Source organism: Amycolatopsis pigmentata (assembly GCF_042684065.1).
Taxonomy (GTDB): Bacteria; Actinomycetota; Actinomycetes; order Mycobacteriales; family Pseudonocardiaceae; genus Amycolatopsis_E; species Amycolatopsis_E pigmentata.
On the sequence record NZ_JBHUKR010000029.1, the window covers coordinates 113,078 to 228,420 of the forward strand.

The window sequence follows — 115,343 nt, forward strand, 5'->3', positions numbered from 1 at the left end:
GCGGTCGAGCACGGCATTCCCGCTGTGGCCGAGCACGCGGAGCACGGCGCCACCGAACAGCTGCGGGTGGATCACGGACGGAGCCCAGCGCACCACCCATTTCCCCTGGGCCTGCACGAGCGAGAGGCTGTTGTCGTAGGTCCATACCGTGCCGGGAGCGAACGTCCACGAGACCCGGAAGTTCGCGGTCTTCCCCGCCGTCTTCACGACGGTGGCGGCCGGATCGACCCCCAGTTCCGTGCGCGCCTTCAACAGGCCCTCAGCCGCGTTCGGAGGGTCGTCGGTGAGGGCGGAAGCCGTCTTCACGTCGGCGTGTGACCAAGCGCTGAGGTAACGAGCGACGACGTCGGCCTGTTCCCGGGAAGCGGCCGTGTCCGCGGTGCCATCCGGCGAACCGGATTTCAACACGACCACGGCCACCACCAGGATGCCCACGACCACGAGTGCGCCTCCGACGAGTACCCATCTTCGCCACGTCACGGAAGCGCTCCCATGCTCAACTCGCCTTCGTCACCCCCACAGTGACCTTGACACCGTCGCCGACGGTACCGCCGAACCCGTCCGGGATGTCCCGGTATTGCAGGGAAACGGCAAGAGTTTCCCGGCAGATGAACTCTTCGTGCGGCCGAACGGCGGTTACCACGTCCTCCGGAAGGTCCACCACGAGTTCGATACGGTCCGCGACATCCAGCTTCGCGTCCCGCCGCGCCTGCTGGATGACCCGGACGAGATCACGCGCCAGGCCTTCACCGGCCAGCTCCGCGGTCACCTCGGTGTCCAGCAGCACCAGGCCCGAACTGTCCGGCAGTTCGGCGGCCGCACCCGAATCCTTGGCCACCAGCCGCCGCTCGTACTCGCCGTCGACGAGTTCGATCCCGGCGGCCACGACCGCTCCCTCCGGCGAGGTCGACCACTCCCCCGCCTTCACCGCCTTGATCACCTTCTGCACATCGCGCCCGAGCCTCGGCCCCGCGGCACGCGCGTTCACCACGACCTCGAACCCGCCGTGCGCGGCGACATCGGTGGTCAGCTCCACGGCTTTGACGTTGACCTCGTCCGCGATGATGTCCGTGAAGGGTTCCAGCGACTCCGCGTCGGCGGCCGCGACCACCAGCCGGGCCAGCGGCAGCCGCACCCGCAGTTTGTTCGCCTTGCGCAGGAACAGCGCCGACGAGCACGCCTGCCGGACCCGGTCCATGGTCCGGACCAGTGAAACGTCCGCGGGCAACTCGTCCACCAGTGGCCAGTCGGTCAGGTGCACCGAACGCCCGCCGGTGAGCCCGCGCCACACCGACTCCGTGGTCAGCGGCAACAGCGGCGCGGTGGTCCGGCAGACCACCTCCAGCACGGTGTGCAGGGTGTCGATCGCGTCCTGCTCCCCGGCCCAGAACCGGTCCCGCGAACGGCGCACGTACCAGTTGGTGAGCACTTCGAGGAAATCGCGCACGGTCAGGCACGCGCCCGCGACATCACAAGTGTCCAAAGAGGACTGGACGTCGGTGACCAGTTCGTTGGTCTTGGCCAGGATGTAGCGGTCGAGCACGTGGCGCGAGTCGGTACGCCAGTGGCCCTCGACGCCTTCGGCGTTGGCGTAGAGCGCGAGGAAGTAGTACGAGTTCCACAGCGGCAGCACGGCCTGGCGCACCGCGTCGCGGATGCCCTTGTCCGTCACGATCAGGTTGCCACCGCGCAGGATCGGGCTCGCCATCAGATACCAGCGCATCGCGTCGGACCCGTCGCGGTCGAAGACCTCGTTGACGTCCGGGTAGTTGCGCAGCGACTTCGACATCTTCTGCCCGTCCGAGCCCAGCACGATGCCGTGCGAGACGCAGGTGCGGAACGCGGGCCGGTCGAAGAGCGCGGTGGCCAGCACGTGCAACGTGTAGAACCAGCCGCGCGTCTGGCCGATGTACTCGACGATGAAGTCGCCCGGGTAGTGGTGCTCGAACCATTCGGCGTTCTCGAACGGGTAGTGCACCTGGGCGTAGGGCATCGACCCGGAGTCGAACCACACGTCCAGGACCTCGGGAACCCGGCGCATGGTGGACTTCCCGGTCGGGTCGTCCGGGTTGGGCCGGGTGAGCTGGTCGATGTGAGGCCGGTGCAGATCGCTCGGCCGCACCCCGAAATCGCGTTCCAGCTCGTCGAGCGAACCGTAGACGTCGATGCGCGGGTACTGCGGGTCGTCGGACATCCACACCGGGATCGGCGTGCCCCAGTACCGGTTACGCGAGATAGACCAGTCGATCGCGTTGGACAGCCACTTGCCGAACTGCCCGTCCTTGACGTGCTCCGGGTACCAGGTGATCCGCTGGTTGAGGTCGACCATCCGGTCCCGGAACTGGCTCACCTTCACGAACCACGACGACACCGCGCGGTAGATGAGCGGGTTCCGGCAGCGCCAGCAGTGCGGATACGAGTGCTCGTAGGTTTCGTGGCGCAGCAACAGCGCGCCCTGTTCGCCCGCCGAACCGGTGCCGCTCTTGAGGTCCCGGATGATGTCCGGGTTCGCCTCGAAGACCTGCTGCCCCTGGTAGTCGGGCACGGTGGCGTCGAAGCGGCCCTTCGAGTCGACCGGAGTGACCGGGGTGATCCCGGCCGCGTCACCCGCGGCCTTGTCGTCCTCGCCGTAGGCGGGAGCCATATGCACGACGCCGGTGCCGTCGTCGGTCGTGACGAAGTCGGCGAGCAGCACCTGGTGCGAGTTCTCGTTGCCCACGAAGTACGGGAACGGCGGGTCGTAACGCAGGCCCTCCAGCGCGACGCCCTGGTAGCGCGCGACGACCGCCGGCTCGTCACCCAGTTCCCTGGCGTACGCGCCCAACCGCGCCTCGGCGAGCAGGAATCGCTTGCCGGGCATGGTTTCCGGCTCCACGAGCACGTAGTCGACGTCCGGATGCACCGCGGTCGCCTGGTTCGACGGCAAAGTCCACGGCGTCGTGGTCCAGATCAGCAGGTAGGCGCCGTCGAGACCGGGGTGCTTTTCGGTGCCGTGCAGGCGGAAGCCGACCGTGACGGCGGGGTCCTGACGGCTGGCGTAGACGTCGTCGTCCATCCGCAGTTCGTGGTTCGACAACGGGGTCTCGTCACGCCAGCAGTAGGGCAGCACCCGGTAGCCCTCATAGACCAGGCCCTTGTCCCACAACTGCTTGAACGCCCAGATCACCGACTCCATGTAGGAGAGGTCGAGCGTCTTGTAGTCGTGGTCGAAGTCCACCCAGCGGGCCTGCCGGGTGACGTAGTCCTGCCACTCGCCGGTGTAGCGCAGCACGGACTCGCGGCACGCCTCGTTGAACTCGGCGATGCCCATTTCGTCGATCTGGGACTTGTCGGTGATCCCCAGCTGCCGCTCGGCCTCGAGCTCCGCGGGCAGGCCGTGGGTGTCCCAGCCGAACCGCCGTTCGACGCGGCGGCCGCGCATGGTCTGGTACCGGGGCACGATGTCCTTGACGTACCCGGTGAGCAGGTGCCCGTAGTGCGGGAGCCCGTTCGCGAACGGCGGACCGTCGTAGAAGACGTACTCGTTCGCGCCGTTGACGCCGGGATCACGGGCGTCGATGCTGGCCTGGAAGGTGCGGTCGGTCTCCCAGTAGGCCAGCACGTTCCGTTCCAGCTCGGGAAAGGAAGGCTGCGACTCGACCTTCGGGTACATCTCCTGCGCTCCTCGTTCCTCGTACGGATCATGGGATCCACACGGGGACGAGACACGCCCGTGGAGAGCGCGTTCCGCGGTACCACCCCGCTTGCCCGCCGACGGCGGGCCACTCGTTCGGCGGCTGTCACGGGCCGCACCCGTCCGGTTCTACTGGGGACTCGCATCCTGTTCTTCCGGAGGCTCCCCGGTGATGGCCGGATCGACGCCTTTACCGCTCAAGGTTAGCGCACCGCGCAACGCCGTTGTCCCGATGGCTGTCCTTCTCACTCGAAGCGTCGTCGCGGCGGTTACCGCGCACGGAGACGACCACCACCCCGATCGAAACCACCCAGAGTGCCGCGCCGAGCAAGCCGAGCGTGTGCAGGCCCGTCACGAACGCGCCGTGGTTCGACGGGGTGCCCGCGACGGCGCCGAACACCGCGACCCCGATCGCGCCGAAGGTCTGGCGGGCGGTGTTGTTGACCCCGCTCGCGACCCCCGCCCGCTCGGCGGGCACGCCGCTGACGGCCGCGGCCACCACCGCGGCGGTCAGCAGGCCCATCCCGACGCCAAGGCCGAGCCAGCCCGGCACGAAAACCGCGTACCCGGTCCCCGGTCCGATGCGGAGCAGGTTCAGCATCGCCAGCGCGCCGGTCGCCAGCCCGGCGATCATCAGCGGACGCGGCCCGAACCGCCCGGTGAGCCGTCCGGTCACCGGTGCCAGCAGGGCGAGCGGCAGGAAGCCCGGCACCATCTCCAGCGCCGCCGTGGAGGGCGCGGCGCCCAGGACGTCCTGCAGGTACAGGGTGTTCACCAGGATCGTGCCCAGGCCGACGAAGTTCATCGCTCCCGCGACCAGGTTCGCGCCCACGAACTGCCGTGACCGCAGCAGCGACGGCGGCAGCATCGGGTCGGCGGCACGCCGTTCGGCGACCACGAAAACGCCCACGGCCGCCACGGCCACCACGAAGGCCCACGCTCGCCCTTCGATCACCCCGTACACCACGGCGCCCAGCGCGACCGCCGCGGAAACGGCACCGCCGGTGTCGACCCGGCGCCCGGCGACACGCTCGGACCCCCGGATCAGCCGGAGAGAAGCCACGACCGCCACCGCGACCAGCGGAACGTTGATCGCGAACAGCAGGCGCCAGCCGCTCACCGCCAGCAGAAAGCCGCCGAGAAGCGGGCCCGCGGACAGCGCCAGCGCCGACACACCGGCCCACACCCCGAGCGCCCTGGCCTGCTCTCGCCGCCCGGGAAAGGCGGCGGTGATCACCGCGAGAGTGCCGGGCAGCAGCAGCGCGGCACCGAGCCCCTGCACCACGCGGAAACCGATCAGCACCGTGCCGTCCGGAGCCAAGGCGCACCCGGCCGAAGCGAGCCCGAACACGGTGAAGCCGGAGACCACGACGCGGCGATGGCCCCACACATCACCGGTCGCACCGCCCGCGAGCAGCAAGGCCGCCAGCACGACCGCGTACCCGTCGACGACCCACTGAAGGGTGGGGAGATCGGCGTGAAGCCGCGAGCCGATCGTAGGCAGGGCGACGTTCACCACGGTGACATCGAGCTGTACCAGGAACATCCCCGCACACATGGTCAATAGCAACGCGCCCCTCGAGTTCTTCATGGCCTCAGGTCAGCACGGAAAAAGTTCCATGTGACTGGAAGTGTCGAACGGGCACCCTGGAGAGATGAGTGGAGGAGACGTCGATATCGCGCGCACCGCGGCGCTGTTCGCCGACCCGGCCCGGATCAGGGTCCTCGCCGCCCTCGCCGACGGGCGCGCCCTGGCCGCGTCGGTGCTCGCGGCCGAGGCGGGCCTGTCACCGCAGGGAACGAGCGCTCATCTGGCGAAACTCCGGGAAGCGGGTCTGGTCGCCGTGGAAACCTCGGGCAGGCACAGGTTCTACCGGCTCGCCGGTGAAAACGTCGGTGAACTGCTGGAGACACTGGCGCGGTTCTCACCCCAGCAGCCGGTCACGTCGCTGAAGTCGGGCACCCGTGCGGAGGCCCTGCGATTCGCCCGGTTGTGCTACGACCACCTCGCCGGACGGGTCGGCGCGGCGGTCACCGCGGCGCTGCTGGAACGCGGCGCGCTCGCCGCGACGGACGGGATCGCGACCACCGAGCGCAGAGCGCGGGATCGGCTGTCCGCGCCGGTCACGGAGCATCCCTATGCCCTGGGGCCGAACGCGTCCGAAGTGTTCGGTGAGCTGGGAGTCGATCTGGACCAGGTGAGCAGGCGCAAACGGCCGCTGCTGAAGTTCTGCATGGACTGGTCCGAGCAACGCCACCACCTCGGCGGAGCGCTGGGCGCCGAACTCGCCCTTTCCCTCCAGCGTCGCGGCTGGTGGGAACGCCGCAGGCAGGGCCATCGCGCGCTGCGCCTCACCGACAAGGGCGCTGAAGCCCTGCGCACCTACCTGGACGTCGACCTCGTTGCTTAGCGCGCGTTCAAAAGCCCGTGGTCCAGCATGAGGCGAGTAGGCGCGCGCGCTCGCCGAAGGCTTCGGATTTTCGGAGGCGGGCCGCCTGCCTGCGGAACGGCAGGCTCTTCAAGAGCCGCGGCCCGTCTACTTAAATCCGATCGCGCGCCTTTGAAACACAGCTTAAGAACTCGCGGTCCGGGCGAGGCTGGCGTCGGGCGCGCACAGGGCGCACGGCGTGAAGCCGAGCTTCCTGGCCTCCCGCACCGGGAGCCGGATGGTGTCCCGTTCGCCGAGCCATGAGCAGTCGTCCAGGTGGTAACGCGGAAACTCGTCGACCACCACCACCCCGGCGTCGAGACCCGAGACGATCTCGACGTCGGCGGGCGCGCTCTCCTCCTCGTCCGGCGGCGACTCGACCTCGCCGGAACGCGGGCCCCCCGGCGCCGTGCCCCGCCGGGCCCGCCGGCGGAGGACGTCCACCACCAAGAGCACGCCGGCCAGTGCCGAAAGGCCGATGGAGACCCAGGCCCAGAACGACGCGGCGGTGACCAGCGCCGTGATCAACAGGCCCAGCGCACCGAGGACCAGGATCAGGACGATGTAGAGCACGCTGAATTACAACACGACGAAGCGGTTCGACCTACACCGCCTCGGGAGAGAACTTCCCCACAGGCGGCCACAAACCACTACTCGCCGGCGTCGCCGCCGCGGGCACCAGACCCGCGGCGGACCTACGACTCAGCCTGCCTCGGCCCGCGGACCGAAGGAGTAGCCCTGACCGCCACCGGACGAACTCGACGAGCTGGAGGAGGCCGACGCGGGCGCGGCGGAACCACGGTCGTCGAGCTCGCGCAGCTGGGACTCCAGGAAGCCACGCAGGCGGGTGCGGTACTCGCGCTCGATCGTGCGCAGTTCCTCGATCTTCTTGCCCAGCGAGGTCTTCTCGGTGTTCATGCTGTTCATGGTCTCGGTGTACTTGCGCTGCGCCTCGCGTTCCATCGTGGTCGCCTTGTCGCGCGCCTGCCGCTCCAGGGTCTCCGCCCTGGTCCTGGCGTCGTTGAGCATGCTCTCGGCGCGGGTGCGCGCCTCGTTCACCATCGAGTCCGACTTCGAGCGGGCGTCGGAGAGCAACTGCTCCGACTTGGCGCGCGCCTCGGCGAGCATCCCGTCCGACTCGGTCTTGGCCTCGGCGGTGAGCCGGTCGGCCATCTCCTGGGCGAGCCCCAGCACCTTCGCGGCCTGCACGTTGGGCTCACCGCTGTCGGCCATCGGGTGCACCTGGGTCTGCTCCACCGGCGACGGCGTCGGCACCGGGGCCAGCCTGCGCGACGGCTCTTCGCGGATCGGCCCGCCGGCCCGGGCGGCATCCAGGTCGCCCCGCGCCGATTCGAGTTCCGCGTCGAGCTGCTCCACCTGCTGGCGCAGCTCGTTGTTGTCCTCGATCAGCCGGGCCAGCTCGGTCTCCACCAGGTCGAGGAATGCATCCACCTCGTCCTCGTTGTAGCCCCGCTTGCCGATGGGTGGCTTGCTGAACGCGACGTTATGCACGTCAGCGGGGGTCAACGACATCAGATCACCTCACGCACTCCATGGCCTGCTGTTGTAACCCGGGGGTCCCCGATCACCCGGGATACGCCAGTTGCATCAGGATGAACACAACCAACAGCAGCACCATAATGGATAAGTCCAGTCCGACGCCGCCAATGCGCACCATCGGAATGATCCTCCGGACCAGGCGGACTGGGGGATCGGTCACTGTGTAGATGGTCTCGAGCGTCACCGCAACTCCACCGGCCGGGCGCCACTCGCGCGCGAAAGCGCGGACGAGTTCGACCACGACACGTGCTGTGAGCAGCAGCCAAAAGAAGAACAGCACGTAGTAGGCGACCAGCAAGAGCACATCCACGTCACCACTCTGCCATATCGGCCCGCCCTCGGGCGCAGTCAGGACCGCCTCGCCAGCCGCTCGTGTGACCGGACTGTGATTTATCCAACGATGTCACCCGGATGGAGTAATATTTTACTCTATGTAGTCAGGCACTTACCGCAGTTTCACCGTCGCGGCGCTAGCGGTGGGCGCGGTCAGGGACGGCGGAAGAGGCCGCCTTCGGCGATCCGGCGGCGATCCTCGGCGGTCACCTCGACGTCGGGCGGTGAGAGAAGGAACACCTTCGTCGTGACCTTGTCCATCGAACCGCGCAGGGCGAAGGCGAGCCCGGCCGCGAAGTCCACCAGCCGCTTGGCGTCGGCGTTCTCCATCTCGGTCAGGTTGATGATCACCGGGATGCCGTCACGATAGGCCTCCCCGATCGCACGCGCTTCGACGTAGCTCGTAGGGTGCAACGTGGTGATGCGGGCCAGCGGGTCCCGGTGCGGGACTCTGGCCTCTTCGGGGACCGGCCGCAGCCGGGCGACGGGCTCGGGCTGCCGGTCCACGGCGAGTGACCCGTGCACGGCGGGCTCACGGCCACGGGTGCGGGGCGAGGGCTCGGGGTCGTAGTCGTGCCGGTAACGGCGATGCGAGCGCGGCTCTTCGTCGTAGGTGTCGTAACCTTCGTCGGCGAAGCCATCGTCGCCGTCGTACCGGTCGTAGTCGTCGTCGGCCGGGATCATGCCGAAGTAAGCCTTCAGCTTCTGCAGCGCGCTCATGCCTCTCCCCTGCCGCCCCTTCTGCCTACCCGGCCATCATGGAGGGGACCGGGCGATCTCGCTAGGGCGAGGCTAAACCGCGCCCCCCGAGCAACGCGGTTCCGACACGCACACAGGTGGAACCGTGGTGGATCGCCGATTCCAGATCGGCGCTCATACCTGCGGAAACCTCGGTCGCCTCCGGGTGGTTCCGCCGCAGCTCTTCCCCCGAGCGGGCGAGGCGTTCGAACGCGGCGCCGGGGTCGGCCCCCAGCGGCGCGACCGCCATCAAGCCACGCAGCCGCAACCCCTCGGCACTCGCGACATGGTCCGCCAGCGCGGGCAATTCGGCGAGCGGACAGCCGCCGCGGGACGGGTCGTCGTCGAGGCTCGCTTGCACGAGCACGTCCACCGGCTCGCCGTCTCGCGCCCGCGCGGCCCGGTCCAGCGCGTCGGCCAGGCGGAGCGAATCGACCGACTGGACCTCGTCCGCCCAGCGCACCACCGAGCGGGCCTTGTTGCGCTGGAGCCTGCCGACCATGTGCCAGCGGACCTTCGCTCCCGGCCTCAGCCGGGCGAGCTCGTCAGCCTTGGGCCCAGCCTCCTGATCACGGTTCTCGGCCAGATCGAGCACCCCGAGATCGGTCAGCAGGGCCGCGTCGGTGGCCGGGAAGGTCTTCGTGACCGCGAGCAACCGCACTTCGCTCCGGGACCGCCCGGCCGCGGCGCAAGCGCGATCGACGCGTTCCTCCACCGCCGCCAGCGCCTTGGCCAGCTCGTCCCTGCGCTCCTCCGGATCGCTGGTCACTCTGGCTCCGGTGCCTTGCGGGACACCCGCACCCGGTCGGCCCACGCGAACGGGGCTCCGCCGTTGTCGTTCACTCGGCCTCCGTCCACGTCAGCGCGGCGATCCGGCCGCAGGTGCCCTCCCGCCGGTAGCTGAACAGGCTCGGCTCTTCGGCCGTACAGCGCGGATCCACGCCGATCTTGCCCACTCCCGCGTCGGCGAGCTGCCGCCACAGGCCCGCGCGCAGGTCGAGCCCGGGCGTCCCGGATCGCGTGCGGGCAAGGCTGCCCGGCAGGTGGGCTTCGACATCCCGGGCCATGTCCGCGGGCACCTCATAGCACTCACCACAGATCGACGGCCCCAGCAGTGCCTCGATCCGGCCCGGCTCGGCGCCGGCGGCGGTCATCGCCCGCAGCGTCACGGGCAGTACGCCCACCCGCGCGCCGACCCGTCCGGCGTGCACGGCGGCCACCACTCCGGCGCCGGCATCGGCGAGCAGGATCGGCACGCAGTCGGCGACGAGCACGGCCACCGCGACTCCTGGAGTAGCGGTGACCAGGGCGTCGGTCGCCTCCGCGGGCGCGGTCTCCGACCCGTCGACGACGGTGACCGTCCGCCCGTGCACCTGCTCCATCCAGCACACCGCCGACAGCCCCAGTTCGTCGGTCAGCCGCTTACGGTTGGCCGCCACGGCCGCCGGGTCGTCCGCGACGTGGTCCGCGAGGTTGAACGAGTCGTAGGGCGGTGCCGAGGCCCCGCCTTCCCTGGTCGTGACCACACGCCGAATCCGCACCCGTCGAGCCTATCCGCAGGCGAAGGAACCCGTCAGCGGCGCATGAACGGCGGAACGTCGACCTCGTCGTCGGACGGGTCGTCGGTGACCGGAACGGCACGGCTGGGCAGGCCACCCTGGCTCGGACGCGACGGCGGGTTCGGCGGGTAGTTGCGGTTCCCGCTCGGCTGCGGCAGCGGCGGGTGCGCCGTCGCCGACGGAGGCGGCGGGTAGGACGGCGACGGGGTGCGCGGAGCGGCGACCGGCGGGAACCCGCTGCCCGCCGGGGGCGGCGGAGTCCGCACCTGCCCGGCCTCCGCGGAGACCGTGCCGGCCGGCCGCGAACCCAGGGCGGGCGTCTCCAGCTTCTTGTGCGTGGGGGTGCCGGAGTCGAACCCGGCCGCGATCACGGTGACCCGGACCTCGTCGCCGAGGGAGTCGTCGATGATCGTGCCGAAGATGATGTTCGCCTCGGGGTGTGCGGACTCCTGCACCAGCGACGCGGCCTCGTTGATTTCGAACAACCCGAGGTCCGATCCGCCCGCGATGGAGAGCAGGGCGCCGTGCGCGCCGTCCATCGACGCCTCCAGCAAGGGCGAGTTGATCGCCTTTTCGGCGGCCTGCACCGCCCGGCCCTCGCCCCGCGCCGAGCCGATGCCCATCAGCGCGCTCCCCGCGCCGGACATCACGCTCTTGACGTCGGCGAAGTCGAGGTTGATCAGACCGGGGGTGGTGATCAGGTCGGTGATGCCCTGGACACCGGAGAGCAGCACCTCGTCGGCCGACCGGAAGGCGTCCATCAGGCTCACCCCGATGTCGCCGAGCTGGAGCAGGCGGTCGTTCGGGATGACGATCAGCGTGTCGCACTCCTGGCGCAACGCCTGGATGCCGTCCTCGGCCTGCTTGCTGCGGCGCTTGCCCTCGAAGGTGAACGGCCGGGTGACCACGCCGATGGTCAGCGCGCCGAGCTTCCGGGCGATCGAGGCCACCACGGGCGCGCCGCCGGTGCCGGTGCCACCGCCCTCGCCGGCGGTCACGAACACCATGTCGGCGCCCTTGATCACCTCTTCGATCTCTTCACGGTGGTCCTCGGCCGCCTTGTGCCCCACTTCGGGGTTGGCGCCGGCACCGAGACCGCGGGTCAGTTCCCGGCCGATGTCGAGCTTGACGTCGGCGTCGGACATCAGCAATGCCTGGGCGTCGGTGTTCACCGCGATGAACTCGACGCCCTTGAGGCCGACCTCGATCATGCGGTTGACGGCGTTCACGCCGCCTCCGCCGATGCCGACGACCTTGATCACCGCGAGGTAGTTGTGCGGGGGCGTCATCGGGTCCGCCTTCCTGATCGTGCCTTCACATACCGCCCGGCAGCCGGAAAACCCTCAACCTGTACTCAAGGCTTAGAGTTATGTCAACTGCCTCTGTTTGCTGCAGGACGGTAGGGATCCGCCACGCCGGAATCCAGCAGCCACGCCGCACGGCCGCTCAAGTGTTTCACCACAACACCTTCGGGATATCCGGCCGGACACCACAGCGCGGGCAGACTACCAACGATCCGCCGCCTTGTCTGTCCACTGAGGACGGCGTGTCCGATCCGGGAGCCATCCGGAGCGGATCGGGACCGGGGACAAAAAGATTGTGCACGAGGTAATCGTGCGCTATGTTCACGCTCGCCGCGGATGACCGCGGCGCCGGTGAGAAAACACGGAGGACACTCATGCCGAGCCGCGACGCCACCACCCACTGGACCGGCGACCTGCAGAGCGGGAAGGGAAACGTCACGCTGGACTCGTCGAACGCGGGTCAGTTCGACGTCTCGTTCCCCACCAGGGCGGGCAATCCCGACGGTCAGACCAGTCCCGAAGAGCTCATCGCGGCGGCGCACTCGTCCTGCCTGGCGATGAACCTGTCGGGCGTGCTCGCCGCGCAGAACCTCGTGGCGGAGTCGATCGACGTGACCGCCGACGTCACCCTCGGCGAGGACCCGGACGGCGGCTTCGCCATCACCGGGATCGAACTCACCCTGCGCGCCTCGGTGCCCGGTATCGACGCGGAGAAGTTCGCCCAGCTCGCCGGAACCGCGGCGCTCACCTGCCCGGTGAGCAAGGCCCTGACCGGCACCAAGATCACCCTCGACGCCGCGCTCGCCTGAGGCGTCAGCCGTCAGGAGACGGTCGGGAGCTCGGGGCTGGCGACGTCGTAGACATGGCCCGGGCGGGTGAGCAGGACGGCGAGCACCTTCGCCTTGCGGTCGGGACCACCGGCATCGCCCCACCGCACCACTTTCCCGTTCCTCAGCGTGAATTCCACGCCGCCCGGCGTCCGCGCGCGCACGAGCGTGATCTCGGCGCGCAGCTCCGGCGGCAACGACGTCAGCACCGCCAGGACCGACCGTGTCACGGGGTCGTCGGCCGCGGTGCGCGCGAGCGTGAGTTCGGGCAGCCCGGCCGGCTTGGCGGAAAGCGTCTTGTAGTCGAACCCGGCGGCGTCCACGAGGTGGAAGCCGCCGGGACCGCCGAAGAAGGCGACCGGGGTGCGTTCGGTCACGGTGATCTCGATCGTGGACGGCCATGAGCGGGAAACGTCGACCGAGGCCACCCCGGGCAGCTTGTTCACCCTGTCGGCGATCTCGTCGGTGTCGACCAGCAGCATCGGACGCTGGTCGGGCACCGCCGCGGCCGCGCGGATCTCGGCGGCCGGCACCGTCGAAGCGCCGGTGACCTCGACCGAGCCGACGCCGAGGAACGAAGTGAAGTACAACAGGTAGACCAGCGCGGCGACGGTGAGCACGGTCAGCACCGCGATCCAGCGCCGCCGCACTCCCCGGCTCCGGGCGACGGCCACCGATTCACGCCGCGGGTCCGGACGCCTGCCCCGCACCGGGCGCGTCGTCTCGCGCCTTGCCGGTGGCCGGGCGCTCCGCGTGCTTTCCTGCCGTACCACGGCTAAACCCCCGGTACCGTCACGCCGCCGCGCGCGGCGCGGCGGTGCGGGCGGACGACGGAGGAAAGCCTCGGCATGGCTGCGGCGTCACTCCTCGCCGGTACGGCGGTCGAGTTCGGCGAGGATCGCCGGGCCGAGCTGGGTCACGTCCCCGGCGCCCATCGTGATCAGCAGATCCCCCGGCTTCAGCAGATCGGCCGCGAGCGTGGTCGCGCTGTCGAAGGCGGGTTCGTAGTGCACACCCGCGCCCTGGATCCGCTCCGCGATGAGCGCGCCCGTCACGCCGGGCTCGGGCTCCTCCCGTGCCCCGTACACGTCGAGCACCACGACCTCGTCGGCCTGCCCGAGCGCTTCGGCGAACTCACCGGCGAAGATCTTGGTGCGGGAGTACATGTGCGGCTGGAAGACCACCACGACGCGGCCGCGCCCGGCCGTGTGACGGGCCGCTTTCAGTTGCGCGGCGACCTCCGTCGGATGGTGGGCGTAGTCGTCGTAGACCCGGACGTCTCCCGAACGGCCCTTGAACTCGAACCGCCGCCGCACCCCGGTGAACGCGGCGAGCCCTTCCACGAGCCCGTCCAACGGCGCGCCGAGTTCGAGACCGGCCAGCAACGCGGCGACCGCGTTGAACGCCATGTGCTCGCCGGGCACCGCGACCCATACGTCGGTTTCCTTGCCCGCCAACGAGATCCGCACCATACCGCCGTTTTCCGACGGCTCGTAGCCGAGCACGCGCGCGTCACCGGAACCGGTCGCCGACCGTCCATACCGGACAACACGGACACCGCTCGCCGTCGCGCGATCGCCCAGTGCCGCGGCCCGTTCGTCGTCGGCACAGACGACCAGCAACCCGCCCGGCACCAACCGCTCCAGGAAAGCGTCGAACACCGCGACATAGGCCTCGACCGTGCCGTGATGGTCCAGATGGTCGGGCTCCACATTGGTCACCACCGCCACCGACGGCGAGTAGTTCAAAAAGGACCCGTCACTCTCGTCGGCTTCGGCGACGAAGATCCCGCCCTCACCGTGATGGGCGTTGGCGCCCGACTCGTTGAGGTCACCGCCGATCGCGAACGACGGGTCGAGCCGGCAGTGCTGCAGGGCGACCGTCAGCATCGACGTGGTCGAGGTCTTGCCGTGGGTACCGGCGACACAGGCCACGCGGTGCCCCTCCATCAGCGCGGCCAGTGCCTGCGCGCGATGCAGCACCGGAATCCCGCGCTCCCGCGCCGCGGCGAATTCGGGATTGGTCTCCTTGATCGCGGTCGAGACCACGACGGCCGTCGGGTCGCCGAGGTTCTCCGCGCGCTGGCCGATCATGATCTCCGCGCCCTGGGCACGCAGGCTCAGGAACGCGGGCGAATCCTTCGCGTCGGAACCCCGGACCTGGGCACCCCGCGCCAGCAGGATGCGGGCGATGCCGCTCATCCCGGCTCCGCCGATCCCGATCAGGTGGGGCCGCAGCAGCCGCTCAGGCACGGTAAGGGTCATGTGTTCGCAGCCTCCAGCACGATCCGGGCGAGGGTCTCGTCCGCTTCGCGGTGACCGAGTCCGGACCCCGCCGCACTCATCTTGGCCACCCGGTCCGGATCGGTCACCAGGGGGATGACCAGGTCGGCGACCTTGGCCGGGGTCAGGTCCGCGTCGGCCACCAGCAGCGCGGCGCCGGCGTCGACGGCGGGGCGGGCGTTGCTCGCCTGCTCGCCGTTCCCGATCGGCAGCGGGACGAACACGGCGGGCAGGCCCACGGCGGACACCTCCGCCACGGTCATCGCACCGGAGCGGCAGAGGACGACGTCGGCGGCGGCGTAGGCCAGATCCATCCGTTCCAGGTAGGGCACCGGAACGTAGGCCGGCCGTCCCGGGAACTCCTGGACGATGAGGGTGTTCTTGGGGCCGTGAGCGTGCAGCACGCCCACACCGGCGTCGGCCAGGTCCTTCGCCGCGCCGGAGACCGCCGTGTTGATCGTCCGGGCGCCCTGCGAACCACCGAAGACCAGCAGGGTCGGCGCCTCGGGGTCGAGGCCGAAGTGCTTGCGCGCCTCCTCCCGCAGCGCGGGACGGTCGAGCGTGGTGATCGACCGCCGCAGCGGGATCCCGACCAGCTGGGCGCCGGGCAGCGAAGCGCCCGGGACACCGACGGCGACCCGCGTGGCGAACCGGGCGCCGATCCGGTTCGCCAGCCCGGGGGACTCGTTGGCCTCGTGCACCACGATCGGAACCCGGCCCCGCGCGGCGAGATAGACCGGAAGCGACACATAGCCGCCGAAACCGACCACCACGTCGGCGCCCACCCGGTCGAGCACCTCGCGCGCACGGCGGACCGAGTCGCGCACTCTCAGCGGCAACCGCAACAGGTCGGTGGTGGGCTTGCGCGGCAACGGCACCGGCGGAATCAGCTCCAGCGGGTAGCCGCGCGGCGGGATCAGGTCGTTCTCCAGCCCCTTCGGGGTACCCATGGCGATGATCTTCGCGTCCGGTCGCAGCCGTCTGACCGCGTCGGCGAGGGCCATCGCGGGCTCGATGTGTCCGGCGGTGCCGCCCCCCGCCACCACGACTGTCGGGGCACGCCCGGTAAGGGCCTGGCTCACGTCTTCTCTCTCCGTACTTTCCGGTGTGTCAGTGCCTGTTTCGAAACCCGCTCACTCGATTTCGTGGCCAGGGCTCGCCTGAGGTGTTTACGGCTCGTTTCGCTGATAGGAGCCCTGCCCCCGAAATCGGGTACCTTCGGGGGGCGGGTTCGACCACTCACCTGGACCACACATGTCCCGGTTTGAAGATGGTCTCTCATGCACCGGAACCTCTCCGTGTTCTGCGTCCGTGGTCACGTCCCGAGCGCCTGCGCTCCGCCGTGGCCGTGGCACGGGTTCCGCGCGCCGACGGCCGGGCCCGTTTGGGAGCCGCCGCGACCGGCCGTACCCGCCGCCTGGTGGGCGGCCGGTACACCTCGGGCGCGGGCAGCCTCAGGAGTCGACCGAATTTACCCGGTCCCTGCGAGCGCAGTGCCGCGACCGACTCCGGTTCGTGCCGGGCGGCGTTGGCCAGCAGGCCCATCAGGAACATGGTGACCCACAGCGAAGTGCCGCCCGCCGAGATCAACGGAAGGGTGACCCCGGTGACCGGCAACAGGCCGACCACGTACCCGATGTTGATGCCCGCCTGCGAGACGGTGAACACGGTCAGCGTGCCGGCCACGATGCGGATCCAGGGGTCCAGGTTACGGGTGGCGATGCGCAGGCCCACGATCGCCAGCCCGACGAACAGCCCGATCACCACCACACACCCGATGAAGCCGAGTTCCTCGCCGATCACGGCGAAGATGAAGTCGTTCTGCACGTTGGGCAGGTACGACCATTTCGACGGCCCCTGCCCGAGGCCCTTGCCGAACAGCCCGCCGTCCGCGAGCGCGTATTTGGCCTGAGTGGCCTGGTACGCGGCGTCACTGGTGTCGGCGTTCGGGGACAGGAAGGACAGCACGCGGGAGAGCCGGTAGGAAGCGGTCAGCGCGAGCACCGTGGCCCCGGCCACGCCACCGGCCATCAGCACCGCGAACAGGCGCTTCGGCGCTCCCGCGAACCACAACAGCGACAGCAGCACCACGCCGAGCGTGATCGTCCCGGACAGGTTCGGCTGTGCCATCACCAGCGCGAACACCAGGAACGCCACCGGCACCACCGGAACCAGCAGGTGCCGCCACTGGTGCAGCACGGAATGCTTGCTGACCAGCACGTGCGCGCCCCACAGGGCGAGCGCGACCTTGGTGAACTCGACCGGCTGCACCGAGAACGGCCCGAGCACGAACCAGCGCTGAGCCCCACCGCCCGCCGAACCGAGCGGCGTGAGCACCAGCAGGAGCATGACCAGGCAGAAGAGCATGGCGAACGGGGACAGCAACCGCGTGTGACGCAACCGCATCCGCAGGCCGATCCAGAACACCACCGCGCCCGAGAAGACGAACACCAGGTGCTTCTTGAAGATCGAGTACACGCCCAGGCCGGTGGCCGGGTCGATCGAGGCCACCGAAGAAGCCGACAGCACCATCACGATGCCGATCGAGGTGAGCAGGCCCGTCAGCGCCAGCACCAGGTGAAAGTCCGCGAGCGGCCGGGACAGCCACGCGGTCAGCGCGGAATAGACCGCGGCCGCCCGGCTTTCCCTGCCACGGCGCTGCTTCCGCTCCGTCTCCCGAGACCCCTCAAGCACGGTCATGGGCACGCCCTCGTGAGTTCCCGTACCCGTCGCGGTCTCATGGGGTGCCTGGGGGGAGGGACCTCACCGCGTCGGCGAACGCATCTCCTCGGTGGGCGTGGTTCCGGAACATGTCCATCGAGGCCGCGGCGGGCGCCAGCAGCACGACATCTCCGGGGTGAGCCAGTGCCCGGGCAAAGTCGACGACGGTACGCATGGGTTCATGGTCGCCCGAGGGCACGTGCCGGACGGGGACATCCGGCGCGTGTCGCGCGAGTGCCGCCGCGATCACCCCCGCGTCGGTGCCCAGCAGGACCACCCCGCGCAGACGACCGGCGACCGTGCGCACGAGGTCGTCCACGGAGGCACCCTTGAGCAGTCCCCCGGCGATCCACACCACGTTCGGGTGCGCGAGCAGCGAGCCCGCGGCCGCGTGCGGGTTGGTGGCCTTCGAGTCGTCGATGTAGCGGACGCCGTCGAGTTCGCCCACGTCGACAGCCCGGTGCGGGGCCGGCCGGAACGAACGCAGGCCCTTCGCCACCGCCTCGGCAGGCACACCGTAGGACCGTGCCAGCGCGGCGGCGGCCAGCGCGTTCGCCACGTTGTGCGGACCGGCCGGACGCACGTCCGCCACCGTGCACAACTCCTCGGCCTCGTTCGCCGGGTCGGCGACGAAGGCCCGGTCCACCAGCAGCGCAGGGTCCTCCCCCGAGCCTGGTTCCACGAGCCCCAGTTCACCGGGACGAGGGACGCCGAGCCCGAATCCCACCCGCCGCGCGGACGCGGTCGCGTGCGTGGCCGCCAGCCGGGCGGACCAGCTGTCGTCGGCGTTGTGCACCACGGTGGCCGAGCGCTGGTAGATCTTGCCCTTGTCCGCCGCGTACGCCTCCATCGAACCGTGCCAGTCCAGGTGGTCCTCGGCGAGGTTGAGCACCACCGAAGCCCGGGGCGCGAGCGAGACCGACCAGTGCAACTGGAAGCTGGACAACTCGACCGCGAGCACCTCGTAGCCCGCGACGACCGCCTCCAGCACCGCGAACCCGACGTTGCCGCAGGCCACCGCGTTCGCCCCGGCCTCGCGCAGGATCGACTCCAGCATCCCGACCGTGGTCGTCTTGCCGTTGGTGCCGGTCACCGCGAGCCAGACCGGGGGACGACTCCTGGCCTGGCCGAGCCGCCAGGCCAGCTCCACGTCGCCGATCACTTCGACGCCGGCCGCGGCCGAGGCGACGAGCAGCGGTGCGTCCGGCCGCCAGCCCGGGCTCGTGACCACCAGGTCCGTGCCCGGGGGCGGCTCCGTCAGGCCGGGCACCAGTTCGGCGCCGGAGCCCTCCAGCTCGGCGAGCCGCCCGGCGTTGCCGTCGGTCACCGTGACCAAGGCGCCCATCCCGGTCAGCACCGGGACCACGGAGAGGCCGGTCACGCCCGCTCCCGCCACCAGAACCCGACGTCCCGCGAACACCGTCTAGACTCCCGCGCCCAGTTGCTCGCTGTAGAACAGGCCGAGCCCGAACATGCAGCAGATGGCGGCGAGCAGCCAGAAGCGGATGATCACCGTCGTCTCCGCCCAGCCCGCCAGCTCGAAGTGATGGTGGAAGGGCGCCATCCGGAACAGTCGCCTGCGGGTGGTCCTGAACACCGCGATCTGCAGCACCACCGAGATCATCTCGACCATGAACAGGCCGCCGATGACGATCGCGAGCAGTTCGGTCCGGGTGGTGATGGACAGGCCGGCGACCATCCCGCCCAGGGCGAGGGAGCCGGTGTCGCCCATGAAGATCTTCGCGGGCGCCGCGTTCCACCACAGGAACCCGATGCACGCGCTGGCCGCCGCCGCGGCGAGCACCGCGAGGTCGAGGGGGTCGCGCACGTCGTAGCAGGCGGCCTGCGGAGTGACCGTGCAGGACAGCCGCTCCTGCCAGAACGCGATCACGACGTAGGTGGCCAGCACCATCGCCGACACGCCACCGGCGAGCCCGTCGAGACCGTCGGTGAAGTTGACCGCGTTCGACCAGCCGGAGATCACGATGTAGCAGAACACCACGAACAGCACGGCGGGAAAGGTGATCAGCGTCAGGTCGCGGACGTAGGAAAGGTTCTGCGAGGCCGGGGTCAGGTGCTGCGGGTTGGGGAAGTTCATCACCAGGATGCCGAAGGCCACCGCCACCACGAGCTGTCCGACGAGCTTCGCGGTCTTGTTCAGCCCCAGGTTGCGCTGCTTGCGGATCTTGATGAAGTCGTCCAGGAACCCGACGATGCCCAGGCCCACGGCGAGGAACAGGACCAGCAGCCCGGAGGCCGACGGCCGCTGCCAGGTCACCAGGTGCGCGCCGAGGTAGCCGATGACCAGCGCGACGATGATGGCCACCCCGCCCATCGTCGGGGTACCGCGCTTGGACTTGTGGCCCTGCGGGCCCTCCTCCCGGATCTCCTGCCCGAAACCCTGGCGGGAGAACACCCGGATCAGGTAGGGCGTCAGCAGGATCGAGATGCCCAACCCGAACGAAGCGGCGATCAGGATACTGATCACGAGACACCGCCTTCTGTTTCCGTTCCGGCGTCCTGCCCGGCCAGCAGGGCGTCGGCCACCCGCCACAACCCGAGGGCGTTCGACGCCTTCACCAGCACCACGTCACCGGGCCGGACCTCCGCCCGGAGCAGGTCGATGGCGGCGCCGGTGTCGGGCACCAGCACCGATTCCTCACCCCACGAGCCTTCCTGGGTGGCACCATGATGCATCGGCGCCGCCGCCGATCCGGCACCGCCGACCACCACGAGCCGGTCGATGTCCAGACGGACCGCGAGGCGGCCGATCTCGTCGTGGGCGGACACGCTGTCTTCACCGAGTTCGGCCATCACGCCGAGGACCGCCCAGGACCTCGTCCCCTCACGCCCCTTGCTCATCGACGCCAGCGTCTTCAGCGCGGCGCGCACGGATTCGGGGTTGGCGTTGTAGGCGTCGTTGAGCACGGTCAGTCCGTCGGCCCGGGTGGTGACCTCCATCCGACGGAGCGACCTGCGCTCCAGCGCGGACAGCCGCTCCGCCACCTCGGCGACGGTCGAGCCCAGTTCGAGCGCGACGGCGGCCGCGGAGAGCGCGTTGCCCACCTGGTGCTCGCCGTACAGCGGGAGGGTCACCGGGGCCCGGCCGTCCGGGGTGACCAGGGTGAACGAGGCCCTGGCCTGGTCGTCCAGCGTGACGTCCTCGGCCCGGACCTGCGCGTCGGGGCTCTCCCCCACCCCGACCACCCGCGCCTTGGTGCGGCTCGCCATCGCGGCCACCAGCGGGTCGTCGAGGTTCAGCACGGCCACGCCGTCCTCCGGAAGGGCCTCCACCAGCTCGCCCTTGGCTTTCGCGATCGCTTCGCGGGAACCGAACTCGCCGACGTGCGCGGTGCCCACGTTGAGCACCACCCCGATCTTGGGCGGCGCGACCTCCGCCAGTTCGGCGATGTGACCGGGCCCGCGAGCGGACATTTCCAGCACGAGGTGCCGGGTTCCGGTGCCGGCACGCAACGCCGTCCACGGATGACCGAGCTCGTTGTTGAACGAGCCGGGCGGCGCGACGGTGGGACCGAGTGGCTCCAGGAGCTGGGCGATGACGTCCTTGGTCGTGGTCTTGCCGGAGGAACCGGTGATCCCGACGACGGTCAGCTCGCCGCGGCTCAGTTCGGTCACCACGTGCCGGGCGAGCTTGGCCAGCGCGACCAGCACCGCGGCGCCCGAGCCGTCGCTGTCGGCGGTGAGGGCGAACGCTCCTTCGTGCGCGTGCCCTGGCGCCAACGGCGGCACCACGACGGCAGGCACGCCGACCGGGCGCGCGGCCAGCACGCCTGCCGCGCCGTCCTGGACGGCCTTGGCGGCGAAGGTATGCCCGTCCACCTTCGCGCCGGGCAGCGCCACGAACAGACCACCCGCGCCGACGCGCCGGGAATCGAACTCGACGGTGCCGGTGATCACCGGTGTGCCGTCCGTGTCATGGAGTCGCCCGCCGACAACGGCGGCGACCTCCGCCAGGGTTAGCGAGATCAAGCGTTCACTCCTGTGCCTGAGGGTTCGTCGAGCCGTTCCCGGATCGCCGCTTCCAGCTCGTCGCGGTCGGAGAAGGGATGGACCACTCCGGCCGCTTCCTGTCCGGTTTCGTGCCCCTTGCCGGCGATGAGCACCACGTCGCCGGGACCCGCCAGCTCCACCGCTTTCATGATCGCGGCGCGGCGGTCGGCGATCTCGATCACCTTGCCACCCGTGGGCCCTACCGAACGCGCCCCGGTCAGCATCGCCGCCCGGATCTGGTCCGGGTCCTCCGACCGGGGGTTGTCGTCGGTCACGATGAGCACTTCGCTGCGCCGTGCAGCGGCCTCGCCCATCAGGGGCCGTTTGCCGGTGTCACGATCGCCGCCGCAGCCGAGGACCGTGATCACCCGGCCGTCGGTGCGCGCACGCAACGCGTCCAGCGCCTGGGTGACGGCCGCGGGCTTGTGCGCGTAGTCGACCACCGCGGCGAAGTCCTGGCCGAGATAGACGCGCTCCATCCGGCCCGGCACCTCGACCAGGGCCAGCCCGGCCACGATGTCGTCCAGGCCCACTCCGACGCTGTCCAGGATCGCCGCCGCGAGCAGCGCGTTCGCCACGTTGAACTCGCCGGGCATCGGCAACTTCGCCCGCGCGCTCCGTCCGCCGGGACCGTGCAGCGTGAACGACTGCTCACCGGTGGGGCTCGCGACCAGGTCGTTCGCCGTCCAGAGGGCGCTGGTGCCGGGCTCGGTCGACACCGTGATGGTGTGCGGGGTGACCAGTGCCTGTCCCCACGCGCTGTCGACCACCACGATCTCGGTGGTCGAGCGGCCGTCGAACAGCAGCGACTTCGCTTCGAAGTACTCCTGCATGTCGCGATGGAAGTCGAGGTGGTCCTGGGAGAGGTTGGTGAACGCGCCGACGGCGAAGCGCGTCCCGTTCACCCGTCCGAGGGCGAGCGCGTGACTGGAGACCTCCATCGGGACGTGCGTGACGCCCGACTCGACCATCACCGCGAGCAGCGCCTGCAGATCGGGCGCCTCGGGTGTGGTGAACGCGCTGCTCAGCCGCTCGCCCGCGATCCGGGTCTCGATCGTGCCGATCAGGCCGGTGGTGTAGCCGGCGGCGCGCAGGCCGGACTCCACGAGATAGGAAGTGGTCGTCTTGCCCGAGGTGCCGGTCACGCCGAGGACGGCCAGTTCCAGCGAAGGCTCGCCGTAAATCCAGGCGGCGACCGAACCCAGCACGCCACGGGGGTCGGGGTGCACCAGCACCGGTACACCGGCGTCGCGCAAGGCGGGCCGCTGGGCGCCCTCTTCGTCGGTCAGCACGGCCACGGCGCCCGCGGAGATCGCGTCGCCGGCGAAATCGGCGCCGTGCGCGCGGGCCCCCGGCAGCGCGGCGAACAGGTCACCGGGCAGCACATGCTGGGCACGCAGCGTCGCACCGGCCACCGCCCGGTCCGGGTCGTGCACGTCGGCGATCAACCGCGCGTCCGCGCGGGCGATCAGCGTGGTCAGCGGGACCGGCCGGGTACGCCGCGGTCGCGGCGGGGCGCCCGCCGGCTTCACCGGGTTGTCCGGGACCTGCCTCCCGGAGGTGGCGGGCCCGTCTTTGTTGACAGACACGGGCCGAAGGTTACCCACGCGCCGATGCACCGCCACCACGCGGTACGGCGTGTCGGCGGGGGGTGCGCACGCATGATAAAGAAGCGATTGGTGCCACACCCGCGAACGTCACACCGTCGCTTGTGGAAAGCCTTGTGGAACAAGGGTTTCCACGCTCAGGGGAGGACCAGTGGGACAAAGGGCGCCGGGCCGTCGGAAAGCGGAATCTGGTAGCGCTGTGCCAAATAGGACGCGATATCGTGAAACAGTGGACCTGCCGAAACTCCGGCGGGCAGCGTGGTGTCCGGCGCGTCCAGCCGGATGCCCACGACGAACCGCGGATTGTCGGCGGGCAGGATGCCGGCGAAGGTGATATTGGCCAGGGTGGCGCTGTAGGCGCCCGTCGCCGGGTCGACCTGCTGACCGGTGCCGGTCTTGCCCGAGATCTGATAGCCCTCCAGCGCGGCCGACGGCGCGGTGCCGCTGTTGCCGGATTTCCCCTTCTGGGTGACAGCGCGCAGCATGTTCCGCACCGTCTCGGCCGTGGCCGGGCTGACCACCTGAACGGTTTTCGGTTTCGGTCGCGGAAGCACCGTCCCGTCCGGCTTGACCTCTTCCTTGATGATGCTCGGCTGCACCCGCAGGCCGTTGTTGGCGATCGCCTGGTACATCCCCGCCATCTGCACCACGGTCATGGACAGGCCCTGGCCGATCGGGAGGTTCCCGAAGGTGCTGGCGCTCCAGCGGTCACGGGCGGGCACGTAACCCCGGCTCTCCCCGGGCAGGCCGAGTCCGCTGCTCTGGCCGATCCCGAACTTCTCGAGCATCGACATCCAGCGGTCGGCCCCCACCCGTTGCGCCAGCAACAGGGTGCCCACGTTCGACGACTTGGCGAAGACCCCGGTGACCGAATAGTTCTGCACATCGTGTTCCCAGGCGTCGTGCACGACCCGGTCGGCCACCGGGATGGAGTCGGGAACCTTCAGCACCGAATCCGGCGTCACCAGACCCGCGTCGAGCACCGCGGTGGCGGTGACCACCTTGCTCACCGACCCCGGCTCGAAGGGGATGCTCACCGCCTTGTCGTTCATCAGATCGTCGGTGTAGGTGTGGCTGTCGTTCGGATCGAAGGTCCGGTCGTCGGCCAGCGCGTAGATCTCCCCCGTCTTGGCGTCCATGACCACCGCCTGGCCGCCCTTGGCGTGCGATTTCGCCACGTAGGCCGCCAGCTGGCTCTGCAGGACGTACTGCACGTCGGAGTCGAGCGTCAGCACCAGGTCGTCACCGGCGGTGGCCGGCCGGACGTCGCGTTCGGTCCCGGGGATGACCACGCTGTCGTTGCCCTGCGCGGTGTCCGCGATCTTCTGTCCCGGCGTGCCGGCGAGATCGTCGTCGAAGGTGAGTTCGAGACCGTCGATGCCGTGCAGGCTGTGCTTGGACACATCCGGGTCGTCGGTGCGCCAGTTCGCCAGGCCGACCACATTGGAGGCCAGGGAACCGCCCGGATATTCGCGGTCGGCGCGCACCTCCATGCCGATTTCCGGATACTCGGCGGTGATCTGGTCGGCCACCGAAGGCTCCACGCCCGTTGCCAGGTAGGTGAAATCCTGGTTCTTGTGGAAGTCGGCGAGCAACTGCCGCTCGGTGAGCTTGCCGGGCAGACGGGCCGCGATGAACTTCGCCGCCGAGGCGGCGCGGGTTTCGAAGTTCTGTCCCTTCGACGGGTTCTGTTGCGCGTAGTCGGTCCAGCTCTTGCGCATCGCCCGCAGGTTGACCGACAACGCCCTGGTTTCCACGCTGAACGCCAGTTTCGCGCGATTACGGTCCACAATGGACCCGCGCTGCGCGGGCACCGTGATCGTCGTGGTGCGCTGGTTCTCCGCCTTCGCCGACAGCGCCGCCGCCTGGAAACCCTGTACTTCCACCAGTTTCAGCGCGGCCACCACCAGCACGCCGACCAGGACCATCCGCACCGCGACATAGCGGCCCTTCCCGGTCGCCACGCTGGGCCTGCCGGCGACACGGCGGGCTTGCGCGGCATAACTCCGGCGCCGCTGCGCCGACGGCCTTCCGCCCGCCATCAACGGCCCGCCGGCTGGGCGGACGATGCCTGGTCTCCTTGCGGCACGTCGCCCTCGACCAGGGCTCCGGGCGCTGGCGGCGGGGAGGAGGGCGGCGGCGCGGCCGTCTCGGGCGCGGTGACCTTTTCGGGCTCGCCGACGACCGTGATCGAACCGTCCGGGTTCCGCACCAGGTGGGCGGGGTCACCGGCGGGGACCATGCCCAGCGCCTTGGCCCGCTCCGCCAGCGAGGACGCCGAGCCCGCGGAGTTGACATCCTGCTGGAGCCGCTCGGATCGTTCGGCGAGATTCGCGTTCTCCTGGCGGATCTGCTCCAGGCGGTAGGAATCGGCGATCGCCTGGGTGGACAGCAGCAGCGTGACCACCACGCCCGCCGCGAGCAGCACCATCACGATCAACACGAAGGAGGCGCGCGACCGGGGCCAGCGCAGCCGGAAACCGCCGGTGCGCTCCGGCTCCCGCGCCGCGCGCCGGATTCCTTCGACGCGCTGCGCCCGCCGCGCGTAGGCGCGTTCGGCGGCCAAGGTGCGGCGCGTCCCGCTCCGCCGCTCGGTGACCGGCGCCGCCGCGGCCCCGTCCGGCTGTGGCTTCCTCCGCGTCCGTGCGGGCGCCGTCATAGCTCACCACCCTGTGTTTTGCGGGACACCCGCACCCGGGCCGGACGCATCGACGCCCCTCGGGGCAACCCGCGGCCGCCGGGGTGACCACCGAGCGCGCCGTCTTTGCCCGGTGCTTCGCGGGGGCACGGCCCCCACACCCCCACTGGGGGCAAGCCCCCAGACCCCCTCATCGGGGCGGCAGGGCGCCCGTCCACCCGACCCGCCGCGTACCGGGAATGAGCGCCCTGTCGACACGATCGCGGGGGCGCGCAAAGCCGCGGAGGTAACAGTATGACCGGGGCTTCGCAATTGTCGATCATGCGTCCGCCTCCTTGATCTTTTCCGCTGCACGGAGCCGCACCGAAGCGGCTCGTGGGTTGATGTCGATCTCCGCCTGGCCCGCCTTTTCGGCGCCGCGCGTGAGGAGCTTCAGCCGGGGCCCGTGCCCCGGCAGCTCGACCGGAAGTCCCGGCGGTGTCCGGGAAGCGGCCCATTCCGCGAACACCTGCTTGACGATCCGGTCCTCGAGGGACTGATACGACTCCACGACGATGCGCCCGCCGGGCGACAACGCCTGCAGTGCCGCCGGGATCGCCCTGCGCAGGACGTCGAGTTCGCCGTTCACTTCGATCCGCAGCGCCTGGAACGTGCGCTTCGCCGGATGCCCCCCGGTACGCCGGGTGGCCGCGGGAACCGCCTCGTAGAGCAGTTTCACCAGCCGTTCGCTGCGGTCGAAGGGCTGTCGCGCCCGCTCCGCCACGATCGCCTTCGCGATCTTCGCCGCGAACCGTTCTTCGCCGTAGTCACGCAGGATCCGGGTCAGTTCGGCGGCGGGATAGGTGTTGAGGACCTCGGCGGCGGTGAGCCCGCGGGTGGGGTCCATCCGCATGTCCAGCGGCGCGTCCCTGGCGTAGGAGAATCCCCGCTCGGCGAGATCCAGCTGCATCGACGAGACGCCGAGGTCGAACAGCACACCGTCCACTGAGGACAGTCCACATTCGGTCAGCGCGTCCGGCAGCCGGTCGTACACGGCGTGCACGAACCGTACGCGGTCCCCGTGCCGCGCAAGCCTTTCCGCGGATCGCTCCAGTGCCTCGGGATCACGATCGAGCGCGATCAGCTCCAGCCGTGGGTGGGCCGAGAGGAGTGCGTCCGCATGGCCGCCGAGGCCGACCGTCGCGTCCACGAGCACCGCGGGCCGGTCGGCGAGTACGGGGGCGAACAGCTCGAGGATCCGCTCGAGGAGCACCGGGACGTGCTTGGTCGCCGCCATCGATCCCACCCCCTTCCGGCCTTACCGGCGACTGTGCACCGGGCCGTCATCGCGTCCTCCACGCGAGAGTGCCGGGTGCCGGTGTGATCCGGCCATGAGCGCACCACCGCGGCGATCCGCCCGCCGGACCGAGCCGCGGTCAGCAGACCACCCGTCGTGCCGTCATCGTGTCCTGTAGTCCCAATCCCCTGGGGTGCCGGATGCCGTCAGGTCCCCGCCCGCCCGCTGCGAACCTGGTGCCGGGGAAGGTGCACCAGGGCCGCTGAGCGGACAGAGGCCTCACGACATCCGGTTCGGTCCCCGCCCGATGCCGGTACCCGCGTCCCCCGACGACGTGGGTCCCGCAGACCGGTCGTCTAGAAGACGCCCGGCAATACCTCCTCCTGAGCCTGCGCGTAGCTGTCTTCGTGTTCCTCCAAATAGGACTGCCAAGCCTGGGAATCCCAGATTTCGAGCCTGGTGATCGCCCCGATCACCACGCACTCCTTGTTGAGCCCCGCGTAGCGCCGGAGTTCCGGCGCGATCGAGATCCGCCCCTGGCCGTCGGGCCGTTGCTCGTCGGTCCCCGCGAACAGGTAGCGCTGGTAGGCGCGAACCGCCTCGTTGGTGAACGGAGCCTCGGCGACCTTGCGCGCCAGCTGTTCGAACTCGGCCCGTGGGAACACGTAGAGGCAGTGATCTTGCCCCTTGGTGACCATCAGCCCACCTGCCAGCGCGTCGCGAAACTTCGCGGGCAGCGTGAGCCGCCCCTTGTCGTCCAGTTTCGGGGTATGGGTGCCGAGGAACACGGCCCCACCTCCCACGGGGCTCCCTGCCGCCCCACTGCGCACCACCGTACCCCACTTTTCACCACAGTCAACGCCAATCGCGCCCACTTCCGGGCGAACATCACAGCGTTTCCGCAGGTGGAAGCCGGTGGGTACGGGTGGGGGACGGGAGGGGAGCGTCGCCCACGCAGGGGAGACGGAACGGTCGCATGATCGCTCCACACGCCCGGCTTCCGGCAGGAAGCGCGTCCGTGCCCGTGATCGTGGGGGAAGGTGGGGCTTGCCGGGGGCGCGAGGAGAACCGGTCTACTCCAGGAACCCCGCCAGGCGTTTCACGAGCCGCTGGGGGTCGGCCGGGGACACGCTCACCCAGTCCTCCCGGCCCCGGCCCGCGCCGACCGAGCCGAGATAGGAGCCGGCATCGGTGACGAACCAGCTGACGCCACCGGTGCGGCGCAGCCGTCCGTTTTCGCGCACCCGCACCGAGAACTGGCCGGCGCCCAGGACGGGCCGTGCCTGGATCGCCATTACCTCACGGATCTGCCCACCATAGGCCGACGTGCCGTTGCCCAGGCCGTACGCCGGGGCCTCAGCCAGTGCGCGCAAGGCGGACGCGGGCAGGGTCACACCGTGTCCCGGGCCTGGTTCCAGCGGCGGCACGAGGCCCACGACCGCCGTCCAGATCTCGGTTTCGCGGATTCCCGACAGTCCGAGCGTCTCACCCGGATGGCCGACGAGCACCGCCCGCCTGCCGCCTGCCGCAGCCACCGCGCGGACTTCCCCGTCCCGGGCCAGATCCGGCAAGCCCTCGCATTCGACGTAGACGTCCGCCTCGGAAAGCGTGGTCAGTCCCGCCATCAGCGACGGATCGGGACCGCCCTCGGTGGACAGGCCGCGCTCGGCCAGATCCCGGTAGAGGGCCTCGCGGATACCGGCCTCGTCGCGACGTGCCGACAGCACGTCGGACAGCTCGATCAGATCCAGAAGATTACCGCTGGAGGCGGCGTCCCGGATGGTCCGGACCGGGTCGAAGTCCACCGGTGACGGCATCTCCACCCGGGCCCGCACGGCGACGCCGGCCTGGTTTCCCACTGCCTCCACGCCCGGCAGGGTCGGGGCCTCGGTCATCGGTTCGCTTCGCACCTTTGGAGTAGCCGGCCGGTTTCGGACGGAAGCATACGATAAACCCCGGGTTCCTCACCGCGGTTGGCACGAGTTTGACACACTTGGTGGCAGGCTGGGCGGTGCTGGAGGGTTGTCGGCGCTGCCGGGATACGGCCATGAGAGTCTTCCGCGCCACCGAAGGGACACGGTCGCGCGGTCCGCTCCCACCACAAGCATGCATGCACAGGGCTTCAGCACCAGGAGGTCGAGTGACGTCGAGGACACAGCCTGCGACGCCCGGTGAATACGCGGGCGAGCAGGTAACCGGGCAGGCGCCGTACTACACGTCGGGCCCGGCCGGGGGCGTGACCGGCGCTTACCACGGTCACAGCCTCGGCGAACTGCAGGAGACCATGCGGCGCATCGCCAGCAACGTGGAGCGGGTGCTGGTCGGCAAGCCCGACGTGGTCCGGATCGCGCTGGTCACCCTTCTCGCGGAGGGCCATCTGCTCGTCGAGGACGTGCCGGGCGTCGGCAAGACCTCGTTGGCCAAGGCGCTGGCCAGATCCATCGACTGCACCGTCAGCCGCATCCAGTTCACCCCGGACCTGCTGCCCAGCGATGTCACCGGCGTGTCCATCTACAACCGGCAGACCGGCGGTTTCGAGTTCCGGCCCGGCCCGGTGTTCGCCAACATCGTGGTCGGCGACGAGATCAACCGCGCCTCGCCCAAGACCCAGTCCGCGCTGCTGGAGTGCATGGAAGAGCAGCAGGTCACCGTGGACACCTCGACCTACCGCCTCGACGACCCGTTCATGGTGATCGCCACCCAGAACCCGATCGAGATGGAAGGCACCTACGCCCTGCCCGAGGCCCAGCGCGACCGGTTCACCGCCCGCGTGTCCATCGGTTATCCCGACGCGCAGGCCGAGCTGGCCATGGTCGACGAGCACTCCGGCCACAACCCGTTGAAGGACCTCGAACCGGTGTCCGACGCCGCGACGGTGAACCGCATGATTCGCGCGACGCGGGGCGTGCACATGGCCCAGGAGGTACGCCGCTACGCCGTCGAACTGGCGGCCGCCACGCGGCAGGTGCCCGAGATCCGGCTCGGCGCTTCGCCCCGGGCCACCCTGCAACTGGTCCGGGCCGCGCGGGCGCACGCCGCGCTGTCCGGCCGCGACTACGTCGTGCCCGACGATCTGCATGCCGTCGCGGTCCCCGTGCTGGCGCACCGGCTGGTCCTGACCACCGAGGCCCATGCCGCCCGCCGCTCGGCCACCGACGTGGTCCGTGCCGTGCTGAACCGGGTCACCGTGCCCGTGGGAGCTCCTGCCGTGCCGGGCACCGCCACCGTGGCCAACGGCCAGGCACGCCGGTAGCCGGCCGTGATGCGCGCGCTGTCGGGGCTGACCACCCGGGGCCGCTGCCTGCTCGCCGCGGGTGTCGCGGCGGCGGTGTGCTCGGTGGTGCTCAACGAGCGGGACCTGTTGCGAGTGGCCGTGTTCGTCATCGGCCTTCCCCTGGTCGTCGCCATGTTCATCTCGGCGTCCCGGGTCCGCATCGGCGCCTCGCGCAGGCTACTGCCGGACCGGGTCACCGCCGGGTCGGCCGCCGAGGTCGAACTTTCCTTGTGGCGCAACGGGAAGCTGCCCGGCGGTGAGGTACTGCTCGAAGACGGCGTCCCGTACGCGCTGGGCTCGAGGCCGCGGTTCGTGGTGGAGCGCCTGCCCCAGGGCCGCGCGGTCGCGTTGCGGTACCCGATCCTGCCGATGCTGCGCGGCATCCAGCAGGTCGGCCCGCTGCGCGCCACGCTCACCGATCCCTTCGGCCTGTGCGAGTTCGACCGCGAGCTCATCGGGCACTCCCGGCTGCTCGTGGTGCCCAAGGTCGTCCCCCTGTGGGGCCTGCCCGGGGCCGGCGGGCTCGGCTCGGGCGACGACGGCAACGTCCGGCTGCACGCCGGGCAGGGCGAGACCGACGTCATCGTCCGGCCGTACCGGAAGGGCGACGACATGCGGAAGGTGCACTGGCGTTCGACGGCACGCCGGGACGAGATCATGGTCCGCATCGAGGAGCGGCCGTGGCGCGGCGGCACCACCGTGCTGCTCGACCACCGCGCCGCCGCCCACCACGGCACCGGTCCCACCGCGAGCCTGGAGTGGGCGATCTCCTTCGCCGCCAGCGTGTGCGTGCACGTCCGCCGGGCGGGCCACCGCGTCCGCCTGGTGACCGAACACGGCCGCGTCCTCGCCGACGCCCCGGCTTTCGGCGGCGAAGGCAGCGACACCGCCGACAACGTCATCCTCGACGCGCTCGCCGCGCTCCAGCCGTCGCACCAGCGCGATCTCACCACCGGGCATGATCCGGCCGAGGGGCAGGAACTGATCGCGATCCTGGGCACGGTGAGCAACGAGGCCGTCAGCGAACTGGCCCGTTACCGGCGCCGGGGCTCCCGCAGTCTCGCCGTGGTGCTGGACACCGCGGCGTTCGGCGGAGCCGCGACCGCACCGGACCACCGCGCGGTGGCGACCGAGGAGTCCGCGGCCCTGCTCCGCGCGGCGGGCTGGGCCGTGGTGGTCGCCGGTGAAGGCGCCCCGATGGCCCAGGTCTGGTCCGAGCTCTGCCGGACCGGCACCGGCCGGGGCGCCCTCGTCGGAGGCAGGGCATGAGACTTCGTATGCCCGACCGCGGCTGCCAAGGTTGCCACAGAGCGCGCCCGTTCTTTCCTGTGTTCTGTGGGGGCACGGCCCCCACGCCCCCACAGGGGGCAAGCCCCCAGACCCCCTCATCGGGGCGGCAGGGCGCCCAACTGCCTGGCGTGGCACGCGTTCACAAGGCGCGCCCTGTCGACACGATCGCGGGGGCGCGCAAACTCGCGGGGGAAACAGCGTGACCGCCACCATGCCGAGGCAAGCTCCGGGATCGACTCCCCCGGGGCCGGTCGAACAGCACACCCCGACCAAGCGGGTCGTGACGCCGCCGGCCTGGCGCTCCACCGTGCTCGCCCCGGCCGCCGCCGGAGTCGCCACGTTGTGCGCCTCCACCTCGCTCACCGGTGTCGTGGCCGGCCTGTCCTGGCTCGGCTACGTCGCGGTCGCCGTCATCCTGGTCGCGTGCACCGGACTGGCGCTGCGGCCGGTCCGCACGCCGACGGTGCTGGTCGGACTGGCCCAGCTGGTCGTGCTGCTGTTGCTGGTCACCGGCATCTTCACCAGTCACGGGATCCTGGCGGTCTTCCCCGGTCCGGCCGCGTTCTCCGAGATCGACGACGTGCTCTCGGCCGCCTTCGAGCAGATCCGGACCGGCCTGCCGCCGGTCGAGGCGACACCGCCCATCCTGTGCCTGGTCACCATCGCGATGGGCCTGGTCGCGGTGCTGGTCGACACCCTCACCGTGGCCGCGTCGGCGCCCGCGGCCACCGGTCTGGTGCTGCTGTGCGTGTACGCGGTCCCGGCTTCGCTGTCGGACACGATGCTGCCATGGTGGACCTTCGTGCTGGGCGCGGCCGCGTTCGCCGCCCTGCTCGCGGTGGACGGCAACCACCGGCACCGGCGATGGCGCAACCGTGACGCGCCGGGTCTCGGTGGGTCCCCGGCCGCGGCCGCGGCACCGGTCGTGGTGGTGTCCCTGGCGCTCGTGCTGGGCCTGACCGCGGGGGCGACGATCACCGCGGTCGGCACCGTGGGACGGCTGCCCGGCAGCGGCCGCAGCCAGGGCGCCGGCGCCGGCGGGCTCGGCGTCAACCCGTTCACCTCCCTGCGCGGGATGCTGGACCAGGGCAACACCGTCGATCTGTTCCGGATCCGGGGCCTCGGCAACGACAAGCGCCTGCTGCGTGCCTTCACGCTGGACACCTACCAGCCGAACCGGGGCTGGGGCCTGCCCGCGGGCCCGATGCCTGCCGGCTTTCCCGCGCTCCAGCCGCTGCCCCCGGCGCCGGGTGACGACGGCACCGCCGAGTCGCGGCAGATCAACGTCGAGCCGCTGAACTGGAACGACGTGTGGCTGCCGATCTACGGCTCGCCCCGCACGTTGCAGGGAATCCCGCCCGGCTGGTTCTACGACCCCGAAAGCGGCGCGGTGTTCGCCGAACGTAAGCAGCATCCGCCGTCCTACGTCGAAAACGCCTCACTGGCCGAGCCGTCGCGCTCCCAGCTGGAGGCGGCGGGGACGCCGAAGGCCATCGGAATCCCCCGCGTCTACACGCAGATCTCCGGTGTCGACCCGCGGGTGACCGCGCTGGCCCGGCAGATCACCGCGGGCGCCGCCACGACCTTCGACAAGGCCACCGCGCTGTGGCGCTACTTCACGTCGGAAGGCCAGTTCGTCTACGACACGAAGACCGCGGCCACGGCGGACGCGGACGCGCTGTCGGACTTCCTGTTCAACGGCAAGCGCGGTTTCTGCGAGCAGTTCGCCTCGGCGATGGCGGTGATGCTCCGCGTGCTCGGCATCCCGGCCCGGGTGGCGGTCGGCTTCACCACCGGCTTCGCCGACGGTGACACCCGGCTGATCACCTCGCAGGACGCGCATGCCTGGGTCGAGGTCAACTTCGGGGACCTCGGCTGGGTGAACTTCGACCCGACGCCCCGTTCGGACGGCCGCGGCTATGTGCCTCCCTACCTCCAGAACGGCAACTCCTCGAACGACCCCTCCGCGCAGACCCGCGACGATGTCCCCAGCGTCTCCACCACGCACGTCGCCCCGACCGGTGCCCCGGCGGCGCAGAACGCCAACGGCGGGCTGGGCCCGTCACAGGCCGCCCCCGCGGGGTCCGCGCCGGGCTGGACCGGTTGGGGCGTCCTCGCCGTGGTGGCGGCCGCGATCGCGCTGACGGCGGCGGCCTTCGTCTCCACGCGCCGGGCGAGGAGCAGCTCGGTGATGGCCCGCTGGCTACCGCTCGCCGCGGCCCTCGGCTGGCTTCTGGCGGTGTTGCTGACCGCCTGGCTCGTGCACTGGATCTTCGCGCTGTGCCTGCTGGTCATCGCCGGGATCGGGCTCGCTCCGGCGGTGCTCAGGGAGATCCAGCGGCGGCGCAGGCTGCGTGCCATCGCCGCCCGCGAACCGGGCGCGGCGAACGCCGCGTGGGAGGAACTGCTCGACGAGTGTGCCGACCGCGGGGCGCCGGTGCCGCCGACCGACACCGTGCGCACCGCCGCGCAGCGGGTCGCGCACGACCATCGCCTCGACGAGGCCGGCAAGGAGAGCCTGCGCACCGTGGTCGGGGTCGTCGAGCGATCCTGGTACGCGCCGGGCGGCGACGAGGACCCCGGTTTCCCCAGGGCGTTCGAAGGGCTGCGGGAAAGCCTCCGGCGCAACGCGCCGATGTCCTGGCGAGGACGGCTTTTCCCACGCTCGGTGTTCCGGCGCCGCTGACCCTCATGCCGGAAAGTGCCCACCCCGGAAGGGGCGGGCACTTTCCGGCTCGGGAACGCGTCCTACTCTTCGAAACGCTGGCGGAAGCGTTCTTCCATGCGCTGCGTGAACGAACTCTTGGCCTTGGCCGTGCCCTTCTGGGGGGCCGCGCCCGCGGGATGACGGCCCGACATGATCGCGAGCACCACCCCGAAGAACATCACCAGGAAGCCGAGCACGCTCATCAGCGGAAAGTCGGCAACCCACAACGCCCGTACCATCACGCCCACCACCAGCAGCGCGACCCCGACGATGAACAGCGCGACCCCTTGGATTCGACGCCGACGAGCGGGCCGGCGTAGCCGGGCACCGCGTACCGTAGACGCGAATTTGGGGTCCTCGGCATAGAGCTCGCGCTCGATCTGGTCGAGCAGCCGCTGCTCATGCTCGGAGAGTGGCATGTCTCCTCCTCCGGCACAGCTTTGTCACGGGCGCCGGGCCACGCAACGTCTTGGACCCAACTCGACACCCCGTGTTGAGGTGTCCATCACCCAGGATACGAGTCCCGCGCGCTCACGACTACCCGATCCCAACACGAAGCTGTGGCCCTTCCGGTTCAGGAAGTTCCGTCGGTGCCCGGAGAAAGCAGAGAGGCCGGCCGAACGGCCGCGGCGCCGAACTTCGATCGCGCCACGTCGGCGGCGATCTCCGCGTCACGCCAGCGCGGCTCGTCACGTTCGAAGCTGAGCTGCTCGGGCTCGTCACCGCCGGTGAGCCCCTCCACGCGGACGCCGAGCAGCCGGATTTCCGCCCCCTGAACGGCTTCGCCGAACAGCGTCACCGCGGTGGTGTGGATCAGCCGGGCCACGTCGGTGGGCGAGGCGAGCGTGCGGGCGCGGGTGATCGTGCGGAAGTCGGCGAAGCGGACCTTGATCGACACCGTCCGCCCGCGCACGCCCTTGGCCCGCAGGCTCGCCGCCACTCGTTCGGACAACCTGAGCAGTTCGCGCTCCAGCACCACGCGGTCACGCTGGTCGGTGTCGAAGGTGCGCTCCGCGCCGATCGACTTGTCCGGGACGTCGGCCACGACACCGCGCTCGTCGCGGCCGTTGGCCAGCGCGTGCAGGTGCTCGGCGGCCGCGTTGCCCACCGCCCGGCGCAGCCTGCTCAGCGGCGCGTGCGCGACATCGGCGACGGTGGCGAACCCGAGCCGCCGCAGGCTTTCCTCGGTGCGCTTGCCCACCCCCCACAGCGACGCGACCGGCAACGGGTGCAGGAACTCCAGGACCCGGTCCACCGGCACCACGAGCACGCCGTCGGGCTTCGCCATGCCGGAGGCGAGCTTGGCGACGAACTTGACCCCGGCGACCCCGACCGAGCACGTGATGCCGTGCTCGGCGCTGACCCGTCGCCGGATCAGCGCGGCGACCTCGGCGGGCGTCGCGTTCAGCCGCCTCAGCGCGCCGCTGACGTCCAGGAAGGCTTCGTCCAGGCTGAGTGGTTCGACCAACGGCGTGAGTTCGCGGAAGATCGCCATCACGCCCCGGGAGACCTCGCCGTAGAGGCCCTGCGTGGGCGGGATGAACACCGCCTGCGGGCACAGCCGCCGGGCCACCGCGGCCGGCATCGCCGCCCGCACGCCGAACTCGCGCGCCGGGTAGTTCGCCGATGTCACCACCGAGCGCGGCCCGGCGCCGGCCACGATCACCGGACGGTCCTTCAGCTCCGGGCGGGTCCGCAGCTCGACCGCCGCGAAGAAGGCGTCCATGTCGACGTGCAGTAGTCCGCAGCCGGTGTCCTCCGGGGTGTAGCCGTCCCGGACCCGGAAGCGCTCATAGCCGGGCGGCAGCCCCGGTTTCTTTCCCATCGGCGTCCAACCTTACGGTGCCCTACCGACATTCCGGGGCCCGGCGAGGCGGATCACCCCGGGCGGCGGGCGAGGACGTGCAGGCGGGTCGCGATGTCCCGCAACTGCGGCACGACGCCGGCCAGCGCTTCGAACTCGGCCAGTTCCTCACCGGTGAACTGATCGGTCTCCGCTTCACCGAGGGAATCCGACACGACCCCGTCACCTTGAACCAGTTCGACGACCAGCCCGGCGGCGGTCAGCAGACCGCTCAGCCCGCCGGCGTCGAAGCGGCGCGCAAGGTTTTCCCCGTCGTCGGAAAGCACACCGTCTGCTCCGGTGAGCAACTGCCGCGCCTCACCGAGGCGTCCGGCCAGAGCCCGGTGCAGCACGGCGGCGTATCGGTTGGCGGCCAGTACCGACACCGCTCCGCCCGGGCGGACCGCGGCCGCCAGCGCCCGGGTGACCGCGGCCGGGTCCTCGACGACCTCGAGCAGGCCGTGGGCCAGGACCAGGTCGGCCTCGCCGGTCGCCACGCGGATGCCGAGCGCATCGGTGTCGTCGGCCACCACGGTGATCCGGTCGGCGACTCCGCTCTCCGCGCCGCGACGGCGCAACGTCGCCACGGCGTTGGGATTGGGCTCCACCACCGTCACTCGGCAGCCGGAGGCCGCGAGGGGCACCGCCCACACGCCGCTGCCACCGCCGACATCGACGACGTGCACCTCCGCCGGGCTCACCCGGGCAAGCTCGGCTTGCAACGCTCGCCAGATCGCGCCCGAGCCGCGCGCCGTGCCGGTGTCCGTTCGCATGGCCTGACAGCCTAGTCAGGGCATGTGGTGGGCGCTGGATGGTGGGCCCGGGGCGGCCGGAGGTACAGAGGCTGCCGCATCGTCGGTTCCCCCGGCTACGCTCGGGTTGTGCAAACGGTCGCCGTACTCAGCCTCAAGGGTGGTGTCGGCAAAACCACGGTCGCGCTCGGGATAGCTTCGGCTGCTCTCCGCAGGGGCATCCGGGCATTGGTCGCCGACCTGGACCCGCAGGGCAACGCCACTGCCTCACTCGACCCGCCCTACACCGACGCCACGCTCGCCGACGTACTGGAAACCCCGCACCGGGCAGTCCTGCAGCGCGCGATAGCGCCGAGCGTGTGGAGTGACGAGGTCGACGTCCTCGTCGGTGCCGAGGAGCTGGAGCTCCTCAACGAGCCGGGAACGGACGACCGCCGGCTCGGCAACCTCTCCCGTGCCCTGGACGAGTTGCACGATGCGCCGCCGAACGGCAAGCCCTACGAGCTCGTGATCCTGGACTGCCCGCCATCGCTGGGCAGGCTGACCAAGTCGGCGCTGGTCGCCGCGGACAGCGCGATCCTGGTCACCGAGCCGACCATGTACGCGGTGGCCGGCGCGCAGCGCGCGCTCGAGGCCATCGAGCGCATCCGGGCCGAGGCCAATCCCGATCTGCGCGCGGTCGGGGTGCTGGTCAACCGCCTGCGCCCGCGTTCGCACGAACACCAGTTCCGGATCGCGGAGCTGCGGGATTCCTTCGGCTCTCTGGTCATGCCCACCGCGATCCCGGACCGGCTGGCCATCCAGCAGGCCCAGGGCGCGTGCAGCCCGATCCACGAGTGGCACTCCCCCGGCGCCCAGGAAATCGCGTTGACCTTCAACATGGTGCTGGCCAAGATCCTGCGCTCGAACCGTGCCGGACGACACCGGATGGCCGGCGAGTCCGAGGCGGAGGCCGAGACGACCGGCCGGATCCCGACCACCGATGCCCGAAGGTGACACCGTCTTCCTCGCCGGCCGGACGCTCGCCCGCGCCCTGGCCGGGAAGACGTTGTCCCGTACCGACTTCCGGCATCCCGCACTGGCCACTGTGGACCTCACCGGCCGGTCGGTGCTGGAGGTTCGCACCGTCGGCAAGCATCTTTTCACCCGCTTTTCCGGTGAGCTGAGCCTGCACAGCCATCTGAAGATGGACGGCTCGTGGGAGATCTACCGGCCCGGCGCCCGCTGGCGGCATCCCGCCCACCAGGTCCGCGTGATCCTCGCCGCGGAGGACGCGCAGGCGGTCGGATTCCGGCTGCACGACCTGAAGATCCTGCCCACCGCGGAAGAGTCGCGCCTGGTCGGCCACCTCGGTCCTGACCTTCTGGACGATCAATGGTCCGCGGAGCACGCGGAACGGGCCGCCGCGGCGTTGAGCGCCGGCCCCGCGCGCGAGCTCGGCCTGGCTCTGCTCGACCAGCGCGTCATGGCCGGCGTCGGCAACCTCTACAAGACGGAGATCTGCTTCCTGCTCGGCGTCACCCCGTGGACTCCGGTGTCCGATGTGGACGCTCGCGAAGTGGTGGCGCTGGCGCGGAAGCTGCTGGTGGCCAACGCCTGGCGCCACGAGCAGAGCACCACCGGCGAACTGGCCCGGGGGCGTCGCAACTGGGTCTACGAACGGACCCGGCAGGGCTGCCACCGTTGCGGTGGCGCTGTCCGCGTCGCCACCCAGGACCACGATGTCCAGGCCCGCCCCACCTGGTTCTGCCCCCGCTGCCAGTCCGGCCCCGCGCCCGCCTGAGGCGCCCGATCCCCGCGAAATCAACGAGATCGGCGCCGACCTCACCCGTCGCCCAGGGCCCGATAATCCTGTTGCCCAATCCCGGATTCTTGCCTAGCGTGACGCTTACACGGGAAAGGAGGTGGTCCAAAGTTGTGTAACTACAGGACTCGTGAGGTGGCTGTCCGCTAACGGATCCCGCGGGTGACGTTGGTGAATACCAGTCAGTCACCGGACCCCCGGCGTCCCGAGCTCAGTCCGGCTCGGGCCCGAGCGGCTGACGACGCTCGGGAGGTTCGCCGGGGGTTTCTTCATAATCTTGGCGAAAATACCCACACGCATGCACGTGCAGCGACTACCCTCTCCGTTGTGCTGCAGCCCACGTATCCGGTCAAGACGGCCAGGCTGATCTTGCGCCCGTTCACCAGGGACGACCTGTCGGCCCTGCACTCCCTCCAGTCGCGCCCGGATGTCGCGCGCTATCTCGGCCGCGCGCCCCGGGGCCGTGCCGACACCGCGAGGGTGCTGGCCGAGAAGATCGAAAACCGGGCTCTGACCATACCGGGCGACGCGCTGTCCATCGCGGTCGAACTCATCGACACGGCCGAACTGATCGGCGACCTGACGCTGGCGCTGACCAGTGTCGAGAACAACAGCGGCGAGATCAAGGTGGTCTTCCACCCCAAGCACCACGGCAAGGGGTACGCCGCCGAGGCGACCGCCGAACTGCTGCGGCTGGGGTTCGAAGAATTCGGGCTGCACCGGATCGTCGGCCACTGCGACGGGAAGAACGTCGCCTCCGCGTCGCTCATGGAGGGGCTCGGCATGCGGCGCGAAGCGCACCTGCGGGAGAGCGAACTGGTCGACGGGGTGTGGAAGGACGAGTTGGTCTACGCGATGCTCGCGGTCGAGTGGCAAAGACGCTGAAGGACCAGCCACGAATCCGAAGTGCCCGCGGCCGAGTCGTCGGACACACCACCCGACGGGCGTTTCCGGGCGAACGCGGGGCTGAGGGACGATGTAGCACGTGCTCTTCGAGAAGCTGACCCGTCCCGCTCTGTACCGCCTGAGCCGTAACGATCCCGAGCTGGTGCACGAGCGCACCCTCCGGGTGCTCGGCGCGACCGCCCCGGCGATGGGAGGCCTCCGGCGTTTCTCCGGCGCCGACGACCCGGTGACGGTGTTCGGGCTACGGTTCCCCGGCCGGGTCGGGCTCGCGGCCGGTATGGACAAGGACGGGCGGGCACTACGGGCGTGGCCGGCGCTCGGTTTCGGTTTCGTCGAAGTCGGCACGGTCACTCACCTGGCGCAGCCGGGCAACCCGAAACCGCGCTTGTTCCACCTTCCGGCCAGCGATGCGGTGATCAACCGCATGGGTTTCAACAACTCCGGCGCAGAAGCGCTCGCGCGGCGCCTCGCCCGGCACGGAAAGCCCGGCGTGCCGCTCGGGGTGAGCATCGGGAAGTCGAAAGTGGTGGCGGTGGAGGAAGCTGTCGCCGACTATCAGGCTTCTCTGCGCACTCTTTACCCTTACGCCGACTACTTCGCGATCAACGTGAGTTCGCCCAATACACCCGGGCTTCGCGCGCTCCAGGACAAAGGTGCCCTCACGGAGTTGCTGGCGGGGCTCCGGGCCACCTCGGTGGCGCTCGCCGGTTCCGGTACTCCGACACCGCTGCTGGTCAAGGTGGCGCCCGATCTTTCCGACGACGCGCTGGCGGAGTTACTGGAAGTGTGTGACGCGCACGGCGTCGCCGGGCTGATCGCCACCAACACCACGCTGTCGCGGGAAGGACTGAGCCCCGCGGACGCGCGAACCGGTCAGGAAGCCGGTGGTCTGTCCGGGCGGCCGCTGACCGAGCGGGCCCGGGAAGTGGTGCGGTTCATCCACGACCGGACCGAGGGAAAGGTGCCGATCATCGGCGTCGGCGGAATCTTCGGTGCCACCGACGCACGACGCATGCTCGACGCCGGGGCGAGCCTGATCCAGGTCTACACCGGTTTCGCCTTGAAGGGGCCGGGCTTGGTTCGCGAACTCAACCGCGCCCTCGCCGGCCGTGGTTGAGCCTCAGCGTCGTGTGGCCGCTGGCACTCCTGGTCAGGACAGCTCGCGCAGGGCTAGGGCCAGCCCGGCGAGACGATCGGTGGCGTCGGTCAGCGCGTCTTGCGACTGCCGCATCCCCGATGTACTCGCGGCGACCGCCCGGCCCGCGGCGGCGACGAGCGCGCCGTAGCCGTCCAGACCGTCGTCGAGCTGCTCACGCAATGTGTTCACGGCCGCGTCGAGCGCGGCGCGCTCACCGGCCGGGGACGCGTTGCGAGCTCGCTCGACCGCCTGAATGCGTGCCGCGAGACCACGCAGCGTCCTAGCCGCTTCCTGGGCGGTGGTGCGCGCCTCATCGACGGAAACCTCGGGCACCGCATCGGACGGCGAGAGCTGGCGCAGCAGTTCGGCCAGGGACTCCTCGCACTCGGCCAGTCGCCGCATCGGCTCGTACGCCGCTGAACTCGTCGGCGGCAGGGGCAAGGGCTCCGGCGACGCCGCGCGGAGGGGCACCGGGGTGCGCTTCAGCTCCCGGAGCCGCATGCCCGACCGGATGGAGAGCGTGCTGAACACGATGACTCCGGCGGCTCCGGCCATCAAGGCCATCGCCGCTTCGGCGAGTACCCCGGCCACGCCGAGCAGGACGCACAGCAGCGTCAGCACCACCCACAGGGACAGTGCCCGGGACGCGCGCCGCTTGCGGCGTTCCAGCTTGGCGGCGGGCTCGTTCCACCGAGCCCACCTCGTCGTCACCTCGGCGACCAGCGGCACGTCGGTCACCCTCGGAGGTCGCGCCGACGGCCGGACCAGCGGGTTCGGCCGCTGGTGCCCGTCCGCGGGCGGAAAGTACCGCTGAACGGTCTCCTGAGCACGCTGCGCGTACTCGGGCAGCCGTTCCAGATGTCTTTCCAGCTTGGCGGAAAGCTGTTCCCCGAAGTCCCGCCTGGCCGACACTGTGACCTCCTGCGGTGTCCGCTATTTCTTCGCGACCTTGCGCGCCCCCGCGATCGTGTCGACAGGGCGCTCCTCCCCAACGGACGTCCCGGGGGATGTACAGGCGCCCTGCCGCCCCGATAGCGGAAAAAACAGGGCGCGCTCTGTAGTCACCTTGGCAGCCGCGAGTTGAGCCATGGTGTCAAGCTTCGTTCTTCTGTTGGTCGGCCTGGACGCGGGCCTGGATCTCACGCTGGATGTCGGCCGAGGACGAGGCGCCCTGCGAACCGTCGGTCACCTGAGCGACCGAATCTCCCTTGATCGAGGCACGGATCTGCTCCAGCCGCGAATGGCCGGCGAGCTGGGTGGTGGCCTGCTGAACCTCCAGCATCCGGCCCTGCACCGAGTTCTGCGCGAGCTCCGCCTGCCCGAGCGCGGTGGTGTAGCGACGCTCGATCTTCTCCCGGACCTCTTCGAGTGACGGCGTGTTGCCCGGCGCGGTCAGCTCGGACATCTGGTTGAGGGAGGCGGAGACCTTCTCCTGCATCTTCGCCTGCTCCAGCTGTGAGAGGAGCTTCGTGCGCTCGCTGAGCTTCTGCTGGAGCATCATCGAGTTCCGCTCGACCGCCTGCTTGGCCTGAGCGGCCGCCTGGAGCGCCTGGTCGTGCAGGGTCTTGAGGTCCTCGATGCTCTGCTCGGCGGTGACGAGCTGGGTCGCGAAGCCCTCGGCGGCGTTCTCGTACTGGACCGCCTTCTCGTTGTCCCCCTTGCCCCGTGCCTCGTCGGCGAGCACGAGCGCCTGGCGCGCGGAGGCCTGGAGCTTCTCCACCTCACCGAGCTGACGGTTGAGCTTCATCTCCAGCTGGCGCTGGTTCCCGATCACCGCCGCGGCCTGCTGCGAAAGCGCCTGGTGCTGGCGCTGAGCGTCTTCGATGGCCTGCTGGATCTGCACCTTCGGGTCGGCGTGCTCGTCGATCTTCGACGAGAACGCCGCCATGAGGTACTTCCAGGCCTTAACGAACGGGTTGGCCATCTGCTCCGCCTGCCTTCTTACGTCCCACTGTCTCAACGTCGACCCGATAGCGTGTGGGGCGCCGATCTCCCCTGTCCGAGCAACGCGCCGCTCTCGGTGTGGGTTCCATCGTGTCAGGTCGCCGCCCCCGGTTCCAGGCGACCCCGGGAGAATTCAGGGACCACCCTGATCATGCCCGGAGCCACCCAGAGCCGCCGAAAGCCACCTTAGAGGTCTTTCAGGACCCCCAAGATGGCTTTCCGGGAAAACCCAGCCGGAATCAGGCGGCGACCATCTTCGGCGAGCGAATGGTCGTGCGCAGGGCCGGCCCCATGCGTGACGCCGAAACCCGCAGGTCGGCCAGGTCGTTGCCGATCAGGCCGTCCACCAGCCTGCCGCCCTCCACGCGTCCGGTCGCCTCCGCGGGGCGCTCCTCGCGCTCGTCCTCGCGCCGGGCGTCCGGCGGCATGGGCGCGACCTCGACGTGGTCCAGCGCGGAAATGTCCGCGGCGACGTGGTGCAGCAGTTCCCCCAGCGGCAGCTCGAGCGCTTCACAGATGGAGGCCAGCAGCTCGCTGGAGGCTTCCTTCTGCCCTCGCTCGACCTCCGAAAGGTAGCCGAGGCTCACCTTGGCGGCGCGGGAGATGTCGCGCAGCGTGCGACGCTGGTTGGTGCGGGCATGACGGAGCCGATCACCGATCGCCTCGCGCAACAGCACGGTCATCGCGCGCCTCCCTTCCTGATACCGAACACGTTACCCAGATCCAGTCCCTCACCGCATCGGTTGACACAGACCGTACGCCAAGGGCGAACGCCCCGATTACCCAAATTGTTCCTCGTCCACATGATCGTCGGCATGGTTCCCTCCAGCGACCGGATCCGTCTTTCCCAGGCCCGGCCACCACCCCGACGTGACGACACTATGACTCTCGGCGAGCGAATGCACTGGTCCGTTCAGGTGTCGCCGGGAGCGACCCCACACTCTTCCCACAACAATTTCAACGCGGCCCGGACCGCCTTGGTTCGAACGGCGCGCCGATCCCCCTCAAACCGGTGAGGCCGGACCGTCGTCACCCGCGCCCCGGCAAGCCCGATGTACACCACTCCCGGCTCCACCCCGTCCTGGGCGGCCGGGCCCGCGACGCCGGTCAGTCCCAGCCCCCAGTCCGCGGCACAGCGATCGCGCGCGCCCGCGGCGAGCTGGGCGGCGACCTCCGGGTGGACCGCGCCGTGGTCGGCCAGCAGCGCCGGGTCGACCCCGGCGAGCCGGGTCTTGAGGTCGGTGGCGTAGACGACGAGTCCGCCCCGCACCACCGCGCTCGACCCCGGCACGTCGGTCAGGGTGGCGCAGACCAGTCCGGCGGTGAGCGACTCGGCCGTGGCGACGGTCTCGCCACGGCCGATCAGCGCCTCGACCAGCGCCGGAGCCACCGTCTCGGGCACGGTCATAGGCGCGCGGCCGCCCGCAGCCGGATCGCCCGGAAGACGTAGTCGACCCCGGTGACCACGGTGAGCGCCAGCGCCACGCCCATCAGCAGCCAGCGGACCACCTCGGCACCCGGCGGAAGCGGGAGCACGAACAGCACGATCGCCGCGATCTGCGTCATCGTCTTGGCCTTGCCGCCGCGGCTGGCGGGGATCACCCCGTAGCGGATCACCCAGAACCGCAGCAGCGTCACGCCGATCTCGCGGACACCGATCACGATCGTCACCCACCAGCCGAGCTCGCCCAGCACGCTCAGGCCCACCAGGGCGGCGCCGGTCAGCGCCTTGTCCGCGATCGGGTCGGCCACCTTGCCGAAGTCGGTGATCAGGCCGTAGCGGCGGGCGACCCAGCCATCCACCTGATCGGTGAACGAGGCGACCACGAACAGCGCGGTCGCGATCGAGCGCCACCAGAGATCGTGACCTCCCCCCGCGAACAGGGCCAGCACGAACAACGGCACCAGGACCAGCCGCGACAGGGTGAGCAGGTTGGCGACGTTGAGCGTCGGAACCTTCGTCTCGGCGGCGGTGACGGGCGCGTCGCCCTCGTCCGCCGTGCTCTCGCTCATCTTCCGGCGTCCGGCCGCACGATGAGGTCCACGCCCGCGCTGTCCACCACGCGACACCGCAGAATCCGGCCGACCTCGGCGTCATCGGCGTCCAGCACGACGCAGGCGCCGTCGACCTCGGGCGCCTGGTGCGCGGCTCGACCCGACACCTCGTCACCGATCTCTTCGACCAGGACGTCGACCAGCTCGCCGACGCGCTCCTCGGCACGCTGCGCGGTCAGCTCCTCCACCAGGCCGGACACGAGCGCGACCCGTTTGGCGATCACCTCGTCGTCGAGCTTGCCGTCGAAGCTTTCGGCCTCGGTGCCGTCCTCGTCGGAGTAGCCGAAGACGCCGACCGCGTCGAGCCGGGCGCTGGTCAAAAAGCCCATCAGCTCGTCGACGTCCGCCTCGGTCTCCCCGGGGAAGCCGACGATCACGTTGGTGCGGATGCCCGCCGCGGGCGCCAGTTCGCGGATCTGGTCGATCAGCGCGAGGAACGACTTCGTGGAGCCGAACCGGCGCATGCGCCGCAGCACCGACTCGCTCGAATGCTGGAAGGAAAGGTCGAAATAGTCGGCCACGCCCGCGGTGCCGGCGATGGCGCGAACCAGGTCCGGACGGGTCTCGGCGGGCTGGAGGTAGGAGACGCGCACGCGCTCGATGCCCTCGACCGCGGCCAGACGCGGCAGCAACCGTTCGAGCGCGCGGGTCCCGCCGTGCTCACGGCCGAAGTCCTTGCCGTAGGACGTGGAGTTCTCGCTGACCAGGAACAACTCCTTGACGCCTTGACCGGCCAGCCAGGCCGCCTCGGCGAGGATCTCGTCGGGGTGACGCGAGACGAACGAACCCCGGAACGACGGGATCGCGCAGAACGAGCACCGCCGGTCGCACCCCGAAGCGATCTTCAGCGCCGCCACCGGGGAGCTGTCCAACCGGGTGCGCAGCACGCGCGGACCCCAGCCGGCCTGATCCCCGTGTCCCGGGACGGTGACGGTCGTGGCCGCGGCGGGACGTTCCACCGGGGTGATCGGCAACAGGGTGCGCCGGTCGGCGGGCACGTGCGAAGCGATCTTGTGCCCGGAAACGATGTCGCCGAGGCGTTGCGCGAGGTCCGGGTAATGGTCGAAGCCCAGCACCGCGTCGGCCTCGGGCAGGCTTTCCGCGAGCTCGGCGCCGTAACGCTCGGCCATGCAGCCGACCGCGACGACCTTCGCGCCGGTATCGGCCGCCGCCAGCAGCGTGTCCACCGAGTCCTTCTTCGCCGACTCGACGAAACCGCAGGTGTTCACCACGATCACGTCCGCGGACTCCGGATCCTCCGAGAGCTCCCAGCCCCCGGCCGCCAAGCGGCCGGCCAGTTCTTCGGAATCGACCTCGTTGCGGGCACAGCCCAGGGTCAACAGGGACACGCGGTGAGGGGAAGGCACGACACTCAGGGTAGCTGGCGGGGCAGGTCGGCGAGCGTCAGCAGGGTCAGCTCCTCGTCGGCGAGGCTCTTCAGGTCGACGTCCGGGCCCGCGAGCCGCATCGCCTGGGCGCTGATCGCCGTCTCCAGCATGCCGCGCGCCGTGCGGCCGTTGGCGAAGCCGGGGCCCCGGTCGATCCCGGCCATGACCTGACCGAGCGCCTGTTCCAGGTCCGGCGCGAGCCGGTAACCCTGGCGGGCGGCCATCGCGGAGAAGATCGCCGCGAGTTCGTCACCGGTGTAGTCGGGGAACTCGACCGTGCCGCCGAACCGCGACCGCAGCCCCTCGTTGGCGCCGAGAAAGCGATCCATGTCACCCGGGTACCCGGCCGCGATCACGATCAGGTCGTCACGGTGGTTCTCCATCTGCACCAGCAGTTCGGCGATGGCCTCCTTGCCGTAGGTGTCCTGGCCGGTCCCGTACTCCTGCGCGAGGTTGTAGGCCTCGTCGATGAACAGCACGCCACCGACGGCCCGTTCGCACACGTCACGGGTCTTCGGCGCGGTCTGGCCGAGATATTCGCCGACCAGATCGGGGCGCGCGACCTCCACCAGATGCCCGGAGGGCAGCACGCCCAGCTCCCGGTAGATCTGGCCCATCAACCGGGCGACCGTGGTCTTCGCGCTGCCGGGGTTGCCGGTGAACACCAGGTGCCTGCTGCGGGCCGCGACCGGCAACCCGGCCTCGCGGCGGCGCGCGTCCAGCCGGGTTTCGGCGACCAGCGTCCGGACGCGCTGTTTCACCGGGTCGAGCCCGATCAAGCCGTCCAGTTCGGCGATCAGTTCGTCCAGGCCGCGCCGGGGGCCGGAATCGTCGGCCTGTCCGGCGCCCGCTTCGCCCGGGGCGGGCAGATCTTCGGGGACGAGCAGCGCGAGCGCGGCCGCGTCGGTGGACGGCCGCTCGGTCAGCCGGGTGGCCTGCTTGGCGATCGTCGCTTCGAGCAGCCCGCGGGCCGACCGGCCGTTGGCGAAGCCACGCCCGCGCGGGATGCGGCGGATCGCTTCGGAAAGCGCTTTCGGGAAGTCGTCGGAGAGCCGGTATCCCTGCCCCTCGGCGATCAGCGCGAAGATCCGGGCCAGTTCTTCGTTGGTGTAGTCGGGAAACTCGACCCGGCCGGCGAACCGGGACCGCAGGCCCGGGTTCGACTCCATGAACTGGTCCATCTCCTTCGGATAGCCGGCCGCGAACACGATGAAGTCGTCGCGGTGGTTCTCCATCTGCAGCAACAGTTCGGTGACGGCCTCCTTGCCGAAGTCGTCGTCGTCATCGGCGACCAGGTTGTAGGCCTCGTCCAGGAACAGCACCCCGCCCATCGCGCGCTCGCACGCGGCGCGCGTCTTCAACGAGGTCTGGCCGACGTACTCGCCGACCAGGTCGGTCCGCGTCACCTCGACCACCTGCCCCTTGGGCAGTACGCCGAGACCGCGGTAGATCTGGGCGACCAGCCGGGCCACGGTGGTCTTGGCGGTGCCGGGATTACCGGTGAACACCAGATGCCTGCTGCGGGCGGCGACCGGCAGCCCGGCCTTCTTCCGCTGCGCGTCGATGGTCACTTCGTTGGCCAGCGACCGCACCCGCCGCTTCACCGAGTCCAAGCCGATCATCGCGTCCAGTTCGGCGAGCAGTTCCTCGATCGACTTCTCGCCCTGGCGACGCTGCTTGCTCAGCGCGGCGAGCTGCTCGACATCGGACGTCTCGATGCGCACCGTGCCGTCGCCGGCGCCACCCCGCGCGAGCGCGCTCTGACTCACCGCGGTCAACAGTGCCTCGACCTCGCGGGCGTTGTTCGCCGAGCCGCCGTCGGTGGCCAGCGCGGCGAGGCGGTCGCGCGCCTCCGGAGCCAGCACAACGGAACGCTCGGCGGCGAAGATGTCCAGCAAAGCGGAAACAGCGGTCGGCTGCGACAGGTCCGGCAGGCGGTAGACGAGCAGCCGCGGCAGCAGTTCGGGAGCCTCGGTGCCCAGCCTGTCGAGGAACTTCTCGCTCCCGGCGAGCACGACGAGACGGCAGCTTCCCTGATCGTGCGCCAATTCGCCGAGATATCCCGCGACGCCACCGGAGCTGCCTTCGAAAAGGGCGTCGGCCTCGTCGAACAGGAGCGCGGGCGGGGCCTCCTGACCATCCTGGCCCGCGACGAAACGCCGCAACACCGCGTCGACCGGCGCATCGCCACCGCGGTCGTTGTCCTGTAACAGGTCCGCGGCCAGGGTCGCGATCTGCTCGCCGAAGACGACCTCCTGGGCCACCAGGGCCGCCACCAAGCCGCGGAACAGGCGTCGCTGCCCGCTGTGGGGCTTTCCGACGAGCACGATCAGGGGGTTGGGCTGACGTTGTTCCCAAGCCTCCAGGGCGAACCGCCGTTGCACTTCCTGCTGCTGCCGTTCCCATTCCTGGCGCGCCTGCTCATAGGCGTTCTGCTGCTGTTCCCAGTACTGGTACTGCCGCTGCCATTCCTGATGGGCCTGCTCGTACTCCTCGTCGTGCCGTCGCTGGTCGCGCCACTTGAAGGCGCGGTTGCCCGCGGCCAGCACGTCGAGCGTGAGCGAGTTGGAGTGCCTGGCCATGTCACTCAGGAGGCCGCCCCCGGAGCCGGTCTGGGCCTGCCGTTCCGGCTCGGGCGGCGGTGGCGGCGGCGCGACCGGAGGCGGGGATTGAGGCGGGGCTTCGCCGGGATGGCGGCTGCGGTCGGCCCACCCGACGATGCGGACCACCTTGGCGACGAACTCCCCTGCCGACTCTTCGCCGCGGACGAACCGTGAGCCGGTGGCAAGGTGCTCGACGAGTCCCGAGGAGGACCCGGCCGGTGACGGCGGGGAAGGCGGCAAAGGCGGTGGGCTCGCGGGCCGGGCCGCCGGCGGTGGTGGTGGCACCGCCGGAGGCTGGTTCGGCTGGGCGTACGCGGGCGGGGCAGGAGCCTGCATCGGCATGCCGGGCGGTGGGGTTACCACCGGCGGAGCCATGGGAGCGGGCGGGGCCATGGGCGCGGGGGTCGCCGGAGGCGGGGGCGGCATCAACCGGGCGGCGGCGCGGTAACCGGGGTCCGCCGGCGGTGCGCCGAACTGCCACGGCGAGCCGTGCCGTGACCACTGCCACGGACGGCCGGGCACGAGCAGCCAGGCGACTCCGTCCGGCGTTCCCAGCACCGTGGTCCGGCCCATCGCGGCCTGACGCTCGGCCTCGAGAAAGGGATCCCAGCCCGCGCGCGTCAATTCGCTCCCCCGCCCCTGTGTCTTCGCCCTGCGTTGCCTCGCAGCATACGAGGGTGTGCCGACGTGGCGGAACCCACCGCGACAGCGGCGTAGCAGCCCGGATACGGTCGAACGGTGCACCACGCTCCCGCGAACCCGCCCGCGGTCCGCCGGGCACGGATCGCCGATGTCCGCAAGATCAAGGCGCTTGTCGACGCCGACGCCGGGCGCGTACTGCTGGAAAAGGAACTCGTCACCCTGTACGAGGACGTGCAGGAGTTCTGGGTCGCCGACTCCGGCGGTGAAATCATCGGATGCGGTGCGCTGCACGTGTTGTGGGAGGACCTCGCCGAGATCCGCACCCTCGCCGTGGACAAGGCGGCACGCGGGCAGGGCATCGGGCACGCCCTCGTCTCCCGGCTGATCGAGCTCGCGACGGAGCTGGGCCTGCGCCGGATCTTCGTGCTCACCTTCGAAACCCGGTTCTTCGCCGCGCACGGTTTCCGCGAAATCGACGGCACACCGGTGCCCCAGGCGGTTTACGAGGAAATGCGCCGTTCGGTCGATCCGGGGGTGGCCGAATTCCTCGAACTTCCCTACGCGAAGCCGAACACGCTCGGCAATTCGCGCATGCTCCTGGAGTTGTAGCTATTCGTCGTCGCCGGCTTCGGGTGGCGGGCCGCCGCCGCGGATGAGGTAGAGGATCGAGTCCAGTTCTTCCGGCTTGACGAGCACGTCACGCGCCTTGGAGCCTTCCGAAGGACCGACCACTCCCCTGCTCTCCAGCAGGTCCATGAGCCGCCCGGCCTTGGCGAAGCCGACCCGCAACTTCCGTTGCAGCATCGACGTGGAGCCGAACTGCGAGGTGACCACCAGTTCGGCCGCCTGGAGCAGCACGTCGAGGTCGTCGCCGATGTCGGGATCGATCTCCTTGGCCTCGCCCGCTTTCGCCGCGGTGACGCCCTCGGTGTAGTCCGGCTGCGCCTGTTCCTTGCTGTAGTTGACGATCGCGGCGATCTCGTCGTCGCCGACGTAGGCGCCCTGGATCCGGATCGGCTTCCCCGCGCCCATCGGCAGGTAGAGCCCGTCCCCCATGCCGATCAGCTTCTCCGCGCCCGGCTGGTCGAGGATGACCCGGGAGTCGGTCAGCGACGAGGTCGCGAACGCCAGCCGTGAGGGCACGTTCGTCTTGATCAGGCCGGTGACCACGTCCACCGACGGCCGCTGGGTCGCGAGCACCAGGTGGATCCCGGCGGCGCGCGCCTTCTGGGTGATGCGGACGATCGCGTCTTCGACGTCTCGCGGCGCGGTCATCATCAGGTCGGCGAGCTCGTCGACGATGGCCATGATGTAGGGATAGGGACGGTATTCGCGCTCGCTGCCCGGGGGCGCGGTGATCTCCCCGGAGCGCACCTTCTTGTTGAAGTCGTCGATGTGCCGGACGCGGTTGGCCTGCATGTCCTGGTAGCGCTGTTCCATCTCCTCGACCAGCCAGGCCAGCGCGGCGGCCGCCTTCTTCGGCTGCGTGATGATGGGTGTGATCAGGTGCGGGATGCCTTCGTAGGGCGTCAGTTCGACCATCTTCGGGTCGATCAGGATCATCCGGCATTCGTCCGGCGTGGCACGGGCGAGCAGCGAGACCAGCATCGAGTTGACGAAACTCGACTTACCGGAACCCGTGGACCCGGCGACCAGCAGGTGCGGCATCTTCGTCAGGTTCGCCGTGACGAAGTGTCCTTCGATGTCCTTGCCCAGCCCGATCACCATCGGATGGTTGTCCTTGGCGGCCTTCGGCGAGCGGAGCACGTCGCCGAGCCGGACCATCTCGCGGTCGGAGTTGGGCACCTCGATACCGACCGCGGACTTGCCCGGGATCGGCGCGAGCAGCCGCACGTTGTCGGTGGCCACCGCGTACGCGATGTTCTTGGTCAGCGCGGTGATCTTCTCGACCTTCACGCCGGGACCGAGTTCGACTTCGTACCGGGTCACGGTGGGCCCGCGCGTGAAGCCGGTCACCTGCGCGTCGACGTTGAACTGCTCCAGGACGCCGGTGATCGCCTCGATCATGGTGTCGTTGGCCTTGCTGCGCGTCTTCGGCGCGTCCCCGAGCTGAAGCAGCTCCGGCGAAGGCAGTTTGTAGTCGCCCTCGACGGTCCGGGTGACCGTGAGCGGAGGATCGACCTTCTTCGGCTTCTTCTCCGGCACCTCCTCGGCCTTGACCTTCGGCGGGCGGCCGGGTGTCGGAGGCTCGGCCAGCGCCGCCTCGATGTCGAGCTGCTCCCCCGCGCCGGTGGCCTGCCGTCGCCGCGAAGGCTTGCGCAGGCGAACGGCCTTGGGGTCGGCGTCGGTGACTGCTTCGGCGCCGTCAGGAGTCTCGGGTTTTCCGGCGCGCGCGGCCTCCTGCTCGCGCAGCGCCTCGATCTCTTCGGGCTCCAGGCCCCATTCCCGCAGCCGGCGAGGGACGTCGCGGATCCTCGTGCCGGTGAAGACCAGCACACCGAAGCCGAGCGCGAGGAAGAGCACCGGTGTGGCGACCCAGGACGTCACACCCTTCGCCAAGAACCGTCCCGAAACCGAGCCCAGCAGGCCACCGGCGTACATCCGGTCGTCGTTGGTCACGGGCATGCCGGTGAACACGTCGAGCAGGCCCAGCAGCGCGAAGGTGACCAGCAGCGTGCCGATGACCATCCTCGGGCGGGTCTCGGGGCTGGGTTCCGTGCGCATCATCGCGATCGCGGCCACGAGCAGGGCCAGTGGCAGGATCACCGCGCCGGCGCCGAACACCGTGCGCGCCGCGGTCTCCACGGCATGCCCGACCGGCCCGGCCGCCCGCCACCACACGCCCGCCGCGAGCAGCACGGCCAGCGCGACCAGAGCGAGGGCCAGACCGTCACGACGGTGCTCGGCCTCCAGCTCACGACCACGGCCCGCGGTCCGCACGACGGAGCCGAGTCCCTTGGCCAGCAACGTCCAGCCGCCACGGACCGCGCGGCCGACGGTGGGCGAACTCCGGCGGGCAGGGGTACGTTTCGACCCGGAGCGTGACCTCCCGGCGGTACTGGTCTTCCGCGCCGGGCTCTTGCTACCGCTCCGCTTCGCCGTGCTTCTCCTCGTGGTCGCCGACCCACTCGCCATAGCCTCTACGGTAACCGCTTCCGCCCCACCAGCCCCGAACGCCACACGCGAAACCGTCACTTCCCTGACGGCGAACCAGGCGCCTCCGCTCCGCCGCGCGGCTCGTTCTGTCATGCTCTGCACCATGTTCGCGCTGCGCCACGAGGAACAGGGTGAGCCACGCCGCAGGCCACCCGCGGTATGGCGGACCATCACGCGTCTCGACAGCGGCTTCGTCTCCCTGGTGGGACGGCTGAAAGTCACCGGCGGGATACCGGCCCGGCTGCGAGGCCGGCCGCTGCTGCTGGCCGCCAACCACATCGGCGTGTTCGACGCGCTCGTGTTGATCGCGGCCTGCCGCCGCATGGGTTTCGCGCCCCGGTTCATGCTCGCAGGCGGCCTTCTCGACGCCCCCGTGGTCGGCCCGGCGCTGCGGGCCAGCGGGCACCTGCGCATCGACCGTGGCAAGGCCACCGCCTTGGAGCAGTTCGCCCAGGCCGTCGAGGCGATGCGCACCACGCCGAACCCGATCATCGTCTACCCCGAGGGCCGGATCAGCCACGACCCGGGGTTGTGGCCGGAACGCGGGAAGACCGGCGCGGCCCGGCTGGCGCTGGCGGCGGGCGTTCCCGTGGTGCCGATCAGCCAGTGGGGTGCGCACGAGGCCGTGTACTGGGGCACCGAGAGCGTCGAAGGGCCCGCCGATCTGCTGCCGCTGGCCCGGTCCGGTCTCACCGCTCCCCTGCGCCGGCCGACCTTCCGGGTGCGGTTCGGGCCGCCGGTGGACCTGTCCGACCTGGACCCCGAGCGGGCCGGGTCCGCCATGCGGGCGCACGAAAGGATCATGCGCGCGATCACCGAGGGGCTGGTCCCGCTGCGCGCCGATGAAATGGACGAGCCGCGCTTTCACGATCCGACCCGGCCGACCGACACCGTCAGCCCGTGGCGCCCCCAGCCGGGAAATGATCACTCGTGACCGTCATACACTGATTCAGTGGTCACCGAGGCCGGGTCGTCCGTCGGTTTGTCCTCCGTCCGTCCCGGCCGCGGAACGAGTCTGATCACGGTCGCGTCGGTCTGCTTCGGCACCTCCGGCGTCCTGGGCAAATCCGGGATGACAGCCGGGCTTTCGCCGGCACAGGTCACCTCCGCGCGAATCGGCTTGGCCGCGGTGCTGCTGGCGATCACCACCGCCGCGATACGACCGCGGCTGCTGCGGGTACGCCGGGCGGAGTGGCCGCTGCTGCTCGGTTTCGGGCTGCTCGGCGTCGCCGGGGTGCAGTTGTGCTACTTCATCGCGGTCAAGAGACTGCCCGTGGGTATCGCGATGCTGCTGGAATACACCTCTCCGGTGCTGATCGCCCTGTGGGCGCGGGTCGTGCGGGCCGCGCGCCTGCCCCGGGCGATGTGGGCCGGGATCGCGCTCGCGATGGCGGGGCTGGCCATGATCGCCCAGATCTGGCAGGGGCTCCGGCTGGACGCGCTCGGCCTGCTCGCCGGACTCGGCGCGGCGGTGTGCTCGGCCGCTTTCTTCCTGCTGGCCGAGCACGGGGCGGCCAAGCGGACCCCGCTGAGCATGGTGACCTGGGGAATGATCGTCGGTGCGGTCGCGGTCGGAACGGCCGCGCCACCGTGGACGCTGCCCGGCGCGGTGCTCACCACGCCGGCCGCGCTGGGGCCGTGGCACCCACCGGTCTGGCTGGTGCTGCTCGGCCTCGCCTTGTTCTCCACCGTCGTGGCCTACTTCCTGAGCACAATGTCGCTTCGCCATCTACCCGCGTCCGTGGCCTCCGTGCTGGCTCTGCTCGAACCCGTCGTCGCGGCGGGGACCGCCTGGGCGCTGCTGGGCGAGGCGCTCACCCTGGTTCAGGCTGTCGGCGCCGGAGTCCTGCTCACGGGCGCGCTGCTGGTGCAGCTCAACGCACCGAGCCGCGCTCAGTGCTTGTTGTAAACGCGCCCAGCCGACCTCGTGGCCAGGGCTCTCCTTAGTGCATAAACATCTCTTAGGCTGACCGGAGCCCTGCCCCCGAGATCGGCTACCTTCGGATGGCGCGTTGGCCGGTTGCTTCATTCACTATTCGCAGGCAGTCTCTCAGGAGCCGGCGCCGGCAAGAGCCGCGAGGGCGTTGTAGAGGACGTTGGCGACGTCCGTCGCGTCGGTCGCGGCCACCGTCCTGCCCCCGGTCACGCCGGTGATCGCGTTCAGTTGCGTCAGGTCGGCGTCCGGGCCGACCCCGACCGCGATGACCGGGACCGGTCGCTGGGGATCGGTCAGCTTGCCCATCTCGGTGAGGAACTTGTCGAGATTCAGGTCGCGTGGGTCGTCGTTGCGCCCGCCGGTCAGCACGATCAGCAGATTGAGCCGGCCCACCTCCCAGCCGTCCCGCGCGTCCCGGTAGGCCTCCAACACGCTGTCGAACAGGCCGAGCCGGCCGTCGGGCGTGGCGTGGAGACCGCGGATGGTGTCCGCCGCCCTGTCCGTGAGGAGGTCCGACACCGGCGTCATCGGGATGACCTCCCGATAGTCGCGGCGGCCGTCCAGGTCGGTGGCGAAGATCCAGGTGGACAACTCGGAGGTCGGCTTGAACAGGTTCAGGCCACGGGCGACCGCGTCGGTGGTGAGGTCCATCCGTGTCCGGCCGCCCGAGCGTGGCACGACCGTGTTCATCGCGGCGGACGCGTCGATCAGCACCCGCGCCCGCGAACTCTGGTTCACCTTCGACCACTCGGTGATCAGGCTGTCGAGCGCGCTGTCCGAGGGCATTTGAGCGAGGTTCTGCGTGACCACCGAGACGTGGTCGTCCTGAGAACGCGTGAGCAGCGAGCGGCCGTCGGGGGTGCGGAACCCGGCGCCTGCGAGCGCGGCCTGGCCCGCCGGGTCCAGCAACGCGCGCAGCAACTTCTCGGCGCCGGCGGCCTGATCTCTCCCGGTGCCTGCCAGCACCGCGAACGGGTAGTCCAGCGAAGGAATCGGCTGCGGTGGATACACCGCCACCAGGCTGCCCCGCCCGTTCGCGGCGCTCTCCCGGACGTTGTTCCGCAGCAGCGAGTTTTCCGATGACGGGAAAGCCGTGACCGGTTCCTTGGAGCCTCCCGCGCTGGGCAGACGTGAGTACAGGTCGTCCACCGCGGGCAAGGTGTTCGCCGAGAACCGGCGCAGCACCGACGCGTAGGCGAGGCTCGTGTCCCCGTCCTTGGCTCCGGTGGTGGAGAGGGCCTGCCGCACCCCCATCAGCGCGGAGATCCCGACCGGGTCGCGGCTGGGGTCGGGAATGCCCAGGGTGATGCGGCTGTCGCCGAGAATGTCGGACCAGCCCGGGGTCCGGCCAGGCCAGCCCAGCCCGGCCGCGGCCGGCTCGGTCACCGCGAACACCACCGGCGAGTCGGCGATGGAGAACCCGGACGACGGCACGTCCGCCGCGCCTTCCGCGTTGGCCCGCCGAAGGCGCAGCGTGGAGTCCGAAATCCAGACGTCGGGTTTTTCGCTGTTCCCGACGACCTCCAGCGATTCCTCGATCGCGCCCGGGTCGCGGTCGTCCACGTCGAACGCGTAGCACGGGTCGGCTTCCTCGACCGCATGGCCGATCTCGTTGACCATCGGCGCGATCTCGGGAGCCGCCGCCACCTTGACCGGGACCGCGTTCGCGCAGGGTGGTGCGCCCTTCGTCAGGCTCACCACGGTCAGCGTGCCCGCCGCGAACAGCACCACCACCACGCCGGCGACGACGACGGGTGCGCGCACTCCGCGCTTCGTGGGCGGCAGGTGTCGCCCCACCGGTATCGCCTCCTGCCGGTTGGTGCGCGGATTCGGACCTGCTCACGGCTCACCGTGGGCGAGGTTCAGATTAGAGGCAAAATCCGTTCATGTTTCCCGCCGGATGACGCAGTCTGACTAGTCCTTATGGACTACACCGGTATCACGGTCGGGACAATCATGGGTCGCCGCCGATAGGTTTCGGCCACCCAGCGCCCCACCACCCGGCGCACGAACTGCGCGATCCGGTGCGTGTCGGTGATGCCTTCCATCTCCGTCCGGGAAAGCTCCATCTCGATCAGCGGAATCACCGCGTCGAGGGCCTTGGGATCGTCGGAGAAGCCGCGACCGGACACCGTCGGAGTGCTGACCGCCCGGCCGGTCGCGGAGTCGACGATGACGGTGATCGCGATGAACCCGCCCTCGCCCAGGATCAGTCGGTCGGACAGGGTCGACTCGCCGACGTCCCCCACCGACAGCCCGTCCACGTAGACGTGCCCGACCTCGACCCGGCCCGTCGCACGGGCGCGCCCGTCGACGAGATCGACCACCACGCCGTCTTCGGCCAGCACGACGTTCTCCGGCGCGACCCCGGTCCGCACGGCGAGCGCGCCGTTGGCACGCAGATGCCGCCATTCGCCGTGCACCGGCATGACGTTGCTGGGCCGGATCGCGTTGTACAGGAACAACAACTCGCCCGCCGAGGCGTGCCCGGAGACGTGGACCTTCGCGTTGCCCTGGTGCACCACGTTCGCACCGAGCCGCACCAGTCCGTTGACCACGCCGAACACCGCGGTCTCGTTGCCCGGGATGAGCGAACTGGCCAGCACCACCGTGTCGCCGGCGCGGATCGAGATCTGCCGGTGCTCGCCCCGCGCCATGCGCGAAAGCGCCGACAGCGGCTCACCCTGGGAACCGGTGGAGACGAACAGCACCTTGGTCTCCGGGAGGTTGACCGCCTCGTCGAGATCGATCAACAGGCCGCCGGGGATCTCCAGCAGGCCCAGATCGGCCGCGATGCCCATGTTGCGCACCATCGACCGGCCGACGAAGGCCACGCGCCTGCCGTGCTTCTTGGCCGCGTCGAGCACCTGCTGCACCCGGTGCACGTGGCTGGCGAAACACGCGACGATGACCCGTTGCGTCACCTTGCCGATCACGTCGTCGAGTACCGGCCCGATGTCCCGTTCCGGCGTCACGAACCCGGGCACCTCGGCGTTGGTCGAGTCGATGCACAGCAGGTCGACGCCCTCGTCACCGAGCCGCGAGAAGCCGGCCAGGTCGGTCAGCCTGCCGTCGAGCGGCAGCTGGTCGAGTTTGATGTCACCGGTGTGCAGCACGACGCCGGCCGGGGTGCGCAGTGCCACCGCCAGCGCGTCGGGGATGGAGTGGTTGACCGAGAAGAACTCCAGGTCGAACGGCCCGACCGGACGGCGCTCTCCTTCGGTCACCTCGACCAGCTTCGGCCGCTGGCGGTGCTCGCGGCACTTCGCCTCGAGCAGGGCGAGGGTAAACCGCGACCCGTAGACCTCCAGATCGGGTTTGAGCCGGAGGAGGAACGGGACAGCGCCGATGTGGTCCTCGTGCCCGTGGGTGAGCACGAGGCCGACGATGTCTTCCAGGCGGTCCTCGATGGCCCGGAAGTCGGGGAGGATGAGGTCGACGCCGGGCTGGTCGTCCTCGGGGAAGAGCACCCCGCAGTCCACGATCAGCAGCTTGCCGTCGAATTCGAACACGGTCATGTTACGGCCGACCTCGCCGATCCCCCCGAGCGCGACGACGCGCAAAGCACCCTCGGGCACGGCGGGCGGTGTGTTGGTCGGGCCGGGCCCCGCGGAAGTCGAGCTCACCTGGTCTGCTGCCCCCTCGCGAGAATTCCGGAGGCTGTTTCCGTGGGAGCGCCGCCGGACGCCATGAAATCGTTGTGCAACACCGTCACCTGTGGATGGTCCCTACGCTGGTGTGTGTGGTCGGGGCGACGTATGCCGCCGCCGAATCGGCTTGCGCGACCCGGGAACCGTGCCAGTCGGCGGACGACGTGCTGTCGAGGGGAACGCCGGCCTGGGTGAGGTCGGAGGCGATCGCGTCGACCTGCTCGTCGGTCGCCGGCACGAGCGGCAGTCGCGGGTCGCCGGTGGGGATTCCGCGCAGCCGCAGTGCGGTCTTGGCGAACACGACCCCGCCAACCCGGGAGAACGCGCGCAGCACAGGGAGCATACCCCGGTGATTGGTGCGCGCGGTCGAGGTGTCGCCGTTCTCGTAGGCGTCGATCATGCCGCGGATCCGACCCGCGACCACGTGGCCGATCACGCTGACCACCCCGATGCCGCCGACCGCCAGCCAGGGCAGGTTCAGCGCGTCGTCACCGGAGTAGTAGGCCAGGTCGGTGTTGGCGATGACCTCGCTGCCGGCGTACAGGTCGCCCTTGGCGTCCTTGACCGCCACGATGCGGGGATGCTCGGCGAGGCGGCGCAGGGTGTCGACCTCGATGGGCACGATCGAGCGCGGCGGGATGTCGTAGAGCATCACCGGGAGTTCGGTGGCGTCCGCGATCGTGGTGAAGTGCGCGTACACGCCGGCCTGCGACGGGCGTGAGTAGTACGGCGTGACCAGGAGAATGCCGTGTGCCCCGGCCTTTTCGGCCTGCTGGGCCAATTCGACGCTGTGCGCGGTGTCGTAGGTGCCCGCCCCGGCCACCACGGTCGCGCGGTCTCCCACCGCCTCGACCACGGCGCGGACCAGGTCGCTCTTCTCGGCGTCACTGGTGGTGGGGCCTTCCCCCGTGGTGCCGTTCACCACCAGGCCGTCGTTGCCCAGGTCCACCAGATGCACGGCGAGTTCTTGCGCCCGCTTGAGGTCCAGGGCGCCCTCGGAGTCGAACGGGGTGATCATCGCGGTGAGCACGCGGCCGAACGGGCGGCCGGGGGCTGCGGTAGGTGGGCTCGACATGGGATGACGGTACCTCTTATGGGCTACTACATGCGCCCGAGCCGGTAAAGCGGAGAATTGCCCGCGCGACCGCCGCGCCACAGGAACTTCTGCGGCGCGGAGCCTACTTCAGGGGCATGGCGCGAGCGCCGGTGAACGAGCTGCCGTCACGTTTGCCGAGCACGCACCGGATCTGCCGCACCGGTTCGTTCGAACTGGTCAGCGCGTGCTCCCAGGCCTGCTTGCCCGGGATCAGCGCCTGGTAGTCCAGCGTGGCGGTGTCACCGGCGTGGCTCGTCCTGGTGTGGAAACTCGTCGCGCAGTAGGCCTCGGCCCAGCTCTTCAGCAGTCCCGGGTCGGGATACGGCGCCGCCACAGTGGCCTCGGAGGAGTCGAAAATGTCCGACTTGTCGTAGAACTCCAGGTAGTGCAGGTCCTTGCAGTCGACGTAGTTGTCCTTGACCAGCCCTTCCCCGGTCAGCGGACGGTTGGTGCAGTTTTCGTAGCCCATTCCCAGGCTGGGCACGTCGCCGTCGGGACCGTAACTCAGCGTCGGCCGCATCGCCTCGTCCGCTTTCGGCGCGCCCCACCAGCGGCCGAGCGCTACCGCGCCCACCAGCAGCAGCACGCCGCACAGCGCGCCGACGGTCGCCAGGGCCCGCCGCTTTCCGCTCGTCCGGGGCGCGTGCTGGACCGCCGTCACCGGTTCGGCGTAGGGCCTGATTCCCATCGGGCCGGTCCCGGCCCCGGCCTCGGCCATCCCGAACAGTTCGTGCGCCTGCGCCTCGACGAGCCGCGCGTCGGGGTCCGGGATCAACAGGCCGGTGATCGCCGACGCGAGCGGCCCCTGGGCACGGGTCGGGTAGGGCACGTCGTTCACGATCGCGTGCAGGGTGGCCGCCGTGGTCGGGCGTTCGAAGGCCATGACCCCTTCCGAGGCGAAGAACAGCGTGGCGCCCAGGGCCCACAGGTCCGAAGCCGGTTCCGCCCGCCTGCCCGCGACCCGTTCGGGGGCCATGAACGCGGGCGAGCCGATGATCGTGCCGCTGAGGGTCAGCCGTGGGTCGTCCACGGCCTGCGCGATCCCGAAGTCGGTCAGCTTCGCCCGGCCGTTCGGGGTGATCATGATGTTGCCCGGTTTCACGTCCCGGTGCACGATCCCGGCGCGATGCGCGGCTTCCAGCGCGGACAGCACCTGCCGCCCGATGGAGGCGACCTGCGCGGCGGGAAGCGGCCCGCGGGATCGGACGAGGTCCGAGAGCGTGGGCGCGGCGATCAGTTCCATCACGATGAACGCGGCACCGGAGTCCGCCACCACGTCATAGACGGTGACCACCGCGGGATCGTTGAGCCTTCCCCCGGCCCGCACCTCACGCAACACCCGCTCGGTGAACACGTCGTCCGCCGCTCCGTCGGCCGGCCGGAGTTCCTTGATCGCGACTTCTCGTCCGATCACCGTGTCCTCGCCACGCCAGACCACACCCATCCCGCCACGGCCGATTTCGGCCAGCAGGGTGTAGCGACCGGCGATGGTCCGGGGCGCGGTGGTGTGCTCGGTGGTCTGGTCACTGCTCACGAACGGCCTTCCTCGAAAGAAACAGCGAATGCCCCCCTCCGACCGTTTCCGGGCCTTCCGGGTTCCTCAGCCGAGGAAAGTGAGACCGATCAACACGACGTTCAGCACGATGATCAGTCCCGCGATCAGCCAGGCCAGTGCGGAGGTGAGGCGGTGGTTGGCATCCTGCCCCATCACTGCCCGGTCGCCGGTGAGCCGGATCAGCGGAACCAGTGCGAAGGGGATGCCGAACGAGAGCACCACCTGCGACCCGACCAGAGCGGCGCTGGGCTCCGCACCGACGGCGAGCACGACGAGCGCCGGGGTCATCGTCACCAGGCGCCGCAGCAGCAGGGGTACCCGCTTGCGCAGCAGCCCCTGCATGATCATCGAACCGGCGTAGGCGCCGACCGAGGTGGAGGCCAGCCCGGAGGCGAGCAGGCCGACCGCGAACAGAAGCGCGACCCCGGCGCCCAGCGTCTGGCCGACCGCGGTGTAGGCACCCGCGATCGAGTCGATTTCCTGGCCTCGCAGGTTCGTCGCGGCGAGCAGCAGCATGGCCAGGTTCACCGTGCCCGCCACCAGCATCGCCAGCCCCACGTCGTAACGGGTGATCCGCAGCAACCGCGCCCGCCGCGTATCGTCCGCCCGGCCATGCCGGTCCCGTGCCAGGCCCGAGTGCAGGTAGACCGCGTGGGGCATGACCGTGGCCCCCAGCATCGCCGCCGCGATCAGCACGCTGTCCGCGCCGCTGAAATGGGGCACGAGGCCGCCGAGAAGGTGCGTCGCGGACGGCGGCCGGACGAACAGGCTCGCCAGGAACCCGATCGCCACGATCGCCAGGAGGCCGGTCACAACCCGCTCGAACCGGCGCTGCCCACGCCTGTCCTGGACCACGAACAGGGCCATGGACACCGCGCCGGTGATGGCTCCGCCGATCAGCAGCGGCAGGCCGAACAGCAGGTCGAGCGCGATCGCCCCGCCCACCACCTCGGCGAGATCGGTGGCCACCGCGACCAGTTCCGCCTGCGCCCAGTACGCGAGCCGCCCGGCGCCGGGCATTCGCTCCCGCAGAGCCTCGGGCAACGACATCCCGGTGACCAGCCCCAGCTTGGCCGACAGGTACTGGACCAGCCCCGCCATGATGTTCGCCACCACGACCACCCACACCAGCAGGTAGCCGTAGCGGGTTCCGGCGCTGACGTTGGCCGCGACGTTCCCGGGGTCGACATAGGCGATCGAGGCGACGAAGGCGGGTCCCAGCAGGGCGGATCCGGCGCGCACCCGCCGTAGTGCCGGGCGGGCGGCTTCCGCGATCGCCATCCGTACACCTCCTGCCGAACTTCGAGTTTAGGCGAGCCGAACTCTGCTGTACAGCTGACGTCAGCCGCAGTGTTACCAAGTTTCGAGCAAAGATTCACCCGAGCCGTGAACTGTTGCCGTCATCCATCGATGCGGTTCACGGACTCCCGAGAGACGCCGCCGCCTCTCCGGTCAGAGCCAGCAGTTCGCGGAGCACCGCTGCGGCGATCTCGGTGAGAGATCGCTGCTCGCCCTCGCGGATCCACTGGGCGAACGCCAGTCCGAACACCGTTACGCCGGACTCCGCCGCCAGCGTGGCCGCGACTTCGCCGACACCCCGCGCACGAAGAGCGTCGGCGACCGCCGTGGCGATGCTGGCGAGTTTGTGCCGCTCGCGTTCCCGCAGCGCGGGATTCCGGTCGATCACGGATTGCCGCAGGCGGGAGGTGGACCGGCGGTCATCCGGGAACACCGCCGTCGCGGACCGCAGCGCGGAGGCGACGATCTCGATCGGGGACGTGCCCGGCGGGGCGGATTCCACCCCGTCCAGGAAGGCCTGGACCACCACTTCCTGTCCCCCGAAGAGGACTTCCCGCTTGTCGCTGAAGTGACGGAAGAACGTGCGCTCGGTCAAGCCGACGGACTGCGCGATGTCCGTGGCCGTCGTCTGTTCGAACCCGCGGCTGGCGAACAGCTCGAGTGCGGCCTGTTGTAGTCGCTCCGGAGCGCCCGGTTCCCAACGCGCCATGGTGCCGAGTGTAGTGATGACAGCGGCTGACCTGAAGAGTACGGTGATGTCTGTGGCCGACGTCAGTCACAGACATCATCACGCGAATCAGATACCCCCGCTCCAGGGCGGGGCGAAGGAGAGCACGTCATGCGCGTTTTCGTCACCGGAGCCTCCGGATGGATCGGCTCCGCCGTCGTCGGCGACCTGCTGGCGGCCGGACACGAGGTCACCGGCCTGGCGAGGTCCGACGCGTCCGCCGCGGCCATCGAGGCGAAGGGTGCCCAGGTGCGCCGCGGCGACCTCGACGATCTCGACGGCATCCGCGCCGGCACCGAAGCGGCCGAGGCCGTCATCCACCTCGCGAACAAGCACGACTGGGCCGACCAGGCCGCCACGAACGCGGCCGAGCGGGCCGCCGTCCAGACCATCGGTGACGCACTCGCGGACACGAACCGTCCGTTCCTGCTCGCCTCCGGCATCGCCGGCATAGCCCAGGGCAGGTCCGTCACCGAGGCCGACGCGTCCCCGTTCCACGGTCCGGACTCACCTCGGGGCGGAACTGAGAACCTCGCGCTCGAGTTCGCCGACCGCGGCGTGCACTCGGTGAGCCTGCGCTTCGCGCCGACCGTGCACGGCGCCCGCGACCACGGGTTCATCGCGGTCCTCGCCGCGGTCGCCCGCCAGAAGGGCGTCTCCGGCTACCCCGGTGACGGGACCAACCGCTGGGCCGCCGTGCACCGGTCGGACGCCGCACGCCTGGTGACCCTCGGCCTCGCCAAGGCCCCGGCCGGCACCCGCCTGCACGCCGTCGCCGAGGAAGGCGTGCCCTCCCGCGAGATCGCGGAGGCGATCGGCCGGGCGTTCGACCTGCCCGTCACCTCTGTCGACCCCGGCGATGTCCAGGACCACTTCGGCTGGATCGGCAACTTCTTCGCCCTGGACCTTTCGGCGACCAGTGCCGCCACGCGGGAACTCCTTGGCTGGACCCCCTCCGGGCCCACCCTCATCGAAGACATCGACGCGGGCGCGTATTCGGCGCAGTAGCCAGGCGTTCCCGTCGGCTCAGGCGGGAAGGCTGACCTCATGCCCGGCCGCCCGCAGCGTGGCGGCCGCGCGCGGCAGGTCGGCCGCCTTCACCAGCACGTGGTCGGTGTCGAAAGTGGACAGCGCGAACAGGGCGATACCGGCCGCGGCGAGTTCGTTGGCGAGGGCGGCCATGATGCCGGTGAGCGTGAACGCGAGCGGGCCCCGGACGGTGAGAAGCCGCCAGCCCGCTTCGACCGCCGCGCCGGCGGGTGCTTCCGACTCGGGGCAGATGACGGACAGCTCCTCCGTTGTCCGCGTGACCGAGACGAATCCGCCGGCGCCGGGGGAAAACAGCCCGGGCGGGACGGGCGCACCGGGATCGAGCTTCGCGACGGCGTAGACGCCGGGCTGGACGTCGATCGCGAGGCGCTTCACCCCTCGGAGACCTTCGGGCTGGAGGCCACCTCGGTACCGTCCGGGAGGGTGGAGATGGTGAAGTCCGCGAACACGTTGGCGGCCACCTTCTGCAACTGCCGCAGGCATTCCACGGCGAGCGCGCGGATCTCCACGTCGGCGTGCTCGGTGGCACGCATGGCCAGGAAATGCCGCCAGGCGCGGTAGTTGCCGGTGACCACGATGCGGGTCTCGGTCGCGTTCGGCAGTACCGAGCGCGCCGCCTGCCGGGCCTGCTTCCGGCGCAGTGTCGCGCTCGGGGCATCGGCGAACTTCTCCTCCAGCCCGGCGAGGAGTTCGGTGTAGGCGTCGACGCTCGCCTGCGTGGCGGCGAGGAACTTCTCGTGCAGGACCGGATCGCCGGCGATCACGTCCGGCTCGACGAAGGCGGCGTTGCGCTCCGGCACGTACCGCTGCGACAGCTGCGAGTAGGAGAAGTGCCGGTGCCGGATCAGCTCGTGGGTCAGGGAACGCGAGATCCCGGTGATGTAGAAGGTGGCGGAACCGTGCTCCAGCACCGAAAGATGCCCCACCTCGATGATGTGGTCGACGTAACCGGCGTTGGTGGCCGTCTTCGGGTTGGGCTTCGACCAGGACTGGTAGCAAGCGCGTCCGGCGAACTCCGCCAGCGCCTCACCGCCGTCGGCGTCGGTGGACCACGGCACGTCCTCGGGTGGAAAGAACTCGGTCTTGGCGATCAACTGCACCCTGGGCGTCACCGTTTCTGCCATGCTCGCGCTCTCCTTCCCCTGCTTCGACAGAGCACAGCCTAGTGCGAGCCTCAGAAGGCGGTGTTCCCGCGTGAGGCGACCACCTGCGCGCGGGTGCCGAAGGCTTCGGATTTTCGGAGGCGGGCCGCCTGCCCTGCAAACGGACGCCGACGGCGAGAGCCACGGCCCGTCTCCGCAAATCCGATCGCGCGCCTCAAAAACACAGCCTAGTGCGGACGGGCCGGAGTTCCGTTCGCCGCCCGCGGTGAGTCGGGCCACCCCCGGCGCGCGGAGACAGCTCGACGCACCATCGCGACGGCTTGACTGACGTCATGAGTGACGTCATAGTGGTGTCATGGATCTCATGCCGTACATCACCAGCCTGCGCGAAGACCTGACCACCACGGCTTCCGCGGGCGACGAGCACACCCGGCGCGCGGCGGCCCTGCTGGCCGCCGCACTGGAACCGTCGGTCCGGCTGGCGCTGATGAACGCGCTGTCCGATCTCGCCGCCGAAGTCACCGCGCAACTGCCGGGACAGGTGGTCGAAGTGCGACTCGACCGGCGGGACGTGCGGGTGGTGGTCACCGGGGCGGCGCGGGAGGACGAGCCCGTGGAGCGACCACAGTCCCCACCACCTCCTCCCCCACCACCGCCCACCGACGGAGGCGACATCGCGCGGATGACCCTGCGCATGGTCGAGCAGATCAAGGGCCAGGCCGAACAGGCGGCCGCGGCGCAGGGCGTCTCGCTGAACACGTTCATTTCCCAGGCGGTGCAGGGCGCGCTCCGCGGCGGGGTACCGGGCCACGGGGAGAAGGAGAAACCGCGGCAGGGCAAGAAGACCGACTCGCATCTCCACGGCTGGGTCAAGGGGTGATCATGAACGAGGAAGCACTGGTGCGCACGCAGACCTTTCCGGTCGAGGGCGCGCTGGAACTCGACATCAGCGTCGCGGTCGGGCGGGTCGAGATCAAGCTGGACGCCGGGGAGGAAGCGCTCGTCGAAGTCCGGCACGATCCGTCCGGCCAACCGTCGTGGGCCGACGGCGTGACCGGCGTGCTCAACTGGGTCAGCGAGCGGTTCGGCGAAGGACTGGGCACCGACTTGAGGGGCAGCCCGGCGGACGCCGTCGAGCAGGCCAGGGTCGAGCTGACCGGGAAGCGTCTGGTCGTCCGCGCGCCGAAGGCCCTGCCACTGCGCCACATCCCGCTCGCGGTCAAGGTGCACGCGCCCGCGGGGAGCAATGTCGAGGTGCGCACGGGCTCCGCCGACGTGGTGGTCACCGGCGCCGCCGGGCGCGCGGACATCGTGACCGGATCGGGCGAAGTCGAACTCGACCGGGTCGACGGCGCCGCCACCGTGCGCACCGCCTCCGGCCCGATCCGGCTCGGGCCGGCCCTGTCGGGCCTGGAACTGCGCACCGGCAGCGGGGACGTCGAGGTGTCTTCGCTGAGCGGTTCGGTCACCCTGGCCACCGGCACCGGGGACATCTGGCTCGGCGCCACCTCCGGGGAAATCCTGGTACGCAGTGGCAGCGGAGACCTCTCGGTGGCCGAAGCGGCGAGCGGCAAGCTGGACCTGATCACCGGCTCCGGTGAGATCCGGGTCGGGGTGCGCCCAGGGGTGGCCGCCGAGATCGATCTCAGTTCGAGCGCGGGCAAGGTGTCCAGCGAGCTGGACGTCGCGATGGAAGCACCGGAGGGCGAAATCCCGCTCCAGGTCCGCGCTCGTACCGGCTCCGGCGCCGCCGTCGTCACCAAGGCGGCCCAGTAGAGCCACTTCCAGAAGGGGGTGGTGAGGGGCGTTCACCCGGTCATCCGGAGTGAACGCCCCTCACCTCACTTCGTCACGGCACGCAGGGCCGGGGCGAGATCGCCCCGGGTGCCGACGGCGACCCCGTCCAGATCGAGCCAGGCGGCCATCAGGCGGAGTTCTCCGGCGAGTTCCACCGCGACCCGGGGCAGGTCCACACCGGGTTCGGCGAAGGCGCCCTGGACCCGGAGCAGGCCCGCCGCGCGGTCGGCCTTGAGGTCCACCCGGGCGACCAGTTCGCCGTCCAGCAGGAACGGGAACACGTAGTAGCCGTGCACCCGCTTGGGCTCCGGCACGTAGATCTCGATGCGATACCGGAAGTCGAACAGCCGCTCCGTGCGAGCTCGCTCCCAGATGAGCGGATCGAACGGGCACAGCAGCGCGCGGCCGGTGATCCGGCGGGGGGCTCGCGCGCCGGCGTGCCGGTAGGCCGTGGAGCGCCAGGTGTCCACCCGCACCGGCAGGAGGACCCCGGCCTCGACCAGTTCGTCCACCGCCTGCCGGGTGACCTCGGGACCGAGGCGGTAGTAGTCGCGCAGGTCGGTCTCCGTGGCCACGCCCAGCGCGCTCGCGGCGCGGGAGATCAGCTCCCGGGCGCCCTCCTCCGGGTCGACCCGGCGGGCCAGTTGTTCCGGCGGCAGCACCCGCTCCGGCAGGTCGTAGAGCCGTTCGAAACCGCGGCGCGTGCCGGTGGTCAGCCGGCCCGTACCGAACAGCCACTCACAGACCTTCTTGACCTCCGACCGGTCCCACCACGGGCCCTTGACCCGCTTCGACTCCCCCGCCACCTCGCGCTCGATCCCGCCGGCGCCGATCGGGCCGAACTCCTTGACCACGGCCAGGATGTCCTCGGGCAGCGAAGGGGAGCGCTCGACGATCGGCGCGTAGTTGCGCCACCAGCCGGGCCGCTTCGCGCCCGAATGCAGGAGCGGCCAGTCCTCGACGGGCACCAGGCTGGCCTCGTGTGCCCAGTACTCGACCAGCATGCGGGGCCGGCGGGCGCTGTGCGACCAGGCCGCCTCGTCGATCAGGGACCGGTCGTAGCTGCCCAAACGAGAGAACAGCGGCGCGTAATGCGCTCGTGCCACCACGTTCACCGAATCCAGCTGGATCAACCGCACCCGGGACAGCACCCGCTTGAGGTGCCGCCGGGTGGCCGCCTCGGGCCGGGCGTCGGCAAAACCCTGGGCGGCCAGCGCGACGCGCCGCGCCACCGCCACACTCATCGTCTCCATCGCCGCACATGCTGCCACCCCCCACCGACAAAAACTCAGTGCCTTTTGAACGCGCCCGGCCGACGGTTCCTCACACCACCGCGATGGAGGCGGGCTGGGAGGACAGGCCGAGCGGGATCGTCGCGGCCACCCGGAGATCGCCCAGGGTGACCGCCTGCACGGTCGACGAAGCGTTCGTCGCCACCCAGAGGGTGTCCGCGGTGACGCGGATCCCGGTCGGAACGTGACCGACCGGCACCGTGTCGACCACCGCCATCCTGCCGGTGTCGATCACCGAGACCGTGTTTTCGTTTGCGTTGGCGGCGTAGGCGAAGGCGCCGTCGGGGCGGACGGCGACCTGCCACGGCGCGCGGCCGCAAGCGATGCGCCCCACCACCTTGTCCGACACGGTGTCGAGCACGGCGATGGCGTCTTCCCACGGCAGCGTCAGGTACAGGTGCCTGCCGTCCGGTGCGACCGTGAGTCCGTTCGCGCGGGCGAGCGAGGGTAGCGTGGTCCGCACCATCCGGCTCGCTGTGTCCACAATAGACAGACCGGTTTCACCGGCCACGAACAGCTTGGCACCGCCCGAGGAGACCGCGACCGCGCGCGGGGCGGAGCCTGTCCTGATCTCACCGGCCACCGAGCCGACCGCCTTGCCCGCCGCCACTTCGAGGACCGAGACGATGTCCGCGTCACTGGCCGCCACATACGCGGTCCGGCCGTCTGGCGACAGCGCGATCCCGTGTGGTCCCTGCCCCACTTTGAGCGTCCCGATGAGCTTGTCGGCCGACGGATCGACCACGGAGACGGAATCGCCGCCGGAGCTGGTGACGAAGATCTTCGAGCCGTCGGGCGCCGCCACGATGCCGTAGGGGTTGGCCCCCGAGTGGATGGCCTTGACCAGTTTGTACGTCCCGGTGTCGATGACGCCGACCGAGTAGGAATTGAGCATCGTGACGTAGGCGTGCGACGCGGTGCTCTTGGCCGCGCCCGCCGCCGCGAAGGCGGCCACGGGAATGCCGGGGAAACCCGCGCCCGCCACGCCGCGCGGAAAGTCCGCGCGGTGCGTGGTCAGCGTTTCGAGCACACGGCCCGGAGTACGCGGGCGCGCCACCGGGATCGACGTGGCTCGTGGAGCGGCGGGTACCGGCGGACGACCGCTCGGCTCCTGGTGTGGCGGAACCTGGTCCGCCCCGGGAAGGGGCAGGTGCGGCAGGGTTTCCACGTCACGTTCGGCCCGCCGGAAATGGTCCTTCGTTTTCGGCAGGTCCGGGAACGGCCGGCCGGCCGACTGCCCCAGCACCGAGGTCAGGTCGCCGAAGGTTTCCCGCCGCCAGGCACTGATGTTCGGCTCCCGTACCCCGGTGCACAGCTCCATGAACCGCAGGATCGAGGTGTGGTCGAACCTTTCACGCGCCACCCATCCGCCCTGCGTCCACGGCGAGACGATGACGCAGGGCACCCGGAATCCCGCGCCGATCGGCAGGCCGCCGACGAACTCGTCCTCGGTTCCCGGCGGCGGGGTGGGCGGAGGCACGTGGTCGAACAGCCCGTCGTTCTCGTCGTAGGTGACGATGACGACCGTCTTGCGCCAGACATCCGGATTGGCCGCGATGGCGTCGAGTTTCCGGGCCACGAAGTCTTCGCCCGCGGCCGGGAGGTAGTCCGGGTGCTCGCACTGGGAGGCGGTGGGGATGACCCACGAGACGGTCGGCAAGCGGTCTTCACGCGCGTCCCGGTCGAACTGGTCCGCCGGGCCGATCGTCATGCCGTGCCGGTACAGCGGCGAACGGGAATCGGAATTCTGGAAGTTGTCGAAGAACTCCAGCACGTTGCAGCCGAAGTCGTCTTCCTCCTGGTAGACGTGCCACGAGACGCCGGCGTCGGTGAGCCGCTCCGGGTAGGTCGTCCAGCTGAACGGTGCGGTCATCGCGTTGCTGATGACCGGCCCACCGTTCGCGCCCGCCGGGTCGATGGTGCCGCTCATCAGATAGAGGCGGTTGGGCCAGGTGGGGCCGAGCACCGACGAGTGGTAGGCGTCGCAGACGGCGAACGCCTCGGCGAGCGCGAAGTGGAACGGAATGTCGTCCCGCGTGTAGTAGCCCATCGTGTAGGGGCCGTACGCGTTGCCGTCGGCCTTGCGGTGCGCCGGGAGCCAGTTGTCCATCTTGCCGTTGTTCCACGCCGCGTGTTGCACCGAAAACGCGTGGCTGGTGGAGGGAATCGCCTGCGCGCTGCTGGTGCGGGTGTCGAGGTGGAACGGAAGCAGATAACCGGCCGGATTCCCGGGATCGGGCTGATGGAACACCGATCTGCCGGTGGACAGCGTGATCGCGTCGGGGTCGTCGAATCCGCGGACACCGGGCAGCGTGCCGAAATAGTGGTCGAACGAGCGGTTTTCCTGCATGAGCACGACGATGTGCCGGATGTCGGACAACTCCCCGGCCGCTGGTGAGGCGGCCAGCATCTTCCGCAGGTTGGGCGGCAGCGCGGCGATCGCGGCCGCGCCGGCCGCCGCGACACCGGTCTTGAGCATCACGCGCCGGTTCAGCGCCGCCATGGGACCACTCCTCGTTCCCGGCGCGTGCCTCAACGCGCCCGCCACTCACGCGGCACACGTCTGCCGCGCCTGCCTCCAACACGCTGCCCGCGGCGGTCGGGTTCGGGAGAGTTGTCTATGTTCGACACGTGAGCACCGCCGAAGTCCGCGCCGCCGTCGCCGGGGACGCCACCGAGATCGCCCGCATCCAGCGCGTCACCTGGCGCGCCGCGTACGCCGATCTGCTGGGCGAGGCGGTCCTGGCCCAGCTCGACTCCGCCGAGCCGGAAGAACGCTGGGCGAGCGCGATCGAGCATCCGGACACCACGGTCCAGCTTGCCACCGAGGGCCGGTTCGTCGTCGGCTTCTGCGTCGCGGGGCTCGCGCCAGCCGAGGACGTCGCCAGCGCGTCGGGGGAGCTGCCCGCCGACGCCGGGCGCACCGGCCTCATCGCGACCATTCTGGTCGAGCCGCGCTGGGGCCGTCGCGGGCACGGAAGCCGCCTGCTCGCCGCCGCCGCGGACGAACTCCGTCAGCGCGGCGCCGAGCGGGGCATCACCTGGGTCGCCGAGTCCGATCCGGCGTCACTGAGCTTCTTCCGGCGTGCGGGCTGGCGACCGGACGGCACCGTTCGAACCCTTGACACCGGCGAACGCAGGCTGCGCGAGCTCCGCATCACCGGTGAGCTCGAAGTCGTGCTCGTCGGCTGAGCGCCGCCGCCCACGGAACCACCGGACCGTCATCACGATCAGGAAGACCACCGCGATGATCTGGTAACTGCTGCCCGCGACCTTCTGCGGGAAACTCCAGATCTGATATTCCAGCGGCACCTGGTAGTGCGGGGCCAGCCAGAGGATCAGGCACCCGGCCCAGCCACCGAACAACAGCCAGAAATCGTGCTTCTGGTAGCCCATCACCAGGATCAGCGCGGCCGTCGGCAGCGCGAGGATCCAGTGGTGCGACCACGAAATCGGGGACAGCAGCAGGTCACCGGTCGCGTTGACGCCCAGCGCCAGCGGCAGGTTGCGGTCGGCGAGCGCACGCTGGGTGCCGAGCACGGTCATGCCCGCCACGGCCAGCACCGAAAGGCCACCGACCACCGCCAGCGTGGAACCGCTCAGGCCCAGCTTGACGTAGCTGGACACGACCGCTTCGTTCGCGTGGATCGGCCCGATGTTCATCCCGGAGGCGTGGAAGATCCGGTCGGTCCAGTACAGCCACGAGTCACCGGGCATCAGCACGAACGCGATCGCGGTCATCAGCAGGAAACTCAGGAAGCTGACGACCACCGCGCGGAAGTCCTTGCGCAGGAGGAAGATCAGCACGAAACCGGCGGGGGTGAGCTTGATCGCCGCCGCGATGCCGATCAGCGCGCCGCGCGGCCACTTCGGGTTCGGCCACAGCACGTCCACCGCGACCAGCATCATCAGCAGAACGTTGATCTGGCCCCAGAAGATGGTGTTCGCCACCGGGTGGGCGACCACCAGCACGCAGCACGCCGCCAGCACCATCCACGGCTTGGCCAGCATGCCGCGCAGTTCCGGCGAGGTCTTGCGGTAGGCCAGCACGATCGGGATCAGCCCGAGGCAGGTGACGCCGGTCAGCAGCGGGTAACCGATGCTCGGCGGAAAGATCGCCAGCGGGGTGAACACGACCGCGGAGAACGGCGGATAGGTGTAGGGCAGCGCGCCACCCACCGGGGAAACCGGGAGCTGGGTGTAGATCGAGTGGCCGTGCAGGAAGGTGTCCGCACCGAGCCGGTAGACATCGACGTCGGTCGGCCATTTCACGATACCGTGCGCGTAGTAGGCCATCGCGCAGAAGAACACGACGGCCAGCGCCAGCTCGAAAACCAGCCGCAGCCGTTCGGCCGTGCTGCCCTGCCTCATCGTCGAGATGACAGATCCCAAATCGCCACTCCCAGGTCCCGGCCACGAGGACGCATCACACAAACACCACGCGGCAGCCTTTATCTTGGCCGCCCACGACTCACCCGCTCCGGGCGGGGTCCCTGTAGGCGTGCGCGGGAAAACACGATCCAGCGCATCACGCAGTACAGGAACACGCCCTCGCAGGCACCCGCGAGAATCCGCGCAAGATGGTATTCGACCCCCGTCACGGCCAGTCCGGCGCCCACACCGAGAATGAAAACCACGTAGTTGACGCCGATCGCGATCGCGTAGAGCACGGCCTGCCTGCCCATCGGCGCGTGCGACCGGAAGTTCATACTCCGGTTGAGGACGAAACTGAGAGCGAAAGCACAGACGTACGCGACGGTGACACTCACCGGGAGTGGAAGTCCGAACACGCTGCGTGCGACCGTGAGCAGGGTCAGATCGACGCCGAAGGTGAACCCGTTGATCAGCGCGAAACCCACCAGACTGGGCGCAACCACCGTGTCCAGGCCGAAGGGCAGGTGGCGCACGACGGCGGCGCAGAAGGACGAAAACAACTCTGGGGCACGCCGGACGTCTATTCGCACGCGGGCAGGATGTCAGCGCCAGGTGTCCGGAAAGTGTCGCGGCACGACCGCGCATGGTAGGGACAGCTCCACTGTGCACTCCCGCGGTGACTGTTAGCGTCGCAGGAAACCACTCTGGAGGGCACCGGCATGTTCGGCTGGTTCTGCGTGACCGTCGGCGTCGCGCTCGGATCGGCCTTGCTGCCGCTCATCAGCGTCGAGGTCTTCGTGCTCGGCCTGGTGACCGAAAACCCCCGCGTGCACTGGGCGATGATCGGTGCCGCGGTGGCGATCGGCCAGGTGGCCGGGAAACTGCTCTATTACCTCGCCGCGCGGGGCTCGATCCGGCTGCCCTCGTTCCTCCACAACCAGGCGCACCGTGAACGCCCGATGCTGCGCCGTTCGTCACCGATCCGACGGCAGCCACGGCGGAAACGGTTCGCTACCGGCGAGTCGGATGCGGATCGTATCCGCCTTCTTTCGGTCGGATCGGTAACGCCGCGACGGGAAGCATGGCGGGCACGCACGAAGGGACTGCGCGCCAAGCTGGACGGGCTCCGCGAACGATGCCACCGGCATCCGGGGTGGATGGCGGTGACGTACACGGTGAGCGCGCTGGTCGGCCTGCCGCCCTACATGGCGATGACGGTGCTCGCCGGATTCGCGCGGATGCGGATGTCGCTGTTCATCGGCGCGGGCCTGGCCGGGCGTTTCGCGCGCTACAGCGTTCTCGCCGCCTCACCGGCGCTCTTCGCGGGCTGGATGCACTAGCGCCTGTGTCAAGCGGCGTTCCGCCGCTCTTCCAGTTCGACGGCTTTGCGCATGGTGGCGCGGGCGCGGCGGCGGTCACCGGCGATGTCGTAGGCGTAGGCGAGGCGGTACCAGGTCCGCCAGTCGTCCGGATGCCGTTCCACCTCGGCGCGCCGCTCGTCGAACCAGGCGTCCGCGGCCTGGCGATCGACCCGCCCGGACGGCATCCGCGGCAGGTCCGACACGTCGGGCAGCCCGTCCTCGGCTTCGAGCCGGCGCGTGAGCCGCTGGATCCGCAGACCCGACCGCCAGGTCGCGGCCACCGTCCAGACGCCGACCACCGGCAGGAGCAGCACACCGGCCCCGAGCGCCACGCCGGCCGGGGTACCGCTTCGCAGCAACGCGACCCCGCGCTCGGCCAGAAGCACCAGATAGACCGCGAGCGCGGCGGTGAGCAGCAGGGCAGTGGTACGCGCCTTCACAGGTCGAGCACGTTCTCCAGGCCGACGGTCAGGCCCGGACGGCGGAGGACCTCCCGCACGCCGAGCAGGACCCCGGGCATGAACGACGACCGGTCCATCGAGTCGTGCCGGATGGTGAGGGTCTCGCCCTCCTGCCCGAACAGGATCTCCTCGTGCGCGACCAGGCCGGGCAACCGGACGGAGTGCACGCGCACGTCGTCGACGGTGGCGCCGCGGGCGCCGTCCAGCTCGGTCGTCGTGGCGTCCGCACCGGGCTCCAGCCCCGCCTCACGGCGTGCCTCGGCGACCAGCCGCGCGGTGTGCGCCGCGGTACCGGAGGGGGCGTCGGCCTTGCGGTTGTGGTGCAACTCGATGATCTCGACCGACGAGTAGAACCGGGCGGCCTGCTGGGCGAACCGCATCGCCAGCACGGCGCCGAGCGCGAAGTTCGGCGCGATCAGCACGCCCGTGCCGGGCCGCTCGGCCAGCCACCCGCGCACCGACGCCAAGCGCTCCTCGGTGAAGCCGGTGGTGCCGACCACGGCGTGGATGCCGTGCTCCACGGCGTAGGCCAGGTTGTCCATCACCGCGGCGGGATGAGTGAAGTCGACGACCACCTCGGCCTCGGACAGGGCATCGAGCGCGTCGCCGTCGTCGACCTCGGCGACGACCTTCATGTCCGGGGCGGCTTCCACGGCCTTCACCACGGTGGCGCCCATGCGGCCACGCGCACCCAGCACACCAACGCGAATCACGCGATCACCTCGTGCAGATCGTCCGGGAGGTCGTCGTTGTGAGCGTACGGGCCGACCACGGCGCCCACCGAAACGCCCGCGGACCGGAACAACCCGCGCGCCAGGTCGTAGACCTCGTCCGCGGTCACCGCGTCGATGCGCGCCACCGTCTGGTCGACGCCTTCGTACAGGCCGTAGTTGAGTTCCTGCTTGCCGATCCGCGACATCCGGGACGCGGTGTCCTCCAGGCCGAGCACCAGCCCGCCCCGCAACTGGCCCTTCGCCCGGGCGACTTCCGCGTCGGTGAAGCCTTCCTTGCCGACCTGGCCGAGCACATCGCGCAGCACACCCGCGACCTCGCCCAGGCGATCGGGCTGGCATCCCGCGTACACGGACAGATAGCCCGTGTCCGCGTAGTTCGCGACCGACGAGTACACCTGGTAGGCCAGCCCGCGCTTCTCCCGGATCTCCTGGAACAGGCGCGAACTCATCCCGCCACCGAGCGCGGCGTTGAGCACACTGAGGGCGTAACGGCGTTCGTCGTGACGCGAAGGCGTGCGCAGCCCGACCATCACATGCGCCTGCTCGGTGTCGTCGGTATGCAGCACCAGACGCCGCTCGGTCCTGATCCGCGCGGTGCCGCGGCGCGGCGGCAGCGGAGTGTCCGAACCGGACAGACGGGCACGCAATGCCTTGCGCGCCAGGCGAATCACGCGTCCGTGGTCGATGTTCCCGGCCACCGCCAGCACCATGCGCGGGAGCCGGTAGCGACGGCGGTAGAAACCGCGCAGCGCCGTCGCGGACATACCGGTGATGGACGCCTCGGTGCCCAGCACCGGCCTGGCCAGCGAGTGTCCACTGAGGACGTTCTCGGCGAACGTCTCGTGCAGCAGGTCCTCGGGATCGTCGTCGCGCATCGCGATCTCTTCGAGCACCACACTGCGTTCGGTCTCCACGTCGGAGTCCGCGCAGAGCGCCTCGAACACCACGTCGGTGACCAGGTCCATGGCCAGCGGCAGGTCCTCGTCGAGCACCTGCGCGTAGTAGCAGGTGTGCTCCTTGGCGGTGAACGCGTTGAACTCGCCGCCGACCGCGTCGATCTCCTCCGCGATCTGGGTGGCGCCGCGGTTCGTGGTTCCCTTGAACAGCAGGTGTTCCAGGTAGTGCGCGGCACCGGCCACGCTGATCGGCTCGTCCCGCGAGCCGACACCGACCCACAGTCCCACGGTCGCCGAGCGGACACCGGGCACGTGCTCGGTGATCACCCGCAAGCCACCGGGAAGAACGGTGCGCTTGACGCCCTCGTCGAGCGTTCTGGTGCTGCCGATCGGCTGCTCGTAGCCCGGTGTCTGTCGCCGCATGGGTCCCTTATGAGTCGCAATTCCGCTCTGACGGCCCGCCCCCTCACCCGCGGGGTCCGGGGGCTTGCCCCCAGCGGTTCTGTGGGGGACCGTGCCCCCCACAGAACCGGCCTTGGTCACTCGGCCGGCGTTTCCGCCTTCTCGTCCTCGTCCTTGACCACGGTCAGGCTGATCTTGCCACGGTTGTCGATGTCGGCGATCTCGACACGAAGCTTGTCGCCGACGTTGACCACGTCCTCGACCTTCCCGATGCGCTTGCCGTTGCCCAGCTTGGAGATGTGCACCAGGCCGTCCTTGCCCGGCAGCAGCGAGACGAACGCGCCGAACGCGGCCGTCTTCACCACGGTGCCGAGGAAACGCTCGCCCACCTTCGGCAACTGCGGGTTGGCGATGGCGTTGATCTTGTCGATCGCCGCCTCCGCCGACGGGCCGTCGGCCGCGCCCACGTAGATCGTGCCGTCGTCCTCGATGGAGATGTCGGCGCCGGTCTCCTCGGTGATCGAGTTGATCATCTTGCCCTTCGGGCCGATGACCTCGCCGATCTTGTCGACCGGGATCTTCACGCTGGTCACGCGCGGGGCGTACGGGCTCATCTCGTCGGGGCTGTCGATGGCCTCGGCCAGCACCTCGAGGATGGTCAGCCGGGCGTCCTTCGCCTGCTTGAGGGCAGCACCCAGAACTTCACTGGGAATGCCGTCGAGCTTGGTGTCCAGCTGCAGCGCGGTGATGATGTCCTTGGTGCCCGCGACCTTGAAGTCCATGTCGCCGAAGGCGTCCTCGGCACCGAGGATGTCGGTCAGCGCCACGTACTCGGTCTTCCCGTCCACCTCGTCGGAGACCAGGCCCATCGCGATGCCGGCCACCGGCGCCTTCAACGGCACACCGGCGTTCAGCAGCGCCATGGTGGACGCGCAGACCGACCCCATCGATGTCGAGCCGTTGGAACCCAGCGCCTCCGACACCTGACGGATCGCGTAGGGGAACTCGTCCCGCTTGGGCAGCACCGGCACCAGCGCGCGCTCGGCGAGCATCCCGTGCCCTATCTCCCGGCGCTTCGGCGAGCCGACGCGCCCGGTCTCCCCGGTGGAGAACGGCGGGAAGTTGTAGTGGTGCAGGTAGCGCTTGGTGGTCTCCGGGGACAGCGAGTCGATCTGCTGCTCCATGCGGAGCATGTTCAGCGTGGTGACGCCGAGGATCTGGGTCTCGCCGCGCTCGAACAGCGCCGAGCCGTGGGCCCGCGGCACGACCGCGACCTCGGCCGCCAGGCTCCGGATGTCGGTCAGGCCACGGCCGTCGATGCGCACCTTGTCCCGCAGGATCCGCTGGCGGATCAGCTTCTTGGTCAGCCCGCGGAACGCCGCGCCGATCTCCTTGTCGCGGTCGGCGAAGGCCTCGCCCTCGCCGAGCCCGACCTTCTCCAGCAGGCTCGCCTTGACCTCGTCGATCGCGGCTTCGCGCTCCTGCTTGGGGCCGATGGTCAGCGCGCGCGACAGGTCGTCGGTCGCGATGGCGGCGACGGCCTCGTAGGCGTCGGGCTGGTAGGCCGGGTACACCGGGAACTCGGAGGTGGGCTTGGCGGCCACTTCGGCCAGCCGCTGCTGCGCCTCGCACAGCGAGCGGATGAACGGCTTGGCGGCGTCCAGCCCCTCGGCCACGGTCTGCTCGTCGGGGGCCTTGGCACCGCCGGCGATCAGGTCGAGGGTGTGCTCGGTGCCCTCCGCCTCGACCATCATGATCGCGACGTCGTCACCCACCACACGGCCCGCGACGACCATGTTGAAGGTCGCCGTCTCCAGCTGCGACCAGGTCGGGAAGGCGACCCACTGGCCCTCGATCAGTGCCACGCGCACGCCGCCGACCGGGCCCGAGAAGGGCAGCCCGCTGATCTGGGTCGAGGCCGACGCCGCGTTGATCGCGAGCACGTCGTACGGGTCCTCGGGGTGCAGGCTCTGCACCGTGACCACGATCTGGATCTCATTGCGGAGGCCGTCGGCGAACGACGGGCGCAGCGGCCGGTCGATCAGGCGGCAGGTCAGGATCGCGTCGGTGGAGGGACGGCCCTCGCGGCGGAAGAACGCGCCCGGGATACGGCCCGCGGCGTACATCCGCTCCTCGACGTCCACCGTCAGCGGGAAGAAGTCGAAGTGCTCCTTCGGGTGCTTGGAGGCGGTCGTCGCGGACAGGAGCATGGTCTCCTCGTCCAGGTAGGCCACTACGGCCCCGGCGGCCTGACGGGCCAGCCTGCCGGTCTCGAAGCGGACCGTGCGGGTACCGAACTTGCCGTTGTCGATGACGGCTTCGGTTTCGTGCACGGCGATGCCGCTTGTTTCAGTCATTGTCGTAACTTCTCCTCGTTCGTACGGGCGCGCGCACACCCCACAAGGAGCGAAACCGGTCATCGATCGAAGCCCTCGGGACCTCTCCCGGGAGCCACTACCGAGGACCGGCATCCCTTCTCCCCGCGTGTGCGCGGCCCTGTCCTCTTTCTTGCTGTGTTACCAGGGGCGAACGGGGCGCACCACCCTGGCGCCGGATCCGTTCCTCCCGATGTGGGAGAGGGGGAGCGACCGGGCGGTCACTCCCCCTCTCCGCGTGTCATCGGCGAAGGCCGAGTCGCTGGATGAGCGACCGGTATCGTTCGATGTCGACCTTCTTCACGTAGTCCAGCAGCCGGCGGCGACGGCCGACCAGCAGCAGCAGGCCACGGCGAGAGTGGTGGTCGTGCTTGTGCATCTTGAGGTGCTCGGTGAGCCCGATGATCCGCTTGGTCAGCAGGGCCACCTGCGCCTCGGGGGAGCCGGTGTCCGAGTCGTGCAGGCCGTACTCGGTCAGGATCGACTTCTTCTCTTCGGTGGACAGCGCCACGCTGTGTTTCTCCTCTTGTCACGTGCCGTGTTGGTAAGACGGTACCGGCCGCCACGGACCGCAGCCGGACCCAATGAGCCAGGATATCAGTCGCCGCCCGGTCCACCCCGGCCGGAGGGCAGGGCGAACCGCTCGACCACCGAATACTTCGACGGTCCGGAATCCTCACCGGCGGTCCGGTCACTGCGCACGAGCACGACCTCCTCGGCCGTCCACGAGTCACTGGCATAACCCGAGAGCCGACGCGGCAGTTCGGGCGGGACCTCGTTCCGCGTACGGGCGACGGTCAGGTGCGGCAGGTAAGGACGGTCGGCCCCGGCACCGGCCGCCATCGCCAGCTCGGTCAGCCCCTCGCCGTACACGCCGAGGTAGAGCACGTGGGCGAACGACCCGGCGCCCTCCAGCCGGAGCGTGGGTGCGGGCCGTCCGGCGAGCTGGTCCCGCAGCCACTTCGCCCGCGTGGACGGATCGTCGTCGCCGGCGTAGAAACCGAGCGTGACATGCCAGGTCGCGGGATCGGCCCACCGGACGCCGTCCGGCGACCCGGGCCCGGACACGCCGGACAGCTCGGCCCGTAACGATTCCACGATCGCGGCCGGGGGGAACAGGGCGGAGAACAACAGCATGCTCACGGTGTCATTCATACCGCGAGGAAGCAGCCGGACACAGCGTTTCGTCCGTTTGCGCGCCCCCACGAGGTGTCTCGGCCGGGGACGGTCACTCCGGAAAGCCGGCCCGGCGAAGCAGGTCCGCCAGCGCCGGAAAGTCCTGGTCGAGACGTTTGGCGGCCTCGGTGAGGTCCTCGTCCTCGGCGACTTCCCGCAACGCGACCAGTACGTGCTGGTCGTCGGCGACGGCCCCGACCGGAATGCTGTCGCGCCCGACGGTGGGGCGGGAGTCCCGGACGTCCTCCAGCGCGGCGGTCAGCGCCTCCTTGCGCCCGGCCGCCACCTCGGGGATCAGGCACTTGCGCTCGAGCATGATCATCCTGGCCAGCACGACCGGGTTGCCGATCTTGGCGCGGCGTCCGCTCATCACCTGGCTGAGCATGGGCGCGCTGATGCCCAGAACCTCGGCGAGGAAGGCCTGCGACACGTTGAACGCGACCACCAGCCGCCGGACCCGGTCGCCGAGCGGCTCGCCGTACCACTCACGCTGCAGGGCTATGTTGCGCTGGACGATTTTGTGGTCCTCCACCTTATGCCCGCTCCCCTAGTTCGCGGTGAGGATCCGCCTCACCCCAGTAGCTTTCTGCATCTTGCCAGGCAGGACAGCTCGCCCGGGGCGGTTTCGCCCAGCCGTTAGCAAATGCACTCGAACCACTCGAGTGGGTCTCTAGCGGAGGATGGCGCGGGTGCGGGCCACGTCGTCGTCGATCTGGGCGACGAGATCGGGCACTGAGGTGAACCGGATCTGGTCACGGAGCCTGCTGACGAAGTCCAACGCCACGTGCTGGCCGTAGAAGTCCTCCTCCACGTCCAGCACGAACGCCTCGACCGTGCGCTCCCTGCCCGAGAAGGTGGGATTCGAGCCGACCGACACGGCCGAGGCCAGTTTCTTACCGGGATCGGCGGCGCGGACGAACCAGGCCGCGTAGACCCCGTCGGCCGGGACGGCGGCGAAACGCGGAGTGGACAGGTTGGCGGTGGGATAACCGAGATCGCGGCCCCGGCCGTCGCCGCGGACCACGATGCCTTCCAGCCGGTGTGGCCTGCCCAGCGCGGCGGCCGCGGCGGTGACGTCTCCGGCGTCGATGCACGACCGGACATAGGTGGACGAGAAGGTGATCTCGACCGGCTCACCGTTGGGCACGGCGTCGCCCTGGAGTTCGGCACCGTAGGTGGCGAAGCCGAAGCGGCGGCCCAGTTCGGTCAGCAGGCGCACGTTCCCGGCGGCCTTGTGACCGAAGGTGAAGTTCTCCCCCACCACCACGGCGGCCACGTGCAGCCGGTCGACGAGCACCTCGTGCACGAACTCGTCCGCGGTGAGCCGGGACAGTTCGAGCGTGAACGGCAGCACGGCGAACACGTCGACCCCGAGTTCCTCGACCAGCTCCGCCTTGCGCCGCAAGGTGGTCAGCTGGGCGGGATGGCTGCCCGGCCGCAGGACCTCCGACGGGTGCGGGTCGAAGGTGAGCACCACGCTCGGCAGGTTGCGCTGCTTGGCGAGTTCGACGGTGCGGCCGATGAGGGCCTGGTGCCCCCGGTGCACGCCGTCGAACACACCGATCGTGACCACGCATCGGCCCCAGCCGCTGGGGAGTTCTTCGAGACCACGCCACCTCTGCACGCTCTCACCCTAACCGAAACACTTCGCGTTACCTTTCAGCCCGCCCGCCGCCCACGACCGCCCTCAACCGAAACGCTTCGCGTCGCTTTTTCAGTCAGAATCAGGCCGGGGCGAGGACGACGATCGAGCGGGACACGCCACCCGCGTCCACGGCGAGCGCGACCGCGCGGCCGTCGGGCGCGAACACCCCGTAGGTGCCTTCGATCCCGGACGCGCGGATCTGCTGTCCATATTGGACGGACTTGGCCGCGCGCGCGTCCACGTCGTAGCGCGGGAAGGCGGCGGCAACCGCGCTGTCGAGGTCGTGGGAGAGCGTGGGGTCCGCTTCGAGCTGTTCGAGAGTGCGCGCCGCGGCGAGGGTGAACGGCCCCACGGTGGTCCGGCGCAGCGCGGCCAGGTGCCCCCCGACGCCGAGCGCGCGGCCGAGATCGCGGGCCAGCGCGCGGACGTAGGTGCCGGACGAGCACTCCACGACCGCGTCGAGTTCGAGGTGGTCGCCTTCGCGCCGGATGGCCAGCAGGTCGAAACGGTGGACCGTGACCGGGCGTGCCTTGAGGTCGACCTCCTCGCCCGAGCGGACGCGGGCGTACGCGCGCTTTCCGGCGACCTTGACCGCGCTGACCGCGCTGGGCACCTGCTCGATTTCCCCGGTCAGCGCGGCGATTCCGGCCGCGATGGCGTCGTCGGTGACCGCCGCCAGCGCGGAGGGATCCGCTGTGGACAGTCGCTCGCCCTCGACGTCGTCGGTGGTCGTCGCGGACCCGAGAGCGAAGGTGGCGAGGTAGGTCTTGCGATCGAGGGCGAGGTGCCCGAGCAGCTTCGTCGCGCGTTCGACGCCGAGCACCAGCACCCCGGTCGCCATCGGATCGAGCGTGCCGGCATGGCCGACCTTGCGCGTGCCCATGATCCCGCGGACCCGTGCCACCACGTCGTGCGAGGTCATGCCCGGGGACTTGTCGACGACGAGCAGACCTGGGCCGGGCGCGGGACGGGATCGTCTCTCTTCGGGCACGGCTGAACTCTAGGACCGTGCTTTTCCCCGCGTGCGAGCGGATCAGGCTGCCGCCGCGGTCACGGCCTCCGGGACGTCCCAGGGCCGCCGCCGGATGGCGACCGGGACGGCTTCGCCACGGGCCTCGGCCACGAAGAGCGCGGCACGGGCGCGCCGCCACCAGACCAGCACGCGGAAGGTGCCGAGCGCCAGCGTCGCGACCACGGCCAGGAAGGCGATCCGGAAGTCACCGCGACCCGCCTGCAGCAGCAGGCCGATGGCCAGCGCGGTGACCGTGGTCGCGACGAACCCGCCGACGTTGACCACGCCGGTGGCCGTGCCGACCCGGCCCAGCGGGTTGTAGTCGCGCGCCAGGGCGAAGCCGATCATCGAAGCCGGGCCGCCGAGGGACAGGAAGGCGAAGCACGGCATCAGCACCGCCAGCGGAATCCGGCCCGGGTAGGACAGCAGCAGCGTCCACACGAGCGCGGCACCGGCGAGATAACCGCCGACCATCGGCATGCGCCAGACCGGGCGCACCGAGATGGTGGTCCCGACCAGCGGGCCGCCGAACATCGAGCCGAAGACGAACACGGTGAGCAGCGCGCTGGCCACCGCGGGCGGCACGCCCTGCGCCTGGACCAGGAACGGCATGCCCCACACCAGGGTCAGCACGTTGGGCGCGAACATGGTGGCGAAGTGCACCCAGAACCCCAGCCGGGTGCCCGGAATCCGCCACGCGGTGAGCACCTGGCGCGCCACCGTCCGTCCGTCCACCCGGGGAGCTTCCGGCCGGGAGGTGCGGGAATGGGCCGGTGAGTCGTGGACCCGGACCGCGACGACGGCCGCGTAGACCGCGGTCACCAGGCCGGCCACCAGGAAGGTGGGGGTCCAGCCGGGACCGCCGAGCAGCAGGGTCAGCGGCACGGTCGCGGCGAGGTTGCCGAGGAAGCCGAAGACCGTGGTGAGCGAGGTGACGACCGCGTACTGACGGCCCGGGAAATGCGCGGCGACCAGCCGCAGGACGCTCACGAACGTCAGCGCGTCGCCGAAACCGATCACCCCTCGGGCGATCAGGCCCAGCGCGTAGGAGTGCGCGAGCGCCACCAGGATCTGGCCGAGGCCGAGGAACAGCAGGGCCGCGGTGAGGATCTTCCGCGGCCCGTACCGGTCGACCAGGATCCCGGTCGGGATCTGCATGGCGGCGTACACGCCCACCTGCAGGACGGTGAAGGTGCCGAGCGCGGCCGCGCCGACGTGGAACCGGTCGGCGGCGGCGAGTCCCGCGACCCCGAACGAGGTGCGGTGGAACACGGCGAGGAGATAGACGGCGGCTGCGGTCGACCAGATCAGCCACGACCGGCGCGTGGCCTTGCCGATCACGGGTGCCTGCTGGAGCGGCACGGAGTGTTTCCTCCCAACGACTTTCACGGTGTACGAAAGCCGCGCCCACGGATCTGGAGAACGCGGCCCAGACGCCGGCGTTGCCGTCCCGATCAGTTCATCGCCGGAGAGGCCGCGATCCTTACCCGGAATCCTCGTGGTTTCGGCCACACCGTCCACAGTGGAATTACCGGACGGCGCCGGTGACCGCCCACTGGCCGGACCGCCATCGCACCACCACCGCGGCCAGGCGCAGCACCATGAACAGCGACAGCCCGGTCCAGATGCCGGTCAGCCCCCAGCCGAGCACGAGCGAGATCCAGATCAGCGGGAGGAACCCGAGGATCGCGCCGCCCAGGGTCGCGGTGCGCAGGAAGGCCGCGTCCCCGGCGCCGAGGAGCACGCCGTCCAGCGCGAACACCACCCCCGCGATGGGTTGCAGGGCGACGAAGAACCACCAGGCGTTCGGGATCTGGCCGAGGACGCCGGGATCGGTGGTGAACGCCCGCGGCAGGACGCCCGACACCGCGGCGAAGGCCAGGCAGAGCGCGCAGCCGAAGATCAGGCCGTAGCGGGTGATCTGGGTCGCGATGCCCCGTGCCTGCCGGCCGTCCCCCGCGCCGAGCGCGGCGCCCACCAGGGACTGCGCGGCGATCGCGACCGAATCGAGCACCAGCGACAGGAAGGTCCACAGTTGCAGGACGATCTGGTGGGCGCCGACCGCGGCGGTCGAGGTCCGTGCCGCGACCGCCGCGGCCGAGACGAAGCAGGCCTGGAAGCCCAGGCTGCGCAGCACCAGATCGCGGCCGAGGCTCAGTTGCGCGCGCATCACCGCGAAGCGGGGCCGAAGGGAAACCCCTTGCGACACAAGGGCTCGCAGGAAAAGTCCCGCGGAGATCACCTGCGCCGCCACGTTCGCCACCGCCGACCCCTCCAGGCCCCAGCCCGCCCCGTACACCAGCACGGGACACAGCACCGCCGAAATCCCGTTGCCCGCCAGGACGAACCGCAGCGGCCGCATCGCGTCCTGCACTCCGCGCATCCAGCCGTTCCCGGCCATCGTGATCAGGATCAGCGGCGCCCCGAACAGGGCGATCCGCAGCCAGGACAGTGCCGCGACCGCGACGTCACCGCCGCCGGAGAGCGCCCGCGCGATGGGCCCGGCCAGTGCTTGGCCCGCGACCAGCAGCACGGCGCCGACCACGATCGCCAGCCAGGTCGCCTGCACGCCCTCGCCCACCGCGTCGGCCCGCCGTCCGGCTCCGTGCAGCCGCGCGGTGCGCGATGTGGTGCCGTAGGAGAGGAAGGTCAACTGGGTCGACACCTGGGACAACACCACCCCGCCGAGCGCGAGCCCGGCCAGCGGCAGCGCCCCGAGGTGCCCCACCACGGCCGTGTCGACCAGGACGTAGAGGGGTTCGGCGGCGAGGACACCGAGCGCGGGAACGGCCAGTCCCCAGACGCGTTTCGCGGGAACCTGATCGACGCTCACCGGACCCAGCGTAACTGACTATCTCAAAAACAACAGTCACATTTTGCGGAGCATCACAGCGTTTGTTCAGGACGCGCCCACAGGGGCCTCACACCTCACCACCACGAGCAACCTCACCTAAGAACAGCGCTCTCACATCAACGGCGCGGCGGACAGCACTTCCCGGATCTGGGCAAGCGCTTCCTCGGCGGTGCCGTACAACGTGCATCCGGAGGCGAGCTGGTGCCCACCGCCACCCAGCCGCCGCGCCGCCGCCGACACGTCGATCTTGCCGACCGCCCTCAGGGAAACGGTCCATTCGCCCGGCCCCTGCTCCTTGAACACCGCGGTCACCTCGGCCTCCCGAGTCGAACGCACCACGTCGACCACCCCCTCGACCTCCTCCATCCGGACCGTGGCCGCGACCTCCGCGGTGACGATCGCGTGCACTAGCCCCAGCCCTTGTGCGGCTTCCGGTTCGAGCCGGGCGGTCGCGAGCACTCGCGACAGCATCGGCAGCCAGGCGAACGGGTGGTCGTCGACGATCTCACGGGCCAGCCGGTAGGGATCGACACCGGCTTCGAGCAGCCGCGCGGCCATCGCGTGCGTGGCCGGGGTGGCGCGGCGAAAACCACCCGTATCGGTGACAAGGCCGGCATAGAGGCATCGGGCGATCGGCTCATCGAGCGTCACCCCGAGTTCGTCGAGCACCTTCAGCACCAGCACCGCGGTGGCCTCGGCCTCGACGTCGACCAGGTGATGTGTCCCGTAGAACTGGTTCGACGCGTGGTGGTCGATGACGAGCACCGATCCCCCGGCCGCGCGCGTGCCCTCCACCCGGTCGGCCAGGCTGCCGAGCCGGGCCGGACTCGGCGTGTCCAGGCAGATCAGCAGCGGCGCGCTCGCCGGAACCTCGGCCGCCGGCACCGCCAGGCCCCCGTCGTCCAGTCCGCGCATGCTCTCCGGAACCTCGTCCGGGATCGCGAACGACACCCGCACGGTCGCGCCGCGCCGGGACAGCGCGCGGCCCAGGGCCAGCGCACTGCCGAGCGCGTCGGGGTCGGGACGGACGTGGGCCAGAAGGGTGACGTCACGCGCCCCGCGCAGAAGCTCGGCGATCGCGGGAAGGTCGTGCTGGGCAGGCGTGCTCATGCCTCGCAAATTACCAAGTTACGCTGTCGGGCGATGTTCGACTACGCGATCCTCGTCTACCCGGCCGCCAACCGGGTCTATGCCGACGCCTCCCCCGCGCTGCTGCGCGCCGAGTTGGCGGCGTTCGGCCCGGCGCTGAGCACCGAACCCGGCGAGGTGACCGAGCGGGAGCTCGGCGGCGTCGGCTACGTCACCTTCTCGACGGCCGAGCGACTGTCCGAAAAGGACGTCGCACTGCTGTCGAATCTCTCGTCGCTGTACGCCCTGTTCGAGCTGAGCGAGGACCTCCTGCGGCCGGTCCGCATCCGGCCGCTCGACAAGTTCGACTCGGACCTGCTGACGATTCAGAAGTACCAGGGCAAGACGAACGAGTTGTTCACCAAGCTTCTCCTGAACGTCACCATTCTGTCCACAATAGACGGCTTCGGGCGGCGACAGCACGTACTGGATCCGTTGTGCGGCCGGGGAACCACGCTCAATCAAGCCATGATGTACGGCTTCGACGCCACCGGTGTCGAACTCGACCGCAAGGACTTCGAGTCCTACCAGAAGTTCATCGTGACCTGGTTGCGCGGCAAGCGGATCAAGCACACGGCGGAGTCCGGCCAACTGCGCCGGAACAAGGTCAAACTCGGGCAGCGGCTGGAAATCGAGTTCGGCCTGACCAAGGAGGCCTACAAGGCCGGGGAAACGCGCCGGATCACCTATCTCAACTGCGACACACTGCTCACCACGGAGCTGCTGCGCGCGAACTCGGCCGACGTGATCGTCACCGACGCGCCCTACGGCGTCCAGCACGGTAGCCATCAGGCCGAAACCCTGTCCCGCAGTCCCCGCGAGTTGCTTGCCGCCGCGGTCCCGATCTGGGCTCGCGCGCTCCGGGCCGGAGGCGCGATCGGCCTGTCGTGGAACACCCACGTGGTCAAGCGCGACGAACTCGCGGACATCCTCAAGGACGCCGGGCTCGAGGTCCGCACCGACCTCGCCGACTTCTCCCACCGGGTCGACCAGGCGATCCTGCGGGACCTGATCGTGGCCCGGAAACCCCGGTCCTGACCCGGTCCCGCGCTCGGTCACCGGCCCCGAGGGCGACCGCATCGAACGCTGGCAACCGGCCTAGGGCTCTTCGTCGAAGTCGGCGTCCTCGTCGTCTTCGCGCGGAGCGCGGTAGGGGTCGGGGTCGCCCGCGTGCCGGGCGCTGGTGGCCCGGCGGGCGACTTCCGCGTCCGCTTCCCTTGCCTTGGCAAGGAGATCTTCGATGTGCTTCGCGGTGTCCGGAATGGTGTCCGCCACGAAGGTCAGAGTCGGCGTGAACCGCACGCCCGTGCCCTGCCCGACCTTGCTGCGCAGGACCCCGCGCGCCGATTCGAGCGCGGCCGCCGCGCCGGCGAAGTCGGGGACCGAGTCCAGTTTTTCCCCCAGCACCGTGTAATAGACCGTCGCGTCATGCAGGTCCGCGGTGACCTTCGTGTCGGTGATGGTCACGTAGTTCAGGCGTGGATCCTTGATTTCGTGTTCGATCGCCGACGCGACGATCTGGGAGATCCGCTTCGACAGCCTGCGTGCGCGTGCCGGATCGGCCATGGCGCATCCCCTCTCTCACTCTTTTCCCGTCCTGGCGCCGATTTCTCAGGCCGGCCGCGCTCAGTCTTCGGGCCCGAGCAGCCTACGGCGCGTGGACAGCAACTCCAGTTCGGGCCTTCCCGCGACGAACCGCTCGCACTCGTCGAGCACGTCACGGACGTGCGCGCCGTCGGCGGCCACCACCGCCACTCCGATCAGCGCGCGCCGATGCAACTCCAGATGTCCGGCCTCGGCCACGGCCACCTCGAACCGCTTGCGCAGCTCGGCGATCAGTGGCCGCACCACCGACCGTTTCTGCTTCAGCGACCGCACGTCACCGAGCAGCACGTCGACCTCGAGCGCCCCTACGTACATTCTCTTCTCCGGTACCGGAGAAGGGGCTCCGGCGCGGTTCGCCCCGGAGCCCCTTCTTCACCGCGTCACTAGGCGCGCGGCTTCTCGCGCTGTTCGTAGGTTTCGACCTGGTCGCCGACCTTGATGTCGCTGTAGGACCCCAAGGTGAGACCGCACTCGAACCCGTCGCGTACCTCGACCACGTCGTCCTTGAACCGGCGCAGCGAGCTGACCGGCAGGTTCTCCGCGATCACCACGTTGTCCCGCAGCAGGCGGGCCTTCGCGTTACGGCGGATCTCGCCCGAGGTGACCAGGCAACCGGCGATGGTGCCGAACTTGGAGGACTTGAAGACCTCGCGGACCTCCGCCTTGCCGAGTTCGACCTCCTCGTACTCCGGCTTGAGCATGCCCTTGAGCGCCTGCTCGATCTCCTCGATGGCCTGGTAGATCACCGTGTAGTACCGGACGTCGACGCCCTCGCGGGTGGCCCGCTCGGTCGCCTTGCCCTGGGCCCGCACGTTGAAGCCCAGCACGATCGCGTCCGAGGCGGTGGCGAGGTCGATGTCGCTTTCGGTGACCCCACCGACGCCGCGGTGCACCACGTTGAGCTCGACGTCGTCGCCGACCTCCAGCTGCAGCAAGGCCGCTTCGAGCGCCTCGACGGTACCCGAGTTGTCGCCCTTGATGATCAGGTTGAGGGTCGAGGTCTCCTTCAGCGCGGAGTCGAGGTCCTCCAGGCTGACGCGCTTCCGCTTGGCGGCGTTCTGCGCGTTGCGGATACGGGCCTGGCGGCGCTCGGCGATCTGCCGGGCGACCCTGTCCTCCTCGACGACCAGGAAGGTGTCACCGGCACGGGGCACCGAGGTGAACCCGATGACCTGCACCGGCCGCGACGGCAGCGCCTCGGTGACGTCCTGGTTGTGCTCGTCGACCATCCGGCGGACGCGGCCGTAGGCGTCGCCCGCCACGACCGAGTCGCCCACCCGCAGCGTTCCGCGCTGGACCAGCACCGTGGCGACCGGACCGCGGCCACGGTCCAGGTGTGCCTCGATCGCGACACCCTGGGCCTCCATGTCCGGATTGGCCCTCAGGTCCAGCGTCGCGTCGGCGGTCAGCAGGATCGCCTCGAGGAGCTGGTCGATGTTCACGTTCTCCCGCGCGGAGATGTCCACGAACATCGTGTCGCCGCCGTACTCCTCGGCGACCAGCCCGTACTCGGTGAGCTGCTGGCGGATCTTCTGCGGGTTCGCGCCTTCCTTGTCGATCTTGTTGACCGCGACCACGATCGGCGCCTTGGCCGCCTGGGCGTGGTTGATCGCCTCGACCGTCTGCGGCATCACGCCGTCGTCGGCCGCGACCACGAGCACCGCGATGTCACTGGACTTCGCACCACGGGCACGCATCGCGGTGAACGACTCGTGACCCGGGGTGTCGATGAAGGTGATGAGCCGGGGGTTGCCCTCCAGCGCGGTCTCCACCTGGTAGGCGCCGATGTGCTGGGTGATGCCGCCGGCCTCGCCCTCGCGCACCTTCGTCTTCCGGATGGTGTCCAGCAGACGGGTCTTACCGTGGTCGACGTGACCCATGACGGTCACCACCGGAGGCCGGACCCGCAGGTCCTCCTCCTCGCCGGCGTCCTCGCCGTAGCTGATGTCGAAGGCCTCCAGGAGCTCGCGGTCCTCCTCTTCGGGGCTGACCACCTGCACCTGGTAGTTCATCTCCGAGCCGAGCAGCTCGAGGATCTCCTCGGACACCGACTGGGTCGCGGTGACCATCTCACCGAGGTGGAAGAGCACCTGGACCAGCGAAGCCGGGTTCGCGTCGATCTTCTCCGCGAAATCGGTCAGCGAGGCACCACGCGGCAGGCGGATCGTCTCGCCGCTGCCCTTGGGCAGGCGGACACCGCCGACGCTGGGCGCCTGCATGTTGTCCATGTACTCCTGGCGCTTCTGCCGCTTCGACTTGCGGCCCTTTCGCGAGGGGCCACCGGGACGGCCGAAGGCACCGGCCGTGCCACCACGGCCACCGCCGCCACGGCCACCGCCGCCACGGAAACCGCCGCCACCGGCCGGTGCGCCACCGCCACCGCCACCGGGACCACCGCGGAAGCCACCGCCACCGCCGCCGCCACCAGGACCGCCACGGTAACCACCGCCGCCGCCACCACCGGGACCACCGCGACCGGCTCCACCGCCGGGACCGCCACGGCCGGGCGCACCGGCGCCACGGCCGCCGCCGGGACCACCACGGCCACCGCCGGGGCCCGAGGGCCGCGCCGGACGGCCGGGCATCATGCCCGGGTTCGGACGCGGCGGCATGTTGCCCGGACTGGGCCGGTTGCCGCCGCCGGGACGTGGCGCGGGAGCCGGGCGGTCGCCACTGGGACGCTCGCCGCCCGGACGCTCGCCACCGGGACGCGGGCCACGCTCGTCGCGCGACGGCCTGTCACCACCGGGACGCGGCGCGGCGGGACGCGGCGCGGGCGAGCCGGAACCGACGCCGAAGGGGTTGTTGCCCACCCGCGGCGCACGCGGGCCGGGCTTCGGGCCGCCGGGCTTGGGACCCTGCGGCTTGGGGGGTACCACCGAACCCTGCTGACCGGACTGCGGTTGCGGCCGGGGCGCGGGCTTCGGAGCGGACGGCCTCGGTTCGGACCTTTGCTCGGTCCTGGCCGCGGGCACCTCCGTCCGGCGCTGCGGTTGCTGAGCCTGCTGCGGGGCCGGAGCCTGCTGCGGCACCGGGGTCTGCTGCGGAGCGGGACGGGGTCCGGGGCGCGGACCGGGGACCGCGGACGGACGCGGCCGCTCCTGGGTGGATTCGGGAGTCCGGGGAGGCGCTGGAACGGCACCGTTGCCCGGGGGCGCCGACGGCACCGGCTTGCGGCCACCACCGGACCGGCCGGACCGGCCGTCCTTCGCCGAAAACGCGTCGCGCAGCCGACGGGCCACCGGGGCCTCGACGGTGGACGACGCGGACTTCACGAACTCGCCCTGCTCCTTGAGCTTGGCGAGAACTTCCTTGCTGGTGACACCGAGCTCCTTGGCGAGCTCGTGTACGCGGGCCTTACCTGCCACTGCTCTCCTCAACTGATGAGGCCAGGCGGTAAGGGTTCCGCTGACCTCGTCCTATCGTCGCGCGTTCATGGCTTCAGCTTCACGGCTGACTCATGACGGGTCGACCTGCTTCCTTGGTTCCGGCCGGATGGAGGGGGGTCCCCCATCCGTCTTGTTCGGCGAATCGCGGCCCGCCGGCCGCCTTCGCGTCCGGCACGGCTTGTGCGCCTCACTTCACACTGGTTCTCCGGCGCTCACCCCGAGCACCCGCTTCAACTCCGCGCCGTCGAGCGGCCCAGGAACCCGCAATGCCCTGGTGAACGCCCGCCGCCGCTCGGCCTTGGCCAGACAGTCCGGTACGGGGTGAAGCCATGCACCCCGGCCCGGCAACCGCCGACGTTCGTCGGCGACCAACCGCCCGCCCGTCGCGACCACTCGCAGCAACGCACCGGACGAAGCCCGCTTCCGGCATCCGACACACGTCCGGATCGGGGTCTCCCCCTCTCCGGCGCATGCTTCACCCGTACGCGGCCTCCGAACCTTCTCCGAGTCTATCTCGTGGCCCCTCACTCAGCCGAACCGGTTGTTGCCGGACGGGGTTCGGGGTCCGCGGCCGCGTCGCTGCGGATGTCGATCCGCCACCCGGTGAGCCGGGCGGCGAGCCGGGCATTCTGTCCTTCTTTGCCGATGGCGAGCGAAAGCTGGAAGTCCGGCACCACGACGCGGGCCGTCTTCGTGCGCTCGTCCACCACCTGTACCGAGACAACCTTCGCCGGGGACAAGGCATTCCCGACGAAGCGAGCCGGGTCGTCCGAGTGGTCGATGATGTCGATCTTCTCCCCGGCCAGCTCGCTCATCACGTTGCGGACACGCGCGCCCACCGGCCCGATGCACGCGCCCTTGGCGTTGACCCCGGGCACCGTCGAGCGCACGGCGATCTTGGACCGGTGCCCGGCTTCCCGCGCCACCGCGGCGATTTCCACGGTGCCGTCGGCGATTTCGGGCACTTCGAGCGCGAAGAGCTTGCGCACCAGGTTGGGGTGGGTCCGGGACAGCGTGATCTGCGGGCCCCTGCTGCCACGCGAAACGCCGACCACGTAAGCCTTGATACGGCTGCCGTGCTGGTAGGACTCGCCGGGCACCTGCTCGGCCGCGGGCAGCACGCCCTCGGTGTCCCCGACCTGCACCACGACCATCCCCCGGGCGTTGGCGCGGGCGTCGCGCTGGATCACCCCGGCGACGATCTCGCCTTCCTTGGCGGAGAACTCGCCGTAGGTGCGCTCGTGCTCGGCGTCGCGCAGCCGTTGCAGGATGACCTGGCGGGCGGTGGTGGCCGCGATGCGCCCGAAGCCCTCCGGAGTGTCGTCCCACTCCTCTTCGACTTCGCCGTTCTCGTCCAGTTTGTAGGCGAGCACGCGGACGTAGCCGGTCTTGCGATCGATGTCGATCTTGGCGTGCTGCTGGTGGCCCTCGGTGTGGCGGTAGGCGGTCAGCAGTGCGGTCTCGATGGCCGCGATCACCGTGTCGAAGGGGATGTCCTTGTCCCGCTCGATGGCACGCAGCGCCGCGATGTCGACGTTCACCTGGTTTCCTCCTTCGTCGCGGCGGCGTCGGTCTCGAGCAGTTTCAGATCCTCCGTCGGCGGTTGCTTGAATTCGATCTCGACCACGGCCTTGCTCACGTCGCGGTAGCGGACTTCGCGGATCTGGCCCTCGACCAGCATCCGGACCGCTTCCGCGCCGGCGTGCCCCACCCGGCCCACGAAGCCGGCGCCTTCGGCCGGCGTGACCCGGACCAGATGGTGACGGGCCCGGCGCCAGTGTCTCGGCAGGGTCAGCGGCCGGTCCACGCCCGGCGAGGTGACCTCGAGGGTGTAGGCGCCCGCGATCAGATGGTCATGCCGGTCGAGCACGGCGGAAACCGTGCGGCTGATCTCGGCGACCTCGTCGAGCCCGACGCCGTCGTCCGAGTCGACGACGACCTTGACCAGCTTGCGGCGGCCCGCCTGCTGGACATCGAGGGCGTCGAGGTCGAAACCCGCGCCGGCGACGGCTTCGGCCACAACGGGCTCGAGCCGGGCGGCGAGTTCTCCAGGCACCTTGGCGCTCTCCTGTTGCTTTTCTGTTCGTCTGTGAGGGTCAAGCTTATCTTGTCTGCGTCAAACGGCTGAGTCGTCTCCGCGTATGTCCTGGTCGCGCCGTGCCTGTCAGGCCGGTCGCCGGGCCTGGCAGGATGGCTCACCGTGACGCCTCGTACCCGTCGTGACGTCCTGCGTGCCGGCACCCTGGCCGCGCTGGCCGTCTCGCTCACCGCATGCCGGACCGGCTACTCCGACGAGCCCGACCCGCTCGCGCCGCTGGCCGAGCAGGCGCGCGCCGACGCGGACGCCGCGCACCAGGTCCAAGGCGCCGCGGCGGCCCAGATGGCCACCCTGCGGAGCGCCCACGCCCAGGCGCTGCAAGCCGAAGTGGACCGCCTCAACCGGCCGAAGTCGGCGACGCACCCCGACACCCCGTCCGGCGCCGGTGTCAGCGGACTGCGGGCCCGGCTCGCCACCGCACGGCAGCAGGCCGAGAACCTGGTGCCCTCTCTGCAGGGGTTCCGGGCGGGCCTGGTGGCCGCTGTCGCGGCCGGGTGCGCCGGGCTCCAGGAGGTCTCCGAACTGGGCACCGGCGAGGACCCCGGCCCGCTCGGCACCACGCGCTCGCCCGTCGCCGCCGAGTCGGTCGACTCGCTGCAGAAGGTGCTGACCGCCGAACACGCGGCCGTGTGGGTGTACACGCTGGTGACCGCGTTCGTGCCGAGCAACATCGTGAACAGCGCCGCCGACGGGGCCACCGAGCACCGGGACCGCCGCGACGCGTGCATCGTGATGCTCACCGCCGCCGGCGCCCAGCCCGCGCCCGCCGAACCCGCCTACCTCACACCGCAGCCGGTGACCGACGCGGCCTCGGCCAAGAACGCGGTCGCGGCGGCCGAAGCCGACGCGATGGCCGCGTGGCGCGGCGTCCTCGAACGGGCGGGCGACGGCGAACTGCGAGCGCTCGCCCTGCGAGGCATGCTGCTCTCCGCGCGGCGTGGCACCCGCTGGCGGATCTCGGGCGACATCTCGCCCATCGCGGTCGCGCTCCCGGGCGCTCAGCCGAGCTGAGCGCTCAGCGCCAGGGCTTCGGCGTCGACCCGCTTGAGCGTCGCGTCGTCCGGATGGTCGTCGGAGAACGCCGACAGCACGATGGTCACCTGGTCGCCGTCGGTCTTCGACCCGTACTTGCCCGCGCCGAGCCGCTTCGGGGCGTCGGAGAGGTGGGCGGTGCCGTCCTTGATCAGGTCGTTGATGTTGCCGGTGCCGTCCCGGTCGGCGATCGACTTGAGCGCGGCGGCGTCGGCGGGGCTGGCGGTGGTGACCACCGCGATGGACACGACCACCCGGGAATTGCCGTAGGCGGTGTTGTAGAGGGCCCGCGCGAGCCGCTGGCACGGGTGCTGGGTGAACCACGTCCGCACTTCGCCGGTCGAATTGGCGGCACAGTTGGTCGACACGACCGGGCCTTCCGCCATGGCGAACGTGAACTCCTTGTGGACCGCCGGGCTCGCCACCCCGGCCTGCCCAGAGTCATGCCGCACCAGCCACCAGAGCAGGCCCGAGACCACCGCGACCGCGACCAGGGCGAGGGCCTTGAGCAGGTAACCGGTCCGTTTCGGCGCCGCCGGGATTCTGGGCAGCGGCGCGGTTCCGCCGTTCGGCGGGAACTGGGCTCCAACCACGATCGACCACGGTACTGCGCTCGCGGGCTTCCCACCGCGTTAACCCGCTCGAAGTTCAGCCTTTCTCGCCCGACTTCACCCCTGATGTGCGCAGAGTCACTGATCAGGCGAGCGCGGAGAGCACGCGCTCGACATCGTCCATCGTGTTGTAAAGATGAAAGCCGAACCGTGCCTTCCCCGCGCGGAAGCTCGCCCTCACGCCGGTCTCCTCGAGCCGGGCGGCGTCGCCGTCCACGGACACGATCGCGCTGCCTCGCTCGGGCAGGCCGAGCCCGGCCAAGAGGGCATCGGCCAGTTTGACGCAGTGGTCCCGGACCTCGGCGATGTCCAGCGAGGCCAGGTAGGGCAACGAAACCGCCGCGCCGACGTGGGCGAGCCAGACCGGGGACAGGTCGAACGCGCGGGCACCACGGGCGAGCCGCAGCGGCATGCCATACAAGGTCTGCCAAGGGTTTTCGCCCGCGAACCATCCCGCCGCGACCGGCACGCCTCGCTCCAGCGCCCGTGGATGCACCGCGAGCCAGGCGGACCCGCGCGGGGACAGCAGCCACTTGTAGCCGGCGCAGACCACCCAGTCCGCCCAGTCCAGCCGGAGCGGAAGCCAGCCGGCGGCCTGGGAAACGTCGAGGACGACGGCGGTTCCCGCCTCCCGTGCCGCTTCCCGCAGCTCGTCGAGGGCGGCGATGGCGCCGTCGGCCGACTGCACGACGCTCACCACCACCAGGTCGTGGCCCGGCACGGACCGCGCGAGCTCGCCGAGATCCACTTCCGTCACCGTGACACCGCGATGTTCCTGTGCCGCGAACGGGAACGTGGTGCTGGTGAACTCCCCCGCCGCCGCCAGCACCTTCCCGCCGTCCGGCACTCCCGCCGCGACCACCGCGAGCAGTTGCGACGCCGACGCCCCGATCGCGACCCGGTCCGCGGGCACACCGATGAGGTCGGCGAACCCCCGCCGCGAGGCCGCCACCGCTTCGTCGAAATCCGGTGGGGCGTCGGCCCCGCGCCGCCACCGGTCCACCGCGGCGGCCACCGCGTCGGCCGTCACGGCGGGCGGAATCCCGATGCTCGGCGTGTTCACGTAACCGTCGGGGACGTCGAAAACCCTTCCGAAAGCAGTGCGTCCGGTCATCGCTGTCCCTTCGCGACCTTGCGCGCCCCCGCGATCGTGTCGACAGAGCGCTCCTTCCCTGCACACGGCACGCCAGGCGGAACGGCGCCCTGCCGCCCCGACAGCGGCAAAAGAAGGCGCGCTCTGTAGTCACCTGGACGGCCGCGGGTTGACCCAAGGGGTGTCATGGCTCCACCATGCCGGACACCACGCTCGCGGTCACACGGATTACGTGTGGGCTCCCTTCGTCGGCAAGCGATGGGCCGGACGGCGGTCACGGGCGCGGATCACAGTGAATTCACAGCCGGGCGATGGTTTCTTTTCAGAGTGAGCCCGCAAACTGAGTCAGTGCGTGAGGAAGCGGCCACGACGCGAAGACGGCACCGGTGGGTCATCCGGGCCGGACGGCTGCTTCCGACCCCGACCGGGACCCCGTTCACGTTCTGCTACCTGGTCGTCCTGCTGGTGACCTCGAACATCCAGCGCCTCGCCGGTGCGAAGATCGCGGCCCGCCTGCTGGCCGTGTCCAGTACCGACGCCGACAACCTCGTTCATCACCCGATCAACAGCCTGATCAGCAGCGCGCTGTGGCTGGGAAGCAAGGACTGGCTGGTCTACGCGGTGATCTTCGCGGTCGCGGTCGCGCCGCTGGAACGGCGGATCGGCTCCGGGTGGACGTTCGCGATCTTCGCGAGCGGGCACGTGCTGGCCACGCTCGCCACGGAAGTGCCGATGATCGTGGCGCTGCAGGCCGGGCTGCTCCCCCATGAGGCCGGGCAGTGGCTCGACGTCGGCGTCAGTTACGGCTTTTTCGCCACCGCGGGCGCGATGGCGATCGTCCTCGTCCCGAAGCAGCGCGGGTGGGCGGTGGCCGCGATCGACCTGTTCATCGCGGTGATCTATGTCACCGACGCGCCCGCCACGCTGCCCGCCGGTCTCACCTTCGCCGGGCACCTGATCGCCGCCCACATCGGAATGCTCGGCTGGCTGACGTGGTTGCGGCGCCACGGTTACGCCGGCACCGCGCGGATCGGCCGCGTCCGCGAAGAACCCGGCGCCGGCGAGGTTCGCCCCACCGCCGCCTTGGCTGCGCCTCCGGCACCATGAACCATGGGTCCATGCGATGGCTCGAACTCGAAGGCGCCGTCAACGCCCGCGATGTGGGCGGACTGCCCACCGACGACGGCGGGCGGATCGCCCGGCGCCGCCTGCTCCGCTCGGACAACCTCCAGGACCTGACCGTCACCGACATCAAACTGCTCGTCGAGGAATTCGACCTGACCACGGTCGTCGACCTGCGCGGGACCCATGAGGTCCAAGCCGAAGGGCCAGGCCCGCTGCGCGGTGTGGAGTCCGTGCTGCACGCGCACCACTCGGTTCTGCCCGAGGCGGGCGAAGCGACCGACGCCGGCGCGGAGGCGATGCTCGGCCACCGCCGTGAGCGCGCGCTGGCCCGGTACCCGGCGGATCCGGTGTGCGCGATCTACCTCGGCTATCTCGAGGACCGGCCCGACAGCGTGGTCGGCGCGCTCCGATCGGTCGCGGCGGCCCGGGGCGCCGCGCTGGTGCACTGCGCCGCGGGCAAGGACCGGACCGGCGTGGTGGTTGCGCTGGCCCTGTCGGTCGCCGGGACACGCCGGGACGCGGTGATCGCCGACTACGCCGCCAGCGGCAACCGGATCAGCGGAATCCTCGCGCGCCTGCGCGCGTCCCCCACCTACGCGCCTGATCTGGCGAAGCGGCCGGACGACGCCGACCACACCCCGAGGGCCGAGACGATGGCCACGTTCCTGGATCAGATCGACGTCCGTTATGGCGGAGTCCACTCCTGGTTGTCCGAGCACGGTTTCGACGGCGCGGAGACGGACCTGTTGCGCGCCAAGCTGATCGAGAGCTGACCGGGGAGGCTTGGGACACGCGTTAATCGAGGTGCTCGGCGGTGGAACCGGCGAGGGGCATCGCGGGCAGGCCGAGCTTGCGGTGGTCCCACGAGCGCACCCGGTCGACCTCCACCCGCACCGCGACCCGCTTGTGTAGCAACGCTTCCACGGCCGGCTTCATCTCGTCGCCGTAGGTGCCGTGGTAGCGCTCCCAAACACTGACGCCGACCTGCCAGAGCTCCTCCGGGTCCTCGCTGATCACCCCACGGCCCTCCAGCGACACGCCCCGCAGCTTGTCGTAGGTATGGCCGTCCTCGATCATGCAGGTGATCCGGCCGTCGCGGCGCAGGTTGACCACCTTCTGTGCCTTGGCCTTGGTCTCGAACCAGATCTGGCCGTCGATCACCGCGTACCACATGGCGACCAGATGCGGGGCGCCGTCCGGGCCGAGGGTGGCCATCGTGGCCGTGCGGCTCTTCTCGATGAACTCGGCGATCTCCTCGTCGGTCATCCGGATCTGCGCGCGCTGGTTGACACCCATGCGGTCCGCCTCACTGCCGTACCGTCCCCGGGACGACCTGAATCCTCCACAAAGGACAGTCCTGTCGGCGCGGGCTTGCCCGGTGAACCCTACCGCCCGGTAACCGGCACCGGCAAACAACTCACTTGTGTTCGGCGACCAACGGAAGGAAATCCGCGAGCTTACGACCGTCCCGCAACACCAGGACGACGCCTCGCACGAGCGGACGCGCCTCGGCCAGCAGTTCGGAGGCGAGCTCCAGGCCGACTTCCCGGCCGCGATCGCCCGCCGCCTCCAGCGTGTCCAGCGTGGCGCGCGGGATGCGCACGTCTGGCACTTCGTGGGCGAGGTATTCGGCTTCGGCGTACCCGGTCAGCGGTGAGACCGCCATCAGCACCGGAACGTCCTCTTCGGACAGTACGGCGAGCATCGCGGCCAGGCCCTCGGTCTCATAGATCGGCCTGGTGATGAGGAACTGCGCACCGGCGGCGATCTTCGCCTTGGTGCGGGCGAGTTCGGCGTCGCGGTCTTCGGCGCCGGGGTTGAACCGGGCTCCGATGTGGAAGGAGGTCTTCGTGGCGAGGGTGAGACCGTTGCAGTCGCGCCCGTCGTTGAGACCGGCCAGCAGTTCGATGAGGCCTACCGAGTCGACCTCCCATATGCCGTCCGCGTTCGGGTAGTCGCCCCGCAGCGGCGGGTTGCCGGTCTCGCAGACGACGGTGCGCATCCCGAAGGCGTGCGCGCCGAGCAGGTCGGCCTGCAACGTCATGATGGTCTTGTCCCAGGTCGTCACGGTGGCGATGGTCTCCGCGCCGACCTCGCGTTCCACGTGCAGGGCCAGGCTCGCCGAACTGACCTGTGCGCGGGCGCTCTCCCGTGCGGCCACGAAGACGAGGTCGATTCCGTTGCGGCGCAACACACTGACCAGTTCGGTGGCTTCCTCGGCACCGCCGCCTGCCGGCGGCGCGATCTGCGCGGCGACCACGAAACGCCGCTCCGCGAGCCGTTGCGCGAGCCTGCCGTGTTCGGGCTGGACCAGCGGGCGCGGGCGCACCGGTTTCGGACGGCGCTGTTGCTTCGGCCGCAGATCGGTCAGCGTGGTGACGATGTCGCGGATGTGGGCGGGGCTGGTTCCACAGCAGCCACCGACGATGGAGGCACCTCGCTCCACGTAACGGCGCGCGTAGCGGGCGAAGTAGTCGCCCTCGACGCTGTACTCGAACCGGCGTCCGATCCTGCGGGGCAGGCCGGCGTTCGGCTGGGCGCTGATCGGCAACGTGGTGTACCGGCGCAGTTCGTCGACGACGGCGAGCATGCGCTGAGGGCCGACCGTGCAGTTGGCGCCGAGCGCGGTGATCGGCAGCTCACCGAGCGCGCTCGCGACCTCGTGCGGGGTCTCGCCGCCGGGCATGAGGCCCTCGGCGGTGAACGTCGCCTGGGCGAGAATCGGCAGTTCGGTGAGGCCGGCGGCCACCCGGACGGCCTCGACCAGTTCGTCGAGGTACCCGAAGGTCTCCAGCACCAGCAGGTCGACACCGCCGTCGACGAGCGCGCGCACCTGCTCCCGGATCGCCTCGACCCGCTCGTCGGGCCGCACGCTCTGGCGCTGACTCGCGCTCACCGCGGGCGAGACCGAACCCCCGACGAAGATCGTCCGGTCGACACCGCGACGAGCCTGCCGGGCGAGCCGGACGGCGGCGAGATTGATGTCGCGGACGCTGGTGGAACTGCCGTGTTCGGCCAGCCGCAAACGATTGGCGCCGAAGGTGTTGGTGAGCACGATGTCGACGCCCGCGCCGACGTAACTTTCGTGGACCGTGCTCACCAGTTCGGGGTTGGACAGGTTCAGTTCGGGCAGCGCGCGGTCGAGGGAGTTGCCCGCCGCGTGCAACATGGTGCCCATCGCCCCGTCGCAGACCAGCACCCGTTCGCGCAGGACCTCCGCGAAATTCATGGTCCCTCCGTTCTCCCCGCGACTTCGCGCGCCCCCTCGACCCTAGTCATGGTCCCTCCGGTTTCCCCGCGACTTCGCGCGCCCCCTCGATGATGTCGACAGGGCGCTCCTGCCCAGCGCAGGTCACGTCGGATGGCTGGGCGCCCTGCCGCCCTGAGCGCGGACAAAGACGGGCGCGCTCCGTGGTCACCTCGAGAGGCGCGACTTGCGATCATGGTCCCTCCCCTACCGCGTCGAGAATCTCCAGGGCGACCTGAGCCATGAGACGGTCGCGATAGTTAGTGAAGTCCAATGCGGTGATCTGCTCAACCCTCCGTACGCGGTAGGTCACCGTGTTCGGGTGGACGTGCAGAGCACGGGAGGCGCGCTGCGGGCTGTTGTTGGCGCGGAAATAGCAGCCGAGAGTGGTCAGATACTCCGACACCGCGGCCCGGGGATGCGTGCTCAGCTCACCGAACACCTCGTGCGCGAAGGCGCGCAACTGTGCCGGGTCGGCCACCTGGAGCAGCAGCCGGTGGATACCCAGTTCGTCGAAGGCGACGACGGTGCCGGTGCGGCCCATCCGGCGGGCTGTCTCGACCGTGCGCCGGGCTTCGTCGTAGGACGTGGCGATCTGCTCCGGCGGTCCGCAGCGTCCGCCGATCCCGACCGTCACCAGGGCCGACGGGAACAGCTCGCGAACCCGGTCGAGGCAGGCGTTGGTCAACCGCTCGGCGCGGTCGGCCTGGTCGGCGCGAGGAGTGTCGCTGGGCAGCACCACGACGACCTCGCGGTCGCGGACGGCGATGATCGCATCGGAGGCCTGGGTGCCGAAGAAGCGCTCGATCACGACCGGCGCCCGCTCCCCCAGCCCGTCTTGGCTCTGCTCCACGACCAACGCGAGCACGCGATGGTCGCGGGTCTCGTCGTAACCGAGGTGACGGGCCCAGCGCAGCACCTCGTCGGCGTCGCTGCCCTTGCCGGAGAGGAGGCCCTCGATCAGGTCCTCACGGGCGCGGGCTCCCGCCGCGGCCACCACCCGCTCACGGCCGAGGATGACCCCGCAAACCGTGGCGGCGTGCTCGGTGACCAGCAGGCGCATGTCGTCGCCGATGTCGCCCTCGCCGTCGTGCAGGGTCAGCAGGAAGGCAGGCACCTCGTTGCCGACCGGAATCGGAGCGACGATCATCGGCGACGGCTCGATCACATCCGGGATCCGCGCCGCGCGCCGGGTGTGCCCGGTCAGCGCCAGGACCTGCGCCAGCCGGGGATGCACGACACGCTCGCGCACCACCTCTTCCGCCACCCCCGCAGGGGACGCCGCGGCGAGCACCCCCATCCGCTCGTCCACCACGGCGACCGTGGCATCCATCCGTTCGGCGATCAGCTCGGTGACGGCTTCGATGCCCGAGTCCTGGGCGGCGAGCGTGGACAGGTGGCGGTACACCGCGACCAGTCCACGTAGTGCGGTGTTCTCGCGGCTGATCTCGTTATCCGCCACGGGCACATCGTAAAGGCAATTTCGCCGGCGGCCGTCGAGCTTTGTGCCCGGACCCAAGAACGCGAGGCCAGGTTTGGGGCCGCTGTCATTGTTGGGGCCCGGCGGTCACGCGTAGCGTCGGCTTCGCCCCAGCAAGCGAGCGAGGTATCCCATGAGTGATTCGGCGCGTTGTCCGCACTGCGAGTGCCCGCTTCCCGACCCGGCGCAAACGGTCGCCGTCGAGATCGACCGGATCCGCCGGCTCGCCGAGTCCCAGGACTCCCACCGCGTCCAGGAGCTCACCGCCCAGGTCCGCGAACTGCAGCAAACCGTCGCCCGCCTGCGCGCGCACGCCGCCGCCGGCTACCGCTGACCACTCCGCTGTCTCGACGACGGCCCACCGCCGCGCTTCGTTCAGGCCGGTCACGCGAATACCGCACGGCGTGCTCTCCGAATTCCAGAATCCGGCGACGCGAATTGCGATCGGGAAACCCACTGTCGTGGCGGCCGGGTGACCGGCCGCCACGACAGCGCATGTCAGAGGACGCTCACGCGGGTCGCTTCCTTTTTGCCTTGGGCGTAACCGGCACGAGCGGCGGGGACACGGGTCGCGGGATCCATCTGGTTCGTGCCCATCGCGGCCAGGGAATCGGCGTCCGGTGTGATCACCTCGACGCGGCTTCCCTGCTCGCGCAGAACCTTGACCTGGCTTGCCAGATCCGTGCCCCATTCCGGGTCTCTGCGCAGACCTTCGAACTGACCTGCTCGCGGTGGTGTCCGGCTCCGTCCGCCGAACGGCGAGAGCACGACGACGCGTCCGTAGCCCGAGGCAAGGTCGGCGTTCTCGGCGGAACGCACGCCACCGTTGATGTAGTGAGTGCCGTCGATGTCGTGCGTGGGCCCCGCACCGGGCAATGCGGTGCTCGCGGTGACCGCGTCCACCAGGTCGACGCCGGAATCACGGTCGAACACCGCCAATTCGCCGGTATGCGCGTTGACCGCCACCACGATCATCGGCCTGTCCGGCCATTCAGCGCGAGGTAACCGGGCCGCGACTGTCGCCCGCCGCTGTCCAGCCACCTCAGGCCCGAATCCGGAGTCACTCTCCAACCCGAACGCACCCATCGCGCGCCGCAGATCGGCCGCCGAGGTGGCGGCGGCACCGATGGCCCTCATCCGCTCGAACACCGTCGCCATCGGCGGGGACGGCGGCAGTTGTCGGCTCTGTCCGGCCGGCCGACCCGTCGCGGACAGTACCGACGCGAGCAGTCCGGCCGCTGGGATACCGCTGCGCACCTGCGCCGCCGTGGTGGAACCGGACGATGTGCCGACCACCAGATCGGCGGCTTCTGTCAGATCGAGTCCGGCCTCGGCCAGACCCGCGATGACACCGATCTGCCACGCTTGTCCGGCGGCCCCGCCACCACCGAGAACCAGGGCAAGATTGTTGACCATGGAATTCGCCTTCCAGGAGTGCCTTGTTGTCGAGGCGCTCCCGGCGATACCTACGTCAATCGCCCGACCGTGACGGGAAGGAGAGCACCCACGTCGATACCGCGTTCATGGGTCTCACCTCCTCGGACGGCGTCACGATCGACTGCAAGCTACCAACCCGACACGATCCCGCCCAACTCTTTTCCCGCCACGTGATCACGACGGGAAGTCGGGTGCGCGACCTCACCAGCCCGCTCACCAGCGCGTACGGTATGTTGACCGGCATCCTGGGGCCACGCGTCGGCAGCGGCTCCCGGGGGCCGGTAGCTCAGTTGGTTAGAGCAGGGGACTCATAATCCCTTGGCCGCGGGTTCGAGTCCCGCCCGGCCCACCGATGACAGAGCCAGAAAACGCACTCTGACCTGGCCATTAGCCGTCAATTGGTGATCTTGTGGACGGTGGCCGTCAGTCGCTGGCCGTCGGCGTCTGCCAGCGTTCGCGGGACAGTCACGGGACAGGTCGGTGATCATCACTGGTCGTCCAGCGTCTGCGCCATGCAGTCCGGGTGGCCAATACGGTTGGCCTGGCGCTGGCGGGGTAAACGATGTCGGGTCTGATCACCGAGAGGACCACGATGTGCCCGTGCTCGGGGGGTGTGGCGAGCAAACTGGGCGTCCGGTTCGAACGCTGGTGGACGGTCTATGCACTGCTCGACGTGCTGAGCGGCGGAGCGGAGTGGCTTCGGGTCGAGGTCCCGCACGAGCACAGGGCTGAGTTCTGCGTCTTGCAGGACGGGGTTCGAGTCTGGCACCAGCAGTGCCGCCGACGCCTGGGTACGGGGGCCACAGCTCGCGATCGCGGAACAGCACCGGCCGCACAATGCCCACGACCGCCTCGTGTGGTTCGGGCTGGAGACCAGACCGTTCACTGCCGCAACCCTGGTGACGTCGCCGAGATCCCCAAGGGGGTCAGGGGTTCGAGTCCCCTTACTGTAGCTATGACGACGTTTTTCGGTCGGCGGTGCAAGACCGGGAAGGCTTCTGGCTGAAGGCCGCCGCGGGGCTGGACTGGAACACCGTGCCGTCGAAGGCGCTCGATGAGTCGAATCCACCGTTTTACCGGTGGTTCCCCGATGGCGAACTCAACGTCGCGCACAACGCCCTGGACCGGCACGTCCAAGCAGGCCGCGGCGACCAGCCGGCGTTGATCTACGACTCCCCCGTCACCAGCACGAAACAGACCTACACCTACGCGCAGTTGCGCGACGAGGTCGCCACCTTCGCCGGGGTCCTCCGCGACCTCGGGATCACTCCGGGCGACCGCGTGGTCATCTATCTGCCGATGGTGCCCGAGGCCGTGATCGCGATGCTGGCGTGCGCCCGGATCGGCGCGGTGCACTCGGTGGTGTTCGGCGGGTTCGCCGCGAACGAACTGGCCGTCCGCATCGACGACGCGGCTCCGAAGGTGATCGTCTCCGCTTCCTGCGGCATCGAGGGAAAGCGGGTCATCGAGTACAAACCGTTGCTGGACAAGGCGATCGGCATGGCCTCGCACAAACCGGACGCCCAGGTGATCCTGCAACGACCCCAAGCCGAGGCGGCCATGTCCGCAAGCGATATCGACTGGACCGACGCCATGGCGAAGGCAACGCCGGCCGAGCCCGTACCGATGCGCTCGACCGACCCGCTCTATGTCCTCTACACCTCAGGCACGACAGGCAAGCCCAAGGGCGTGGTCCGAGACTGCGGCGGGTACGCCACGGCACTGGCCTGGTCGATGGCGCAGGTGTACGACGTCGGCGTGGGTCAGACGATCTTCACAGCCTCCGATGTCGGGCGTGTGGTTTCCGATTACGGTGTGCGGAGCATGTTCACCGCGCCGACCGCCTTTCGCGCGTTGAAGAAGGAAGATCCCGAAGGAACGCTCGCCCGCCAGTACGACCTGTCCACGCTGAAGTACCTGTTCCTGGCCGGAGAACGGCTGGATCCCGAGACCTACCGATGGGCCTCCGATCTGCTCGAGGTACCGGTGATCGACCACTGGTGGCAGACCGAAACGGGCTGGCCGATCGTGGCGAACCCGGCCGGAATCGAACTCTTGCCGATCAAGCCCGGCTCCCCGACCAAACCCATGCCAGGCTGGGACATCCAGGTCCTCGACACCAAGGGCACGCCTGCCGCCCCCGGCGAAGACGGCGCTATCGTCGCGAAACTGCCCTTACCACCGGGCGCTTTCACCACGCTATGGAACGACGACAAACGGTTCGTGAAGTCCTACCTTTCCCAGTTCGACGGCTACTACCTCACCGGTGACGGTGGCCGGATCGACGCCGACGGCTATGTCTTCGTCATGGGCCGCACCGACGACATCATCAACGTCGCCGGGCACCGGCTGTCCACCGGCGGTATGGAGGAGATTCTCGCCTCCCACCCCGATGTCGCCGAGTGCGCGGTCATCGGCGTCGCCGACTCACTGAAAGGGCAAATCCCGCGCGGCTTCGTAGTACTCAAAGCCGGAGCCGCAGCGGACGGCGAAGAGTTGCGCGCCGACCTCGTACGGATGGTCCGCGACCGCATCGGCGCCGTCGCGAACCTCAAGGACATCGCGATCGTGACCGCCCTACCCAAGACCCGCAGCGGCAAGATCCTGCGCAAAAGCATGCGCCTTGCTGCGATCGTCGACGCCGTGGCGGAGCCATGTGTCCTCGTCGGGGCCTCGATGGGCGGGATGACCGCCCTGATCGGCCAAGGTGAACGCGGCGATCTGGCGCGTGCCCTGGTGCTCGTCGACATCGTGCCGCGAGTCGAGCCCAAGGGCGTCCGGCGGATCATCGAATTCATGTCGAGCGCGCCGAACGGATTCGGCTCGCTCGACGAGGTGATCGAGGCCAAAAAGGCGTACAACCCGCGCCGCAAACGCCCCCCGACCCGGGATGGGGTGCGTCGCAACGTCCGGCCGCACTCCGACGGACGCTGGTACTGGCAGCGAGCGGGTCGCCGGCTTCCTCGATCTGGCGCTGGGCGACGCCGGCTGACATCCGGCGGCGTCGGCCCACGATGGACCGCAGCACAGCCCGTGGGAAACCGCTTGTCCCCTGGCACCGCCAGACTTGACGGCCTACTGGTTGACGAAAGCCGCGTCGAACGACGCCTCAGGCCGATTCCACAGCAACGAGCGGATGCGGCCGACCGCCTCGGGCGCGCCGTGCAGGCGGTCCATGCCGGCGTCCTCCCACTCGATCGAGATCGGGCCGTCGTAGCCGATGGAGCCGAGGGCGCGGAACGCGTCCTCCCACGGGACGTCGCCGTGCCCGGCCGAGACGAAGTCCCAGCCGCGGCGCGGATCGCCCCACGGCAGGTGCGAGCCGAGGATGCCTGAGCGGCCCGTGGCCGGGCGCAGGCGCGTGTCCTTGCAGTCGACGTGGTAGATCCGGTCGGCGAAGTCGACGATGAACCCGATCGGGTCGATGCCCTGCCAGAACATGTGGCTCGGGTCCCAGTTGAGACCGAAGGCCGCGCGGTGGTCGATTGCCTCGATGGTGCGCACGGTGGTCCAGTAGTCGTACGCGATCTCCGACGGGTGCACCTCGTGGGCGAAGCGCACGCCCTCGGCGTCGAAGACGTCGAGGATCGGATTCCACCGGTTTGCGAAGTCCTCGTAGCCGGCCTCGATGCGCTCCGCCGGCACGGGCGGGAACATCGCCACGTACTGCCAGATGCTCGACCCGGTGAACCCGACGACCGTGTCGATCCCGAGCTTGCGGGCCACACGCGCGGCGCGCTTCATATCCTCGGCCGCACGCCGGCGCACACCCTCGGCGTCGCCGTCGCCCCAGATGTAGGGACGCACGATCGCCTGGTGGCGGAAGTCGATCGGGTCGTCGCAGATCGCCTGGCCGCCGAGGTGGTTCGAGATCGCCCACGCCTTCAGGCCGTATCGGTCGAGGATCTCGAGGCGCGAGCGCACGTACGCGTCGTCCTCGTCGGCGCGCTGCAGGTCGAGGTGGTCGCCCGACGCCGCGATCTCGAGGCCGTCGTATCCCCATTCGGCCGCGAGGCGCGCCACCTCCTCAAACGGCAGGTCCGCCCACTGCCCGGTGAACAGAGTGACGGGATGCGATGTCTCGCTCATGATTGTTTCCCTTGCTGTCGTTTCCGGACGTGAGGTCGCCGAACTGGGGGCCTTCACCTGGCGCGGGAAGTGGGCGATTCGGCCGCGTGAGCGGCCAGGGCCCGCGACGGCAGCGCAGGAACGACGATGTCGACGCCCTGGATGGTCGCCAGCACCTCGGCGGCGCTCTCTTCCAGCGAGCGAGAGGGATTGTCGCCCCAGTGGGTCCACGCGAGTTCCCACACGGCGAAGGTCATCTTCGCCGTCAACTCCACCTCGGGCGAGTGAAGTTCCTTGCCCATGCGCTCCGCCAGAGCGATCGAGAGGTTCTGTTTACCTTCTTCGAAGATGTCCCAGAGGGCCGCCCGCGTCGTGGGGTTGCTGTCCATGACTTGGCGTGCGGCGATCAGGCGTCCAATGTCGTTGATGTGCACGTCGAGCGCGCCGATGATCACGGCGCCGAGCGACTCTGCCAGGGGCTCGGATAACGGGCGCCGGCGGAGGGCGTCGCCCATCCGCATTCCGTTGCTGAACGGCCCAATGGCGAGATGGTCCTTGCTGGGGAAATAGCGGTAGAGCGTGGTCGATCCCACTTCAGCTCGCTCGGCGATCTGCTCCATCGTGGTCGCGGCGAGGCCCTGCGACAGGAACAGGTCGAGTGCCACATCGAGGATGTGCTTGCGGGTTCTCTCCGCCTTGATCTCACGCAGTCCCATGTGAGCACTGTACCGAAAGCGGGTTTGCCTAACGAACGGGTATGAGTGCATAGTGGGCATCATTCCCGTTTTTGCCACAAAGGGGTGTCATGACTCTTCCAGCCGAACCTCTGGCGACCGCCAGCCTGCTGAAGGCCGTACCGCACACGCCGTTCCCTCGGCTGGTCACGGGAATGCTCATCTCGAACCTCGGCGGCATGATCGCGTTGCTGACCCCCTTGCAGCTGCTGCTCACGCTGCACCTCACCCGCATCGCCGGAGTCGACGCAGCTGCCGCCTTCGGCGTTGTCTCGGGTATCGGCGCACTGTTCGCGGTGTTCGCCAACCCACTCGGAGGCCGCCTCAGCGACCGCACCGCCGCACGCTTCGGGCGTCGTCGCACCTGGATCCTCACCGGCGCCATCGCCGGATCCCTCGTCATCTTCGCGATCAACTTCACCACCGAGGTGTGGCAGGTCATCATCGTGTGGGCGCTGGCGCAGACGGCGTTCAACTTCCAGCTGGCCGCATCCAATGCGCTGATGCCGGATCAGGTGCCGGAAGAGCGCCGTGGAACGGTCGCAGGCCTCGCAGGCGCGGTCGCCGCTCTAGCACCCCTGTTGGGCCTGTTGGCAGTCAGCCTCATCCACAACTCGCTGATCCAGTGGACGATCGTTGCGGTCGTCGCCCTGGTGGCCGGCATCATCGCGGTGATTCTGATCCGCGATCCACAGCACCTGCAGGCGGACCGCGTTCCGCTCAACATCGTCGAGTTGGCCAAGTCCTTCTGGCTGAACCCGCGGCGTCACCCCGCCTTCGGCTGGGCGTGGATCACGCGCTTCTTGATCACCTGCGGAGTTGCCGCGAACTCGTACCAGACGTTCTTCCTCATGCAAAAGCTCGGGTACACCGAGGAAGAGGTGGGCGGGCAGGTCCTCCTCATCGCACTCCTGACCGTCGGACTGATCGTGGTGGCCAGCGCCATCGGCGGCGTGCTGTCGGACAAGATCCGCAGGCAGAAACCGTTCGTTGTCGCCGCGGGGGTCCTCGCTGCGGCCGGGATGATCGTGATGGCCTTCGCCTCCGACGTCTCGCACGTGTTCGTCGCCGGAGCCTTGACGGGCGTCGGAACCGGACTGTTCTTCGCAATTGACCTGGCGCTGTGCGTCCGCATGCTGCCGAGCAGCGAGAACGCAGGCAAGGACCTCGCCATTATCAACATGGCTAACACGCTGCCGCAGTCTTTCGTGCCGCTAATCGCCCCGGCACTGCTCGCCCTCGGAAGCTTTCCCGTGCTGTACCTGACGCTGGCCGTGCTGTGCCTACTGGGCACCGTCGCCGTGCGCCGGCTGTCCGACATCGGTCAGGAGGAGGATCCCTGCTTCGCTCCAGTAATGAGAATCAAGCCCACTAGCAGCCATCCCCAGAACCCTGTCCTCTGATCCTTCTAGATCAAGGAGCACTTCCCATGAGCACCCTTTCCGCCTCCAGCTACTGCATGCGTGAGCACCTCGGGCCCGTGACGCTCGACTTCACCGCCCCCGATGGCACGCCGATCTATCATGAGCTGCCGTATGCCAAGCTGCTGAACCTCTCGGAGTTCCCTCGCCGGGCTAAGGAAGAGCTCGGAGTCGGTGCGGTCGAGACGGTGGCCGTCCAGTTCTCCGGGATCGACGATCCCGAGATCGACAGGTTCGGGGCCGGCTTGCTGGCCGCCGGCGTCGAGTTGCTGAACGTGGCAATCGACGCCGGGGACCTCCTCGAGCCTGATGAGGAGAAGCGGGCCGCGCATGTTGCGGAGATCCGGGCGTGGATCGCGCGTTTCACTGCCATGGACGCACGGTTCGTGCGCGTGAACCCCGGCTCACCGTTCGGCGATCACGCTGGAGGTGCTCCGCCAGCGTACCTCGTCGAGGCGCTGGTCGACCTCGGTCTGTATGCGCGTGAGCGCGGTGCCCGCCTCTTGGTCGAGAACCATGGCGGCCCGAGTAGCGACCCGGGTTGGATGCTCGCCCTGCTCGACGCGGTGGGCGAGGAACATCTCGGCCTGCTGCTCGACCTCGGCAACTTCGATGCTCTGATGCTGCCGATGTTCGCCATGCTGTTCAGCGGTGGGCCTATCGAGTTCGACGGCCTCTACGACGGCGTCGACATGACATCGGTGTACGCGGGCATCGAAGCGCTTGCCGGGCGCGCCGAACTGGTGCACGTCAAGGCGCATGAGGTCGGCGAAGACGGCGGGATCGGCGTGGTGGATCTGCCTCGCGCGCTCGGCATCCTCGCGGCGCACGGGTACGACGGGCCGCTCACGGTCGAGTACGAGGGACAGGGCGGCGACCCGTGGGAGAAGGTCCGGCACATCCTCGACGTGACCCGCCGGTACGCCCCGCAGGGCACCGTCCAGGAAGGACAGCACGCATGACCGAGCAGGTCGACGTTCTCATCATTGGATCCGGTCCGTCCGGCTCCACCTACGCCCGAACGATCGGCGACGCGGTGCCCACCGCGCGCATCCTGATGGTCGAGGCAGGGCCTGTGATCCCCGGTATCCGCGGGGACCACACGCAGAACATGACGGACGAGGAGCGCGCGGCCGCGCAGCTGCTCACGCAGGGACCGGACGAGGGTCTCGAGCGCGCGCAGGCTCTGTCGGACATCGCCGAAGGACTGGACCCGAGCCTCGAGTTCCGGCACACGATCCTTCCCGGCCTGTTCTTCCTCGATCCGCGCCCCGCGCTCGAAGACGGTGAGGTCGGCCTCCCCGCCGCCAGCATGGCGAGCGGCGTGGGCGGCATGGGCATCCACTGGGGCATCTCGTGCCCCCGCCCGAGCCAGTCGGAGCGCACCCCGTTCATCCCGACGGCAGAGCTCGACGCCGCGCTCGACCACGCTGAGCAGCTGCTCGGAGTGAGGAAGTGGGATGTCCCCGGCACCGGGCTCGCGGAGGCCATCCGGGCCGCCCAGGCGGAGGAGTTCGACGGCCCCGGTTTGACGCCGGTGGGCTTCATGCCCGCCGCCTACCGCTGGGAGGACGGTCGCCTGCGCTTCAGCGGCACCGGCATGATCCTCGGCGACATCGAAGAGACGGTGCCCGGTTTCGAGCTGCGCGCGCAGACTCTCGCGAAGCGGGTCATCGTGGAGGACGGCGTTGCCGTCGGGGCGGCCCTGGAAGACCGGGTCAGTGGTGAGACGTACGAGGTGCGCGCGCACCACGTGGTGGTCTGCGCGGACGGGCTGCGTACCCCGCAGGTGCTATTCGCCTCCGGCGTGCGTCCGCCGGCACTCGCCCACTACCTGAATGAGCACTTCCAGGTTTCTGCGTTCGGCGCACTCACCGACGACTTCGCCCCGGAGCGCTTCGATAACGACCCGGAGCACGTCGGCTACGTGATCGTGCCGTTCTCGGACGAGCGTCCGATGCAGGGCGGCATTCTTCCGCTGATGAACTCGCCCTACCGCCTTGCTGTGGCGGGGCAGGAGGGCGCGGAGCGCCTCACGGTGTTCGCCTGGTACGGCGCGAAGGACATCCAGTACTGCGACCGTATCGAGTTCAGCGAGACCGAGACCGACTTCTACGGCATGCCGAAGATGACGATCCACTACTCGCGTACCGAGAAGGATCTGCAGACGATCGAGCAGCTGAAGCAGAACGCTCGTCGCAGCGCGGACCGCGTGGGCGGTCTCGCCGCCGAGCCCGAACTGGCTGCGGGCGGATCGTCGCTGCACTACCACGGCACGGTTCGGATGGGCGCGGTCGACGATGGCACCTCGGTCTGCGACCAGCACCTGAAGGTGTGGGGCGTCGACAACCTCTACGTGGGCGGCAACGGCGTGATCCCCACCGCGACGGCTACGAACCCGACCCTGACGATCGTGGCGCTCGCGTGGCGGGCAGCGAACCAGATCGCGTTGCAGCTCAACGAGCGGGTCGGCACGGCCGCGACGGCCGCGCGGTGACTGCGCGCGTCCTGCACGCGGCGGTAATCGGCGGCGGCATGATCGCCGCCGTCCACCGCCGCGCCATCCTCGCCTCCGGCGGCGTGGTCGCCGGAGTACTCGGGTCTTCCCCCGAGCGCGCCGCCGCTGTCGCCGCCCAGTGGGACACCACGTCCTTCGTCGACCTGGACGCCCTGCTTGCGGCGAACATCGATGTCGTCCATGTCTGCTCTCCGAACGCCACGCATCTGGAGTACGCGCTCGCCGCGGTGGACGCCGGGCTGCACGTGGTGTGCGAGAAGCCCCTCGCCACCACCGTCGCAGACGCCGCCCTGCTCGCCGGAGCGGCAGCGAATGCAGGCGTCGTGGCGACCGTGCCGTTCGTGTATCGGTATCACCCCCTCATAAGCGAGCTGCGGGCGCGGCGTATGCAGGGACGGTTCGGGCGCTGGAACGCGCTGCACGGGAGCTATCTGCAGGACTGGATGCTCGCGCCGTCCGCGGGCAACTGGCGGGTCGACTCCGCCGCAGGCGGCGCCTCTCGGGCGTTCGCCGACATAGGTACCCACTGGTGCGACCTCGTGGAGTTCGTCTCAGGAGAGCGGATCGCCGAGGTCTCGGCGACCACGTCGGTCGCCGTGGCGGAGCGCCCCGCAACGTCGACCCAGAGCTTCAGCGGTGATGGTGGGTACGGCCCCACGGAGGCCGTCACGACGGAGGACATTGCGATCGCGACGTTCCTCACCGAGGCAGGCGTCCCCGGAAACGTCGTGGTCTCGCAGGTCGCGGCGGGGCGCCGCAACCGCCTGTGGTTCGAGCTGGATGGCGCCGACGGCTCCGCGGTGTTCGACCAGGAGAACCCGGAGTCCGCCTGGCTGGGTCATCCCGACGGGGCGACACTGCTCGCACGTGGGGCGGGCGAGCTCTCCGACGCTCAGAAGCGGCTGTCCTTCCTGCCTGGCGGCCATCCGCAGGGGTATCAGGATGCCTTCTCAGCGTTCGTCGCCGACACCTACGAGGGGATCCGCACCGGCCGGCTTCCGGACGGACTGCCGACTTTCGAGGACGGCGCGCGCGCCGCCCGCATCGTCGACGCCGTCCTCGGTTCGGCGCTGAGCAGAGCGTGGGCTCCTGTGCGATGAGCGCCCACACGGCACCCGCGGCCGCTCAGCCGGCGCGCTTGCGGGAGCGGGTGCCCTTGCCCGGCGCGCGGCGCGTCTTGTCCTTGGCGGGCTCTTTCCACAGGTCCGTCAAGTTGTCGTCGACGAAACCGGCCAGGGACTGGAGTGCGGCGTCAAGATCGACGCCATCGGGCTCGATCAGGGCCTGGAGGTGGATGCCGATGACCGCGCCGTTGAGGGCCGCGGCGACGGCGCGTTCACGCTCGGTGGCGGCGGCGGGATCGACACCGGCCGGGCGGTGAGCGCGCAGCCAGCGTTGGACGCCCTGGCGGCGCTGGCCGAGGAATTCCTCGTACTGCTGGTGCACGGTGCCAGCGCTGTGCATGGCCTCGGTGAGGACCATGAACATCAGGGCGGAGTTGCCGCTGGCCACCCAGCGCCGGTAGTCCTCCAGCAGGGTGGCCAGGGTGGGGAGGGCCTGGTGGTACTGCTCGGGGTCCATGAACCGGTCCATCGCCCGGTCCAGCACGGCGATCAGCAGGCCGTCCTTGTTCTTGAAGTGCCAGGGGATGCTGCCCCGGCTGATCCCCGAACGCTCGGCGACGTCCACGAACGAGGTCCGCTCGAAGCCCCGCTCGGCGAACAGCTCCTCCGCGGCGTCCAGGATGCGGCGACGACTCTCGTCACCGATCTCGTCGATCCGGCGCCGCCCAGCAGAAGTCACGGCCCCAGCTTAGAGGTGCCGTTCCGCTCGCCACAGCAAGGGTGTTCATTCTATGTCGAACAACATAGAGTCATCTCAACTGTCACCGATGATCGGAAGATTAGGTGTGATATGGACTTTTCGGAACTGAAGCGGCTGATGGCCGCGAGCCCGCGGAACCGTTCCTGCGGACGATGGCCCGCCCCGCGGAGGACGACCCGGACTTCGTGGCCATCACGCGCGAAGGCGCCGCCATCACCCGGCTGGAGCTCGAACGGCGGTCGAACCGGCTCGCCCGCGTCTACGCCGAGCAGGGCGCCGGGTTCGCGGACTACGTCGCGATCGCACTGCCGGTCCATGACTGGTGGCTACGCCCAGCCCGGCCAGGCCAGGCCGATGGCCAACGAGGAGTTCTACCTCGGGATGTGCTGGCGGTGGCGCAACCCTCGAGGAAGTTCACTCTTGGGCCGGCGTCGGAGATCGCCCAGCGTCCCGCGTTCGGGCTGAAGCGTCATGCGCCGGCTCTCGAAGGGATAGCGCTCCCGGGAAATGGAGCAGCGGGGCGACGACGCGGCGCCCCGCTGCCCGAGCTCGTGACGGGGTCAGGAAACCTCCTGCCCCGTGGCCTCGGGCATGGCTTCCAGGAGAGCTTCCATCCGCATCGACAGGTAGGGCCGCAGGAAGCCGTCGGTGTAGATCCACATCGCGCGCGCCTCCATGCCGGCGATGACCATCTCGCCCACGGCGTCGATGGACACCCCCGCCTTGAAGGCTTCCTCCTCCCTCCTGCGCTGCTCCCCCTGCGGGAACATGCTGCGGTCGCCGGCCAGCGACTCGGTGTGCGCCAGGATGCCGGTGTCGACGTGGGCGGGGCACAGCACGCTCACGTCGATGCCATACTTGCCCGCCGCCTGCTGCAACGACTCGGATAGCCCCACCACGGCGTACTTGCCCGTCGTGTACAGCAGGTTCGAGCCCGCCACCAAGCCGGCACCGGAGGCGGTGTTCACGATGTAGCCGCCCTTCCCCCGCTCGATCATCCGGGGCAGGAAGGTCTGCAGCCCATTGACCACACCGCCGACGTTGACTCCGAGCGCCAAGTCCCACCTCTCGTAGCTCAGCTCAGGCAACGGCGACGTCGGCGCGATGCCCGCGTTGTTGAACAGCAGGCCGACCGGCCCCAGCTTCACCTCGGCCTGGTCGGCGACCGAGGCGAAGGCGTCGCGATCGCGCACGTCCAAGCGGAAGGCTTCGACCTCCGTCACCGAGGACAGTTCTTCCGTGCTGCGGCCCAGCGCCGCCTCATCGACGTCCGCCAGCGCCAGCCGCACGCCCCGTTTGGCCAGCGCCCGGGCGATG

The 115,343-nt window shown here is 69.9% G+C and carries 99 protein-coding genes, 1 tRNA gene and 2 pseudogenes (2 of these 102 running past the window's edge); 28 read left to right on the top strand and 74 right to left on the bottom strand.

The genetic code is table 11. From position 1 onward, the window contains the following. The 3 genes from ACFSXZ_RS40065 to ACFSXZ_RS40075 form a co-directional block, all read right to left on the bottom strand. A protein-coding gene (locus tag ACFSXZ_RS40065) for a penicillin-binding transpeptidase domain-containing protein (RefSeq protein WP_378271661.1) crosses the window boundary here: on the bottom strand, positions 1 to 480 show its beginning. Its footprint begins 1,071 nt before the window's first position; only the first 480 of its 1,551 coding nucleotides appear in the window; it begins with the start codon at positions 478 to 480; its stop codon lies beyond the left edge, outside the window. 16 nt (positions 481 to 496) lie between these two features. Beyond that, a complete protein-coding gene (ileS, locus tag ACFSXZ_RS40070) occupies positions 497 to 3,652 on the bottom strand; it encodes an isoleucine--tRNA ligase (RefSeq protein ID WP_378271663.1) in 3,156 nt (1,051 codons plus the stop codon). Between the two features lie 211 nt (positions 3,653 to 3,863). Continuing rightward, positions 3,864 to 5,264 carry an MFS transporter gene (locus ACFSXZ_RS40075; RefSeq protein WP_378271665.1) on the bottom strand — a complete coding sequence of 467 codons (1,401 nt, stop codon included), beginning with the start codon at positions 5,262 to 5,264 and terminating at the stop codon, positions 3,864 to 3,866. A 64-nt stretch (positions 5,265 to 5,328) separates the two neighbouring features. On the opposite strand from ACFSXZ_RS40075, the gene ACFSXZ_RS40080 reads away from it, so the two are divergent. Continuing rightward, positions 5,329 to 6,084 (top strand): ArsR/SmtB family transcription factor, encoded by a 756-nt coding sequence (locus ACFSXZ_RS40080; RefSeq protein ID WP_378271667.1) that lies wholly within the window; start codon positions 5,329 to 5,331, stop codon positions 6,082 to 6,084. Between the two features lie 162 nt (positions 6,085 to 6,246). On the opposite strand, the gene ACFSXZ_RS40085 is transcribed toward ACFSXZ_RS40080, so the two are convergent. The 7 genes from ACFSXZ_RS40085 to ftsZ form a co-directional block, all read right to left on the bottom strand. Next, complete coding sequence (locus ACFSXZ_RS40085; RefSeq protein WP_378271669.1) at positions 6,247 to 6,675, bottom strand: hypothetical protein; 429 nt, start codon at positions 6,673 to 6,675, stop codon at positions 6,247 to 6,249. Positions 6,676 to 6,804: 129 nt separating this feature from the next. Next, on the bottom strand, positions 6,805 to 7,635 hold the full coding sequence (gene wag31, locus ACFSXZ_RS40090) for a DivIVA-like cell division protein Wag31 (RefSeq protein WP_378271670.1): 831 nt from the start codon (positions 7,633 to 7,635) through the stop codon (positions 6,805 to 6,807). Between the two features lie 52 nt (positions 7,636 to 7,687). Next, on the bottom strand, positions 7,688 to 7,972 hold the full coding sequence (locus ACFSXZ_RS40095) for a YggT family protein (RefSeq protein ID WP_378271671.1): 285 nt from the start codon (positions 7,970 to 7,972) through the stop codon (positions 7,688 to 7,690). 176 nt (positions 7,973 to 8,148) lie between these two features. Then, the gene (locus ACFSXZ_RS40100; RefSeq protein ID WP_378271673.1) at positions 8,149 to 8,715 is read right to left on the bottom strand and encodes a cell division protein SepF; all 567 of its coding nucleotides are present in this window, start codon (positions 8,713 to 8,715) and stop codon (positions 8,149 to 8,151) included. A 61-nt stretch (positions 8,716 to 8,776) separates the two neighbouring features. Beyond that, entirely contained in the window at positions 8,777 to 9,502 is a 726-nt protein-coding gene (locus ACFSXZ_RS40105; RefSeq protein ID WP_378271675.1) for a YggS family pyridoxal phosphate-dependent enzyme, read from the bottom strand. 70 nt (positions 9,503 to 9,572) lie between these two features. Then, on the bottom strand, positions 9,573 to 10,274 hold the full coding sequence (pgeF, locus tag ACFSXZ_RS40110; protein ID WP_378271676.1) for a peptidoglycan editing factor PgeF: 702 nt from the start codon (positions 10,272 to 10,274) through the stop codon (positions 9,573 to 9,575). A gap of 32 nt (positions 10,275 to 10,306) precedes the next feature. Beyond that, positions 10,307 to 11,581, bottom strand: coding sequence for a cell division protein FtsZ (gene ftsZ / locus ACFSXZ_RS40115; RefSeq protein WP_378271677.1), 1,275 nt, complete (start codon positions 11,579 to 11,581; stop codon positions 10,307 to 10,309). 389 nt (positions 11,582 to 11,970) lie between these two features. Between ftsZ and ACFSXZ_RS40120 the strand changes: the two genes are divergently transcribed. Beyond that, a complete protein-coding gene (locus tag ACFSXZ_RS40120) occupies positions 11,971 to 12,405 on the top strand; it encodes an OsmC family peroxiredoxin (protein WP_378271679.1) in 435 nt (144 codons plus the stop codon). Positions 12,406 to 12,416: 11 nt separating this feature from the next. On the opposite strand, the gene ACFSXZ_RS40125 is transcribed toward ACFSXZ_RS40120, so the two are convergent. From ACFSXZ_RS40125 to ACFSXZ_RS40185, 13 genes are all read right to left on the bottom strand, one after another. Then, positions 12,417 to 13,097, bottom strand: coding sequence for a cell division protein FtsQ/DivIB (locus ACFSXZ_RS40125; protein WP_378271680.1), 681 nt, complete (start codon positions 13,095 to 13,097; stop codon positions 12,417 to 12,419). Positions 13,098 to 13,283: 186 nt separating this feature from the next. Then, the gene (murC, locus tag ACFSXZ_RS40130) at positions 13,284 to 14,687 is read right to left on the bottom strand and encodes a UDP-N-acetylmuramate--L-alanine ligase (RefSeq protein ID WP_378271682.1); all 1,404 of its coding nucleotides are present in this window, start codon (positions 14,685 to 14,687) and stop codon (positions 13,284 to 13,286) included. After that, on the bottom strand, positions 14,684 to 15,787 hold the full coding sequence (gene murG, locus ACFSXZ_RS40135; protein WP_378271683.1) for an undecaprenyldiphospho-muramoylpentapeptide beta-N-acetylglucosaminyltransferase: 1,104 nt from the start codon (positions 15,785 to 15,787) through the stop codon (positions 14,684 to 14,686). The genes murC and murG overlap by 4 nt, the downstream gene beginning before the upstream one ends. A gap of 196 nt (positions 15,788 to 15,983) precedes the next feature. Then, positions 15,984 to 17,405: a putative lipid II flippase FtsW gene (ftsW, locus tag ACFSXZ_RS40140; protein ID WP_378271685.1), complete on the bottom strand. Its 1,422-nt coding sequence runs from the start codon at positions 17,403 to 17,405 to the stop codon at positions 15,984 to 15,986. A 37-nt stretch (positions 17,406 to 17,442) separates the two neighbouring features. Further along, the gene (murD, locus tag ACFSXZ_RS40145; RefSeq protein WP_378271687.1) at positions 17,443 to 18,846 is read right to left on the bottom strand and encodes a UDP-N-acetylmuramoyl-L-alanine--D-glutamate ligase; all 1,404 of its coding nucleotides are present in this window, start codon (positions 18,844 to 18,846) and stop codon (positions 17,443 to 17,445) included. Between the two features lie 3 nt (positions 18,847 to 18,849). Next, positions 18,850 to 19,914, bottom strand: coding sequence for a phospho-N-acetylmuramoyl-pentapeptide-transferase (gene mraY, locus ACFSXZ_RS40150; RefSeq protein ID WP_378271688.1), 1,065 nt, complete (start codon positions 19,912 to 19,914; stop codon positions 18,850 to 18,852). Further along, on the bottom strand, positions 19,911 to 21,416 hold the full coding sequence (locus ACFSXZ_RS40155) for a UDP-N-acetylmuramoyl-tripeptide--D-alanyl-D-alanine ligase (protein WP_378271689.1): 1,506 nt from the start codon (positions 21,414 to 21,416) through the stop codon (positions 19,911 to 19,913). The genes mraY and ACFSXZ_RS40155 overlap by 4 nt, the downstream gene beginning before the upstream one ends. Then, positions 21,413 to 22,969: a UDP-N-acetylmuramoyl-L-alanyl-D-glutamate--2,6-diaminopimelate ligase gene (locus ACFSXZ_RS40160; RefSeq protein ID WP_378271857.1), complete on the bottom strand. Its 1,557-nt coding sequence runs from the start codon at positions 22,967 to 22,969 to the stop codon at positions 21,413 to 21,415. Before ACFSXZ_RS40160 ends, ACFSXZ_RS40155 begins: the two co-directional genes overlap by 4 nt. A 212-nt stretch (positions 22,970 to 23,181) precedes the next feature. Next, positions 23,182 to 25,086 (bottom strand): peptidoglycan D,D-transpeptidase FtsI family protein, encoded by a 1,905-nt coding sequence (locus tag ACFSXZ_RS40165; protein WP_378271691.1) that lies wholly within the window; start codon positions 25,084 to 25,086, stop codon positions 23,182 to 23,184. Continuing rightward, entirely contained in the window at positions 25,086 to 25,703 is a 618-nt protein-coding gene (locus tag ACFSXZ_RS40170; protein ID WP_378271692.1) for a hypothetical protein, read from the bottom strand. Before ACFSXZ_RS40170 ends, ACFSXZ_RS40165 begins: the two co-directional genes overlap by 1 nt. 298 nt (positions 25,704 to 26,001) lie before the next feature. Further along, positions 26,002 to 26,958 carry a 16S rRNA (cytosine(1402)-N(4))-methyltransferase RsmH gene (gene rsmH, locus ACFSXZ_RS40175; RefSeq protein ID WP_378271696.1) on the bottom strand — a complete coding sequence of 319 codons (957 nt, stop codon included), beginning with the start codon at positions 26,956 to 26,958 and terminating at the stop codon, positions 26,002 to 26,004. 356 nt (positions 26,959 to 27,314) lie between these two features. Next, the gene (mraZ, locus tag ACFSXZ_RS40180; RefSeq protein ID WP_378271859.1) at positions 27,315 to 27,746 is read right to left on the bottom strand and encodes a division/cell wall cluster transcriptional repressor MraZ; all 432 of its coding nucleotides are present in this window, start codon (positions 27,744 to 27,746) and stop codon (positions 27,315 to 27,317) included. A gap of 285 nt (positions 27,747 to 28,031) precedes the next feature. Continuing rightward, a complete protein-coding gene (locus ACFSXZ_RS40185; protein ID WP_378271698.1) occupies positions 28,032 to 28,853 on the bottom strand; it encodes an ESX secretion-associated protein EspG in 822 nt (273 codons plus the stop codon). 245 nt (positions 28,854 to 29,098) lie between these two features. On the opposite strand from ACFSXZ_RS40185, the gene ACFSXZ_RS40190 reads away from it, so the two are divergent. The 3 genes from ACFSXZ_RS40190 (at position 29,099) to ACFSXZ_RS40200 (ending at position 34,208) form a co-directional block, all read left to right on the top strand. After that, on the top strand, positions 29,099 to 30,211 hold the full coding sequence (locus ACFSXZ_RS40190) for an AAA family ATPase (protein ID WP_378271699.1): 1,113 nt from the start codon (positions 29,099 to 29,101) through the stop codon (positions 30,209 to 30,211). A 6-nt stretch (positions 30,212 to 30,217) separates the two neighbouring features. Beyond that, a complete protein-coding gene (locus ACFSXZ_RS40195) occupies positions 30,218 to 31,501 on the top strand; it encodes a DUF58 domain-containing protein (RefSeq protein WP_378271701.1) in 1,284 nt (427 codons plus the stop codon). Positions 31,502 to 31,733: 232 nt separating this feature from the next. Beyond that, on the top strand, positions 31,734 to 34,208 hold the full coding sequence (locus tag ACFSXZ_RS40200) for a transglutaminase TgpA family protein (protein ID WP_378271860.1): 2,475 nt from the start codon (positions 31,734 to 31,736) through the stop codon (positions 34,206 to 34,208). A gap of 62 nt (positions 34,209 to 34,270) precedes the next feature. Here ACFSXZ_RS40200 and ACFSXZ_RS40205 read toward each other — a convergent pair whose 3' ends face one another. From ACFSXZ_RS40205 to ACFSXZ_RS40215, 3 genes are all read right to left on the bottom strand, one after another. Further along, positions 34,271 to 34,648: a DUF3040 domain-containing protein gene (locus ACFSXZ_RS40205; RefSeq protein ID WP_378271703.1), complete on the bottom strand. Its 378-nt coding sequence runs from the start codon at positions 34,646 to 34,648 to the stop codon at positions 34,271 to 34,273. A gap of 155 nt (positions 34,649 to 34,803) precedes the next feature. After that, entirely contained in the window at positions 34,804 to 36,054 is a 1,251-nt protein-coding gene (gene dinB / locus ACFSXZ_RS40210; RefSeq protein ID WP_378271704.1) for a DNA polymerase IV, read from the bottom strand. 53 nt (positions 36,055 to 36,107) lie between these two features. After that, positions 36,108 to 36,845, bottom strand: coding sequence for a methyltransferase domain-containing protein (locus ACFSXZ_RS40215; protein WP_378271706.1), 738 nt, complete (start codon positions 36,843 to 36,845; stop codon positions 36,108 to 36,110). A gap of 108 nt (positions 36,846 to 36,953) precedes the next feature. Between ACFSXZ_RS40215 and ACFSXZ_RS40220 the strand changes: the two genes are divergently transcribed. From ACFSXZ_RS40220 to ACFSXZ_RS40235, 4 genes are all read left to right on the top strand, one after another. Further along, complete coding sequence (locus tag ACFSXZ_RS40220; RefSeq protein WP_378271708.1) at positions 36,954 to 37,820, top strand: ParA family protein; 867 nt, start codon at positions 36,954 to 36,956, stop codon at positions 37,818 to 37,820. Then, positions 37,807 to 38,607: a DNA-formamidopyrimidine glycosylase family protein gene (locus ACFSXZ_RS40225; RefSeq protein ID WP_378271710.1), complete on the top strand. Its 801-nt coding sequence runs from the start codon at positions 37,807 to 37,809 to the stop codon at positions 38,605 to 38,607. The genes ACFSXZ_RS40220 and ACFSXZ_RS40225 overlap by 14 nt, the downstream gene beginning before the upstream one ends. A gap of 348 nt (positions 38,608 to 38,955) precedes the next feature. Next, complete coding sequence (locus ACFSXZ_RS40230) at positions 38,956 to 39,513, top strand: GNAT family N-acetyltransferase (RefSeq protein ID WP_378271711.1); 558 nt, start codon at positions 38,956 to 38,958, stop codon at positions 39,511 to 39,513. A gap of 100 nt (positions 39,514 to 39,613) precedes the next feature. Then, the gene (locus tag ACFSXZ_RS40235; RefSeq protein WP_378271713.1) at positions 39,614 to 40,651 is read left to right on the top strand and encodes a quinone-dependent dihydroorotate dehydrogenase; all 1,038 of its coding nucleotides are present in this window, start codon (positions 39,614 to 39,616) and stop codon (positions 40,649 to 40,651) included. 33 nt (positions 40,652 to 40,684) lie between these two features. On the opposite strand, the gene pspM is transcribed toward ACFSXZ_RS40235, so the two are convergent. The 7 genes from pspM to ACFSXZ_RS40270 form a co-directional block, all read right to left on the bottom strand. After that, positions 40,685 to 41,584: a phage shock envelope stress response protein PspM gene (gene pspM / locus ACFSXZ_RS40240; RefSeq protein ID WP_378271715.1), complete on the bottom strand. Its 900-nt coding sequence runs from the start codon at positions 41,582 to 41,584 to the stop codon at positions 40,685 to 40,687. Between the two features lie 181 nt (positions 41,585 to 41,765). Continuing rightward, a complete protein-coding gene (locus ACFSXZ_RS40245; RefSeq protein WP_378271716.1) occupies positions 41,766 to 42,596 on the bottom strand; it encodes a PspA/IM30 family protein in 831 nt (276 codons plus the stop codon). 259 nt (positions 42,597 to 42,855) lie between these two features. Beyond that, entirely contained in the window at positions 42,856 to 43,299 is a 444-nt protein-coding gene (locus ACFSXZ_RS40250; RefSeq protein ID WP_378271718.1) for a helix-turn-helix domain-containing protein, read from the bottom strand. Positions 43,300 to 43,529: 230 nt separating this feature from the next. After that, positions 43,530 to 44,018 (bottom strand): CinA family protein, encoded by a 489-nt coding sequence (locus ACFSXZ_RS40255; RefSeq protein ID WP_378271719.1) that lies wholly within the window; start codon positions 44,016 to 44,018, stop codon positions 43,530 to 43,532. A 2-nt stretch (positions 44,019 to 44,020) separates the two neighbouring features. Beyond that, positions 44,021 to 44,629 carry a CDP-diacylglycerol--glycerol-3-phosphate 3-phosphatidyltransferase gene (pgsA, locus tag ACFSXZ_RS40260; protein WP_378271720.1) on the bottom strand — a complete coding sequence of 203 codons (609 nt, stop codon included), beginning with the start codon at positions 44,627 to 44,629 and terminating at the stop codon, positions 44,021 to 44,023. Continuing rightward, positions 44,626 to 46,038: a 30S ribosomal protein S12 methylthiotransferase RimO gene (gene rimO / locus ACFSXZ_RS40265; RefSeq protein ID WP_378271722.1), complete on the bottom strand. Its 1,413-nt coding sequence runs from the start codon at positions 46,036 to 46,038 to the stop codon at positions 44,626 to 44,628. The genes pgsA and rimO overlap by 4 nt, the downstream gene beginning before the upstream one ends. Positions 46,039 to 46,043: 5 nt before the next feature. Further along, positions 46,044 to 49,286, bottom strand: coding sequence for an AAA family ATPase (locus ACFSXZ_RS40270; RefSeq protein WP_378271724.1), 3,243 nt, complete (start codon positions 49,284 to 49,286; stop codon positions 46,044 to 46,046). Positions 49,287 to 49,400: 114 nt separating this feature from the next. On the opposite strand from ACFSXZ_RS40270, the gene ACFSXZ_RS40275 reads away from it, so the two are divergent. Further along, positions 49,401 to 49,913 (top strand): amino-acid N-acetyltransferase, encoded by a 513-nt coding sequence (locus tag ACFSXZ_RS40275; RefSeq protein WP_378271725.1) that lies wholly within the window; start codon positions 49,401 to 49,403, stop codon positions 49,911 to 49,913. Here the strand turns inward: ACFSXZ_RS40275 and ACFSXZ_RS40280 are convergent, their stop codons facing one another. Next, positions 49,914 to 52,400 (bottom strand): FtsK/SpoIIIE family DNA translocase, encoded by a 2,487-nt coding sequence (locus tag ACFSXZ_RS40280; RefSeq protein WP_378271726.1) that lies wholly within the window; start codon positions 52,398 to 52,400, stop codon positions 49,914 to 49,916. It abuts the gene before it with no gap. A gap of 124 nt (positions 52,401 to 52,524) precedes the next feature. Here ACFSXZ_RS40280 and ACFSXZ_RS40285 point away from each other — a divergent pair, with 124 nt between their 5' ends. Together ACFSXZ_RS40285 and ACFSXZ_RS40290 are read left to right on the top strand one after the other, a co-directional pair. Next, positions 52,525 to 53,355, top strand: a complete 831-nt coding sequence (locus tag ACFSXZ_RS40285) for a lysophospholipid acyltransferase family protein (RefSeq protein ID WP_378271727.1) — start codon at positions 52,525 to 52,527, stop codon at positions 53,353 to 53,355. 18 nt (positions 53,356 to 53,373) lie between these two features. Continuing rightward, positions 53,374 to 54,330: an EamA family transporter gene (locus ACFSXZ_RS40290; protein WP_378271728.1), complete on the top strand. Its 957-nt coding sequence runs from the start codon at positions 53,374 to 53,376 to the stop codon at positions 54,328 to 54,330. A 141-nt stretch (positions 54,331 to 54,471) separates the two neighbouring features. Here the strand turns inward: ACFSXZ_RS40290 and ACFSXZ_RS40295 are convergent, their stop codons facing one another. The 6 genes from ACFSXZ_RS40295 to ACFSXZ_RS40320 form a co-directional block, all read right to left on the bottom strand. Further along, a complete protein-coding gene (locus ACFSXZ_RS40295; protein ID WP_378271730.1) occupies positions 54,472 to 56,154 on the bottom strand; it encodes a substrate-binding and VWA domain-containing protein in 1,683 nt (560 codons plus the stop codon). Between the two features lie 131 nt (positions 56,155 to 56,285). Then, positions 56,286 to 57,983 (bottom strand): ribonuclease J, encoded by a 1,698-nt coding sequence (locus tag ACFSXZ_RS40300; RefSeq protein ID WP_378271732.1) that lies wholly within the window; start codon positions 57,981 to 57,983, stop codon positions 56,286 to 56,288. Between the two features lie 85 nt (positions 57,984 to 58,068). Further along, positions 58,069 to 59,082 carry a 4-hydroxy-tetrahydrodipicolinate synthase gene (gene dapA / locus ACFSXZ_RS40305; protein ID WP_378271733.1) on the bottom strand — a complete coding sequence of 338 codons (1,014 nt, stop codon included), beginning with the start codon at positions 59,080 to 59,082 and terminating at the stop codon, positions 58,069 to 58,071. 103 nt (positions 59,083 to 59,185) lie between these two features. Further along, positions 59,186 to 60,637 carry a serine/threonine-protein kinase gene (locus ACFSXZ_RS40310; protein WP_378271735.1) on the bottom strand — a complete coding sequence of 484 codons (1,452 nt, stop codon included), beginning with the start codon at positions 60,635 to 60,637 and terminating at the stop codon, positions 59,186 to 59,188. Positions 60,638 to 60,703: 66 nt separating this feature from the next. Then, a complete protein-coding gene (locus tag ACFSXZ_RS40315) occupies positions 60,704 to 61,939 on the bottom strand; it encodes an Nramp family divalent metal transporter (protein WP_378271737.1) in 1,236 nt (411 codons plus the stop codon). Between the two features lie 136 nt (positions 61,940 to 62,075). Next, positions 62,076 to 62,666: a TetR family transcriptional regulator gene (locus tag ACFSXZ_RS40320; RefSeq protein ID WP_378271739.1), complete on the bottom strand. Its 591-nt coding sequence runs from the start codon at positions 62,664 to 62,666 to the stop codon at positions 62,076 to 62,078. 129 nt (positions 62,667 to 62,795) lie between these two features. Between ACFSXZ_RS40320 and ACFSXZ_RS40325 the strand changes: the two genes are divergently transcribed. Further along, positions 62,796 to 63,692: an SDR family oxidoreductase gene (locus tag ACFSXZ_RS40325; RefSeq protein WP_378271740.1), complete on the top strand. Its 897-nt coding sequence runs from the start codon at positions 62,796 to 62,798 to the stop codon at positions 63,690 to 63,692. A gap of 18 nt (positions 63,693 to 63,710) precedes the next feature. On the opposite strand, the gene ACFSXZ_RS40330 is transcribed toward ACFSXZ_RS40325, so the two are convergent. After that, on the bottom strand, positions 63,711 to 64,109 hold the full coding sequence (locus ACFSXZ_RS40330; protein ID WP_378271742.1) for an ACT domain-containing protein: 399 nt from the start codon (positions 64,107 to 64,109) through the stop codon (positions 63,711 to 63,713). Continuing rightward, positions 64,106 to 64,858 (bottom strand): FAD-dependent thymidylate synthase, encoded by a 753-nt coding sequence (thyX, locus tag ACFSXZ_RS40335; RefSeq protein WP_378271743.1) that lies wholly within the window; start codon positions 64,856 to 64,858, stop codon positions 64,106 to 64,108. Before thyX ends, ACFSXZ_RS40330 begins: the two co-directional genes overlap by 4 nt. Before the next feature lie 334 nt (positions 64,859 to 65,192). On the opposite strand from thyX, the gene ACFSXZ_RS40340 reads away from it, so the two are divergent. Both ACFSXZ_RS40340 and ACFSXZ_RS40345 read left to right on the top strand, forming a co-directional pair. Next, complete coding sequence (locus ACFSXZ_RS40340) at positions 65,193 to 65,717, top strand: toxin-antitoxin system HicB family antitoxin (protein WP_378271745.1); 525 nt, start codon at positions 65,193 to 65,195, stop codon at positions 65,715 to 65,717. 2 nt (positions 65,718 to 65,719) lie between these two features. Then, positions 65,720 to 66,613 carry a DUF4097 family beta strand repeat-containing protein gene (locus ACFSXZ_RS40345; RefSeq protein WP_378271747.1) on the top strand — a complete coding sequence of 298 codons (894 nt, stop codon included), beginning with the start codon at positions 65,720 to 65,722 and terminating at the stop codon, positions 66,611 to 66,613. 65 nt (positions 66,614 to 66,678) lie between these two features. On the opposite strand, the gene ACFSXZ_RS40350 is transcribed toward ACFSXZ_RS40345, so the two are convergent. Both ACFSXZ_RS40350 and ACFSXZ_RS40355 read right to left on the bottom strand, forming a co-directional pair. Next, entirely contained in the window at positions 66,679 to 67,887 is a 1,209-nt protein-coding gene (locus ACFSXZ_RS40350; protein WP_378271749.1) for a winged helix-turn-helix domain-containing protein, read from the bottom strand. 70 nt (positions 67,888 to 67,957) lie between these two features. Next, on the bottom strand, positions 67,958 to 70,429 hold the full coding sequence (locus tag ACFSXZ_RS40355) for an alkaline phosphatase family protein (RefSeq protein ID WP_378271751.1): 2,472 nt from the start codon (positions 70,427 to 70,429) through the stop codon (positions 67,958 to 67,960). A 128-nt stretch (positions 70,430 to 70,557) separates the two neighbouring features. On the opposite strand from ACFSXZ_RS40355, the gene ACFSXZ_RS40360 reads away from it, so the two are divergent. Next, a complete protein-coding gene (locus ACFSXZ_RS40360; RefSeq protein WP_378271752.1) occupies positions 70,558 to 71,118 on the top strand; it encodes a GNAT family N-acetyltransferase in 561 nt (186 codons plus the stop codon). Positions 71,119 to 71,439: 321 nt separating this feature from the next. Here the strand turns inward: ACFSXZ_RS40360 and ACFSXZ_RS40365 are convergent. Next, positions 71,440 to 72,297, bottom strand: a pseudogene (locus ACFSXZ_RS40365) (glycosyltransferase family 87 protein); the annotation flags it as partial. 80 nt (positions 72,298 to 72,377) lie between these two features. Further along, positions 72,378 to 72,890 (bottom strand): GtrA family protein, encoded by a 513-nt coding sequence (locus tag ACFSXZ_RS40370; RefSeq protein WP_378271754.1) that lies wholly within the window; start codon positions 72,888 to 72,890, stop codon positions 72,378 to 72,380. Between the two features lie 129 nt (positions 72,891 to 73,019). On the opposite strand from ACFSXZ_RS40370, the gene ACFSXZ_RS40375 reads away from it, so the two are divergent. Next, a complete protein-coding gene (locus tag ACFSXZ_RS40375) occupies positions 73,020 to 73,640 on the top strand; it encodes a hypothetical protein (RefSeq protein WP_378271755.1) in 621 nt (206 codons plus the stop codon). An 8-nt stretch (positions 73,641 to 73,648) separates the two neighbouring features. On the opposite strand, the gene ACFSXZ_RS40380 is transcribed toward ACFSXZ_RS40375, so the two are convergent. The 12 genes from ACFSXZ_RS40380 to ACFSXZ_RS40435 form a co-directional block, all read right to left on the bottom strand. Beyond that, the gene (locus ACFSXZ_RS40380; protein ID WP_378271757.1) at positions 73,649 to 74,101 is read right to left on the bottom strand and encodes a tetratricopeptide repeat protein; all 453 of its coding nucleotides are present in this window, start codon (positions 74,099 to 74,101) and stop codon (positions 73,649 to 73,651) included. Next, positions 74,098 to 74,835, bottom strand: a complete 738-nt coding sequence (gene dapB / locus ACFSXZ_RS40385) for a 4-hydroxy-tetrahydrodipicolinate reductase (RefSeq protein WP_378271759.1) — start codon at positions 74,833 to 74,835, stop codon at positions 74,098 to 74,100. Before dapB ends, ACFSXZ_RS40380 begins: the two co-directional genes overlap by 4 nt. Continuing rightward, a complete protein-coding gene (locus tag ACFSXZ_RS40390) occupies positions 74,832 to 76,175 on the bottom strand; it encodes a M16 family metallopeptidase (protein ID WP_378271760.1) in 1,344 nt (447 codons plus the stop codon). Before ACFSXZ_RS40390 ends, dapB begins: the two co-directional genes overlap by 4 nt. A 116-nt stretch (positions 76,176 to 76,291) precedes the next feature. Next, a complete protein-coding gene (locus tag ACFSXZ_RS40395) occupies positions 76,292 to 78,511 on the bottom strand; it encodes a polyribonucleotide nucleotidyltransferase (protein WP_378271761.1) in 2,220 nt (739 codons plus the stop codon). A 259-nt stretch (positions 78,512 to 78,770) separates the two neighbouring features. Continuing rightward, complete coding sequence (gene rpsO / locus ACFSXZ_RS40400) at positions 78,771 to 79,040, bottom strand: 30S ribosomal protein S15 (RefSeq protein WP_378271764.1); 270 nt, start codon at positions 79,038 to 79,040, stop codon at positions 78,771 to 78,773. 86 nt (positions 79,041 to 79,126) lie between these two features. Then, positions 79,127 to 79,684, bottom strand: a complete 558-nt coding sequence (locus tag ACFSXZ_RS40405; protein WP_378271766.1) for a 2'-5' RNA ligase family protein — start codon at positions 79,682 to 79,684, stop codon at positions 79,127 to 79,129. 73 nt (positions 79,685 to 79,757) lie between these two features. Beyond that, positions 79,758 to 80,237 carry an XRE family transcriptional regulator gene (locus ACFSXZ_RS40410; RefSeq protein ID WP_378271767.1) on the bottom strand — a complete coding sequence of 160 codons (480 nt, stop codon included), beginning with the start codon at positions 80,235 to 80,237 and terminating at the stop codon, positions 79,758 to 79,760. 138 nt (positions 80,238 to 80,375) lie between these two features. Beyond that, positions 80,376 to 81,329: a bifunctional riboflavin kinase/FAD synthetase gene (locus ACFSXZ_RS40415; RefSeq protein WP_378271769.1), complete on the bottom strand. Its 954-nt coding sequence runs from the start codon at positions 81,327 to 81,329 to the stop codon at positions 80,376 to 80,378. A 100-nt stretch (positions 81,330 to 81,429) separates the two neighbouring features. After that, positions 81,430 to 82,341 (bottom strand): tRNA pseudouridine(55) synthase TruB, encoded by a 912-nt coding sequence (truB, locus tag ACFSXZ_RS40420; protein ID WP_378271771.1) that lies wholly within the window; start codon positions 82,339 to 82,341, stop codon positions 81,430 to 81,432. 42 nt (positions 82,342 to 82,383) lie between these two features. Then, the gene (locus ACFSXZ_RS40425) at positions 82,384 to 83,703 is read right to left on the bottom strand and encodes an MFS transporter (RefSeq protein ID WP_378271862.1); all 1,320 of its coding nucleotides are present in this window, start codon (positions 83,701 to 83,703) and stop codon (positions 82,384 to 82,386) included. A gap of 187 nt (positions 83,704 to 83,890) precedes the next feature. Further along, positions 83,891 to 85,195 (bottom strand): MATE family efflux transporter, encoded by a 1,305-nt coding sequence (locus ACFSXZ_RS40430; RefSeq protein WP_378271773.1) that lies wholly within the window; start codon positions 85,193 to 85,195, stop codon positions 83,891 to 83,893. Positions 85,196 to 85,327: 132 nt separating this feature from the next. After that, positions 85,328 to 86,326: a DHH family phosphoesterase gene (locus tag ACFSXZ_RS40435; protein ID WP_378271775.1), complete on the bottom strand. Its 999-nt coding sequence runs from the start codon at positions 86,324 to 86,326 to the stop codon at positions 85,328 to 85,330. Positions 86,327 to 86,359: 33 nt separating this feature from the next. Here ACFSXZ_RS40435 and ACFSXZ_RS40440 point away from each other — a divergent pair, with 33 nt between their 5' ends. Then, positions 86,360 to 87,382, top strand: a complete 1,023-nt coding sequence (locus ACFSXZ_RS40440; protein WP_378271776.1) for a TRM11 family SAM-dependent methyltransferase — start codon at positions 86,360 to 86,362, stop codon at positions 87,380 to 87,382. Positions 87,383 to 87,442: 60 nt separating this feature from the next. Here the strand turns inward: ACFSXZ_RS40440 and rbfA are convergent, their stop codons facing one another. The 6 genes from rbfA to rimP all read right to left on the bottom strand — a co-directional run bounded on the left by rbfA (position 87,443) and on the right by rimP (position 93,394). Next, positions 87,443 to 87,910: a 30S ribosome-binding factor RbfA gene (gene rbfA / locus ACFSXZ_RS40445; RefSeq protein WP_378271778.1), complete on the bottom strand. Its 468-nt coding sequence runs from the start codon at positions 87,908 to 87,910 to the stop codon at positions 87,443 to 87,445. Positions 87,911 to 87,970: 60 nt separating this feature from the next. Then, positions 87,971 to 88,264: a DUF503 domain-containing protein gene (locus ACFSXZ_RS40450; protein ID WP_378271779.1), complete on the bottom strand. Its 294-nt coding sequence runs from the start codon at positions 88,262 to 88,264 to the stop codon at positions 87,971 to 87,973. A gap of 68 nt (positions 88,265 to 88,332) precedes the next feature. Continuing rightward, positions 88,333 to 91,317, bottom strand: a complete 2,985-nt coding sequence (gene infB, locus ACFSXZ_RS40455; RefSeq protein WP_378271780.1) for a translation initiation factor IF-2 — start codon at positions 91,315 to 91,317, stop codon at positions 88,333 to 88,335. A 213-nt stretch (positions 91,318 to 91,530) separates the two neighbouring features. After that, positions 91,531 to 91,731 carry a YlxR family protein gene (locus tag ACFSXZ_RS40460; protein ID WP_378271782.1) on the bottom strand — a complete coding sequence of 67 codons (201 nt, stop codon included), beginning with the start codon at positions 91,729 to 91,731 and terminating at the stop codon, positions 91,531 to 91,533. A gap of 131 nt (positions 91,732 to 91,862) precedes the next feature. Then, positions 91,863 to 92,879: a transcription termination factor NusA gene (nusA, locus tag ACFSXZ_RS40465; RefSeq protein ID WP_378271783.1), complete on the bottom strand. Its 1,017-nt coding sequence runs from the start codon at positions 92,877 to 92,879 to the stop codon at positions 91,863 to 91,865. Then, a complete protein-coding gene (gene rimP / locus ACFSXZ_RS40470) occupies positions 92,876 to 93,394 on the bottom strand; it encodes a ribosome maturation factor RimP (RefSeq protein WP_378271784.1) in 519 nt (172 codons plus the stop codon). The genes nusA and rimP overlap by 4 nt, the downstream gene beginning before the upstream one ends. A gap of 144 nt (positions 93,395 to 93,538) precedes the next feature. Here rimP and ACFSXZ_RS40475 point away from each other — a divergent pair, with 144 nt between their 5' ends. After that, positions 93,539 to 94,447, top strand: a complete 909-nt coding sequence (locus ACFSXZ_RS40475; protein WP_378271786.1) for a ferritin-like domain-containing protein — start codon at positions 93,539 to 93,541, stop codon at positions 94,445 to 94,447. On the opposite strand, the gene ACFSXZ_RS40480 is transcribed toward ACFSXZ_RS40475, so the two are convergent. Then, the gene (locus ACFSXZ_RS40480; RefSeq protein WP_378271787.1) at positions 94,435 to 95,061 is read right to left on the bottom strand and encodes a hypothetical protein; all 627 of its coding nucleotides are present in this window, start codon (positions 95,059 to 95,061) and stop codon (positions 94,435 to 94,437) included. The two genes, ACFSXZ_RS40475 and ACFSXZ_RS40480, sit on opposite strands and share 13 nt — an antisense overlap. A gap of 103 nt (positions 95,062 to 95,164) precedes the next feature. Further along, positions 95,165 to 96,193 (bottom strand): aminotransferase class V-fold PLP-dependent enzyme, encoded by a 1,029-nt coding sequence (locus ACFSXZ_RS40485; RefSeq protein WP_378271789.1) that lies wholly within the window; start codon positions 96,191 to 96,193, stop codon positions 95,165 to 95,167. Positions 96,194 to 96,520: 327 nt separating this feature from the next. Here ACFSXZ_RS40485 and ACFSXZ_RS40490 point away from each other — a divergent pair, with 327 nt between their 5' ends. Further along, a complete protein-coding gene (locus ACFSXZ_RS40490; protein ID WP_378271791.1) occupies positions 96,521 to 97,279 on the top strand; it encodes a rhomboid-like protein in 759 nt (252 codons plus the stop codon). 11 nt (positions 97,280 to 97,290) lie between these two features. Beyond that, the gene (locus ACFSXZ_RS40495; protein ID WP_378271792.1) at positions 97,291 to 98,070 is read left to right on the top strand and encodes a tyrosine-protein phosphatase; all 780 of its coding nucleotides are present in this window, start codon (positions 97,291 to 97,293) and stop codon (positions 98,068 to 98,070) included. A 22-nt stretch (positions 98,071 to 98,092) separates the two neighbouring features. Here ACFSXZ_RS40495 and ACFSXZ_RS40500 read toward each other — a convergent pair whose 3' ends face one another. The 3 genes from ACFSXZ_RS40500 to ACFSXZ_RS40510 all read right to left on the bottom strand — a co-directional run bounded on the left by ACFSXZ_RS40500 (position 98,093) and on the right by ACFSXZ_RS40510 (position 102,006). After that, on the bottom strand, positions 98,093 to 98,593 hold the full coding sequence (locus ACFSXZ_RS40500; protein WP_378271793.1) for a pyridoxamine 5'-phosphate oxidase family protein: 501 nt from the start codon (positions 98,591 to 98,593) through the stop codon (positions 98,093 to 98,095). A 121-nt stretch (positions 98,594 to 98,714) separates the two neighbouring features. Next, positions 98,715 to 100,526: a bifunctional homocysteine S-methyltransferase/methylenetetrahydrofolate reductase gene (locus ACFSXZ_RS40505; protein WP_378271795.1), complete on the bottom strand. Its 1,812-nt coding sequence runs from the start codon at positions 100,524 to 100,526 to the stop codon at positions 98,715 to 98,717. Between the two features lie 211 nt (positions 100,527 to 100,737). Then, entirely contained in the window at positions 100,738 to 102,006 is a 1,269-nt protein-coding gene (locus tag ACFSXZ_RS40510) for a PucR family transcriptional regulator (protein ID WP_378271797.1), read from the bottom strand. Between the two features lie 151 nt (positions 102,007 to 102,157). Between ACFSXZ_RS40510 and ACFSXZ_RS40515 the strand changes: the two genes are divergently transcribed. Continuing rightward, complete coding sequence (locus tag ACFSXZ_RS40515) at positions 102,158 to 102,358, top strand: hypothetical protein (protein ID WP_378271798.1); 201 nt, start codon at positions 102,158 to 102,160, stop codon at positions 102,356 to 102,358. Between the two features lie 164 nt (positions 102,359 to 102,522). Here ACFSXZ_RS40515 and ACFSXZ_RS40520 read toward each other — a convergent pair whose 3' ends face one another. Next, a complete protein-coding gene (locus tag ACFSXZ_RS40520) occupies positions 102,523 to 103,440 on the bottom strand; it encodes a patatin-like phospholipase family protein (RefSeq protein WP_378271799.1) in 918 nt (305 codons plus the stop codon). 296 nt (positions 103,441 to 103,736) lie between these two features. Between ACFSXZ_RS40520 and ACFSXZ_RS40525 the strand changes: the two genes are divergently transcribed. Both ACFSXZ_RS40525 and ACFSXZ_RS40530 read left to right on the top strand, forming a co-directional pair. Continuing rightward, positions 103,737 to 103,810: transfer RNA gene (locus ACFSXZ_RS40525), tRNA-Ile, on the top strand. 602 nt (positions 103,811 to 104,412) lie between these two features. Next, positions 104,413 to 106,116 (top strand): annotated as a pseudogene (locus ACFSXZ_RS40530) (AMP-binding protein); the annotation flags it as partial. Between the two features lie 420 nt (positions 106,117 to 106,536). On the opposite strand, the gene ACFSXZ_RS40535 reads toward ACFSXZ_RS40530, so the two are convergent. Both ACFSXZ_RS40535 and ACFSXZ_RS40540 read right to left on the bottom strand, forming a co-directional pair. Beyond that, entirely contained in the window at positions 106,537 to 107,550 is a 1,014-nt protein-coding gene (locus ACFSXZ_RS40535) for a sugar phosphate isomerase/epimerase family protein (protein ID WP_378271801.1), read from the bottom strand. Between the two features lie 53 nt (positions 107,551 to 107,603). Then, positions 107,604 to 108,245 carry a TetR/AcrR family transcriptional regulator gene (locus ACFSXZ_RS40540; RefSeq protein WP_378271803.1) on the bottom strand — a complete coding sequence of 214 codons (642 nt, stop codon included), beginning with the start codon at positions 108,243 to 108,245 and terminating at the stop codon, positions 107,604 to 107,606. A gap of 89 nt (positions 108,246 to 108,334) precedes the next feature. On the opposite strand from ACFSXZ_RS40540, the gene ACFSXZ_RS40545 reads away from it, so the two are divergent. Genes ACFSXZ_RS40545 through ACFSXZ_RS40560 form a run of 4 tightly spaced genes read left to right on the top strand, consistent with a single transcriptional unit; the run spans position 108,335 to position 113,302 of the window. Beyond that, entirely contained in the window at positions 108,335 to 109,666 is a 1,332-nt protein-coding gene (locus ACFSXZ_RS40545) for an MFS transporter (RefSeq protein ID WP_378271805.1), read from the top strand. A gap of 26 nt (positions 109,667 to 109,692) precedes the next feature. Then, on the top strand, positions 109,693 to 110,646 hold the full coding sequence (locus ACFSXZ_RS40550) for a sugar phosphate isomerase/epimerase family protein (protein WP_378271806.1): 954 nt from the start codon (positions 109,693 to 109,695) through the stop codon (positions 110,644 to 110,646). Then, positions 110,643 to 112,181 carry a GMC oxidoreductase gene (locus tag ACFSXZ_RS40555; protein ID WP_378271808.1) on the top strand — a complete coding sequence of 513 codons (1,539 nt, stop codon included), beginning with the start codon at positions 110,643 to 110,645 and terminating at the stop codon, positions 112,179 to 112,181. Before ACFSXZ_RS40550 ends, ACFSXZ_RS40555 begins: the two co-directional genes overlap by 4 nt. After that, entirely contained in the window at positions 112,178 to 113,302 is a 1,125-nt protein-coding gene (locus ACFSXZ_RS40560) for a Gfo/Idh/MocA family protein (RefSeq protein ID WP_378271810.1), read from the top strand. Before ACFSXZ_RS40555 ends, ACFSXZ_RS40560 begins: the two co-directional genes overlap by 4 nt. 25 nt (positions 113,303 to 113,327) lie before the next feature. On the opposite strand, the gene ACFSXZ_RS40565 is transcribed toward ACFSXZ_RS40560, so the two are convergent. After that, positions 113,328 to 114,005, bottom strand: coding sequence for a TetR/AcrR family transcriptional regulator (locus tag ACFSXZ_RS40565; RefSeq protein WP_378271812.1), 678 nt, complete (start codon positions 114,003 to 114,005; stop codon positions 113,328 to 113,330). Between the two features lie 581 nt (positions 114,006 to 114,586). Next, positions 114,587 to 115,343 carry the 3' portion of an SDR family oxidoreductase gene (locus tag ACFSXZ_RS40570; protein WP_378271813.1) on the bottom strand. 62 nt of this gene lie beyond the right edge of the window, so the window shows 757 of its 819 coding nt (coding positions 63-819); its start codon lies beyond the right edge, outside the window; its stop codon occupies positions 114,587 to 114,589.

What these genes read in the sequence shown, in the direction of transcription:
- ileS (WP_378271663.1), bottom strand. Translation starts at nt 3,652, where the DNA reads ATGTACCCGAAGGTCGAGTCGCAGCCTTCCTTTCCCGAGCTGGAACGG.
- ACFSXZ_RS40075 (WP_378271665.1), bottom strand. Translation starts at nt 5,264, where the DNA reads ATGAAGAACTCGAGGGGCGCGTTGCTATTGACCATGTGTGCGGGGATG.
- ACFSXZ_RS40080 (WP_378271667.1), top strand. Translation starts at nt 5,329, where the DNA reads ATGAGTGGAGGAGACGTCGATATCGCGCGCACCGCGGCGCTGTTCGCC.
- wag31 (WP_378271670.1), bottom strand. Translation starts at nt 7,635, where the DNA reads ATGTCGTTGACCCCCGCTGACGTGCATAACGTCGCGTTCAGCAAGCCA.
- ACFSXZ_RS40100 (WP_378271673.1), bottom strand. Translation starts at nt 8,715, where the DNA reads ATGAGCGCGCTGCAGAAGCTGAAGGCTTACTTCGGCATGATCCCGGCC.
- ftsZ (WP_378271677.1), bottom strand. Translation starts at nt 11,581, where the DNA reads ATGACGCCCCCGCACAACTACCTCGCGGTGATCAAGGTCGTCGGCATC.
- ACFSXZ_RS40120 (WP_378271679.1), top strand. Translation starts at nt 11,971, where the DNA reads ATGCCGAGCCGCGACGCCACCACCCACTGGACCGGCGACCTGCAGAGC.
- murC (WP_378271682.1), bottom strand. Translation starts at nt 14,687, where the DNA reads ATGACCCTTACCGTGCCTGAGCGGCTGCTGCGGCCCCACCTGATCGGG.
- ftsW (WP_378271685.1), bottom strand. Translation starts at nt 17,405, where the DNA reads ATGACCGTGCTTGAGGGGTCTCGGGAGACGGAGCGGAAGCAGCGCCGT.
- ACFSXZ_RS40165 (WP_378271691.1), bottom strand. Translation starts at nt 25,086, where the DNA reads ATGGCGGGCGGAAGGCCGTCGGCGCAGCGGCGCCGGAGTTATGCCGCG.
- ACFSXZ_RS40170 (WP_378271692.1), bottom strand. Translation starts at nt 25,703, where the DNA reads ATGACGGCGCCCGCACGGACGCGGAGGAAGCCACAGCCGGACGGGGCC.
- rsmH (WP_378271696.1), bottom strand. Translation starts at nt 26,958, where the DNA reads ATGGCGGCGACCAAGCACGTCCCGGTGCTCCTCGAGCGGATCCTCGAG.
- ACFSXZ_RS40185 (WP_378271698.1), bottom strand. Translation starts at nt 28,853, where the DNA reads ATGACCGAGGCCCCGACCCTGCCGGGCGTGGAGGCAGTGGGAAACCAG.
- ACFSXZ_RS40200 (WP_378271860.1), top strand. Translation starts at nt 31,734, where the DNA reads ATGCCGAGGCAAGCTCCGGGATCGACTCCCCCGGGGCCGGTCGAACAG.
- ACFSXZ_RS40205 (WP_378271703.1), bottom strand. Translation starts at nt 34,648, where the DNA reads ATGCCACTCTCCGAGCATGAGCAGCGGCTGCTCGACCAGATCGAGCGC.
- dinB (WP_378271704.1), bottom strand. Translation starts at nt 36,054, where the DNA reads ATGGGAAAGAAACCGGGGCTGCCGCCCGGCTATGAGCGCTTCCGGGTC.
- ACFSXZ_RS40215 (WP_378271706.1), bottom strand. Translation starts at nt 36,845, where the DNA reads ATGCGAACGGACACCGGCACGGCGCGCGGCTCGGGCGCGATCTGGCGA.
- ACFSXZ_RS40225 (WP_378271710.1), top strand. Translation starts at nt 37,807, where the DNA reads ATGCCCGAAGGTGACACCGTCTTCCTCGCCGGCCGGACGCTCGCCCGC.
- ACFSXZ_RS40245 (WP_378271716.1), bottom strand. Translation starts at nt 42,596, where the DNA reads ATGGCCAACCCGTTCGTTAAGGCCTGGAAGTACCTCATGGCGGCGTTC.
- ACFSXZ_RS40250 (WP_378271718.1), bottom strand. Translation starts at nt 43,299, where the DNA reads ATGACCGTGCTGTTGCGCGAGGCGATCGGTGATCGGCTCCGTCATGCC.
- pgsA (WP_378271720.1), bottom strand. Translation starts at nt 44,629, where the DNA reads ATGAGCGAGAGCACGGCGGACGAGGGCGACGCGCCCGTCACCGCCGCC.
- ACFSXZ_RS40280 (WP_378271726.1), bottom strand. Translation starts at nt 52,400, where the DNA reads ATGGCGAGTGGGTCGGCGACCACGAGGAGAAGCACGGCGAAGCGGAGC.
- ACFSXZ_RS40285 (WP_378271727.1), top strand. Translation starts at nt 52,525, where the DNA reads ATGTTCGCGCTGCGCCACGAGGAACAGGGTGAGCCACGCCGCAGGCCA.
- dapA (WP_378271733.1), bottom strand. Translation starts at nt 59,082, where the DNA reads ATGTCGAGCCCACCTACCGCAGCCCCCGGCCGCCCGTTCGGCCGCGTG.
- ACFSXZ_RS40315 (WP_378271737.1), bottom strand. Translation starts at nt 61,939, where the DNA reads ATGGCGATCGCGGAAGCCGCCCGCCCGGCACTACGGCGGGTGCGCGCC.
- ACFSXZ_RS40320 (WP_378271739.1), bottom strand. Translation starts at nt 62,666, where the DNA reads ATGGCGCGTTGGGAACCGGGCGCTCCGGAGCGACTACAACAGGCCGCA.
- ACFSXZ_RS40325 (WP_378271740.1), top strand. Translation starts at nt 62,796, where the DNA reads ATGCGCGTTTTCGTCACCGGAGCCTCCGGATGGATCGGCTCCGCCGTC.
- thyX (WP_378271743.1), bottom strand. Translation starts at nt 64,858, where the DNA reads ATGGCAGAAACGGTGACGCCCAGGGTGCAGTTGATCGCCAAGACCGAG.
- ACFSXZ_RS40340 (WP_378271745.1), top strand. Translation starts at nt 65,193, where the DNA reads ATGGATCTCATGCCGTACATCACCAGCCTGCGCGAAGACCTGACCACC.
- ACFSXZ_RS40345 (WP_378271747.1), top strand. Translation starts at nt 65,720, where the DNA reads ATGAACGAGGAAGCACTGGTGCGCACGCAGACCTTTCCGGTCGAGGGC.
- ACFSXZ_RS40350 (WP_378271749.1), bottom strand. Translation starts at nt 67,887, where the DNA reads ATGGAGACGATGAGTGTGGCGGTGGCGCGGCGCGTCGCGCTGGCCGCC.
- ACFSXZ_RS40355 (WP_378271751.1), bottom strand. Translation starts at nt 70,429, where the DNA reads ATGGCGGCGCTGAACCGGCGCGTGATGCTCAAGACCGGTGTCGCGGCG.
- ACFSXZ_RS40375 (WP_378271755.1), top strand. Translation starts at nt 73,020, where the DNA reads ATGTTCGGCTGGTTCTGCGTGACCGTCGGCGTCGCGCTCGGATCGGCC.
- ACFSXZ_RS40390 (WP_378271760.1), bottom strand. Translation starts at nt 76,175, where the DNA reads ATGCGGCGACAGACACCGGGCTACGAGCAGCCGATCGGCAGCACCAGA.
- ACFSXZ_RS40395 (WP_378271761.1), bottom strand. Translation starts at nt 78,511, where the DNA reads ATGACTGAAACAAGCGGCATCGCCGTGCACGAAACCGAAGCCGTCATC.
- ACFSXZ_RS40405 (WP_378271766.1), bottom strand. Translation starts at nt 79,684, where the DNA reads ATGAATGACACCGTGAGCATGCTGTTGTTCTCCGCCCTGTTCCCCCCG.
- ACFSXZ_RS40435 (WP_378271775.1), bottom strand. Translation starts at nt 86,326, where the DNA reads ATGAGCACGCCTGCCCAGCACGACCTTCCCGCGATCGCCGAGCTTCTG.
- ACFSXZ_RS40440 (WP_378271776.1), top strand. Translation starts at nt 86,360, where the DNA reads ATGTTCGACTACGCGATCCTCGTCTACCCGGCCGCCAACCGGGTCTAT.
- rbfA (WP_378271778.1), bottom strand. Translation starts at nt 87,910, where the DNA reads ATGGCCGATCCGGCACGCGCACGCAGGCTGTCGAAGCGGATCTCCCAG.
- ACFSXZ_RS40450 (WP_378271779.1), bottom strand. Translation starts at nt 88,264, where the DNA reads ATGTACGTAGGGGCGCTCGAGGTCGACGTGCTGCTCGGTGACGTGCGG.
- ACFSXZ_RS40485 (WP_378271789.1), bottom strand. Translation starts at nt 96,193, where the DNA reads ATGACCGGACGCACTGCTTTCGGAAGGGTTTTCGACGTCCCCGACGGT.
- ACFSXZ_RS40495 (WP_378271792.1), top strand. Translation starts at nt 97,291, where the DNA reads ATGCGATGGCTCGAACTCGAAGGCGCCGTCAACGCCCGCGATGTGGGC.
- ACFSXZ_RS40500 (WP_378271793.1), bottom strand. Translation starts at nt 98,593, where the DNA reads ATGGGTGTCAACCAGCGCGCGCAGATCCGGATGACCGACGAGGAGATC.
- ACFSXZ_RS40505 (WP_378271795.1), bottom strand. Translation starts at nt 100,526, where the DNA reads ATGAATTTCGCGGAGGTCCTGCGCGAACGGGTGCTGGTCTGCGACGGG.
- ACFSXZ_RS40515 (WP_378271798.1), top strand. Translation starts at nt 102,158, where the DNA reads ATGAGTGATTCGGCGCGTTGTCCGCACTGCGAGTGCCCGCTTCCCGAC.
- ACFSXZ_RS40520 (WP_378271799.1), bottom strand. Translation starts at nt 103,440, where the DNA reads ATGGTCAACAATCTTGCCCTGGTTCTCGGTGGTGGCGGGGCCGCCGGA.
- ACFSXZ_RS40535 (WP_378271801.1), bottom strand. Translation starts at nt 107,550, where the DNA reads ATGAGCGAGACATCGCATCCCGTCACTCTGTTCACCGGGCAGTGGGCG.
- ACFSXZ_RS40540 (WP_378271803.1), bottom strand. Translation starts at nt 108,245, where the DNA reads ATGGGACTGCGTGAGATCAAGGCGGAGAGAACCCGCAAGCACATCCTC.
- ACFSXZ_RS40545 (WP_378271805.1), top strand. Translation starts at nt 108,335, where the DNA reads ATGACTCTTCCAGCCGAACCTCTGGCGACCGCCAGCCTGCTGAAGGCC.
- ACFSXZ_RS40550 (WP_378271806.1), top strand. Translation starts at nt 109,693, where the DNA reads ATGAGCACCCTTTCCGCCTCCAGCTACTGCATGCGTGAGCACCTCGGG.
- ACFSXZ_RS40555 (WP_378271808.1), top strand. Translation starts at nt 110,643, where the DNA reads ATGACCGAGCAGGTCGACGTTCTCATCATTGGATCCGGTCCGTCCGGC.